Genomic DNA, 115,343 nt, shown 5'->3' on the forward strand with positions numbered 1-115,343 from the left:
TTCTTATCATCAGGCACATGTAATCCAAATGCTTTGGGTTTAGTGAGCTCAGTTGTAAAGATGAAGAATGTAATGAGCAGGAATCCTAAATCAACCATGGGTGCAAAATCAATCTGAATTGTTTTCTTCCCTTTTGTTTCTATAGCATTCATAACAGTGGTTTTGAATGAGATGAATGCTGTAATGAATTCCATACATACAGGTAAGATTGATTATGCTTGTATTTTTCAAAGTAGCAGTACTAAAACTCTCCCCATCCCACGAGGACGTCAAACGGGAAACAAAAATCCCCACCGGAAAACCGATGGGGATGTTGCTTGTATATTCCTTCTTGATAAAGGTTATGGTTGTTCATCCGGCAGACGGAAGGTAATCTTCTGACGGCGCCATGCTTTTACCTGGCGACCGTTTTGAATGGCGGGAATCCATTTAGGTCCTTTTTTGATTGCATTTACTGCAATCTGGGCCAATACGGTTCCTTTCATTGTTAATGCTTCCACATTACTTACGTTACCTTCTTTGTCCACAATAAACTGAACTTCACAAGTACCGGCTTGACCATCTTCAGTAAGCTCATCAATATGACGTTCTACTTCACGCTGAACGTATTGATTCCACTTTCCTTCACCACCGGGGAACTGGGCTTCCACTTCCACTTTGGTAAACACCTGGTTTTCGTCTTCCTTGGGAGCTTCTACAACTTTTGTTTCTTGCTCTACCTTGGGAGGATTTACTACTTCAGGATCTTTAATACCTTCCTGGTCAATCTTACCTACGTTGGTAATTTCTTCCTGCTCTTTTACCTCGTTCTTTTCTTCAAACTTCTCATCCTCTACAATTTTGGGAGGCGTGAACTTTGTGATTTCAATTTTCGGAGGCTCCTGTTTTGGAGGAGGAGGTGGCGGCGGTTCAATTTTCTGCTGCTCTTCCTGCTTTACTTCAGAGAGGGTTACGTCCTGTACTTTTACTTTTTCCTTGGAGTTGGCTCCAACGGTTCTGCTAACGATAACAGCCAGGAAAATAAGTAACGCAACGCCTGCAGTAACCAGGAGGGCTGTTGTAAGCCGCTTCGTGTAATTTTTCCTGAGTTCATAAGCGCCATATTCCTTGTTGCGGCCATCAAAGAGGATGTCCAGGAAATCGGCGGTCAGGATTTTATTTGCGTCCATAATTTAATTTGTTTTGAATTAGATGCTGAAAATGATTCATTCCATAAATCTTATTGTCCGCCGGCACCCGCAGGTGATGAACCGGTGGTACCTTCAGTAGCATTAATTAACGTTTTTTCAGCGTCATTAACATCTACCACAGCATAGCGTTTAATTACAGCTATCTGCATTTCGTCCAGCATATCCACTACATTCTTGTAATTAGCCTCATCGGTTGGTTTTATAATCACCACCAGGTCCTTTTCAGGCGTATTGGCTTTTTTACGGAGAATTTCGCTGCGGATTTCCTTGAACGAAGAAGATTTAAAGTTAGAACCATCTCCCTGCAACTGTCCTTCGTAGTAATACACATGATTTTCTTTACTGAGTAATACCGTAAAGGCGCCGGAAGCTTTTGCTTCTGTTTGTTCCTCATCCTTGGCAGAATCATCCGGAACATTCAGCTTAAACGCTTTGGGCGTACTCATGGTAGTTGTAAACACGAAGAAGGTGATGAGTAAGAATCCAAGATCCACCATCGGTGTCATATCCACCCTGGTATCTTTACGGGCCTGTTTCTTGACGCCCGGGCCTTTCTTACCACCGCCACTATCCGGTGCTGATACATCTGCTCCCATAGTTCAGTATTTTATTTGTTATCAAAAATTATTTTCGTTCGTTCTGCTGTTTGTACAACGGTGTACCGCTGGGCACGCCTTCTAATGAGGTAATCAGTTTGAAGGAGAAAATGCCGTTTTTCTTAAATGCAGCAAGTACATTTTTAAAATAAGGATACTTTGTACCGTTATCACCATTCAGCATTACGTTTGTAGGTTTGCGGCCACCGGTTCCTGTTAGGAGTGCATTCAAATAATCATTCAATTGATTATTGGTGCTATCCTGCACGGGAATACCGGGCTGTTTTAATTGCTTATAATCCGCATCTGATAAATTCAGAAAGGAAGGAAGCTGTGTAACAGGGACACCGATACCACCTACTGAAAAGTTTACAAACTGGGCTATTTGTGCATTAGAAAGATTTAAACCTTTCTGGCGGCTCAATACTTCAGCTGTAAGTTGTGCTTTTTCTTTTCCATCCTTATCGGCACTGAAGCTGACAAATACACGGCCATCTTTATCAAAAGAAACCTTGAATACATCTTTATCAGGCTGATTTTCGGATGAAACTGATTTGGGATTGTCAATTTTCACCACTTCCGGTGGTTTGAACTTGGTTGCCAACATGAAGAAGGACAGGATGAGGAACGCTACGTCCACAAAGGCCGTCATATCCACCCAGGTACTCTTCCGTGGTATTTTATTGAGTTTTGACATTTAATACAGTTTTAATGTTACAGATTCATTTTCCGTCAAAATCCACACACATTATTTATACTGTGTAGCAAAACTTTGGGTTAAAGTGAAACTTGTTTCATCAATACCGTAAGTGATAGAGTCAATTTTGGTAGTGAACACGTTGTACATGATCAGGGCAAATGATGAAGTAGCGATACCGAGCGCTGTATTATACAGGGCCTCAGAGATACCAAGGGCCAGGGCACTTGCATCACCACCGCCACCTTCTTTACCAAGGGCAGCAAATGAACGGATCATACCCAATACCGTACCCAACAGGGCGATCAAGGTACCGAGGGATGTAATAGTTGAAAGGAACACGAGGTTTTTAGAAAGCATAGGTAATTCCAGCGCTGTAGCTTCTTCTACTTCTTTTTGAATAGCACCTACTTTCTGATCATGATCCATACCGGAAGCTTCTGTCATTTCACGGTATTTCTTTAAACCTGCTTTCATTACGTTGGCAACAGAACCTTTTTGTTTGTCGCACTCAGCAAAAGCAGCGTCAATATTTTTGTTAGCGAGATGGTATTGAACTTTACGGATAAAGTCAGTAGCATTTCCATTACCCAATGCCTTACGGATGGTGAGGTAACGCTCAATAGAAAACACCAGTACCATCAGGAACAAACCAATCAGGAAAGGTACAATGATACCACCTTCATAAACGGCATTCAAAGCACCAATGGGTTTTTTGTGATGAGGCCAGAATCCACCAGAAGTATCGGGCTCCTGGAATCCGCTTTCTGCACCTAAGATAAAGCGCCAGACACAATAACCGGCAATAATACAAACGATCGGAGCTATCCAGCTGATAGCGTTGCTGCTTTTCTTTGCTTGAACTGAAGAGGCAGCCTTTGCTGCAGTTGGTTTAGTTTCAGCCATGACAATTGATTTTTGGTTTTTTAAAATTTCTGAATAGTTATTTAAGAATCTGGTGCAATTCTAAGAAAAAATTCTTTCTAAAAATTCAACCCAATCCCTCCCCTACGGGAGGCACAAGTTAGGGAAATATTTATTTTCAACAACTTTCGCATTTTTATTTTTATTTCTTTCTTTTTCAACACAATCGGTTGAACCGTTCATCCAAATTTTCCATTCATCCATAACTTTTACAGGTTTGTAAATGTTTGAGTAACCGTGGATGCTTATCCATTACCTTCACCCACTTTTTAAACTGTTTGTATGAAGAAAATTTATGTAAAATCGTATTTCTTAATGTTAGGTATCTGTGCCGGGCTGTTTGCCGGTGCACAAAACCGACCCACTACACCTCCTGCCTCCAATGGAACGCAGCCTCAGGTGCCCGTTAATTTACCAACTGCTCCCACCCGTTCTGCCCCCCGTCCTTATAAGGAGGTAATAACGGACAAAGCAAGAACTGATGAAGGCTTGTTTAAGGTACACAGAGTGGATGATAAATGGTTTTTTGAAATTCCTGATTCCCTGCTCAACAGAGACATTTTAATTGTAACCCGTCTCTCTAAAGCAGCTGCAGGTATGAACAATGGTTTCAGCGGTTATGCTGGTGATATTATTAATAATAACGTAATCCGTTTTGACAAAGGGCCCAACAACAAGGTGTTTCTCCGCAGAATTTCCTTTGACAACCGTGCCAGCAACCCTGACGGGATGTTTACTGCCGTACGTAACAGCAGTGTACAACCCATTCTTCAATCTTTTAACGTGAGTGCTTATGGTAAAGATTCTGTTACCAATACCAACTCCACTGTTATTGAAATGACGGATTACATAAGTGGTGATAATGATGTATTGTTCTTTAACGCCGGTGCTAAATCCAGTCTGCAGGTAGGTACTTACCAGGCAGATCGTTCTTATATTAATACAGTAAAATCGTACCCTATCAACATCGAGATTAAAACTGTAAAAACTTATAACAGGGGTGCGGCTTCAGCTTTTGGCGCTGCTCCTAATCCGTTTGCACCACCCAGCACCGGAGCCTTTACGGTAGAATTAAACAGCTCCATGCTGTTACTTCCCAAAGTTCCTGCTAAAGCCCGCTTCTTTGATCCACGTGTTGGATTTTTTGCAAGAGGCTATCTTGATTTTGATGCCAATCCTCAAGGTGTAAAAACTTTGTCAATGGCTGTTCGCTGGAAACTGGAACCAAAAGAAGAAGATGTAGAAAAATATCTTCGTGGCGAACTGGTAGAACCTAAGAACCCGATTATCTATTATATTGATCCTGCTACTCCCAAAAAATGGGTACCTTATTTAATACAGGGTGTAAACGACTGGCAGGTAGCTTTTGAAAAAGCAGGATTTAAAAATGCAATCATCGGTAAAATGGCCCCCACTCCGCAAGAAGACAGCACCTGGAGTTTGGAAGATGCCCGTTTCAGCGCCATTGTTTACAAACCGTCTGAAGTTCAAAACGCCAGCGGCCCGAATGTACATGACCCCCGCAGCGGACAAATCCTGGAGAGCCATATCAACTGGTATCATAATGTAATGCAGTTGTTGCGCAACTGGTATTTTGTACAAACTGCCCCTACAGATAAAGGTTCACAGAAAATGGTGTTTGATGATGAACTGATGGGACAGTTGATTCGTTTTGTGAGCAGTCATGAAGTAGGTCATACATTAGGGTTGCGACACAACTTTGGTTCATCTTCTACTGTTCCGGTTGATAGCTTACGTAACAAGGCATGGGTAGAAGCCAATGGTCATACACCTTCTATTATGGACTATGCCCGTTTTAATTATGTAGCACAGCCTGAAGATAACATCAGCCGCAGTGGTTTATTCCCCCGCATTGGTGATTACGATAAATGGGCGATTGAATGGGGTTACAGATGGTTACCGCAATACAAAACTGCTGCAGAAGAAGTTCCTTACCTGCAACAATTAACCACCAATCGTTTAAAAAACAAACGTCTTTGGTTTGGTACTGAAGTTAATCCTGACGATCCCCGCAGCCAGAACGAAGACCTGGGTAATGATGCTATGAAAGCAAGTGGTTATGGTATTAAAAATCTGCAACGTATTGTGCCCAACCTGATGACATGGACCAAACAGCCCAATGAAAGTTATGAAGGTTTAGATGAAATGTATTCACAGGTAGTAGGTCAGTTCGGTCGTTATATGGGACATGTAGCCAAAAACATCGGTGGCATTTATGAAACACCGAAGATGGTAGAACAGGAAGGATCTGTGTATGAATTTACACCCAAAGCGGTGCAGAAAGATGCCATGAACTTTTTAAGCGCCCAATTATTTACAACGCCTACATGGTTAATTAATAATGACATCTTCAGCCGCACCGGCGATAACCCACAGGTGATTATTGCCAACAGACAGGAAAGTATCATCAACCGCCTCATCAGCAGTGGTACCATGACCAAATTGTTTGCCATGGAAGCCAATATGGGAACAAATGCTTACCGTGCTGTTGATTTGATGGATGATATGCGACGCAGCATCTTCAGTGAGCTGGTAACAAAGAAAGCAACTGATGTTTATCGTCGCAACCTTCAGAAGATGTTTGTTGAGCGTATCATCAGCTTACTGCCCGGTGGTGCTGCTCCGCTTGCATCAGGAGGCTTTGGTATTACATTCCAGATTACTCCTTCATTAAACATTAAGAACACGGATGCTTATTCTATTCTGAAAGGAACGCTCCGCACACTCCGTACGGATATTCGTGCTGCTATTCCTTTAACTACAGATGCAATGACCAAACTGCACCTGCAGGATTTGAATGACAGGATTACTGATATTCTGGAAAACAAGTAAACTACTTTTTGTTTTCTATAAAAAAACCTCCGTTTCAACGGAGGTTTTTTTATGCGTATACAAGAACAAAAACTATAACATCTCATCATATCTTACCAACTTACTTCCTCAAGTAAAAAAAGCACTGTATATTGACGCCAAAAACAGAAGTGGAATACCTGAAACTCCTACGACCAAAAGACTGGGCCAAAAACCTTTTTCTGTTTTTACCCGCTTTCTTTTCCGGAGATTTTACCAATACTGATAAATGGCTGCCCCTGCTGGCCGGTTTCTTTTCATTTTCATTTGCAGCAAGCTGCATTTACATCTTCAATGATTATCGGGATATTGAAGATGACTGTAAGCATCCGGTTAAAAAAGCAAGACCGCTTGCCGCCGGAACGGTATCAAAATCCACCGCCCTGGTGCTTTGCGTTTTGCTGCTGGTAAGTGCCTTTGTGATTGCCTGGTTTATACGGGATAAGTTTGTATTTGTGCTGGGTATTTATTTCCTGCTCAATGTAGCTTACTCCGTAGCACTCAAAAAAATACCGATTCTTGATATCATGATCCTTGCAGCCGGTTTTGTATTGCGGATTAAAGCCGGTTCTGTGATTGCTTATATTGCCATGAGCGAATGGATTGTGGTGATGGTTTTTCTGCTGGCTTTATTTATGGCCATTGGTAAACGGAGGGATGATGTGCTGCTCAAATTGCAGTCAGGTGTGGATATGCGTAAAGCAATAAGCGGATATAACCTTGATTTTCTGAATGTATTATTGGCCCTTGTATCTGCAGTTATTATTGTGGCTTATTTTATGTACACCATGTCAGAAGAGGTTATTATAAGAATGGGTACACACCGCCTGTACTACACCTGCCTGTTTGTAGTTGCAGGTATGATGCGTTACCTGCAGATCATTTATGTAAAAGCCGACTCAGGCTCCCCTACAAAAATTTTATATAAAGACCGTTTTATTCAACTCACTATCCTCCTCTGGGTGTTGAGTTTTGTACTCCTGATTTATTTTAAAGACATTACCCTGTTTAACCGATGAAACCCGGCATAGCTTTTTTTGATTTTGATGGTACCATTACAACAAAAGATACGTTGCTGGAATTTATAAAGTTCAGTAAGGGTAGTCTATCTTTTTACAGCGGCTTTGCAGCAAATGCGCCATCATTGCTTGCTTTTAAAGCAGGATTGATCAGTAACCAGGTAGCTAAAGAAAAAATTCTTTCTCATTTCTACCGTAATACTTTAATTGATGATTTTGAAACATGGTGCCGCCATTTTTCTGAAACATCATTAACTTCTCTCATCCGTCCTGCTGCAACAAATGAAATAAAAAAACTACAGGATGCAGGTATTGAAACAGTGATTGTTTCTGCATCACCCCATCAATGGATAGCAGGCTGGGCAAGAGAAATGAATATGCAGGTAATTGCAACTGAACTTGAAATCATCAACAGAAAGCTCACCGGAAAAATAAAAGGATTGAATTGTTACGGTGCTGAAAAGGTGAACCGTATCAGGAATCAGTTTCAACTGGAGCAGTATGAAACTATTTTCGCTTATGGTGATTCATCAGGTGATGAACCGATGCTGCAATTAGCACATCATCCGTTCAGAAAACCATTTCGCTGAAACAACCGTAATTACTAAAAACGAATCTAAACAGTTATAAGATGTTGATTGAAAACAGAGATATTGTAATCATTACCATCCAGCCCTGGTATTATGAACTGGGCAGTAACTGTAAAAACATTGCTCTTGAGTTAGCTAAACACAACCGTGTGTTATATGTGAATATTCCCATAACCCGTAAAACATTTTACAGTTCTGATAAAACTGCAGGCGTACAGCATCATTGTACTATTATAAAAGAAAAACAAAATACCATCGAACAGATTGATACCAATCTCTGGCAGTTTTATCCAACCACACTTATTGAATCTATCAACTGGCTGCCCTCCACAGGTATCTTTCGTTTTATCAACCGCATCAACAACCAACGCTTTGCCACTGATATTAAAAAAGCAATTTCTAAAATGGGATTCAGCAATATCACTCTCTTTAATGACAATGATATTTACAATGGATTTCATCTGAAAGAATTATTGCGTCCTTCCCTTTATGTGTATTATATGCGGGATTTTTTACAGGGCTATGCATTCTGGAAAAAGCACAGCACTGTACTGGAGCCTATGCTCATTCAAAAAGCAGATCTGGTGGTAACCAATTCGTTTTACTACAGGGATTATTGTTTGAACTATAATTCAAACACCCATTATATCGGCCAGGGTTGCAAGCTTGATTTGTTCGATCCGGAAAAAGAAGAACCTGTACCGGAAGCTATAAAAGAACTTAAAAGACCGATCATTGGTTACACAGGTGCACTTGATTCTTCAAGGCTGGATCATCATATCATCCGCACCATAGCACAGGCCCGGCCTCAATGGCAGGTAGTATTAGTGGGGCCGGAAGATGAAGCATTTCGTCAAAGTGATTTGCATCAACTACCGAATGTTCATTTCACAGGACATCAGCCGATAACTGCACTGCCTGCTTTCATCCGCTCATTTGATGTTTGTATTAATCCCCAACAGGTGAACCCCATTACCAGCGGTAATTACCCTTTAAAAATTGATGAATACCTGGCCATGGGTAAACCTGTAGTAGCCACTTATACCAAAGCTATGGAACTGTTTGAGGATTATGTGGGCCTCGCACATGCTGCACAGGATTATCCAATCCTTCTGGAAGCAGCGCTGCTGCAATCAAAAGAATCAACCCAAAAAGCAATTGCATTTGCCCGAAGCCACACCTGGCAAAACTCTGTTGAAGCCTTATTTCAAGCCATTTTAAACACAGAGGTTATATCTGTTTAAAATCAGGATTGAAAATTTCTGTTTGAAATTATTTTTTGTACTTTTATTTAACTGCGTTTCTACTATCCTACAGAATTACTCTATCATTATCTGTTGCAGAACCATCGGCTTTTTGGTTACATCAATTTTTTATTTTAATACTCTGAACATTTAAAACTGCATTATGAAACGCAACTTTACATTATTATCCTTGACGGCCTTGTTTTCTTTACTGTTAGTTAACGCCAGCGCTCAAAGCGCCGGAGATTACCGCTCTGCAGCTACCGGCAACTGGCTTGCTGTTGCCAGCTGGGAAACCTTCGATGGCACAACCTGGATACCTGCTGTAGCTACACCTACTTCTGCTGATGGCCAGATTACCATCCGCTCACCTCATACCATTACATTGAACGGACCGGTTACAGCCGATCAATTGGTGATTGCATCAGGTGGTTCACTTAATATCAACGTATTTGTTTCTACCAGCGGCGGTAATGATCTTACATTGAATGATGGCTCAGGAGTGGATCTTACTGTAAACGGAACCCTTCTTTTGAGAGCATTTAACCGCCTGAATGGACCTGGTAATGCGGTAGTAAACGGAACCTTTAATTTCTTTTCAGGCTTTGTGGCCGCACCTGTAACAACCGCCAGTGGCTCTGTAACAAATTTCGACCTAGATTTTAATAAAGAAATTTCAGCACCCTTTGTAAATAACGGTACCCTTAACTGGATAACCGGCGCTGCCCCTGTGAATGTTACAATTACAGGTACCACATTTACAAATAATGGTACCATTAATGAACAATTTGCCGGAAACTGTGGATTTTTTAACGGAGGTGGTGCCAGTATTGTTAATACCGGGCTTTTTAATAAAACCACCGCTTTTCAATTAGCAAACAGTAATATTCCTTTTAACAACTCAGGAACCATGCGTGGATTGGGTACTTATAACATGAATGCTTTTTCAGTTACCAATACCAGTGTTGTGGCTCCCGGCAATTCTCCAGGAATATTAAATGTGACTCCTGCGGTAGTAACCGGTCAGAATGCATCTGTTAATATTGAAGTGTTAAACGGTACAGGAGCAGGAACCGGTCATGATCGTTTGGATGTTTCAGGTAACGTAAACCTTTCTACGTTAACATTGAATGTATCTGAAAATACATCAGCCCCTTTACAGGCATACACCATCATGACTACAACAGGAACTTTTACCGGAACTTTTGCTGCTGTAAATATGGCTCCTGCTTATTCCATAGCCTACAACCCTACCAGTGTTGTTATTACAAAAACAGCAAGCACTTTGCCTGCACGCTGGGGCGAATTCAAGGCACAGGCAAAAAACAATACTGTAGTTCTTAACTGGTCAACATTACAGGAAGATAATACGGCTGATTTTACCATTGAATATTCAAATAACGGATCAGAATTCACTTCTATCGGAACCGTAGCTGCAAAAGGTAACAGCTCCACCGTAACCGGTTATAGCTTTACACATACTACTCCTGAAAGAACAAAGAATAATATTTACAGAATACGCCTGAATGATGTTGATGGCAGAAAATCCTATACTTCCATCCTGCTCGTAAAACTGAACGGTGATAAATCGCTGAAAGTGCAGGCAACTCCTAATCCGTTTACCAGCAATTTACAAATACAGGTTGCTGAAGAAAACATACAGATCAGGATTATTGATATGAAAGGAAGACAGGTTCGTAACCTTAATCTTACTTCAGGTGTTCATGCTATTAACCTCAATGAACTATCTCCTGGTGTTTATACGTTAGTAGTGATTCAAAACAATAAAGTAATTCAGAACCAAAGCATCATTAAGCAATAATCATTTTGCTACGGTTAAAAAAGACGGTCAATAATTGACCGTCTTTTTTTATGATTTATTTTTTCTGATAAGTTGGAGTACTTGTGTATATGCCTGACCGTACATGAGAAAGATATTCTTAAAAATAGAGGAAAAATGTACCCCTGTTTGTTTGCGGATCAATACATACCAGATAACGGCTGAGATCACAGAAGTAATAACTGCTGCGGTTATAGCTCCATAAAAACCCATGTATTTCAGAAACAGAAATGTAAGCAGCAGCTTAATAAAAAAAGCAACCAGGTTAGCAGTAAAATTCAGACGTGTTTTACCCATTGAATCCAATGACGTAGCGGATTGATGTTGAAAGGTGCCGATGATACTGATAAACATGTACAACTGCAGTAAAGGCGCTGCAGCGTAATACCTGGTGCCTGCCAGAATATAAATAAAGAGCTTGGGAAATATAATAACAACCAATGCTGCAGGTATGATCAGTGCCAGTAACACAGATACCATTTTTTCATAAAGATTGCGTACGCCTTCAATCCCTTTTGCAGAGGCTGCCTGTGACATTTTAGGAAATAAAATTTCGGCACCTGCATAAGTAGGAATATCAATAAAACCATTGATGCGTTTGGCCGTATTATAAAAGGCAACAGATACCGGTGTTAAAAATCTTGCAGTAAGCAATTGATCCAGGTTGGCAAAAATGCTTGAAAGCACACTGGAACCAAAAATATAACCGCCAAAATGAAGCAGTTGCCCTGTCATTTTCTTTGATGGATTAAATCTGCCTAAAAGATATTTTTTTGAATACAGGTAAAGCACTGCCAAGCCGGCGAGGATGCTGAGACTGAAATAAATGGAAAGATAATAGAGCGGAAAATCGATTTTAAAAATGTAATGAATCAGCAGGATGATAAAAAACAAAAACTGTCTTGTAAAGTTTCCCGCAAATACACCTTTAAAATCAAAATGAGATTGCTGTACCGCCTCAAGATGCGCAAAAAAAGCCATTACCATTAAACCTGGTATAAACCAGTTAAGCAGTTGAGCAAAAGTCAGCTCCATGTTCAGCAAACCGGAAATTAGCGGGCCAAAAACAACAATCAACAATACATACAGGAGTGTAATAGCAAGGTTTATGAGCAAAGAAGAAGAAGCTACTACCGATTTCTCCTCACTCTCAAGGTTTGAAGAAACAAATTTGATATGAGCATTTTTAAGAAGTGCTGTTTTGGTGTTTTCAGCAAGGGTGATGATGGTTAAGAAAAGACCCCAGATTCCCATTTCCGGTACTGATAAAATGCGGGCCAGGATCATGAAATTAAAAAGGCCAAAAAGTATGATCGAAAACCGCTGGAGAAAGGAATAATAGGCTGAGCGAAACCAGTAAGAATTCAAATATTGTTTCAACAGGTGGAGGTTTAGGGTTCCATAATTTGGATAAACATACAACAAATCAGGAAATCAAGGGCAGACCGGTATCGTTTGCATTGATTGTTACAGTTGTTAGTACCACAGTACAGCTTTGTAGAACTTATACGACGCAAGGCGTAGTTTATCAGTATAGCATACGTATTATACCCTGTATTTTGCATCATTTACGGTGACCAAAACCACGAATTAGTACAATTTTACGTTAGACATATTCAGAATAATTTTACACAAAACCAATAGGTTTCTTCGGTTGCTCTTTTATTCACCTCGGCTTGAAAAAATGGGGAAAAACAGTTAGTTGATTACTGCGTGCTGAAATTAATTTTGGCACAACTTTTGGCAAACACTCAACTACTTTCCTACCCCGTAAAAACTTGTTCCCAACAGTATTAGAAATCAAACAAGTTTGAGTTGTTTAAATGAGGCAGCAGTATCTGAGAAACCAATTGTTTAAAACCAGTATCCCTATGAGGCGTATTTTACTATTCGCATGTTTTTGGCTATTATTTTTTGAATCCTACAGCCAAACTTTTATCGGTCGTCAGTTAGTTGATCAATTTCCCCGGGCACAAAATGGAAATCTTACTTATGCGTTAACATGGCTGCCCGCCAACTATGCTACCACCGGTCGCTCCTATCCCCTGATCATTTTTTTACATGGCTCCGGTGAAACAGGAACTACTATCACCGATCTGAACAAATTGCTGAATCACAGCTTGCCCAATCGCATTGCCAATGGTTGGGATCCTGTTGCTGTGAACCCAAAAACCGGTTTGCAGGATAGCTTTATTGTAGTTTCACCACAGGCCTCTTCCTGGAGTTACAGCTATACTGACTTAAAATTCATTCTGCCCGCCATTCTTGCCAAATACCGTGTGAATACAAACCGTATTTATCTTACCGGGCTTTCAGCCGGTGGCGGTGGTGTGTTTTCAACCTTCGGAAGCAGGGACCCTGATTTTCTTAAAAACTTTGCAGCGATGGTTACGGCCAGCAGCGCCGGTACTAATGCCAGCAATGGATACACAGCGGTAGAAGTTGAAGAGGGTTTACGTTTCGGTTCTTCTTTCGGCGTTCGTAAATGGACTGTTGCCGGTGAAAATGATTACCTGCTTTACACAGATGTTCGTTATCACGACAGTACCAACATGCTGAATCCCTTTCCCCGGAACAAACTTACCGTAATACAAGGTGTTGGGCATTCTGCATGGACAAGAGCATTTGATCCTGCTTTCAGACCCGTTGCCAATTATTATGGAAACAGTGGCAATTGCCAGAACGGATGTAACAACGGAGGCATACCTGTTGCACCTAATGCAAATGGTTCCTCCACCAGGGGCAGTGGTGTTACACAGGATAGTTTGAACATGTACGAATGGCTGTTGCTTTATGAAAGAAGCAACAATACGCCGGCGAATAATATTGCCCCGGTAGCTAATGCAGGCCCTGATCAAACAACTACTTTACCAACCAACAGTGTGGTGCTTAACGGCAGCAGTTCTGATGCTGACGGTCTTGTAATTGCTCATTTGTGGACGAAAATTTCAGGCCCATCTGAGTTTACGATTAACACACCCATGGCTGCTCAAACCACAATCAGTAATCTCGTTAAAGGTGTATACCAGTTTGAACTGAGAGCAACGGATGATAAAGGAGTACATGGAAGAGATACGGTTACAGTAACCGTAAATACCTTGCCCGGAAGTTGCGGTGGCAGAAGATTTATGCCCAACCCGGGCGGAGACCGTGGTTTTTATAATTCGATTAACCTGCAACCCGGCGATACCCTTTATATTGATGGTACTAAAAGCTGGAGCTACATTTATATTGCTGACAAAAACGGAACGCCTGAATGCCCTATTGTTATTATGAACATTGGTGGCCAGGCACGCTTAACGGGACAGCAGGCGCAAATAAGTTTGTACAATTGTACTAACATCAAAGTATTAGGTAATGGAACAGCCAATGTTCCTTACGGCTTCTATATTCAACCATATCCTGATGATACAATAGCTAACGGAACCTTTGCTGTTAACATTGCAGGTCGTTCTAAAAGCATTGAAATCGGGCATGTATCCATCCGTAATGCAGGTATGGGCATTGTAATAAAGGAAGACGGTGGTTGCGACCCGATGTATAACTATCCGAACTGGGTATTGGATAGCATGACCATTCACGACAACCGCATCGTTAATACCTGGAACCAGGGAATGTACATGGGAAATACTTCACCTGATAACGGTCCTACAAGCTACAGTCCGAGACCTGTTATTTGTAATGGTGTTACCATTTATCCCCGCCCGGCACGACTCGGAAATATCAAAGTTTATAATAACTATGTTGACAGTACCGGCAGAGGCGGTATCCAATTATCAACTGCCAGTACCGGTTACAGTGAAATATATAACAACGTTGTAAAGCACAGCGGTCTTGGTGGAGATGAAGGACAAGGATCGGGAATCCTGGTGGGTGGCTATACAAGAGCTTACATACATGATAACACTATTGTAAATACGCTTACATATGGTATCAGTTCCTTTGGTGCATCAGGAACAAATATTCCATTGAGAATTGAAAACAATATTACAGACAGCAGCGGGTATTTAAATAACTTCAGAATCTGGGCTTTACCATCCGGAACCTGGCAATTGAATCTTCGTACTGCTACTGTTTACCAGAACTTACTTACTTATCCCTACAGCATTTTCTTAGCTACCAAACCAAATATGGAGGGCGACTCCACCATGTTTTGGGTAAAAAACAATACGTTGGGCTTGAGAAAAAATGCTAATGCAGGTATTGGTTTGGCTGACTATCAAAATACATTTCATAAAGTTGGAAATGTTATTTGCAATAATATGAATGCATGGGGCGGTTTAGCAGGTATTCAGAGAGAAGAAGTAACTCCTGTTATTTACAGCACAAACTGTGCTACGCCTCCTAACCAGGTTCCTGTTGCCAATGCAGGACCTGATCAAACAATAACCTTACCCACCAACTCTGTTACATTGAACGGTAGTGGTACTGATGCTGATGGAACAATCGCATCTTATCAATGGACCAAAGTAGCAGGACCGGCTCAAGGTTCTATTACCAACGCTGCAGCTGCTCAAACAACTGTTACAGCACTTGTTCAGGGAACCTATCGTTTTGAATTAAGAGTAACTGATAACAATGGTGCCATCGGTAGAGATACCATGACGGTTACAGTGAACGCAGCAGCTCCACCACCAAATCAAGCGCCTGTTGCCAATGCAGGACCTGATCAAACAATTACTTTACCAACTAACTCAGTTACCCTTACCGGTAGTGGTACGGATACTGATGGAAGCATTGCCTCTTACCAATGGACCAAAGTAGCAGGACCGGCGCAGGGTTCTATCACCAATGCTGCAGCTGCTCAAACAACTGTTACAGCGATGGCTCAGGGAACTTACCGCTTTGAATTAAGAGTTACTGATAACAACGGTGCTATCGGCAGAGATACCATGACGGTTACTGTAAATGCAGCAGCCCCACCACCAAATCAAGCACCTGTTGCCAATGCAGGTCCTGATCAAACTATTACCTTGCCCACCAACTCTGTTACATTGAATGGTAGTGGTACTGATGCTGATGGAACAATCGCATCTTATCAATGGACAAAGGTGGCAGGACCGGCTCAAGGTTCTATTACCAACGCAGCAGCAGCTCAAACTACTGTTACAGCTCTTGTTCAGGGAACCTATCGTTTTGAGTTGAGAGTAACTGATAATAACGGTGCTATCGGCAGAGATACCATGACGGTTACAGTGAATGCAGCAGCTCCACCACCAAATCAAGCGCCTGTTGCCAATGCAGGACCTGATCAAACAATTACCTTGCCCACCAACTCTGTTACATTGAATGGTAGTGGTACAGATGCTGATGGAACAATTGCATCTTATCAATGGACCAAAGTAGCAGGACCGGCGCAGGGTTCTATTACCAACGCTGCAGCTGCTCAAACAACTGTGACAGCGCTTGTTCAGGGAACCTATCGTTTTGAGTTGAGAGTAACTGATAATAACGGTGCTATCGGCAGAGATACCATGACGGTTACAGTGAATGCAGCAGCTCCACCACCAAATCAAGCACCTGTTGCCAATGCAGGGCCTGATCAAACTATTACCTTACCCACCAACTCTGTTACATTAAACGGTAGTGGTACTGATGCTGATGGAACAATCGCATCTTATCAATGGACCAAAGTAGCAGGACCGGCTCAAGGTTCTATTACCAACGCTGCAGCTGCTCAAACTACTGTTACAGCTCTTGTTCAGGGAACCTATCGTTTTGAGTTGAGAGTAACTGATAATAACGGTGCCATCGGAAGAGACACCATGACGGTTACTGTAAATGCAGCAGCTCCACCACCAAATCAAGCACCTATTGCCTATGCAGGGCCTGATCAAACAATTACCTTGCCCACCAACTCTGTTACATTAAACGGTAGTGGTACTGATGCAGATGGAACGATTGCATCTTATCAATGGGTAAAAATAGCAGGGCCTGCACTCGGTATTGTAACCAACGCTGCGGCTGCTCAAACTACGCTTACATCTTTGGTACAGGGAACTTACCGTTTTGAATTAAGAGTGACTGATAACAACGGAGCCATCGGTAGAGATACGATGACGGTTACTGTAAATGGTGCTCCGCTTCCTCCCAATCAAGCGCCTGTGGCCAACGCCGGTGCTGATCAAACAATAAACTTGCCCACCAACTCTGTTACATTGAATGGTAATGGTACAGATGCTGATGGAACGATTGCATCTTATCAATGGATAAAAGTAGCAGGACCTGCACAGTTTACAATTACGAATGCCTCTTCAGCACAAACAATATTTAAAAATCTTGTGGAAGGTCAATATGTACTTGTGCTCAAAGTAACTGATAACAAAGGCGCTGTTGGTACAGATACATTAGTGATAAATGTAGCAGCAGCGCCGGAAGCTACCGGAAACAAAGCATCCATCTATCCTAACCCCGCAAAGTCGGTTATTAATATTGATATTCATGCCTCAACAAAAGCATCTAAAACACTGCTCAAAATATATGATGCATTTGGAAAAGTAGTTTATCAGAAAGAAATCATGAGAGATCAACCAAATATAATCTTCCAGGTGGATGTTAGCGGATTTTTACCCGGTACCTACTTTGTTCAGATTGGGTTAGATATGAATACCAATAAAACAATTTCATTTATAAAAATGTAACCAACCATTTCAATGAAAAAAAGGAAGTCTTTGCAGGCTTCCTTTTTTTTATGCGTATAGTTAAACAGTCTGATTTTTAATTGAAAGCTTTCTTAAAAGACTCAGGCAACAGAAGGAAGCAAGTATTAATAAAAAAGGTTCCGCAGTAAAAGTATAACGGGGTAATGCAAGCAGTAAAGTATGCACACCTGTTACAACAAGAAAAGGAAAAATAAGAATGAGTACATCAAAACGCCTGTAGTTTTTAAAAAAGCCACAGCAACCAAACAGCAATAGAAATAAATTAATACTGCCAATAAGAATTCGGGAGATAAATGAACGTCCCCCATCAGATGAAGAAGGAAAAAAGCCCCACAGCTCCCATAAATTGGCAAGTCTGTTTTTAATATAAGTAACCGGGTCGTTCTTCATGTATTCAATGTAGAGTTCCATGGCCTGGCCGGATGTTTTTACTTCAGGATGTTTATCCTGGAAATACCAATCTACATACCCGCCGGATGATGTGATTGAGTACATGATATTTGCTTTACTATGACCTGAAAGCGAAAAAAAACCTGTTTTTAAAAATGCATAGTACCCTGCAGCCAGCATGGGAACCAGGAGCCCAACTGCCAGCATGAATCGAAATGATTTTTTCATTAATAATTCAGCAAGAAAAACAAGAAGAAAGATTGCCAGCAATTCTGTGCGGATGATCACCGCCAAACCACCTGCTAATCCCGCTGTAAAAAATCTTTTTTGCAGGTAAAAAGAATAAAACCCCAATAAAAAGAAGGTAGACGGTACTTCTGTAAGCAGCCATCTTGTATAATTAACCTGCGTAGGGAAAATGGCCATTAACAAAGCAGCAAGCAGCGCAAGAATAGGATCGGAGAAAACCCTTTGTGTAATTGAATACACAAAATAAACGGAGCAAGTACCTAAAATTATATTGAGACATAACAATAATGCTGCCGCATAATTGCCGCCGAAAAGCTTAGCTAAAGCAATGATGTAAGGATAACCGTTTGGGAAATAATTGATATAACTACCCTGCAGTAATTTATCAGCCTGGAGAAAATATTCATCGGAATCAACAATTGTGTGAGAAAGACTGATTCCAAAACAGATAAATACCCTTACAACAAAAGCAACGAACAATATGAACCCTAAAACCCGGTAATTATTTTTTTCATTCCCGATATAAGTATGAAAACGCTGATATAAACCTGTGTTCATCATTTAAAGTCATTTTATCTTTTCATTGTACTATTCGGTTACAATAAAGCGGGTCTTTTTAACATTCTGACTGTTCTGTAGAACCGGCTTCGGAATAAAATTAAACGAAGAAAAACACAAAGGGCTGAAAAATTTAAAATTTGCTGCATTATCTTGGCAGCATCAAAACATGCAAACTTGGGAAATCATATTCTTTGCCGGTTGTTTTATCCTGGTGTATAACTATTTTGGCTATGCCATAATTGCAAAGTTGCTATTATTGTTTTTCAAACCTTCCCGGCAATTAAACAAGAACTATACTCCTACTGTTTCCTTTATTGTAGCCGCTTACAATGAAGAAGATTTTATTGAACAAAAAATCAGGAATTCGCTCGAACAGGATTATCCTGCCGGATTGATTGAATACATATTTGTTACGGATGGCTCCACTGATAAAACACCATCAATAGTTGCATCTTTTCCCCGGATTAAATTACTGCACTCACCTGAACGAAAAGGAAAATCAACAGCAGTAAACAGGGCTGTTGCATTGGCTTTAAACGAAATTCTCATTTTCAGCGATGCCAATACCCTGCTCAACAAAGAAGCAGTTCAGCAAATTGCCCGTCATTATGGTGATCCTGCTGTAGGTGGCGTGGCCGGTGAAAAAAAGGTGGTTGCAACGCTGCAAAGCTCCGGTGAACTTTCAGAAAATGAAGGGCTTTACTGGAAGTATGAATCAGTCTTGAAAAAGATTGATTCAGATTTTTACAGTGTAGTTGGCGCAGCAGGTGAGTTATTTTCGGTGAGAAGAGCGCTTTATGAACCCATACATTCAGGTGTTATTCTGGATGATTTTGTCATCAGTCTAAAAATTGCTGAACAGGGAAAGCGGATAGTATATGAACCGGGAGCATTTGCCTGTGAAGAACCTTCGTTTTCAATTACCGAGGAACAAAAAAGGAAAGTGAGAATTGCAGCGGGAGGCTTCCAGGCTATTGTTATGCTCGGTTCGCTTTTTAAGTTCTGGAAACATCCAAAATTGTTTTTCCTTTACTTCTCACACAGGGTTCTTCGGTGGACTTTAAGTCCTTTATCGCTGTTTATGGTATTAGTGGCCAATATAGTACTTGTTGCTGAAGGCCATCATAAAATATACACAGGATTTTTAATCTTGCAGGTGCTATTTTACGGTGCTGCATTACTGGCGCATTTCTCTCCATGGGCCCTCCGGCACCTCAAACTCATTAAGATTCCCTATTACTTTGTGTTTATGAACCTTGCCGTTTATGCCGGCTTTGTCCGATACCTGAAAGGCTCCCAATCTGCCGCCTGGGAAAAAGCAAAAAGAAAACAGTAGGGCCTTATGGCACCTAATATGCTGTTTTTGAAGCTTTCCAAGGGCTTTTCGCTTGTAATACTAAGGCAGGTTTTGTACATTTACCTCCTGTAACTTAGTAACACTAAATTTGGAAGACGCTTTAACTATTCCAGGTTCAAAATCAAATTAATTTAGTTGAAACAATCAAACAAGACTTATCCCAAACACAACTAAAACCGAATGGACTTAATCTATTTATTCAGACACCTGCTCAAAAAGAAATGGTACATTATTGCTGCAGGGCTGCTTACCGCAATTGCCGCTTATTTTTTTACTCAAAACACGCCTAAAAAATATCGGTCTGTTTCTCAGATTTCAACGGGTTTTACCGTGAGTGATAAAATTACTGTTGGGAACGACAACTTTGACTTATTTGAAGCTGAAACAAAGTTCAATAACGCTATTACAACTATCACATCACCATCGGTATTCAGTTTACTCTCCTATCAACTCATCCTGCATGATCTTGAGAGTTCTAAACCCTTCCGCAATTTATCTGAAAATGATAAAAACTCTGATATATATAAGCAGGTGAACCTTGAAACGGCTAAAAAAGTATTCCGGGATAAGCTGGACAATATGACCCTCCTTACTTCATTCAAACCGGATGAAAAAAAACTGCTTGAATTTTTATCGCTTTATAAATACGATTATGAAGAGCTTGTGAAGCAATTGATTGTTTACAGAATGCAACGTACAGACTATATTGAGTTGGAAGCAAAAACTGAGAACCCTGAACTCTCTGCATTCCTGGTAAACGAAGTATTCGGTCAGTTTATACGCTATTACAAAAAAACAAGAGGCACCATTTCACAGGAGTCCATTGATACTTTAAAAAGTATCATGGAGAAAAAGAAACTGGAGTTAGATTATAAAAACGCTTTACTGGGAGGAGGCTCCGTAAATAATGAAGTGCAAAGCAGCAGTACTCTTGGTCTTGTTTCCAATTTTGAAACATCGCTTGAACAGGAGAAAGTTAACCTGGCGACATTGAATGCTTCATTAATAAAAACAGAACAGCGTCTTGCCAATATAGGAGTACCTGTTAATACCGCCGGAAACAACGATGAACTTCTCATCTTACGTAAGGCAATGAACGATACTTATACGGCCTATGTTAACGGCGGTTCAAAGGATAAAGATTTGCTGGCAAGATACAACCAGTTGAAAACAGATTACCAGGCGAAAGTAGCAGCACTCAACCCTACTCCTACCACTGAAAAACCAACGGAGAGCAAAACTGAATTGTTACAACGTAAGAAAGATTTAGAAATTGATATCCAAACCAGCAAAGCCAGTATTGCATCGCTGCAGGAAAAAATTAATAACCTACGTTCCTCTGTGTATCGAAACGCTTACAGAGGTGCTTCAGCCGAAGCACTTGCTAAAGAAGCGGAACAGGCAAATAATGAATACCTGATGGCCAAGCAGAAATACAATGATGCCATTGATATGAGTGCATCATCAGTAAACAACTTCCGGCAAGTACTGCTTGGACAGCCGGCTATTGCTCCTGAACCATCAAAGCGACTTATGTTGATAGGATTAGCAGGGTTCTCCGGATTTGCAACTACTTTGATGGTATTTGTTTTTATTGCCTATTTTGATTCAAGCGTAAGAACACCAGCCATATTTGCTAAACAGATCAAACTTAACCTCATCAGCATGATTAATTTCATGAGCCTGAGGAATAAAACCTTTGCTGAAATTTTTACAAGAAGAGAAGACTTTGAACAGTCAAGAAACAAGAGTGATATGAGCGTGTTTAAGGAATCATTCCGGAAATTACGTTATGAAATAGAAGTAAGTAACAAAAAAATCATCCTGTTTGCCAGTACCAAAAAAGGACAGGGTAAAACAACCATTATTCAATGCCTGGCGCACATCTTCAGTTTAAGTAAAAAGAAGATTTTAATTATTGATACTAATTTCTGTAATAATGATTTAACGGTTCAGATGAATGCACCTGCATTAATTGAACAGTTGGAATATCATAAAGCGAGTGGAAAAACGCCTGCAGAACATGTATTTAAACATGCCAAAAAATCATCTGAAGGAGAAATATACATTATAGGATCAGAACCCGGCAATTACACTCCGGAAGAAATTTTACCAACTGAAAACATCCTGCAATACCTGCAGGAGTTAAAAAATGATTTTGACTATATTTTCCTGGAGGGTCCGCCGTTAAATGACTTTTCAGATGCAAAAGAATTATCAGGATACGCAGAAGGCGTTGTAGGGGTATTCTCAGCTACTGATATGATTCGTCAGATTGATAAAGAGTCCATCCGCTTTTTTAAAGACCTGAAAGAAAAGTACATCGGTTCCATCTTAAATATGGTTGATCTTAAAGATGTAAATACAGCTTAATCTGTTTAGTGTTATGAATACAGAAAATGACACAACTAATGAGGAATATAAAATATCAGTACATGAAACAATTGTATTGGTGGTTATTGGTGCTGCATTTGTAACACTATTTATTAAGATTCTGTTTTTTTGAAATCAGTTTTTGCGCCTGAAACCATAGACAATGCCATTATTTCAACCAACTTTTAAGCACAGTTCTGCCTTCCTGAAACTTGTTACAGGCGGGATATTTGCAATCATAACAGCGGTTGTAATTGGTTTTGCTATTTCTAAATCATTGAGTATTGCTTTGGTAATTCCGGGTGCCCTTGCAGTATTATTTATAGCCATGATTTGTATAACCAATACCGAAGCAGGGTTGTATATAATAATGGCTTATTCTTTTTTCATCAGTTTTATTGACCGGCTTTTGTTCAACGATGCTATACCTGAAGGTGTTCCGGCTGATTTGCTCGTATTAATAACGTTTGCAGGAATGGCTTTTCACCAGGAAAAGCTTTCTACACTTTTCAGTGATTTCACTAAGAATACAGTTATCATTATCTTTTTGATTCTGTACATCTATACTGCCATGCAGTTATTTAATCCTGCCGGCAATTTCCTTACCGGTTGGTTTCAGGCTGTAAGAAAAGTAGTGAGTACCTTTCTTATCCTGTTTATTGCTTATAATGTTTTTGCCGGCAGGAAGGCGATATATCGTTTTATAAAATTTCTGTTTGTATTAGCAAGCGTTGTTGCGGTTTATGCCTGCGTACAGGAAGTACATGGCTTTTTCAATTTTGAAATGAACTGGCTCAGCGCTGATGAAAAAAGATACCGGATGACCTTTGTAAACGGTGGGGCCAGGCGTATGTCAACCTTTCCTGATGCATTATCACTTTCCATAGTAATGTCAATGTGCGCTGTTTTTTTTGCAGGTTATTTAACCGGTGTAAAAAAGCTGCAACATAAAATTCTTATTGGATGTGGTGTTCTTTTCATGGTATTGGCTATGAGTTTTTCACTTACACGTACGGCCAATGTAATGCTCATAGGCGGTATATTTATTTTCCTGCTGGTTACCTTTGATAAGGCACTAAGCAGAATTATAGCATTTACAGGGTTATTCGCATTTCTATTTGTTTTGTACGTTCCGTTCGGGCATGTACACATGCACCAATTCAGGCAAACTTTTAAAGGCGCTACTAAAGATGCATCTTATATTGTACGGGAAGTAAACAGAAAACGCATTCAACCTTACATTTACAACCATCCTATCGGGGGTGGATTAAATACAACCGGGCATGAAGGCAGAAAGAACAACCCCGCTCATCCTCTGGCCGGGTTTCCTCCGGATAGTGGCTATCTTAAAAAAGCACTGGAACTGGGCTGGATTGGTTTTGCTATGTTATTAATTCTTTATTTTACTATTTTAAAAACGACGATCAGGGGGTATTTTGTAACAACGAGTCCGCAAAAAAAAGTATTATACGCTGCCTGTGCCGGATCTTTTTTTGCACTGTATATGGGGGATTTTGCACAGGAAGCGATTGGTCAAATTACAGACGTTGTTGTATATTTCCCGTTAATAGCTATGGTATTACGGCTAAGAAAAACTGAATCAGAAACCTTAAACTTTGCTTCATGAAAAAAAGTACTCAACCTGCTGGCAACAAACAAACCGGTTACACATTAAACAGATTTGTAATTGTTTTAGCAGTAATCATTATGACCGGCGTTTATACAATTGCTGTTAAGGCTCAAGCCCCTGCCGCAGTAAAAAACTCCAATGATACATTATCAATTGAAGAAAAGCTGGTTCAGTTAGCTTTATCAGGACCCTTGTTGAAGGCATCAGAAAGTCAAAACAAAATCAATGAGTTTCAGCTTAAAGCTGCCAAAAATCAATGGGTGAACCTGATTACACTTTCTACCAATTTCAATGATCAAAACTTCTTTACGCAAAACAGGACCAATGGGGTAATTTTTCCAAGATACTTTTTCGGATTCAACCTGCCCCTTGGAACACTCTTTGCCAGAACTACTGTAAAATCAACAAGGGAGCAGATTAACATTACCAAAAGTAACCAGGAAATTATGGCCCGTACCATAAGAGCTGAAATATTATCCAAATACGAACGTTATAAGAACTACAGGGATTTGATTGCCATTCAAAACCAGATTCTGGATGATGAGGAAACAGCCTTTTTGCAGGCAAAGGAGAAATTCAGAAATGGCAGCATAACCATTGAGGTTTTTAATACGGCACAACGTGCTTACAATAATGAACTTTCCAAAAAGCTGAATCTTCAAATGGAGCAACAGTTGATACGTATTGACATTGAGCGGATGATCGGCGTTAGCCTCGATAGTGTTTTAGGGAATAAATAATGTCTGTTTCCGAATTTATTAACCCATGAATCCGTACATAGTAAACCCAACTCTTAAAACAAATGCAATGAAGCCAGAAACAACAGTGCATCAATCTCTGGTTTCAAAAGCTTTTAATCTGCCTTATCTGCAGAAAACAAGATACCGCTGGGTTGATTATATAAAAGGTATCGCTATTCTGTTGGTAGTATACCGTCATGTACTAATCGGCATTGAAAGATCTGGAATTGAGGTTTCTGAATATATGAATGATGCAAATATGATCTTTTATAGTTTCAGAATGCCTCTCTTCTTCATTTTATCCGGTATCTTTATTGCATCAAGTCTTGCCAAACGATCATTCAGGCAACTTGCCGCATTAAAGTTTGAATTATTAATCTACCCCTACTTTGTTTGGGTATTTCTTCAAATTACTTTCCAGATACTGCTTTCACATTATACAAATTCCAACAGAAGTTGGATTGATTATACCTACATATTTTATCAGCCCCGAAATTTGGATCAATTCTGGTACCTGCCCGCTCTATTTAATGTAACAATTGTTTATGCACTATTAAAATACAAGCTTCAAGTAAAAATAGAATACCAACTATTACTGGGTCTTATCCTGTATTATGTATCAATGTGGGCCAGGGAAATAAGCATCCTTTCTGACTGGATGGATTTTTATATCTTTTTTGCCATCGGGGATGCCTTCAGTAATATTTTATTTAAACCTCACACCCAAATTAAGCTCAAAGGCAATGCGGTATTAATCATAACAATTCCTCTTTTTTTAATAGCACAGATTTACTTTTTAAAGCAACCGGAGGCAATATTTTATGAAACCATTATCGGCAAAACGAGTTTCATTTTTGTTTCTCTCATCGGCTGCTTTTTTATGTTTATACTTGCATTCCGATTAGAAGATATAAACAGGCTTCATTTCTTACGTGTTATTGGGGCGCATTCCTTGTATATTTATGTAATGCATGTGTTTATTTCAAGTTTTGTACGCATGCTGTTTACAAGAGTTTTTCATATAACCGACGCTGCCACATTGCTCATTTCCGGAATTATCATAAGCATTGCTGCCAGTATCATTATTTATAATCTGCTCATCCGCAGAGGGGTTTTATGGTTCTTACTATCTTACAGAAAAAACGGACCTGCAGTAACTTAATTTAAACAAATGGCACATTCTCTTACAAACAAAGACCTCCTTCAGTTTTTAAAATCGCTTCAATTCAGTTCAGGTTTGTTTGACCGGCTGAAAGTTTATTACAGACCTATCATTTGCCCATTTGTAGATTTGATTGAACTGGCAAAACAAGGAGAAAAAATAGGCGATATAGGTTGCGGATCAGGTCAGTTTTGTTTGTTGCTGGATCATTTTGCAAAGCCAAGTTATATATACGGAATAGAAATAACTGAAAGGCTGGTTGATAATGCTCACCAGTTGTTTTCCAAATACAGCAAAACACCTTATAGCTTTGAACAATACAATGGTGTAGAATTTCCGGCTGCTGTATCTGAAATGGATGTACTTTTTCTGAACGATGTATTACACCACGTGCCGCCTGCTAACCAGGAACAGTTTGTAAAAGACCTTTTTTATAAAATGAAACCGGGGGCAAGGCTTATTGTAAAGGATATTGATGGATCCAGTCCCCTTGTATTTTTTAATAAATTACACGATACTATATTTGCCGGTGAACGTGGCAATGAGCGTTCCGTTTCAGAAGTAACAATGTGGCTGGAGCAAAGTGGAGCACAAATCATTCAATCAACCAAAAAGAGAATGTATGTTTACCCCCATTACACAATTGTGGCGTCAAAACAGTAAGGCTAAGATTCTTTTTTTTGCACTTTGTTTTTCCCTGCTTTCGTTATACCCTATCTACAAAAACTTTTATAATGGCGCTGCTGTAACTACTTATGAGCGTCATATTGCACTCATTGAAGGAAGGGCTGAATATTATAATCCCTGGCAATACAGAATGCTTTGCCCGGTATTAATTGAAGGATTCATGTGGCTTTACAATCATACGATTGATGTTATTTACCCGATTGAAGAAAAAATCAATCTCAGTTTTACACAAACATCTGTACCCACTCCTGAAACCGAACAGTTTTTTACACTTTTAAAAACAAAAGGTGCTTTAAAATACATGATCGTTTTTATTGCATTCAGGTTTCTGCTTAACTTTCTTGTATTTACATTAGCATTTTACGTATGGCATTACTTCGTTAAGAATAAATATCTATTATTAATGGGGTTGGTTTTACTGTCGCTGGGAATGGGAAATGCAGTGATAGCAAGTGATCTTACCTTCAATACCTACCTGGATAATGTATTTTATTTGCTGGCAGCCATCATCATCCTGTATAAAAAAAATCCATTGTGGTTGATTCCGGTTACTGTTTTGGCCGCCTTTAACAGGGAAACAGCTCTTTTAATACCGGTCCTTTACTTTTTATCAAACCTGCAATTGCAAAATGTTTCAGATAAAGAGTTTCTACGTCCATTAAAAATATTACCTGAAAAAAAAGTATGGCTGTTGAGTGTTACCCTGATGGTTTTGTTTGCAGTAATATTTATCAGTCTGAGAATGTATTATGGCTTTGTACCTGCAAAAGTTTGGAAAGTTCCTGCAGGCCCGGAAATGGTGAAACTGAACTTGTTAAGTACAGTAGCTGCAAAATCTTACTTTGAAATGTTAGGTATCTTCAGCATCATTCCTTTGCTTATTCTGTATCGCTTTAAACAGTTTCCCCGATTATTGCAATTCTGGTTTTTGGGAATTGTACCCATATGGTTTGCCGTACACATTTATTCAGTGGTTATTTATCAAACACGCTTATTCCTGGTACCTGTTATTCTGATTTTTCTACCTATGTTTTTATGGCTTATTGAAAATAACTACCGGCGAAAAGAAAGTGAAGATTAAATACAGAGATATTATGACTGCTGATTTTTCTGCCGTTTTCCATTCAGCGTCTCTCCGATAATCGTATAGCGTACAAAATAACGGTATGTAATCATAGCAATTACAACAGTTGTTACAAGAACTATTACCAGTTTTAAAAAACCGGGAATTTGAACGTTTAACAATAATACCTGAACTACAGCTACAATAAAAACATGAATAAGATATACCCAATAGGAAGAATCTGATAAATAACGCCAAAACCTGCTGCTCCTGTTAAAGAATCTGAGAAATACACCCGCCATGCCATATACAAGGCAAAATGTTTCAAGAGATGTCCATACTACTGAAAACAAATAAGGGACCTCTATTACGGAAAGAAAACGCAAAGCAGAAAGAACAATACCTGTAATAAAAATAAAAACCCCGGTTTGGCTAATCATTGAAAATTCACGGTAATAAATAAAAAATAACCAGCCAGAACTAAAAAAGAACCCGTAATAAAGTAAATAGTTTATATCAGGCTTTATTCCTGTATATACAGGCGGTGTTATGTAATGACTGAAGTAAAGTAATACGAAAAATAATAAGTAAAGGATCAGCACTAATAATCTGATTCCGATATTGAATTTTTGAAATACTTTTTCAAAAGCCTGCCTTTGCCGGAGAAGAAACCTGTAGAGCGGACAGAATAGAATATAAAAAAAGAGTAGATAATATAAGAACCACAAATGCGCCATACCATTCCAGGAAAGCATTTGTTTAAAACTGAGCCTCAGGGCCACCGGAAACAAATAATCTTCCTGAAAATAAAACCTGTTAAAATGAAATGGCAATAAGCTGAGCGGCACAATTATAATTAAGCCAATAACAAAAGGAATTACGATTCTCTTAAAGCGTTGTTTCAGAAAAAACCACATTCCATACTTAGCTACCACCAGATGAGCAAAAAAACCGGATACCAGGTAAAATAAAGGCATTCTGAAAAGATGAATAAACTCATAGAGCCAATCCAAAAAATGGTAATTACTTTGATCATGTGGCCAGTTAGCTTCCGGAGTAGCTTTATAAACTATTAAAGCATGCAATACAACACCCAGCCACATAGCAGCAGCTCTTAATGCATCAAACCCGTTAATACGTTCACTGGCAATAGACATAATTAAAGATAATCAATGAAGCTAATTACAAAAAAAGAGGCTGCATGAGTTACATACAACCTCTTTTTTATTGAGTTATAAAAGATTAGTTAGAAACTTTATAAATCTTAAATGTTTCAGACCTGTTGCCCGGTAATCCGGAAACTTTAAGTATATACACTCCCGGCTGAAGTGAAGTACCTTCCAGACCAACTTTCTGCAGGGTTACACCCGGTTGCACATTCCTGATCTCTCTAGTAAGTACGATCCGTCCACTGATGTCAGTAACTGTAAAGTTAATTCGTTCAGCTTTTTCAGGTAATGAAAGTTTCACATTCACATCACCTTTGAACGGATTGGGGAATGTTGACACTTCAACTTTTGAAACCACCGGCTGAGCAGGATTAGCACGCTCTGTAACAGGTTGATTTGTATTTAACGTTCCGGGTGTAAGGCTCAACGTAGTAACATTACCGATAGATACACGATTGTTTTGTGAACCACCGCCGCCGTTACCGCCTGGTACGTTTATGTAAGCATCTATTACAAGTGCGCCAATGTATGCGAATGGAGAAGCACCGCCTGCCCTTATTTCAATCAATACAGAACCGTTTTCATCAGGTGTTACACCTGTGATAGTTACAGTATTACTTCTGTTATCAGCAGCATTCAACGACACGCTCTTGCCACCAATCTTATAAACAGTTGTTCTGTCGCAACCGGTACATGCACGACTGGCAAAGAAGGTGAAATTATACGCATTGGCAATACTCAATCCATCGATCCTTAACATTGCAGTTGTATTTGCATCCAGCCACCATGTTTGACTAATAACAGCATCAGGATAAACACCACTGTTATTACCTGTATTTACACCCAATGTATTAACCCCGTTGAAAGCTGTACCAACTACAGTCATATTAATTCCTGTAGGAGTATTTGAACTACTCAGCATATTGAAATAGATATCATCAGGTATTGGGCCCTCATTTGTATTATTCCAAGGTGCTGGAGCAGGGTTATCCTGGTTAAAGTTCACAAATACTGAATACTGAAGCGTTGAAACGCCTGCTGTATTTGTATATGCTGAGAATAAATCAGGATTGCGCTTAGCACGAACTCTATAATAATAAACAGTTCCCGGTGTGAGTCCCGCATCTGTATACGTACTTGCGTTTGCTGCTGTAGTAGTGAGTAGGTTAAATGGTCCATTAGCCGCATTAGATCTATACACTTCAAAGCCATCTTCATTATTGGACTTATCCATCCAATTTAACCTTATTGACGTTGTTGAAATAGCGCTGGCTGTTAAATTAGACGGAGCTAATGGCAACCCGTTATCAACATAGGACTGAACCACTAAGGCATTAATATAACCAAACCCAGCACCGGCATCTTTTGTAGCAGTAAATTCAATAATACCGCTTGCATTAGGCACTACACCCTGAATTTGTACTGTATTCGCCGTATTGCTGGCCGCATTCAATGAAACTGTTTGACCAGCATAGCTGTAATGTGTAATACGGTTATCAGTAACTCCTCCACGGCTTGCAAAGAAGATAAGATTGTACTTCACATTTGCTGCAGTACTTAAACCGCTGATGCGTATACGCTTGGCAGTTGTTGTATTTGTGAAATAAGAAGTACGCATTACATCATCCGGGTAAACACCGCTGTTATTGCCGGTAGAAGCTCCCAGATCATTTGCATTATCCCACGCATCAACTAAAGTTACTGATACGGTGGATGGGGCACCTGCGTTATCAACAAGATTGTTAATAGTAGTACCGGCAGCAGGCAAGGTATTGAAACTGTTCCATGGACTGCCAACAGGTAACACCTGGTTAAAGTTCACCATATAGGTGCTTATATCCTTATCAGATACTGATATATTGAACTGGCGGGATGAGCTTGAATTAAAATTATCAGTTGCTGTTACAGTAATACCGGTGAAGGAACCTGTAGTAGTACCCGGCGTAATTGTAATTACACCTGTACCGTTGCCTGTATTTGTAAAGGTGGCAAAGGAAGGAAGACCGGTTACAGAAAGTGTTATTACATCACCCGGAGCATCTGTAGCAGTTATATTAACATTCACAGTTTGTTCAGTCTTCATGGCAACATTTGCAATAGCAGCAATTGAAGGAGCTCCGTTCGGAATACTGATTGTAACTGTATCACTGTTAGGTGATGCACCAACACTGTTCAAGGCTCTTACATAATAGTAATAAGTAGCATTACCGGGTGCAGTTGCATCATTGTATAACTGAAGATTTGCATTATTGCCGCCAGGATTGAGTAACGTAAAGGAACCGGGCAGATTTGTTGCAGATCTGTAAACTTCATATGAAGTTTCGTTATAAGCCGCATCAATCCAGTTAAGCCTGATTACATTACCTGTTTGCAGGCTGGCTGTAAGACTCCTTGGTTTTGCCGGAGTTGTTCCATCATCATAAATACTTTCAACCACCATCGCATTGAGATAGCCAAAAGAAGACAATGGTCCTTTTGCCAATGTAAGCGTAAGCGTTCCGTCAGATGCAGATTGCTGGTTGTTAATACTAACCGTATTCTGCGAGTTACTGGCAGCGTTTAACGTAACACTGGTAGTACCAATTGTATAAACAGTTGTACGATCATCTGTAACACCTGCACGACTTCCAAAGAATGTAAAGTTATACCTGTATGCAGGATTCAAACCGTAAATACGGATGGTTTGAACAGCGTCATTGGTAAAGTAACAGGTGCGCATCACATTATCAGGATATACACCACTGTTGTTGCCCGTATTGGCGCCAAATGTGTTTACAGCATTACCAAGATTCTGCCAGGGGCTTGTTATGAGTAATCCTATACCGCTGTTAGCTCCTGTCTCATCCAGCATGTTGGGGAAATTATCATTCAAAGATGGAGTTGGCTTGCTGGTATTATTCCAGGGAGCCGGAGAGGTAAATGAACCATCAGTAAAGTTGATAAATATTCTCCTGTTAGGATTAACATTGTTAACAGTTATGGTAAACGCAGTGTTTGCGATACCAAGATTACCATCATTAACGGTAGCTGTTACATTATATACTCCATGATCAGCCAATCCGGGAGCAAGGTTAATCTGAACCGCTCCTGCATTTATAACCGGTGTAGCAAAAGATGGTAAACCTGTAAAGCTCCATGTTAATACATCTGAAGGGTTTTCATCAGTAGCGTTGATATTTAACTGTCCTGTTTGCTGTTCATTCAATACAATATTACCAGGTCCTGTAATTACAGGAACGTAGTTATCATTAACATTCAGATCAAATGAAACAGCGCTGCTTCCTCCGTTTTGATCATTAACCGTTACAGTGATTCCTGTAAATATTCCGATTGCCGGCGGATTATTGAAGCTGATAGTACCCTGTCCATTACCGGTATTTGTAAAGGACGCAAATGGAGGAAGATTAGAAGGCGTAAGAGTTAATGCCTCAGGATCTGCATCCGTTGCTGAAATATTTACAATAAGAGTTGTTCCAAAACGCATGTACTGTGTAGCAACAGGGGCTAATACAGGAACATTGTTAAATGTTTTGGCTGTATCATCATTACTGAAGAGCGAACTGCCTCCCTCATTAAAGGAACGTATCCTGTAATAATGGATAGAGTTAGCAAAGAGTCCTGTATCAAGGAACGAAGTAGCATTAGCCGGCAGAGTGGCGAATAATACAAAGTTGGCACCGCCATTACTTGATTTGTATAATTCGTAACCGGTTTCATTGGTTGCATCTTCCCATGTTACATTAATCCGGGAAGTAGAAATACCGGATGCCAAAAGACTGGCCGGCATTGTGGGTGCGGGAGGTAATGAACCGGTAGTTGCATAAGAATTTACAACCGGAACATTGTTCATCAGATTGGTAATATTGGATGCAGACAATGCGTAATCATAGATTACAAAATTGTCAATCCAGCCATTGAAGAAACCAGATGCAGTATTAAATGCATTAGATCCGTTTACAGTACCTATCCTTGAACCATTAGTAGTAGTGGTTACTGAAGTAAACGAAAGCGATGTATTTGCAGCTACCTCCGTTCCATTTACAAATAACCGCAATGTATTGCCGCTATATACAAGTGCTATATGATTCCATCCTGAACTGGTATATGGTGTTGAAATGGAGTTACGTACATTGTTACTTGCCACACCTGCAAACAGTGTATTAGCATCAAGTCTGATGGCCAATCCGTCATCATTACCACCCGCATCTACTACTACCCTATTACCTGTATTACTGTTCGACTTCATCCAGAAAGCAATGGTACGCTGTGTAAATGCAGACTGCAGGAATGAACCTGTTGTAGGCATGGTTACACTCTGATTGCTTCCGTTAAAGCGGATGGAATGTGTTCCCTCCTGCTTATCAGCAGCATCATAAGTTGGGTTATTACTTTGAGTAAGTGTACGACCATTACCACTGCCATCATTAAGATTGTTATTAAACAACCAGATAGCAGCAGGAACGTTGAGATTTTCTGCAAAAGCAGATTCACCAAATTGACCGATTGCTCTAATCCTGTAATAATAGGTTGTATTGGCATTCAAGCCTGAGTCAGCATAATTGGTAGCATTTGCCGGTGCGGTACCAACTGTAACAAAACCTGTTGTTGCATTGGTTGATCTCCAGATTTCAAATCCTGTTTCATTATTACTGTTATCCGTCCAGTTTAAATTAATCTGGCGGAATGAAACTGCCGTTGCGCCTAATCCTGATGGAGCTGCAGGAGCAGAACCTCCTAAAGGCAGCGTCTCAATAAACGCACTATTGGGTATTGCTACATAAGAAGTACCCGTTGATGGGGTTCTCCATGAAACAGTCAGAGATTGTCCACTGGATTGCTCAAAGAAAGCAACAGCAATGGGATAAATACCTTGTGTTAATGTTACGGCAACTGATGTTCTGTCCTGAGGACCATGTACACCATCATTATTTACCAACGGCGTTCCACTGAAACTATAAGGTGAAGTGGTACCATTTAAAGAACCTAACCACAATCGGCTTCCATCATCAGAATTTGTTCTGAAATAGTAAGTACCACTCACAGGTATATTAATAAATCCTTCCCATAAGAATGCAAAGCGATCGTCCTGGGTACGTGGTGTCAATGCAAAGTTGGGCATTGAGCCGATGGCAGCCGGAGATAACGTTGCAAAGTTGGGGAGATTGGTCCATGAACCACTGAATGTATAATACTTATAAGGTAGCCCGTTTAATACTGTTTGGGCAGTTACCTGGTTGCTGTGTGGTGAATTGTTATCTGCTGCATCTCTTGCACGCACAGTAAAGTTATACGCCTGGCCATAGTTCAAGTTATAAACAGTATAAGAAGTTTGTGATGTAACATACGCTTTTAAGCCATTTACATAAATATCATACTTCGTTACTGCAACGTTATCTGTTGCTGCGGTCCAGCTTAATGAAACAGAATTTCTTGTGGTACCTGTAACTGTTAAACCTGAAGGAGCAGTAGGAGCAATATTATCTGACAAAGTAGTTGCATTAGCTTCATTGGAAGCATTAGCAGCGCCTGTATTGTTTACAGCACGTACAACATAGAAATATTTTGTTTTAGGAGATAAGCCCTGGTCAACAAAAGAAAGTACATCAGCATTTGTCATACCAACTAATGTATAGGGGCCACCGGCTGTAAGTGAACGGTAAACTTCAAAATTGGTTTCATTATACAGTGGAGATGGATTGTTTGCCCATGAAACCTGTATGGCATTTTGTGAAAGCGGCGATGCTACCACATTAATAGCCGCATCCGGCTTGTTAGGACCATTAGCATCTATCACCGCAAATAAGCTTGACCAATCGGTAGAACAACCGAATTGCTCGGTTACTCTTACTTTATATTGACCGGGAGATGCAGCCACTGCTGTATCGGCAGTGCTGATGGTAGTTGTATTACCTTCCCGTTGCCAGAGATAACTTTGATAAGTATTAGGTACATTTAAAGTAACACTGGTTTTACCATCCAATGCAGGTAATACTTTACTCTGAAGTCCTTTAACAGAAATAGCAGGAGGAACGGTTGCCGCTTTAATACCTACTACTAACGGAGTAGGTGACCAATCAGACCAAACGGTACCTCTTCTTACTCTTGCACTGTAAGACCCCATTGCAGGATTTCCTGCAACTGCAGTTCCAGTAATAGCAAGTGTTTGTCCGGTAGCACCGGAAATAAGTACACCATCCTTTCTCCACTCGTATTGATCAAAACCGGGAGCAAGTCCGATAGTTATATTAATAGCATCACCGGGACAAAACTCACTTCTTCCAAACAATGGCCAGGGATTAGCAGCATGTGCACGTAAAGCATAGGGGTAAAAATCAGTTTCTGTCCAAACTGTATTCCATACACCATGAGCAAGATTGGGATATTTTGTATACCTGAAGTTTCCACCTGCAGCTAGAATTGCATCACGTACAGCCTCCGTGGTAGAAGGTGCGGGTGATGGATCTAAAGCTCCCTGGAAATTCCAGATAGGTGTGAACTTTATTTTATTAATAGTGGTTGTGTTAATATAACAAGCACAACTGGAAGACATAGGCATTGCCGCTGCTACATAAGTGGGATTATTAATCATCATATCCCAAGTTCCGGCACCACCTGCCGATAAACCATTTGTTACAACACGAAAGGCATCCAGTTTATTATTGGATACCATGTAATTGATAATTTCTTTTATGGCATCATACTTACCAATATCCCAATAACCATTTTGAGACTGCATTACCAGGATATATCCATCATATGTTCCGTTATCAACTTTGTCTCTGAACTGCTGTCCACCATGAAGCAATGAATACTCATTATCATAAATAGTACCCCGTTCACCTAAACCGTGAAAGAAAACAATCATGGGGTATTTTTTCCCATCAACTGCAGTTGGACTATAAGTCTTTGGAAACTTCAAACGAAAAGCAAATCCATTGTAGTAATATGCTTTGAAAGAAGTAGTATTCCAACTTAAGCGGTTCGTTTTAACCCACTTTGCCATAGTACCCCATGCAGGAGTAGCGGGGGGAGCGGAAGGGTTGTATACTACGATGGGATCATTCGGGTCAAGAACACTTTGTGCAAAGGTGTTACTTGCAAAAAAACATGCTGCTGCTGTAAGCAGGATACGCATGGAATTAAGGACAGATTTCATATTCTGCAGCTCAGGTTTAATTTTGAAATAGTGTGCTGAGTTCCAGAGGATAATTGGTGTTCAGGTCTCTAGTAGGATAAATAATTTACACGTGCAGCAGGTACACGTTCAGCATAACGGAAATTCAAAAGGATGGAGTGTGGTTTTGGTCAGGAGCTAATGGATCTATAAAGTAAGCATTCTAACAGATGAAGTGCAAGCTACTGTATTTGTTTTAAAATTAATAATTTAGGGCAATTATTTTTCAGTAAATACCACATTTTATGAACAAATACCACAAACCGGTAATACCCTTATTTGATTTGAAAAGCTCCCTCAACCATTTATTTTCAACAAGCTGATTGCCCGTAAACTATCGCATCTGCAACAAACTATTCATTTAATTCTAAAGAAGTGAAATATTCTCCTTTCCGGTTTTTTTTGATATTTATAACCCTGCTTGCCGGATTGGGCTTGATTTGTACTGTGGTAGCTGTTTATTTAAACTCCTCTTTAGGCAGCGTTGCGGCAATAGCCAGGTTTGCATACCCCTTTCTTTTACCCATTACATTTATTTTGCTGCTTACTTGGCTTCTGAAAAAATTAAAATGGTGGTGGTTCTGCCTGCTCAGTATTGGATTGTCTTTTAATCAACTAAGGGTATTAATACCCATTCGCTGGAAAACAGATTTTGAAACAGTTAAATCAGAAAAAACAATACGCATTCTTTCCTGGAACATCAGCCGATGGGATGAAAGAAACAAAGTACAACGGGGAGGCGTGAGCTATCGGCCATTGATGATGGACTTTATTGAATCTACCGGTGCTGATATTCTTTGTTTCCAGGAATTTTTTGAATGTCATGATCCCTCATTATTTGAAGCTAATATTCCTGAACTTAAAAAAAGAGGTTATCCCTATTTTGCCTTTCATCCGTCATCAGAATTATTCAATGGTAAACTGCAATACGGCCTGGCTATTTTCTCCCGTTTTCCAATCACAAAATCAAACTATCTTGAAAACACAAAAGGCGAACATTCTGAGGGTCTGTTAATAGCAGATATTACCGTTAATGACACAACCATCAGGGTGTTTAACACACACCTAGAAACGCCCGGTATCAGCAAATCTGATTATACAGAACAGGGAGAAATGAAATTTTCGAAATCGGTTTTATCTAAACTTAAGAACAGTTATTATTTACGAAATGTACAGGCGGAACGAACCATTGACGAAGTAAAAACAAGCCCATTCCCTGTAATTCTTGCTGCTGATCTTGGTGATGTGCCCAACTCCTATGCTTACTTTACCCTCAGGTCTGATTTGCAAGATGCGTTTCTCAAAAAAGGATATGGATTGGGTACCACTTTGCGACACACATCACCCACCTTACGCATCGATTTTCTGTTTTTTGACCAATCAATAAGGGTTTTACAATTTGATAATATAACCCGGATACGATACTCTGACCACTATCCGCTACTTGCTGATTTTCAACTTAGTTCTGCAAAGAATCAGTCCCTACCCTAAAGTGGGTATTTTCAGAAAAAAAACGAGATGATGTTTTGTTTTGTGATTTTTTTTTCTACTTTAGCATTCGTTAAGTGCTTCTACTTAGCATTTGCTTATCTCAATACCCCTGAATTACCCCCGCATTTTCTAACAGAACCTCAGTGTTCCATTTCCTAAGACGAATCAAAAAAGTACTTGCAACCGGCTAACCGCCAAGTACAATTCCAATTCCGTGATAATTATTCATTGATGCATTGTTTGTAATAAACAGGCTTTAACATGTTTTGGCTATGATTAACGCAGTATTAAGTATCAATGCAAACAAAGCGATGAATTATGTTATTGAGTCAATTATTAATCATCAGTATGAAGTAATTGCAGTTAATGACATTTATTCTGCCGCTGAGCAACTTAAAAAAAGAAAGGATATAAAAACAATCATCCTTGACGTGGATAACACACAGGCAGATGTTTGGGATTTTATCCACCATATAAAAACAAGCCGCTTTTTTAACAGGCCCATTATTGTTTTAACTAGCGACAAGAACCTTGCACAAACAAAAAAAGTGGAAGAAACAAAAATCCGGTACCTCTTGCATAAACCCTTTGCACCTTCTGAAATACTTAAGAAAATTTCTGAAGTTGAATCAATTGTTAATCACCAAAAAGAAACAGCTAACATAACCCTATAAATTATCTCTTTATGCCCACCAATTCACTACCCTTGATTATTGCAAATGACCATCCGAATATGCTGGCCGTTGATGACAGGCTTGTAGAAATTCAACAACCTCAACTTTTCGGTTCGTTTTTATATATAGGCGATAAAAATGCCACGGTAAGGTATTTCGCAAATTATTTTAAAACCGGAATTCATGTTTCAGGTTTTGATGAGGCTATCAACAAGATTTTTAAACTTTCTGCAGATCCCCTTCATTTGCCCGAAGTAATTTTAATTGATACGCCTCTCATAAAATCAAAAATGGGTGCTCTTTCTTTTGTATTAAAGAGCAACAAAGCCTTGAGTAAAATCCCTGTTATTTACAACGAGCGCCATCTTGATGTAGGAATCATCTATGAATTGATCAGCCAGGACCTGATTGACGAAGCCACTAATATTAATACCTGGGACAGAAGCTTCCTGGGCAAACTCAAATATTTGAGTATGCTTAAACAGCATCAGCATAAATCCATTCTGAGAACTTCTGCTTTTCACACGCAAAAAGGATGGAGAAAGATGTTTAATGCTTTCTGTAAAAGAACATTTGATATCATTATTTCTTCCCTGCTTATAATCGCCTTGATTCCTGTTTTTGCAGCAATAGCACTTGCCGTTAAGATTGACTCCCGTGGCCCCATATTTTATAATTCCCTTCGTGCCGGCCGTGGTTTTAAAGTATTTAAGTTTTTTAAATTCAGAACCATGGAAGTAGGTGCTGATAAAAAAACGGAACAACTGGCGCATCTGAACCAATATAAAGATGGCTCCGGTCAATGCAGTTTTCTCAAAATCTGTAATGATCCCCGTGTTACTAAAGTAGGTCAGTTTTTAAGAAATACAAGCCTGGATGAGTTACCTCAACTGTTTAACGTATTAATTGGAGATATGTCATTAGTAGGTAACAGACCCCTACCTATTTATGAGGCATCTACTCTTACTCATGATGAGGCAGTGGAACGGTTTATGGCTCCGGCAGGCATCACAGGTTTGTGGCAGGTAGAAAAGAGAAGCAAAGAGGAAATGTCGGCCAACGAGCGTATTTCTCTGGACATAGAATATGCAAGAAAGCATAATTTTTTAATGGATATGTTTATATTAGCAAAAACGCCCATGGCTATGTTTCAAAAAGCCAATGTATAGCGTTGAACGTTGAGTTCGTAAAGAGCGGACCGGTGAATCCTTACCCCAAAAAACAAAGTCATGGATCAACAGAACCTTCCAAAGGTTTCCATCGTTACCTTAACCTGGAACACAACAGAAATAACAATTGATTTTCTTAAATCGCTTAACGAGCATTGTACCTACCCCAATCTCGAAGTGATTATTGTAGATAACGGGTCAAAAGAAAATCCTACAGCTGCGTTTAAGTCCATCTATCCCTCGGCCATTGTCCTGGTTAATGAAAAAAATCTTGGTTTTACAGGAGGTAATAATGTAGGCATTAAAGCTGCCACAGGTGATTACCTCTTTATTGTAAACAACGATACCGAGTTTACGCCGGGCTTACTGGAGGGATTGCTCAAAATTTTTGAAACCTATCGTGATGCAGGTATCGTAAGCCCTAAGTTTCATTATTTCTATCATAAAGGTACTATTGAATACGCCGGTTATAACGAGGTGAATATTTTTACCGGGAGAAACGGAATGGTTGGTTGCCGTGAACAGGATAATGGTCAATACAACGAAATTAAAACAACCAATTACGCACATGGTGGTGGTATGATGGTACCACGTAAAATCATTGATGAAGTGGGTGGCTTACCCGATGAATTCTTCATTTATTACGAAGAGTTTGACTGGTGTGAGCAAATAAAGAGAAAAGGATACAAGGTTTATTATCAACCTGCATCTCTTATCTATCATAAAGAGTCAATGACAACAGGTAAATCGAGCCCTTTCAAAACGTTTTATCATACGAAAAACAGGATTCTGTTTATGAGGCGGAACATGAAGCCGCTCAACCTCTTCATCTTCCTGAGTTATTTCACCTTTTTAACGATCCCGAAAAATACATTAACTTTTCTACTGAAAGGCCAGAAAGAACATTTGCGCTCTTTCTGGAAAGGTATATTCTGGCATTTTAACCGTAACATCACCTTTAATTAATTTTGTATGTGTGGCATTACCGGTTTTGTAGATTTTGGTAAAAAAACTACCGCATCTGTATTAAAAGAAATGACAGATGCTATGTACCACCGTGGGCCTGATGATGCAGGACATGAAGTGTACAATGCCGCTCAATATGATCTCGGGTTTGGACAGAGAAGACTTTCCATATTAGATCTTTCGCCGCTGGGCCACCAACCCATGCATTTTAAAAATTACACGGTGAATTTTAATGGCGAGATCTATAACTTCAAAGAAATAAGAAAAGAGCTGGAAGCAAAAGGATACAGCTTTAATTCATGGTCTGATACTGAAGTGATTTTAAAAGCGTACGACTGCTGGGGTATGGATATGCTCCGTCACTTCATTGGTATGTATGCCATTGCTTTGTATGATAAAGACAAGGACAATCTCATACTTGTAAGAGACCGTGCAGGTGTAAAACCGTTATACTATTCATGGCAAAATGATTTACTACTGTTTGGCTCAGAACTAAAAGCGCTTTATAAGCACCCTTCATTTAAAAAAGAAATTGATGTCAATAGCCTGGCCTTATTTCTTCAATACAGTTATATACCGGGGCAGCATAGTATTTTTAAAAGCACATTTAAATTATTGCCGGGTTGCTATTTAACTGTAAATCTTAAAACCAAGGAGCAGCAACTAACAAAGTACTGGGATGTATTTGATGCCTACAATAAACCCAAGATCAATTGGAGTGATGCAGAAGCCATTGAACAGACAGACCGTCTGCTGAAAAAAGCATATGAATACAGAATGGTGGCTGATGTACCCGTGGGTATTTTTTTAAGTGGTGGATATGACAGTTCCAGTGTAGCAGCTTTATTACAAACAGGAAGAACAGAAAAACTAAAAACATTTACGATTGGCTTTCATGAACAGGAGTTTAATGAAGCTCCCGAAGCAAAGAAGATTGCCAACTACCTGGGCACAGATCATACAGAATGGTATTTAACAGCAAAGGAAGCCGGAGAAGTATTGCATCACTTACCGGAAATTTATGATGAACCTTTTGCCGACAATTCAACAGTGCCTACTGTGCTGGTAAGTAAACTGGCAAAACAACAGGTGAAAGTAGCATTGAGTGCAGATGGCGGTGATGAAATTTTTGGAGGTTATAATAAATTCAACCAGGCTGAAAAGTTTACAGAAAAGATGCCGCATGCTGTTCAATCATTGTTGAGCGGTGGAATGTCCTTAATCAATCCTGCTTATATCCCATACTTTAACCGCAAATACAATTTTACTACCCGCTATGAAAAGATGAAGCTCATCTGGAAAAGCCAGGATCCTGTGCAGGCAGTAAAATATATCAGTCAATATATTACTGAGAGTGAAGTAGCTTCTTTTCTGGCAACTCCTTTTGAAAAATATCACACCTTTTTTGATGATAGTAAGATGTTGCAGAAAAATGATGGTGTGGTAAACAGGCTGCTCGCCATTGATTATAAAACATTTTTGGTAGATAATAATCTTGTAAAAGTAGATCGGGCCACCATGTCCGTTAGCTTGGAAGGAAGAGAACCTATGCTGGATCAGCATATTGTTGAATACACCGCCACACTTCCATCACATTTTAAAATACGGGACGGTGTAAACAAATGGCTCTTAAAACAGGTAGTTCATAAATATATTCCCAAAGAATTAATGGAAAGACCCAAGCGACCATTTATAGCGCCGCTGATGGTTTGGTTCCGGGAAGAGTTAAAAGAACAGTTGAAATACTACCTGAGTGAAACCAGTCTCAAAAAAACAGGTGTATTTAATCCGCAACCAATTATACAATTGAGAGATGCCTATCTCGCCGGTAGAAAAGTAAATTACCAAAAACTCTGGCAGGTATTGATTTTTCAACTCTGGTATAATAAATGGATAGAACAATTGTAACAAACATTATTAAATCATATAAACACTGAATTATGAAACAAAAAGTATTAGTAACAGGTGGCGCAGGATTCATCGGATCGCATGTTGCCAAACATTGTTTGGATATGGGATTTGAGGTAGTAGTGCTGGATGATTTAAGTGGTGGTTTTGAAGATCATATACCTGAAGGTGCTGAATTTATTAATGGCAGTGTTACTGATCATGAATTAATTACTGACCTGTTTGCGCAACATCGTTTTGAATATGTTTATCATCTTGCTGCTTATGCTGCAGAAGGTCTTTCCCACTTTATCAGACGTTATAACTATAATACTAACCTTGTAGCCAGTATAAACCTGATTAACGAATCAGTAAAACACAAAGTAAAATGTTTTGTGTTTACATCTTCTATTGCTGTTTATGGCAAGGGTCAACTTCCGATGACCGAAGAAATGAAACCTGAGCCGGAGGACCCGTATGGGGTTTCTAAATATGCTGTAGAACTGGATTTAAAAGCAGCACATGAAATGTTCGGATTGAACTATGTTATTTTCAGACCCCATAATGTTTATGGTGAAAATCAAAACATAGGTGACAAATACAGGAATGTAATCGGCATCTTCATGAACCAGATCATGCAGAACAAACCATTAACAGTTTTTGGTGATGGCACTCAAACACGTGCTTTCAGCTATATTGATGATGTAGCCATTCCTATTGCAAAATGTGTGGGTATTCCTGCATCTTATAACCAGGTATTTAATATTGGTGCTGATAAACCTTACACGGTTAATGAACTGGCACAGGTGGTTGCAAAAGAGTTTGGTGTAGAACCAAAGATCAATTATTTATCTGCGAGGAATGAAGTGCTGCATGCTTACTCTGATCATGCAAAAGCACATTCTGTTTTTGGTGCGCCTACCGGCATTGATTTGGCTCAAGGAATCCACCGCATGGCCAGTTGGGCTAAGAAAGTAGGAGCCCGCCAGAGCAAAGAGTTTGGTGAAATTGAAATTGCAGAAAAACTGCCTGATGGATGGGGGTTACAACAAAAACCCGTTGCAACGAATTAACACATGTTAAACGGAAAAAAAATAAAAGTATTGGAATGCATTCGCCAGGGAAAAATTGGTGGCGGTGAATCGCATTTATTAAGCCTGGTTGAAAACCTTGATCGTAACAGGTTTGAACCCATCGTACTTTCATTTACATCTGGACCCATGATTGAGCAATTACAACAGATGGGAGTTGAAACACATGTTATTTATACAGAAAAACCTTTTGACATAAGAAAATGGAATGCAGTTAAGAAACTGCTTCTCTCAAAAAAAATTGACCTGGTACATGCACATGGTACCCGTGCTAATTCAAATATATTGTGGGCTTCTAAAAAATTAAAGATTCCGGTTATTTATACCATTCATGGATGGTCTTTTCATCCGGATCAGAAACCGCTGGTAAAAACATTAAGATTACTGGGCGAAAAATACCTCACTTCCCGTTCTACTTTAAACATTTCGGTATCACAATCCAATAAAGAATCCGGCAAAGAACTGATTCCATCTTTTGAATCAGTGGTTGTAAATAATGGAATCAATCTTCAAAAGTTTAACCCGGCTGATCAGTTTAAAGATATCCGTGCTGAGTTAAAACTGTCAAAAGATAAAATACTCGTTTTATTCATTGCACGCTTTACACTACATAAACAGCCGCTCACGCTTCTTAAAGCATTTGCTGAAGCCTTAAAACAAAATACAAACATGCACCTGCTGATGGTAGGTGATGGCGACCAGAAAGAAGAAGCAAAGCAATTGATTGAATATTTGCAAATAGGGGAACATGTAACATTAGAAAATTTCCGGCAGGATGTTCCTGATGTATTGGCAGCCGCAGATATTTTTGTTTTGCCTTCCTTATGGGAAGGTTTACCGATCGGACTTTTAGAAGCAATGGCAATGGGTAAAGCGATCATTGCAAGTAATGCTGATGGCACAAGAGAGATTGTTGAGCATAATAAAAATGGTTTACTTGTTTCCATCAACGCATTACAAAAAGAAACAACTGAAGCACTCGTGCAATTAAGCCAACAACCGCAGCTCCGAAAAGAACTTGAAACCAATGCAAGAGCTACCATAACCGAACGGTTTAATGCCATTAGCATGACAAGAACTATTGAATCGATTTATACAAAACTGGTATCAGGTACCCCTGTAAACAACTAATATGGAATTTGAAAGAATTGCCGATATTAAACGCTTGAATTTTATCATTAAAACGCTTCAGCAATATTTGCCGCAAGGAGCTGAGGTGCTGGATGTAGGCTGTGGTAATGGTGTTATTTCCAGAAGTCTTGGTGCAAACGGATTTAACGTAAAAGGAATTGACATCAGCGAAAAAACAATAGCAAAAGCCAAATCATTAAACACATTTTCCAATGTAAGTTTTGAAGTATGCAGTGCAGAACAGTTAGTAGCAAGCGGTAAAAAATATCATGCTGTTATCTGCAGCGAAGTATTGGAGCATTTGAATGAGCCCGGGAAACTGTTGCAAACACTTCATGAAACAATTCATGACAGTGGTGTATTGATTGTTACAGTACCAAACGGCAATGGTCCAAGGGAACTTTTTGTAACAAGACCTGTCATATCACTCAGCAAAAAAAACAACTGGCTCTGGAAAGTGATTCAAAAAATTAAATCAGCACTTGGCTATAAAGGAACAACTGCTCAATCTGATGCTGATGACTTAACACATATACAGTTTTTCACGAGAAAAACACTTAACCAGCTGGCTCAAAACAACCGGTTTTCGATAATACGGTATGGAAAAACAAATTTTATTGAAGATGTATTTCCGTTTTCATTTTTAACCAAACGTTTTAAATTTCTCCAGAAATGGGATTGTGCTCTTGCCGAGTTACTTCCTTATAGTTTTACCGGAGGATTTGTAACGGTTTGGACAAAAAACCACTGAAAGTATGAGTGTAGTAGTAAAATTTATTATTTACTTTTTTGATACGCTGCAAATTATATTGGCCTTGTATGTGCTGGTACCGGTAGCCGGCTTATTTATTTACTTGTTCAGACGGAAAAATGATAATTATGTACCTGCCTTAAGTAAGGAGTTTCTTACAAAAGATTTTGAATTTGCGATCATTGTTACGGTTCACCAGGATACTGATTTTATAGCCCCAATAGTTGACTCTATTGAAAAGCAAACGTATAAAAAGTTTCATGTTTATATCGTTGCCGATGATTGTGATGTGAGCAATATTCAGGTTAAGCAGCACAATGTAAGCATACTTCAACCGCCAACTGCCCTGCATTCAAAAATAAAATCAATACAGTATGCCCTTTCACAAATAAAAAATAATACCGATGCTTTAATTATACTGGATGCCGACAATTTAATTCACCCCAACTTTCTTCGTGTAATCAATAGCTATTTTCAAAAAGGCTATAAAGTTGTGCAAGCAGGATTTAAACCTAAAAACACCTCAACTGCTTATGCACGTATGGATGCCATCGGGGATCTCTATAACTTCTTTACTGAACGGGAAATGCGCATGCTGATGGGTTTATCATCCACCATCTGGGGATCCGGTATTGCAATAGATATGGAATTATATAAAGAAGTTAAATACACCGATTATCTTGGTGGCTTTGATAAAAAACTACAGGCCTACCTTGTACAGCGAGTGGAAAGAATAGCTTATGCCCCCGAAGCTATTTTATACGATGAGAAAATATCATCCGGAAAATCGTTGGAAAATCAGAGAACAAGATGGATCAGCTCTTACTTTAAATATTTTAAGGATAGCTGGGGCATACTCAAATCAGGATTGAAAAAACATAATTTTAATCTCATCTATTTCGGATTTCATACTTTAAGACCACCACTTTTTATTATTCTTGGCTTTGCACTGATTACAACACTAATTGATCTTTACTTTGATATCCGTTTTTACCATAGCTGGTTGTTTTTATTAGGTGCTTTTTTTATTTCATTCGCACTCATAGTTATAATCAAGGGAAGAGATATTAAATATGTTAAAACACTTTTATTACTTCCATTTTTTGTTGCCCGACAGGTGATAGCACTTTTTAAATTAAAAAAAGCAAAACATTCGTTTCTTAAAACACAGAACCATAATATCATTTACATATCTGATTTGCTGAGTGCAGAAAAACAATGATTCAATGACAACACCTTTTAAAATATTATTGGCTCTTTTATTACTACTGCAAGCGGTATTAGCCATTTATTTGTTACTGCCTTCGTTGCTACTGCTAATTCACTACGTCAACAGGAACAAAAAACTACTGCTAACTAAAAAATACCCACGTACTATTGATAAAGAGTTTGACTTTGCTGCCATTGTAACAGCTCATAAAGACACCCGGTTTATTGCGCCGCTTGTAGATTCATTTTTAAAGCAGCGCTATAAAAACTTTGCATTATACATTGTGGCAGACGATTGTGATATTGCACATTTTAATTTTAATGATGATCGGGTAGTACTACTGAAGCCTGAAGCTGCATTACATGCCAAAATTAAATCCATTAAATATGCAGTGGATCATTTTATAAGAGGGCATGAAGTAATCGTTGTATTTGATTCAGATAACCTGGTGCATCCTGATTACTTTTTGAACCTGAATCAATATTTCTGCCGTGGTTTTGAAGCAGTGCAAACGCATATGCTTTCCAAAAACACTGATACTATTTATTCCAGGCTTGATTCCATAGGCCATATTTATAATACGTTTGTAGAGCGCCAGTCCAGAATGGAATTAGGTCTTTCATCCAGTATTTTAGGACTCGGCATTGCCGTTAAAACTGATTTATACAAGCAAGTAATGTATAAAGATGCGCTTGGCGGATTTGACAAAAAATTACAGGCAGATATCATCCGCATTATTCCGCAATTAGCATTTGCCAAAGACGCCTATGTTTATGATGAAAAAGTAGATGATGGTGCTACATTTGAACGCCAGCGTACCCGTTGGATTTATACCTATTTTAAATACTTCAGCATTAACTGGAAGCTACTGGTTTACGGTTTAAAATCCGGCAACTTTAATAAATTCTTTTTTGCTTTTACAACATTAAAACCACCGCTTTTTATAAAAATCAGTCTTGCCTTCGTTTTCCTTATTTCAGGTTACTTTATTCATCCACTGCTCAGTACTGTTTGGGCTGTAATCATTTTAATTTTTACTGCTTCGTTTATTTCCATTATTCTTACTCAAAGTACTCAAAAAGGTATGGGACGGGCGCTTTTATATATACCTGCAGTTGTTTTCAGGCAAATGAAAGCTTTTCTTAAGTTAAAACAAGCCGGAAAAGATTTTCTGAAAACTGAGCACTCCAAAATTGTTTATATTGATGATGTATTAAAACATGAGTCTGCTTAAAAAAATATACTACAAGGCTACTGCTGCGTTACCAACACGACTCATTCAAAACATTGCAAAGCCAGATGTTTTACTCCCATATCATCACCTGGTTTCAGACGATGAAGTGCTACACACAAAGCATCTTTATTCCCATAAAAATATTCAGCAGTTTGAAGATGATCTTGACTACCTGCTCCGATTTTTTAAACCAATAAGTACTGAAGACTTAATAAATCATATTAAAAAACATCAGTCACTGCCTGCAAACCGTTTCCTGCTTTCCTTTGATGATGGCTTCAGAGAGGTGTACGATATAATTGCGCCCATACTTTTAAGAAAAGGTGTTCCCGCAGTTTTTTTTATTAACCCGGCTTTTATTGATAACAAAGAATTGTTCTATCGCTGTAAAATCAGTTTGTTAATTCATCACTTTCTCAATACTGATCTGAAAGAAAATAACATCACTGCTATTACTGATTTGCTGCAACTACCTGCCTCAGCCGGAAAAAATGATATCATTCATCGCTTAAAAAAAACAACCCAGCATAATAAAGATTTGCTGGACCGGTTAGCTGACCTATTATCTGTTTCTTTTTCTGATTACCTGAAAACTCATCAGCCCTTTCTTTCCACAGAACAGTTACACTGGCTTAAGCAAAAAGGATTCACCATTGGTGGTCATAGCTGGGATCATCCTTACTATAATTTACTGCCACAGGAAGAACAAATAAAACAAACAACCGAATCCATCAAATACGTTCAAAAAGAAGGAAATGAGTTGTTAAGTGTCTTTTCATTTCCCCATTATGATACGCTGCTCAAACAATCCTTCTTTGATGCATTGTTTCAGCAGCAGCAAATTGATTTGCTGTTTGGTATTCAAAACCAGAAGAGAGAATTGAATAATAAAATGATTCATCGGTTTAATGCAGAACGGCCCGATGTACCATTACAACTTCAGTTGAATGGTCTTTTACTTTTTATGTTGTTGCAAAAAATTACCGGCCGTAAACAGGTAAAGAGACCAGAATAAAGACAATCAGAAATACATTCTTCTTGTAAGCTGTAATCAACTCAGTTTAAGACAGTTTATTTCAAGCAGAAGATAATTGAGATGCATTACTCGTACCGCAATGCATTAATTGGATCCAGCTTTGAAGCTTTATAGGCAGGATAAAGTCCGGCTATCAAACCGGTGGCAAAACAAATAACAACACCTGCTAATACCCAAATCCAGGGCACTACAAATCCTGTTTTGAGGAAAAGTGCAAAGCCATTACCCACTAATACACCAAGGAGCACACCAATACCTGCTCCCAGCAGACTGATCAATATACTTTCCCAAAGAAACTGAACCCTTATAGTGGAGCCTTTGGCACCGATTGATTTTGAAAGACCAATTTCACGGGTACGCTCACTTACTGCTACCAGCATGATGTTTGTTAAACCTATAGCTGCACCTACTAATGTGATAATACCAATGAGCACAGCTGCATAACGCACATAACGCAGCAGGTTTTTAAATGTTTCGACCAATGAATCACTCCGGTCGATATAAAAATTGTCAGGATCTTTGAAATTGAGTTTGCGGATAGGTCTTAAAATACCGGTTGCTTCACCTACTGCAGCGTCCATTTGAGAAAATTCATTTGCCCGTACTGTTATACTATAACTCCCCTCACTGCTGAAAACACGTCTTGTATTATTGTAAGTAATCAACCCGATATTATCCAATGCAAGAAAAGAACTGGCGCCTCTTTCCTTGAGCGTACCGATGATACGGTAACGATTGGTACCAACACGAATAATCTTACCTAATGCATACTCCGGATTGTTACGAAAGAGTTTCTTAACAAGATCACTGCCGATGATGACAACATTTCGGCCACTTTCAATATCCAGCTTGTTGAAATTCCTGCCGCTGATTAATTCATATCCACTGTTGAGTAAATAGTTTTCATCTCCACCCATTACCCGAACATTCGGATTGGTTTTAATATCTTCAAAAAACAAAGTAGCATTAAAACTTGCAGGCTTGGAAATACTTACCGTAGCAGGAAAATCATAACGGTCTTTAAAGGCACGTGCTTCATCAAACGTAATAACCTTACCCAGGTTAGAAGCTCTTTCCTTTACACCCTTTTTTGTCTTTTTGATATCAGTGCGGGGTGGACCACCCATTCGAAAATTACGCTCTCTGAAACGGATGCTGAATGAATTAGCGCCCAGAATAGAAAAGTTTTCATACAAACTCTGGTTCATTGCTTCAATAGCAGTAATGATACCAATGAGCGCCATGATGCCGAATGCAATGATTGATACAGTGATACCCGTACGCAACCTGTTAGAGCGGATGGTACGCCAGGAAAGAGATAAGATATCACTAAACGTCATAGAAACTGTTTCTGCACCGAAATTAACAAACCCCTGTCAATAAACAATAAGATTGGATGAATGGTATTGCAGACAGTATGACTCCCCCGGGCTTGACAGCAGTTTAAAATATCAATAACCAATCAAGCAGTGAACCCGGTAAAACGCCCAGCAGGATAATGAGTGCAGCAACTGTTACCAGCACGACTTTATAAACCGGCGTTGTTTCTACTTCCTGTCCTTCGCCATCTTTGAAGTACATAGCCTGGATAATACGGAAGTAGTAATAAACGCTTATGGCTGCCATAAGAACAGCAAAAATTACCAGCCACAGATACGTACCTGTTTTAACGGCTGCCGCCAGCACAAAATACTTGGCAAAGAAACCAGCTGTGAGCGGAATGCCGGCCAATGAAAGAAGACAAACAGTAAGAATAAATGCAAGTAAAGGTTCCTTTTTGGCAAACCCGTTAAAACCATCAAATGTATAATCCTTCATTTTAACGATTACAGCAAATATGCCGATAGTAGCAAGACAGTAAGCAGCTGCATACAACAACAATCCCTGTTTGGCCATATCATTTACAGCAAACACAGAAAACATCATGAAACCGGCCTGTGCAATACTGGAATAAGCCAGCATACGCTTAACACTCTGTTGAAAGACAGCCGTAATATTTCCGATGAACAAAGTAAGTACGATGATGATAGCAGCACTGAGTTTCCAGTCATCATAGTTATAACCAAATCCATTCAGAAACAGATTAAAGAAACCAACAAACACTGCCGCCTTTACAATGGTGGCCATAAAGGAAGTAAATACAGTAGGAGCACCGTCATATACATCCGGAGTCCAGAAATGGAAAGGTGCCGCCGATACCTTAAATGAAAGTGCAATGAGCATAAACACAATACCGATGGGTAATAACACACGAAGCTGATCATTTGCAGGAAGGTTCATATTTTCAATCTGAAATGAACCGGAAGCTCCATATAAAAAGGCAATACCTAAGAGGAAGATGCCGGTAGAAAAAGAACCCATCAAAAAATACTTGAGTGCAGCTTCATTGCTTTTGAGATTTCTTTTATCAGCACCTGTAAGTATATAAAGCGGAATAGAGATAATTTCAATACCAATAAACAGAATGAGCAGATTGTTGAAAAGCGCTACAAGTCCTACACCACACATTACAAAGAAGATCAACGCAAAATACTCATAAGAATGACTTCCTACAGATTCTATATCCTTCCCATTGAGTAAAAAGTAAAAAATCAAAGACAGCACTGCAACAGTAAGAAATAAAAGATTAAAACGTTCGTATTGCAGCATTCCTTTAAAGTCGCCTTCAAGAATTGTAATACCATTTAGGTCAAGCAAATTGGAAATAAGTAATACAACAGCACCCAGCAAGGCAATATTCTTTGCCATTGATTTATTGCTGATGAATAATCCGCTAAACATCATCACCACACCCCATATTGCCGAAATTAAAATCAGGTTCATCGTTTCTTCTCTTTTGCTTTATAGTTTTGAATACGCTGCTTTCTTATTTATAAATTCCAAGTACGGTTGTAACAGTATCGCTTACCAAAGCAAATACCGGCTTCGGATAAACCCCCATGATAAAAATGGCCGCTACTATTACACTCAATGCTATCCTTGTAAACAGGTTCAGATCCTGGGCGTTAGCCGTTCTCGTATTACCATTTCCGTAAAATACTTTTTGTATCATACGCAAGGTATATACGGCACTTAAAATAATACTCAGTCCGCCAACGGCTGCATACCATACGTTGAATTTGAACAAGCCGTTAAACATGAGAAACTCACCTACAAATGCGTTAGTAAGCGGTAAGGCCACATTAGCAAGCGCTACAATTACAAGTAAAATAGTAAGTGCAGGAGCTTTTTGTGCAATTCCGCCCAGCTCGCTCATTTTACGGGTGCCGAATTGCTGTTCAATCATATCAATCACAATCCACATACCCAGCACGTTTACACCATGGCTGAAAAACTGAATCATAGCACCTTGTAAACCGCTTTCATTATTTACAAACAAAGCGGCACTCATTAAACCAATGTGAGCTATCGATGAATAAGCAGTTAAACGTTTGAGATCATCCTGCTGCATTGCAAGGATACTGGCATATACCATACCTATCACACTTAAACCAATTACAACGTTATCAAACTGTAATGCAGCAGCAGGGAACAGCGGGATTAACCAACGAACTACAGCAAACAAACCCATCTTCACCATTAACGCACTCAGCACCATTGTTACAGCGGTGGGTGATTCTTCGTAGGCATCAGGCTGCCATGTATGAAAAGGAAATACGGGCATTTTAATAGCGAATGCGGCAAAAAACAACCAGAATAGTAATCCCTGTTGTTTTACTGTAAGCTTTACATCATAAAGTGATTGCAATGAAAACGAAAGGTCAGGTGTTTGATAATAGAGATACAACAACCCAACCAACATTAATAATGAACCAACAAATGTGTAGATGAAGAATTTAAATGTAACAGCTATTCTTCTTTCGCCTCCCCATTTAGAACATAAGAAATAAACAGGTATCAATGCCAGTTCCCAGAAGAAGTAAAAGAGTAAGCCATCTGCGGCCAGGAACACACCTGTAATACCAGCCTGTGTCAGCAGCATAAATCCATAAAAGCTATTCGGGTCTTTATACTTGTTACGAAACGTACTGATGAAAATAACAGGATAAGCCAGTGCTGTTAAAAAGCAAAGCATCATGCTCATGCCATCCATCTTTAAAGCAAAAGAAGATCCCAGCTGCGGCAACCACGCAGCCTGGAATTGCATTGCAGCTTCGGTACGGTTCATGAAACCGAAAATCATCACAGCCAGCGCTGCAAGTGATGCCAATAAACTGAATGACTTTGCTGCTTTTTCTTCTTTTAAAAAGAACGAAACCACACCACCCAGCAACGGAATTAATATTAACAGTAATGCTATCATATAACAGTTTATCTCAAATCAGTAAAAATGATCAATACAAAAAATAACAAAATACCCAGCACCATCCACAGTACATAACTACCTACCTGCCCGCTTTGCAACAAACGTAACTGACGGCTTCCCCACTGGATTGTTTTACCCGTTCCGTTTACGATGCCATCAATACCACTTTTCTCGATGAATTTATTTCCGAAAGCACCCAATGCATTTAATGGTCTGGAGATGATGGCATCATACAATTCATCAACGTACCATTTGTTGGCCAGCGTTTTGCCGAAACCTGTTGCATCACCTGTTTCAGGTTTTTTGCTGAAGCGTGTCCATGCATATACGATGCTGATGAGAATGGCACTGATGCTTACACCAAGTAACATATACTCAGTAGAATGATCAACAGTATGTGCGGCTGCTCTCTTTGTTGAAGCTTCAAATACAGGTGCTAAATAATGCTCCAGCTTATGTGCATCATGCACAAACAATTCAGGAATACCTACAAAACCGGCTACTACTGCTAAGAATGCCAGCACCATTAACGGTACAGTCATTTGCCACGGACTTTCATGCAGGTGATGTTCCTGCTCATGTGTACCACGGAAACTTCCACGGAATGTCATAGCATATAAACGGAACATATAAAAAGCAGTCATCAACGCACCTGCTAAACCAATCCAGTAATAAACAGGGTTATGAGCAAAGGCAACAATCAATATTTCATCTTTTGAAAAGAACCCGCTGAACGGAGGAATACCTGCAATGGCAATACAGCCGATCAAAAATGTTAGATGCGTGATGGGAAGTTTCTTTGACAGTCCACCCATATTGCGTATATCCTGTTCATGATGCATGGCATGAATAACACTACCTGCACCAAGGAACAACAATGCTTTGAAGAACGCATGTGTCATTACATGAAACACAGCTCCTGTATAAGCGCCTACACCCAAACCTAAAAACATATACCCAAGTTGACTCACTGTAGAATAAGCCAATACTTTTTTAATATCGTTTTGCTTGATGGCAATTGTAGCAGCAAGGATAGCAGTTGCCAAACCAATAACAGCAACTACAGTTTGTGAAACAGGAGCCAGCGTGTATAAAATATTACTTCGGGCAATCATGTAAATACCTGCGGTAACCATGGTTGCAGCGTGGATTAATGCCGATACAGGTGTAGGACCCGCCATCGCATCAGGCAACCAGGTGTATAAAGGAATCTGGGCACTCTTACCGGTAGCACCTACAAAGAGTAACAAAGTGATGATTGTAAGAATAGCCGCTCCGCTGTTCATCTGCTCAGCCTGCGAAAACACTTCAGTATATGTAAGTGAGCCAAACTGCTGAATGATAAAGAAAAGCCCCAGCAAGAAACCAAGGTCACCAATACGGTTCATTACAAAAGCTTTTCGTGCTGCATTACCATAGTCTGTATTCTTAAACCAATAGCCAATTAGTAAATAAGAACATAAACCAACACCTTCCCAACCAATAAACATAATCAGGTAGTTGGCGCCCAGCACCAGCAACAACATACTGAATACAAACAAATTCAAGTAAGCGAAGTAGCGTGCAAAATGATGAGGTTCTTCCTCATGCATGTAAGAAGTGGAATAGAGATGAATTAAGAATCCAACCCCGGTAATAATGAGCAGAAACAAAGCACTCAGTTGATCTACCTGGAAAGCAAATGGAATATCGAGTCCTGCCACATTAATAAACTCAAACAGGTTTACAGTAGTAGCTGTAAATCCTTCTGCTCTCGTTTGGTTAAAGATGAGTACGCTTACTACAAAAGAAGCAAGAATCACTGCAGAGCCAATCATTCCGCTAAGTGATTTGCTTAAACTCTTTCTGCCCAACCCATTGATCAAAAAACCAACAAGTGGAAATAAAGGAACTAAATAAACCAGGTCAATTATACTCTTCATAATACATGAGGTATGAAGTAAGAGGTAAGAAGTAAGAACAGAATCGGTGAATCTTACCTCTTACTTCTTACATCCTTCTTTAATGTTTCAGTCTGTTCAAAAAGTTAATATCCACGCTGTGAATGTTACGGTACATCATGACTATAATAGCCAACCCTACACTTACTTCTGCTGCAGCCACTACCATAATAAAAAATACAAACACCTGTCCATCGGTACCAACAGAGGCAAACGGATTAAATTCGGCAACATTAGCATAGTGCAGCTTACTGAATGCTACCAGCAAAAGATTCACTGCATTCAGCATCAACTCCACACACATAAAAATAATGATGGCATTGCGACGGGTTAAAACGCCTGCTACTCCAATGGAGAACAAAGCAATCGCAAAAGCTACATAATAATTTATCGGCATAAATTCAATTTGATAATTTTCAAATACTGAGTACTTAATCTCCCTTCTTTCCGATTACCACGGCACCAACCATTGCACTTAAAAACAACACGCTGGCAATTTCAAAGGGCAGCACATAATCAGTAAACAACACCATTCCCAAACGACGGATTAACCCCGTAGGCCCGCTTGTATTTACAGCCTGCATAGCAATCGTTTCAGATTGACGTAACGCAGCAACAAATACCAGCAACAGGCAACCACCGGCAACAGCACCGGCCATCTTGAGCCATTTATTCTTTTGCGGTTCATTGTCAGCATTCAGGTTCATTAACATAATAACAAACAGGAACAACACCATAATGGCACCGGCATAAACAATAATGTTTACAATCGCCAGGAACTGTGCATTTAATAAAATGTAATGACCGGAAATGGCAAAGAAAACAACAATGAGCCATAACACACTGTACACAGGATTCTTACTGGTTACCATCATTAATGCGGCTCCCAATGCCAGCGCACTCAAAAAATAAAACAGAATTTCAGTAATACTCATAAACATTTAACTACGAAGTATAAATTACATTAGTGTGCAACTCGTACTTCTTATTTTTATTGCTCTTGTTTCGCTTTGGCTTTACGTTCGTCAACCAATCCTTTTGCTTTCGCATATCCTTCTGCATCATTTTTAGGATGAGGAATCACCAGGTTATCTTTTCCATATATAAAACTTTGACGACTGTAATTTGCAGGCGCAAAAGTTTCAGTTAAATAAATGGCATCTTTCGGGCAAGCTTCTTCACACAATCCGCAAAAAATACAACGCAGCATATTGATTTCATATTTGGCTGCATATTTTTCTTCACGGTACAAATGTTCTTCGCCGGGCAAACGTTCCGCAGCATCCATCGTGATTGCTTCAGCCGGACAAGCAACTGCACACAGACCACAGGCGGTACAGTTTTCTCTTCCCTCTTCATCACGGTTTAAAATATGCAGTCCACGAAACACAGGACTGAACGGGCGCTTCTCTTCCGGATAATTGATCGTTGCCTTCTTTTTAAAAATATGGCTGAACGTAATGCCCATACCCTTGGCAATGGCAGGAAGGTATAACTTCTCCATAAAGCTCAAAGGCCTTCTGTCTACCGGTTTTGCTTTGCTTGTTAATTGCATTTACGTTTATTAATTAGATTTCAATTTTTTGTTTGTCAGCGACGTTTCTGCTATTTGACTGCTGTTGCGTCGCACACTTGTACGTCCTTACTGCTACTCATCACTTGTTCAACCATAAAATCAATGCAGCAGTGATTAACATATTCACCAATGCAATTGGTATCAATCCCTTCCATCCCAAATTCATCAATTGGTCATAGCGGAAACGTGGAATGGTCCAGCGTACCCACATGAACACAAATATGAAGAACAGGATTTTTGCAAATAAAGCCAATGCACCTAAGCCTGCTGCAAGATTTACATTTAATGTACTCTCATCTACAAACGGAATATCATAACCGCCAAAATACAAGGTAGCAATGATGGCACTGCTGATGAACATATTGATATACTCAGCAAACAAATAGAACCCCAGTTTCATACTGGAGTACTCAGATGTATAACCGCCAATCAATTCATTCTCTGCTTCAGCTAAGTCAAAAGGTGTACGGTTACACTCAGCAAATGCACAAACTAAAAACACAAGAAACCCAACAGGTTGAATCAACACATTCCAATAACCCTGTTGTTGCAACTGCACCATCTCTTTTAAACTGGGTGTACCGGTGTACATGATGAGTGCAATCAATGCCAGACCCATCGCCAGTTCATAAGAAATCATTTGGGAGGCTGCACGTAATCCACCGAGCAAACTAAACTTGTTGTTACTGGCCCATGCACCAATCATAATTCCATACACACCCAAACTCACCACACCAAACACATACAAAATGCCGATGTTTACATCTGTAATCTGCAAACTGATGGTTCTGCCAAACAATTCCATCTTATCACCCCAGGGAATTACAGCACTGGTTAACATCGCTGTTATCATGGCCAATGAAGGACCAAGAATGAATAAAAACTTATTAGAGAACGCAGGTATAATTTCTTCTTTGAAAAACAATTTCAAACCATCGGCCATGGGTTGCAATAAACCAAACGGACCTGCACGGTTAGGACCACGTCTGTCCTGCATTACTGCAGCTACCTTACGCTCCATATAAGTAGTGTACATGGCAATCACCAATGAAATGGAGATAATGAACCCGATAAACAAAAACTTTTCGAGTACAAAAGCCCAGTCAACCTGTAGTAAAATAGTATTCATTAATTTCCTTTCTTCAATTGTTTAAATACTTCTGAAGTAGCCGGTCCATCCAACTCACTTAACTCCACCTGGTTTACTTCACTAACGTCCTTAATATTCATCAGCAACTTCGGATCTCTTCCGCCCATTACTTTTGCTACGGTTTCATTCGGCTTCTTCAAATGCTCATAATGCCCTTGTGAAATCACTGAATGACGATTCACCTTTGATGGTCCTTCAATAGTCCAGTCACTTACTTTCTTACGTTCAAAGCGACAGGTATTGCAAATCCATCCGGGTGTGCCTTTACTGCTTTGCTTTACTTCGCCCCACTCATCTTTTCTTGCAGTTACCCTCAGCACTTCATCACCACGCATCCACAGTTGTACTTCGCCGCTGCACTTATCACAGTTGCAATGAGCATCTACAGGCTTGGTAAACCATACACGGTTTTTAAAACGGAATGTTTTATCGGTCAACGCACCAACAGGACAAACATCAATTACATTGCCAATAAAATCATTATTCAGATTCTGTTCAATATATGTTGCAATTTCTGCATGGTCGCCACGCATTAAAATGCCATGCTTTCTTTCGGTACTCACCTGGTCAGCTACATACACGCAACGATAGCAAAGAATACAGCGTGTCATGTGCAGCGAAATATATTCGCCCAAACTGTGTTTATCAAATGTTCTGCGTTTGAATTCATAACGGCTGGCGCCTTTGCCATGCTCATAACTCAAATCCTGCAAATGACATTCACCTGCCTGGTCACATATAGGGCAATCTAATGGATGATTGATTAATAAAAACTCCACCACACCGTTTCTTGCATCCAATACTCTATCGCTGGTAATATTTTTTACCACCATGCCATCCATTACATTGGTGCGGCAGCTTGCTACCAATTTGGGCATAGGACGTGGATCAGCAGTAGAACCTGCTGCTACTTCTACCAAACAGGTACGGCATTTACCACCACTATCTTTTAGTGTTGTATAATAACACATAGCAGGCGGCGCCACTTCACCACCAATCTTACGTGCAGCATTCAGGATAGTTGTTCCCGGCTCCACTTCAATGGTGATGTTGTCAATGGTTACTTTAAAAAGTTGTTTTTGTTCAGACATGTTTATCTAAATAGCTTCTTTTAAATGTTAAGCAGTTGGCGCTGCTACCTCTAACGGTTTCGCATAGTTGGCTAATCCGTAATTCCGCTTCACAGCATCTTCCGGATTGGTTACATGCCATTCAAACTCATCACGGAAATGACGAATCGCTGCTGCCACAGGCCATGCGGCTGCATCACCCAGCGGACAAATCGTATTTCCTTCAATCTTGCGTTGAATATCCCACAGCAAATCAATATCACTCATCTTTCCTTTTCCGTTCTCAATGTTCAATAAAATCTTTTCCATCCATCCTGTTCCTTCTCTGCAAGGGCTGCATTGCCCGCAACTTTCATGACGATAAAATCTTGCAAGCGTATAAGTATGTTTTACCACGCATTGGTCTTCATCCATCACAATAAAACCACCACTGCCCATCATACTTCCTGTAGCAAAACCACCATCAGCCAAACTTTCATACGTCATCATTCTTGTTTCTCCCTTTGCTGTTTTCAACAAGAGATTCGCAGGCAAAATAGGAACAGATGAGCCACCGGGGATACATGCTTTCAACCGTTTGCCATTAGCAATACCACCACAATATTCATCACTATAAATAAATTCTTCAACAGAAATATTCATTTCAATTTCATACACACCCGGCTTATTAATATTACCGCATGCTGAAATCAATTTGGTTCCTGTTGATTTACCAATACCAATCTTGGCATATTCATCACCACCATCGTTCACAATAGGCACTACTGCTGCAATTGTTTCTACATTGTTCACCACCGTTGGGCAACCCCACAAACCTTTCACTGCAGGAAACGGAGGCTTGATACGTGGGTTGCCACGCTTGCCTTCCAAACTTTCAATCAATGCCGTTTCTTCACCGCAGATGTAAGCACCGGCGCCGGGCTGTACATACACTTCACAATCAAAACCACTGCCCAAAATATTTTTACCGAGCCATCCTGCATTCTTTGCTTCGGCAATGGCCTGTTCTAAAATTTCTTTTACCCACCAATACTCACCACGGATGTAGATGTAAGAACGGTTACTGCCGAGTGCAAACGAAGCAAGTATCATTCCTTCAATCAACAAATGCGGAATGAATTCCATTAAGTAACGGTCTTTAAACGTACCCGGCTCACTCTCATCAGCATTACAAACCACATAGCGTGGCACACCTTCAGGCTTTGCAAGGAAACTCCATTTCATACCTGTAGGAAAACCTGCACCACCACGACCACGTAATCCGCTTTTCTTCACTTCTTCCACAATCGCTTCAGGAGTCATGGTCTTCAACGCTTTTTCCACGCTGCGGTAACCACCTTCACGGCGGTACACATCATAATGCCTGATGCCTTCAATATGTGCTTTGTCTAATAATAATTTTCTTCCCATATTTCCCGTCGTATAATTTTCTCGACTTTATTTTTCTTTGTCCTCCGTAGCTTTAGCGAAGGAGGATTATGTAGTCACCGTTGTTGCAGCTATAAAGCTTCTCTTGCGTCGCATTGCAAATCCCGTCTTTAGCGGGACTCTTGTGCGTTCTTAATTCTATTGAGCAACCCACCCCATTTCATCTTCACTATTGTTTGAGACTCCGCCACCCCTCCCAGGAGGGGATAAACAACTTCAATTTTATGCAGTTGTATCATTATCCCTAAACCAATCAGGTTTAAACCGCAACAAATTCCTGAACACAATCGAACCCAATGCCAATCCAAAACCAATGTACAACAACGGACGCATCGCCACTTTATCCTTCGCCATCAAAAACACAATCATCACAATAATGGCAGAAGTGGAAAATAAAAAACCAATCATCATTGCTGTTTTCTTCTTCATCTTAATTGGCTTTTGCTTTTCCTTCCGCAATCAACGCATCTATTTTTTCTTTCGTCAAATGCTCTCTGTAATCAGGACCCAACTGCATCATCGGTGCATAACCGCAAGCTCCCAAACATTCTACTACTTTCAAGGTAAACAAACCATCTGCTGTTGTTTGTCCGGGTTTGATGCCCAGCTTCTCAAAAATGTACGCTACAATATCATCGCTTCCGTTTAACATACAGGGACCCGTTTGGCAAACTTCAAAAACAGTTTTACCAACAGGCTGCAAATTGTACATGCTGTAAAACGTTGCTACTTCATACACTTCAATGGGAGCAATCTTCAACAGCTCAGCTGCATAATCCATGGCTTCACTGCTCAACCATCCGCCATTTTCTTTTTGAATAAAATGTAACAAGGGAAGCAATGCACTTTTTTGTTTGCCCTCGGGGTAGTGAGAAATCATCTCTTCTACCTTCTTTAATTTATCGTCTGAAAACTTCATTATCAATTTTCCATTAATCAATTATCAATTATGCATCCAACTCACCTGCAATCAAATTCAAACTGCTCATCACCACAATCGCATCACTCAGCATTGCTCCTTTTACCAACTCTTCATAAGCCTGGTAATAAATAAAACATGGTCTGCGGAAATGCAAACGGTACGGTGTACGTCCGCCATCACTAATCAAATAGAAACCCAACTCACCATTACCGCCTTCCACACTGTGATACACTTCACCTTTTGGCATATCAATTTCACCCATGATGATTTTGAAATGCCAGATGAGTGCCTCCATGCTGGTGTATACTTTTTGCTTTTCAGGCAAATAATATTCGGGGACATCCGCATGATACACTTCTGCATCAGCGCCTTTAAAGTCCTGAATCTTTTGATACGCTTGTTCAATGATGCTTAAGCTCTGCCACATTTCCTGGTTACGCACTAAGAAACGGTCGTAACAATCACCCGTGCTTCCTACAGGAATAGTAAAATCAAAATCTTCGTAAGAGGAATAAGGTGTGTGCACACGCACATCATAATCTACACCGGCTGCACGCAGGTTTGGACCGGTGAAACCATAATTCAATGCACGTTCTGCACTGATGGGTCCGCAACCGATAGTGCGTTCCATAAAAATACGGTTGCGTGTAAAGAGGTTTTCAAACTCCTGTAATACTTTGGGATATTCCTTTAAGAATTTTTCAAGCTTACTCCAAGCAGTTGGTGTAAAGTTGCGTTCAAAACCACCAATGCGTCCGATGTTGGTTGTTAAACGGCTGCCGCAGATTTCTTCATAGATTTCATAAATCAATTCACGGTACTGCATCACATATAAGAACCCGGTATAAGCACCTGTATCCACACCCACGATTGAATTACAAATGAGATGGTCACTGATGCGTGCCAATTCCATGATGATGATGCGCATGTAATCCACACGCTTGGGTGTTTTAACACCTAATAATTTTTCACAGGTCATGTGCCAGCCCATATTGTTGATGGGGCTGCTGCAATAGTTCAATCGATCAGTAATGGGAGTAACCTGGTACAGAGGACGACGCTCCGCCAGTTTTTCAAATGCACGGTGAATATATCCTACTGTAGATTCAGAACTTTGAATGCGTTCGCCATCTATTTCCAAAATGTTTTGAAACACACCATGCGTAGCAGGATGCGTGGGACCAAGGTTCAACGTAACGGTCTTCTTTTCAATTGATCCTTCGGGTAGTAATATATTCTGAACGTCGCTCATGTCAAATTTGAAAATTTTGAATTTGAAGATTTGAATATTCTTTTAAATAAGCACGCTGCACAATTTTCAAATCATCAAATCTTCAAATGGTTTTTTAATTCACACTTCCACCTCTTCCAAACATTTCATCATCTTTATCTCTTCTTGTTTGATCTTCCAACGGAAATTCTTTTCTCAATGGGAAATAATCCATCTCATCTACATTCAAGATGCGTTTGAGATTGGGATGCCCCACAAAGTTTACACCAAAGAAATCGTATGTTTCCCGTTCCATCCAGTTGGCGGTTGCATACAACTGCGTAGCGGTAAACACATCAGGCGTATTGATATCAGTAAATACTTTGAAACGGATACGCACATTATCAACCAAGTTGTGCAGGTGATACACAACAGCTAATTCTCTTCCTTTATCATCCGGATAATGCACGGCCTGTAAATCGGTGAGGAAACGAAACTTCAACGCCTCATCATCGTATAAAAATTGAAGCACTTTTAAGTTTAACTCTTTCGGCGCTTCAAATGTGAGCATGCCGTAAGGCTCTGTAAAATCAGAAATCTGCTCGCCAAATTTCTCCTGAAGTCTGTTCTTAATTATTTCGTTGGTCAAAGACATATTAGCTATTCGCTTTTCGCTGCAAGCTACAAGCTTGTGACTTGAAGCTAACAGCTTGCAACTGTATTTTGGTTATTGTATTCCGTAGCTTTCTAACAAAGCCTTGTAATGCTCACTGTTTCTTCTTCTCAAACTCTCCTGTCCTACCAGTTCCTGTACTTTCATAAATCCATCAAGGATGGCTTCAGGTCTGGGCGGGCAACCGGGCACATACACATCCACAGGAATTACCTGGTCAATGCCCTGTAATACACTGTAAGTATCGAAAATGCCACCGCTGCTTGCACAAGCTCCCACAGCAATTACCCAACGTGGCTCGGCCATTTGCAGATACACCTGCTTCAACACAGGACCCATCTTTTTAGCAATGGTTCCCATCACCATCAATAAATCGCATTGGCGGGGCGTAAATGCCACACGCTCACTGCCGAAACGGGACAAATCATAATGACTTCCCATAGTAGCCATAAATTCAATACCACAGCAGGAAGTAGCAAAAGGCAAAGGCCAGATAGAGTTTTTTCTTGCCAAACCTACCACTTCACTCAACTTGGTGGCAAAGAAACCTTCGCCACTTGCACCTTCAGGGGCACCCACAACACTGATATGACCGTTGTAGTCAACAGGTTTGGGGTTAATATTAAATTGTACCGGACGGGACATAATAAGTATTTACGATTTGTTATTTGAAAATTTGAAGATTATCAACTCCTTACAAACAAAATTTCTCGTTCAAAGTTTAAGCTTCTTCTATTTTCAAATAATTAATATTCAAATTTTCTAATTCTCAGTCTTCCCAGTTTAAAGCACCTTTCTTAATGATGTAATAGAATCCGCATAAAAAGAATCCTACAAACATCAATACGGCCAAAAATCCATTCCATCCCAGTTCTTTAAAATTCACCGCATAGGGATAAAAGAAAATCACTTCCACATCAAATAACACAAACAAAATAGCTACCAGGAAATATTTTACAGCCATGGGCTGGCGGGCATTACCATGTATTTCAATACCACTTTCAAAATTCTCCAGCTTTTGAGCCGTGGGACGCTTAGGGCCCAGCCAATGGGTAAGGAACATCATCAAACCAACAAAACCGATAGCGAAGATTAATTGTATGCCGATAGGAAAATAATTGGTGGACTCACTGATTTCGGAAACTGAAGGAACAGCCTGGCTCTGAAGAAAGATAATTCCGTTTGGCATGGTTATGTTTTATCGCCGCAAAAATAAGGCAGCCCCTGCACATAAAATCAGCAACGATAAAAAAAGTCCCGCCATACGGCAGGACTTTATCTTATGATTTCTTCTTTACTACTTTTTTTGTGGCGCGGAGCCTCCGGCCGGTTTACCTGCTGCAGGTTTCGTGCCTGTTGAAGGAGCAGATGTGCTTGTGGATGTGTTGCTGGCTTGTTTACCACCGCTCAACTGACGCTTGAATTCAAGAGCCTGTGCATCAGAAGGGTTAATGGCCAACACCTTATCACAAAACTCAATGGCTGCCTTTGTATCTTTTTTGATTACCGTATTATAACCGATGAAATATTTATAGGCAATCACCACCTGCTGACGGAAATTAAGCGAATCCTTGCTGGTAGTAGCTACTTCAATAAACTTCTCGAAATGAGGATTAGCCATTGACTTTTCCATATTGGAATCAATCGTCCAGTTACAACGGCCTCTCCAGTAGTAACCATAAGCCTGGTCAGGATACTTCTCCACATAGCCGGCAAAGATTTCATCTGCCTTTGCATAGAATGTGAAATCATCAGAACCGGCATCAAAATAAGCACGACCTAAATTGTAGAGATCCACATTGCTGGGGTTCTTCTTGGCTTTGTATTGTTTATCCAGCCAGTATGCAGTTGCTTTTTTATCTTTTTGCTTTTTAGCAAAATCAACTGCTTTCTGCAGGTAAGAAGCTTTGTTTTCAGCAGAAGTATCGGCTTCCATTGCTTTTTCATAATAAGCGTAAGACTGAGCTTCGCTGCCCGGTGTTGCGGCCATAATATCGCCTAACAACTCATAGTCTTTTGGCACAATATCTTCCGGCTTTGCTTTCTTAAAGAATTCATCAATGCTTGCTTTAGCATTTGCCATATCGCCTTGTTTGGAGTAGGCATAGGCTTTCAAACGGTAGATACGGGGTTTGATAACGTTTACTCCTACTTTATTAATAAGCGCATCACTCATGCTGATGGCATCGGCAAAGTTCTGAGAAGCGTATTTTAAATCAATTCTGTAATAATCATTTTGCGGATCTGGGTCAATAGCTGCAATAAAACCATTGAGAAAACCTTCAGCTTTGGCCACATCACGGAAATACCAGTAACGGTACAATGCATATTGTGCGGGACCATAAGCAGGATCCATTCTAACTGCTTCTTCATAAGCAGGCAGAAAGAATTCCCTGTTTTTCTGGCTTTCATAAATTACACCTTCCTTGTATTTAGCTGCTGCCAGGCCGGGATTGAGCAGTAAAGCATTTTTCAACGCCAGCACAGCATCGCCACCGTTTACATTTTTCATGTGTCCGTCAGCAATTGTAATCCAGAGGTTGGCATCTTTAAACCCTTTTAAAGTAGTGGCCTTGGTCATTTGCATAATACCATAATTGGCATCGCCTGCTTTTGTGTACACATTAGCACGACCTACCGCATGCAGCACTTCAATATCTTTTGATTTGGTGTTGTTAACAGCCATTTCAAAATTATTACGTGCACCGGTGGCATCGCCTTCTATTAACTGAATCTGTCCCATACCGGCCAGCAGTAAAGGAGCAGTTGGGTTAGTACCCATTGCTGTTTGGTAGGTTTTCTTTGCATTGGTTACATCTTCCAATCCAAGATAAGCCTGTCCCAGCCAATAAGCGGCCTCTGCATCTGATGGCTTGGCTGCCACCAGCTTTTGAAACACATCTTTGGCACTGGTAAAACGCTCATAATACATGAACTTCTTACCTTCTTCAAGCGTTTGGGCAAATGTGCCGGTTACCAACACAAGCGCCACAAAAAATAAACTGAGTGACCGTTTCATTGACTTTGCTTTAATTTTTAGGGGTGGTAAAAGTATTAATTTCTTGGTTTCTAAATGTTATTTTGTTACCTGATGGGTTTTACCAGTTTTAATTTGGTTTCCCGCATCATAAAAATCTTCCATGCCGGTACTAAATAGCCTCTTCTGAATATCAATTGCCCTCTGTCGCTCATCATAAAATTTACAAACCCTTTGCCAAGACCTGCATGATTTTCTTTCAAGACGTAAACAATGTCCCGAACGTAGGGATACCGATTTGTTAAAATTTCCTCCTGCCAGGGTTTGGTGTACATGCCTGCTTCATCACAATCCTGGCAGGGCAACCATGCAATCCGCACCTTTTCCAGCATCTTTGTTTGAGAAGTGTCCTCGGGGTTGCCTATCCAGCTCACACCTACAAACCCAATTGAATTTTTATTAGCTGCAATATATTCCACTACATTTCTGCTGGAAGTAGCAGCCGTAACTTTCGCCGTATTCAGTTTAGCTCCTCTTAAAATACTGTCAATTGCATACCGCACCGTGCTGGTAGCTTTCAAACCGTCAAACACTAAATTATAGGGCAATGTACTTTGCCCCTGCAATAACTGTGAAACCTGCTCTTTGGTAAAAACGGAATCAGGAGCATTTCGGTTCACTATAAGAGCAACTGCATCTTTGGCCAGCACACCGCTGGTGGGGTACATGCCCACCGAATCATAGTAATAGGATTTTTCTGCCTGGGTAAGATTCCGGGTTACAATGACCATTCTTGTAGAATCCCGAAGTAAATCGCTCCAGCAATCTGCCTCCGGTTTGTATTCTGCAATAATGCGGGCCTTGGGCCAGGAAGCTTCAAATACTTTTATCTGTTCTTCAACAATGGGACGGAAGGTTTCATCTACACTGATGCGAATAGTACCGCTTTCACCGGTATCAGTAGGCCGGGGCTTACCATTCTTACAGGCAAGCGCCAGCAGGAATAAACAAACAGAAATGACTGGTAAAGAAAATCTCATGAATCCTGCTTATATGTTTTATAGCCACGATAAACTCGAAACAAACCGTAAGCAAAGGCAAGCGCTCCGAAAACAGTAACCACTTCCGGCGGCGGGAAACTGATTTCCAGCCCTACATATTTGGATACGGTTAGCACACCACCAACCCCCGCATAAATCAAACCCATCACCACATCAAAAATGGCTTTGATATTAACAGGTTTATTTTTTTTTCTGAATTCTTCCTGAACTGACATGAGATAATCTACTGACTGCGGCAAGATAGGGAATTTTAAACTCCATTCATCCCTGATTGGACGAACGGAGTTGGTTAAAAATGATTGCAAACGATTGAAGTTATTCTTCTTCTTTTACAAATGTGATTGGTTGAGTAAAGTAAACCGCTACGGGCTGACCTCTTTGTTTACCGGGTTTCCATTTGGGCATACGGTTAATCACCCGGAGCACTTCTCTATCAAAAGTTGTTCCTGCACTCTGCACAATGACTGCATCTGTAATCACACCATCTTTATTTACAATGAATTTCACCCTTACCGTTTTTCGATCACCGGCATCCAGTTCATCAGGCACACGAAGCATACGTTGCAAATAGCTGAGCCATGCTTCATCACCACCCGGGAAATAAGGAGCTTCGCTCACTGCTCCCTGATCGTACACAGGCGGTTCTTCCGGCTGAGGTGGCGCCACGTGTTGTGTAATGGTTGTTTGCGGAGCTTCTGTGCCTGCCACTGAACCTTCACCACCATTGCCGGGACTGTTCGTTGGACCGATAGCCATATCAGAAGTATCAACCGTTTCACCCACCGGTTTGGTAACTAAATCATCAGGAACAATTTTAAAAACAGGATTTTCTCTTGTGGGTGGCGCCTGATCAACTGTTCTTGGTTGTTGTTGCTCTATCGTTTTTTCAATGGGTTCTTCTTTGATTTTTTGCAGCACTACAATAGTAGTATCCCATACTGCACCTGTATCAGTTATTCGCTCCGGCGACTTCACCATAGCATAAAGAAATAATACAAGCACAAAGAGCAACATCAACCCTACTGCTTTTTTCAAATGCGAAGGATACTCCCGTCGCAATTTGTAAGCACCATATTCCTTATTCCTGTTTTCAAATAGAATGTCCAGTAAATCAGCTTTGAGAATTTGTTGTGCGGTCATGGCTTTAGGTTTTGAAATGAGATGAAGGGAAAAGAAAAATCCATAAAGCAGGAAAGGAACAAGGCACAAGAATCAAGAAACAAAGAAGAAGACCAAGTAACAAGAACCATTTAAAATGTTTTAAGTAAATGGATTGAAGTAAAACTGCAGCAACGGAATTTTCAATTATCAAATTATCAATTACAGATTAAGCTCTGCTATCTTTGCTGCATGCGCATTTTAATGGTTTGTTTGGGTAATATTTGCAGAAGTCCTTTAGCAGAAGGTATCTTACAGCATCATGCCTGGAAAAACGGTTTGCAGTGGAGCGTAGAAAGTGCAGGAACAGCAGCGTATCATATTGGTGAACCGCCACACCCTTTAAGTATTAAAGTAGCGAAGCTGAATGGCATTGATATCAGTAAACAAAGAGCCCGTCGTTTTGCAAAAGATGATTTTCTGAACTTTGATTTCATTTATGTAATGGACAGCCAGAATTACAATGATGTAAAACGCATCAGCGGTAATTTGTTTGATGCATCAAAAATTGATTTACTGCTGAATGAACTCCACCCCGGGCAAAACAGAAATGTGCCTGACCCATGGTACGGCGAAGAAGATGGCTATCATGAAGTATTTGCAATGATTGATAAAGCCTGTGAACGAATCATTGAGAAACATGAAGTAAGAAGTACGAGGTAAGAACTAAAAAAAACTATTAACTACAAACGATAAACATAAGAATGGCCAAGGTAAATGTATCACTGCCGCAGGGCACCCGGGATTTTGGAGCTGAAGTTGTACGCAAACGCAACTATATTTTCAATACCATCAAATCAGTTTTTGAACTGTATGGTTTTGAACCTTTGGAAACTCCTGCCATGGAAAACTTAGATACATTAATGGGTAAGTATGGTGAAGAAGGCGATAAACTGATTTTTAAAATTCTCAACAATGGTTTAGAGAACCCGGCCAAAGAACAAAACACAAGGGAAGGTTTTGAAAAGATACTGCAGGGAAAAAATACAAATGCTATTACGGAGCGTGCTTTGAAATATGATCTTACCATTCCCTTTGCACGTTATGTGGCTATGAATCATAACAGCCTGGTGATGCCGTTTAAACGTTACCAAATGCAGCCCGTATGGAGAGCCGACCGGCCACAGAAAGGCCGCTACCGTGAGTTCTATCAATGTGATGCCGATGTGGTGGGCAGCAAATCCCTACTCAACGAAGTTGAGCTGGCCAATATCTATGCAACAGTGTTCAGCAAACTGGGTATTGACGTTGAAATAAAAATCAACAGCCGAAAAATACTGGCAGCCCTTGCTGAACTGTGCGGCGGTGCAGATAAGATGACATCTATTACCGTTGCCATTGACAAGCTGGATAAAATCGGTATTGAAAAAGTAAAAGAAGAATTACAGCAGCGTGGTTTGAGTGATGCTCAAATCAACATTATTGAACAATACCTCAACATCAACGGCACCAATGATGAAAAACTTACGGCAATAAAATCACTGCTTGGCGGTAATGAGAATGGTGAAGCAGGTATAATAGAGTTAAGTACTTTGCTTTCTTACTTCGTACCTCTTACATCGCACCTCGTAGTTGACTTCACTCTTGCCCGTGGCCTCAACTATTACACAGGAATCATTTTTGAAGTAAAAGCAAAGAATGTGCAGATGGGCAGTATTGGTGGCGGCGGACGTTATGATGATCTTACCGGTTTATTTGGCGTGCTCAATATTCCCGGTGTAGGTATTTCATTTGGTGTTGACCGGATTTATGATGTAATGGAAGAACTTCAATTATTTCCGGCCAATGTGCATACCGGTACCAAAGTTTTATTCTTTAACCTGGGTGAAGCAGAAAGTAAAAAAGCATTTGAGCTGATGCAACAATTACGCAGCAAAGGTATTGCCGCCGAACTTTTTCACGAACCGGCCAAAATGGATAAACAGTTTAAATACGCTGAAAAAAAGAACATTCCTGCCATCATTATCCTGGGCAGCAGAGAACTGGAATCCGGCACCTTAGTGATTAAGCAATTAGCCAGCGGTGAGCAGCAAACCTTGAATTGGGAAGAGTTAACAAACTTTTTCGCATGATTTTTTGTTGAAGAATCGATTTTACCCGGACGTTAAATATTTCATCCTTACCCGGTTTCAGCATCTTTTTTTCTTCTTTGGAACGGTGAGGTCTGTATGTTTTGCCAAAGAGTGCTTACATTAGATGGATGATTTTTTCATAAGTCTTACCCAAGCCCTTTATGATCTTAAAGACATAAAAACAACGTATTTCCCTGTTGTACAAATCATCGAAACCTGTTAATCAGTGTATATGAAAAGAAATCTATTTTTATCAGCAACTATTTTGCTAATCGGCACCGGTATTTATTTCCTGGTAAAGCAGCCCTCAGCAGTTAAACATCAAAACAAACTCTCCTTACAGGAATCATTCCGCCTGGATGTGGAGGAAAACGAAGCAGAAGCTGGCGATAAAAGATGGGAGTATGAATGGAAGATGCTGCATGATCCTGCTACCGGAAAAATTCCGGATGGTATTTATGAAAAGGAACTGGAACTGCTCAAGTCCATTCAACTCAAACAAAGCAGTGCTGCCTTCCGCACTACAGTAAACAACACTTATATTGATGCAGGCCCCACGCAAAACGGTGGCAGAACCCGTGCTGTTGCATTTGACAGACGTAATAACCAGGTTCTTATTGCAGCAGGTATTTCAGGAGGTATTTTCCGCTCTACCAATGGTGGCAATAGCTGGAGTTTTGTACATCCTGTAAATACTAACCGTAAAGTCTCCTGCCTGGCACAGGACCCACGCCCGGGTTTCCAGGACACCTGGTATGCAGGCACGGGTGAATTATTTGGTGCATCAGCAGCTTATCCCAATGCATTTGTACCGGGAAATGGTGTTCTTAAATCAACGGATAACGGGCAAACATGGACTTTACTTGCCAGTACAGCAGGCGGCTCAGCTACTGCTTTTGATAATTTATTTGATATCGTTTTTAATATCAAAGTTGCGCCGGATGGCGTTGTGTATGCAGCTATTTTGAACCGCATTCTCCGCTCAGCAGATGGAGGCACTTCCTGGACTTCTGTTTTCTTTGAATCCAGTCAGCCATCTGATATTGAAGGCATGGCAACAGATATTGCTATTTCTACCGACGGATCTAAACTGTATGCCGCTCTTTCCGGAAGAAGTAATGATTCAGATACTGCCGGAGTATGGCAATCTACCACCGGTCTTTTAAACTCATGGTCACGTATTGCAGGAGCTTCGTTTGGGGCAGGTTCCGTTCCCGGTTGGAGGACTTATAATAACTCTGTTTCAGGTGGTGCTTATACCGGCGGCTGGGGAAGAACGGTTTTAGCCGTAGCACCCAGCAACGCTAATATTCTGTATGTGATGTATGATAATGCACAGTCTGCTGCCAACTCAGTACCGGAAGCAGATTTGTTCAGGGCCGATTTGAGCGGGCCAACTCCTGTATGGAGTAATCGCTCCGGTAATTTGTTTGCCCCCCGTAACAATGGCAGTGGTAATACTCTAAGTTATATGGAACTTCAAGGCGGTTATAACATGTTACTGGCAGTACATCCCACTAATCCCAATTTCGTTCTGGCAGGTGGTGTAAATCTTTACGCCTCTTCTAATGGGTTTTCATTGGCAACCGCAACATTTATTGGTGGTTTACAATCAAGTGCAACATACCAGGATAATGATGGTGCAAGTCATGTGGATTTTCATGGATTTGCATTTGACCCGTCAAATGCAAACAGGGTTGTAGTTGCAAGTGATGGAGGTTTAGCACTCTGTAATAATATCACGGCAAATCCAATATCATGGAATCTTTTTAACAGTCAATACCAAACCTTTCAGTATTATCATGTAGCTATTGATCCTGCTGCGGGTTCTACCGTTTTTGCGGGGGGTGCACAGGATAATTCAACTTCTTACAGGGATGCAAAAGGATTACTGTCCACTCCACTGCCGGATCAAAATGACCATTATATTCTTATTGGTGGTGATGGTGGCAGTACAGCTTTATCAGCCAGCACTTCTACTTCACAATATGTATATGGTAGTATTCAGGAAGGAATAGTAGCCAGATTTTTTGTGAACGGAGCGAGTACAGCGCCTCCTGTTAGGATTGATCCTAACACCGCTTCATCCAGTGAGTTTATCACTTACTTCCATTTAGACCCGGAGAATACAAACGTTATGTACTATGCTGATGGAAGTTCTTTGTACCGAACAACCGTTGCTACAATTGTAACGCCTAATGCAGGCTGGGATTTAATGACCGGCGTATCTAATAATCTCAATGGAAGCATTTTTGCGTTTACCACTACAAGAGGAAACTATGCAGGCAATAACAGCTACCTGTTTATTGGTACGGATGCCGGTGAAATTTACAGGCTTACCAACCCAAGGGACGCCTTAACATCTGCAACACCGGTGAATATTACACCTTTCGGTTTGAGTGCAGGTGCCCTGGTGCGTGCCATAGCCGTAAATCCCCGCAATGCTGATACTGTGATTGCAGTTGTTTCCAATTATAATGTACCAAGTGTTTACTGGACGGGGAATGCTACAAGCGCTTCCCCCACCTGGCAGGTGATAGAAGGTAATATTTCACTGCCTTCGTTCCGTAGTTGTGCTATAGTTACTACCGCTTCAGGGGTTGAGTATTATGTAGGTACTTCAATCGGTTTGTTCAGTACAACAGTTATCAACGGTAATGCTACTAACTGGACTTTAGAAGGAAGTAATCCCATGAGTGGTGCTATTATTTCAGATCTTAAACTGAGAATTGCAGATAATACATTGCTGGTGGGCACGCATGGTAACGGTATGTTTTATGCTAATATCGGCAATGTTGCTACTTCCACGCCGGATTATATCGTTAATAACAAAGCCTTTATCCGATCCGTAAATCAAACAGTTACCAGTTCCAGTGTGTATTTCCAAACGGGCAATGCGACAGGTATCAAAAAAATATATGTTGCTGTACGAAATATGCAGGGACAGATGGTGTGGAGGAAAGATATGCCGTACAGTCCCGGACAGGTTGAAGTAAGTCACCTGGCCGCCGGTGCTTATATTCTTGAAATCATCAGCGATGACCGGAAGTACAAACATGTACAAAAATTTGTGAAACAATAAACGGTAATCAACCAATTGAAAAGCGGAACCGTCAATTCAAACGAAATGAAAAAGTATAATTTTATTCTACTTCTGGTTTTGTTGGGCGGTTCTGCTTTTATTATGCAGAAAAAGTTTCCTGCCAAATCCTTTTACGCAGCCCGGCAGGAACTCAAACAGGGGAAGAACGATCTCAACAAACCCAAATCTTCACCCGGGTACAATTATTTTGTGTTTGTGGAAGCCTGGCCCGGTGAAGAAATCAGTATAAAAAAAGTGTGGCTCAATGGAACAGAAGTAGTGTTTACAGCAGAAACAGTTACCACACCGTTTTTGATGGAGAAGTCGTTGCAATTGCTTGTTAACAAACCTTCTTACGATACCTTGATTGCTGCAACGGACAATGTTGTTCAGCAGATACAAATCAAAAACACAATTGCTGAAAGCAGCAGTACTATTCCCTCCCGGTTCAGGAATTTTGAACTGCTGGTACAATACATGGCGTCCGGTAAAGAGTATTATCTCGGCTCGAAAAAAATAAAAAACATATCGCCTCTTTCAAGAAAATGAAAATATTAATTAGGCTTTAAAGTATTAATATAAAAATTTATTAACCCTTTAAAATAATATAAATAAGCCTTCTATGTCTAAAAATCAAAATTAATAACTTACTTTATGTTTACTTATCAATTTAATATTTAAAATAAGCCAACTTTAACCAATGAACTACAGCCCAAAGTATTAGCATAATTAATTACTAATTCATATTCATATGATGTATTAGGATCTAAACCTGACAACTGAATTCCTCCATAAAAACCATTATTTATTTCAAACCAATTAGTTGCTCCAATAGGTCGAAATTTAAAATTACAATTTGCTGGTATTATTGTGTTTGGCCAAATACAAAATATATCTATACTAGCCTCAGTGTAAACAATTGCTGTTGTTGAGGTGGATGGGATACGAGAAACACCACCAACAGCAGGCAAAGCACAATAATTGAGAACTGCTGGAATTAAACTTGTATTTAAATCAAGTAATCCATTATATAGAAATTGACCCCTAAATTTAGTTATCGATGAATATTCTAACTCACTGAAAAGGAAATACACGTCAAACGTATACACTTTTTTTGCAAAGCCATTATCACATATCAATTGTTGATTTACAGGAACAATTAGATAAGGAGATTTCAGTTCTAAGATAAAATCAAAATATTCAGGATAAAAGCCTCCGCTACCAAGAGAACAAATTTTTAATGTGTTTTCGATTACAATCCATCGAAATTTTAATAAGAAATTCCTATTGGGGCAATCTCCATCATAATAAGATCTTTCGGTAAGAAAGACAGACTGGCTGTGTTGAGTACTTTGCTTACCGGTAATACCATTAGCATAATTTACTGCTTTAACAAGAGAATCAATTATGTATCGTGATTTTGTTTCAACGGATACTTTGTCCATTTTAAACGAACTATAAGTGTTAGCTACTTCGGGTTTGATTTCAGCTTTATTTAAGCTAGCCCACTCAATTTTTGGATTTAAATGTGTTTGATTCTTATTGCATGAAAACAAAAAAGCTAACAAAATAAGATAAAGGTATTGCTTCATATTGTTAATTTAATATATTTCGATAATATTATTAAATATACAAATATTAAAGATAATGACAAGAAATATTCTAGTGGTAATAAATTATCGACAGAATTTATAAATTCCAATTTGCTAATTAAATAACCTCTAGAATAACTAAACTATTTCATAAATAACAGCAGCACCTTGTCCTACCCCAATACACATGGTGGCAAGACCGTATTTACTTTTTCTCCTTTTCATTTCATAAAGCAGTGTTGTGGAAATACGAACACCGCTGCAACCCAATGGATGACCAATGGCAATAGCACCACCATTTACATTTACTTTTTGCAGATCCAGGCCGAGGTCGTGAATACAGGCTATGCTTTGCGATGCAAACGCTTCATTGAGCTCGATCAGATCCAAATCAGCCACCGTTAATCCGGCACGTTGCAATGCTTTTTTGGTGGCAGGCACGGGACCAACACCCATGATGGATGGATCAACACCCGCTACTGCCATTGATTTGATTTGTGCAACCGGATTCAAATTGTATTTCTTAACGGCTTCCTCACTTGCCAGCAACATGGCGGCTGCACCATCATTAATACCACTGGAGTTACCGGCTGTTACTGTTCCTTCTTTGATGAAGGCAGGTTTTAATTTGGAAAGCTGTTCAATAGAAGTAGTACGTGGCGGTTCATCTTCTGTTACCAGGTTGGTTTGCTTTCCCGCAGCAGCTTCAATGGATATGATTTCTTCCTGCCATTTACCGGCAGCTTTGGCCGCTGCATACTTCTGCTGACTTTCCAAAGCAAACTCATCCTGCGCATGGCGGGAGATATTCCATTGTTTGGCCACATTCTCTGCCGTTTCGCCCATGCTATAAGGATGATAGAGTTCACTCAATCGAGAGTTGATAAAACGCCAGCCGAGAGTAGTATCATAGAATTCTGTCTTTCTCCCAAAAGCTTCTGTTTGCTTCGGCATAACAAAAGGAGCACGGCTCATACTTTCTACTCCACCGGCAATATAAAGTTCTCCATCACCATGACTGATAGCTCTTGATGCATCCATAATTGCCTGCAATCCGCTGGCACATAAACGGTTTACGGTGGTGCCGGCAACAGTTACCGGCAAACCGGCCAGCAAGGCAGCCATACGGGCTACATTACGATTGTCTTCACCACTTTGATTGGCTGCACCTGCAATGACATCTTCTATTGCATTTACATCGATGGATGCATTGCGTTGAATCAATGCTTTGATGACATGCGCCAACAAATCATCTGGTCTTACAGTAGCTAAAGCACCCCCATATTTACCGATGGGTGTGCGGATGGAATCAATGATGTAAACAGGTTTCATATGTGCAAGTAAATTGCTCAAAAGTAAAGAACTAAGGCCAATCAACTGAGGGTTCGTACATTTGTATTTATGAAAGTAGCGAACGAGCGAAACATCCGCCACTTAAGTCTTGAAGAAATCACGGATTACTTCGAAAGCATTGGCGAGCAGAAATTCAGGGCAAAACAGGTGTATGAATGGCTCTGGCAGAAACATGCACACAGTTTTGCGGATATGACCAACCTCAGCAAAGGTCTCCGTCAAAAACTGGGCGAAACATTTACACTTCCTGCCTTAACGGTAGATGCAACACAATACTCCTCTGATGGAACGGTGAAAAGCCGTTTCCGTACTCATGAAGGTCATTTGGTGGAAGGTGTTTTGATTCCAACTGATGAACGCAAAACAGCTTGTGTATCTTCTCAAATCGGTTGCTCCCTCAGTTGTAAATTTTGTGCTACCGGTTATATTGATCGTAAACGGAATCTTACCTACGATGAAATTTATGATGAAGTAGTATTGATCAATCAGCAAAGTGAAAGGGTGTATGAAAAGAAACTCACTAACATTGTGTTCATGGGTATGGGTGAGCCCTTGCTCAACTATAAAAATGTTTTGAAAGCAGTTGAAAAAATCACTTCACCGGATGGTTTGGGCATGAGCCCCAGGCGCATTACTGTTTCCACTGCCGGTGTGGCCAAACAAATTAAACAGTTGGGTGATGATGAGGTACGTTTTAAACTGGCACTTTCACTGCATGCAGCCAATGATGAAAAACGTCATGAGATCATGCCCATCAATGATACTAACAACATCAAAACATTGATTGAAGCACTCAATTATTTTTATAAGAAAACAGGCAATGAAATTACGTTTGAATACATCCTGTTCAAAGATTTTAATGATTCATTGAAAGATGCAGATGATCTGATCAAAATTTACCGGCAGGTTCCTGCAGATCTCATCAACATCATAGAATACAATCCTATTGACTTTGCCAAGTTTCAGAAACCCGATGAAAAAGTAACGGATGATTTTATGCGTTACCTGGAACGTAACAAAGTAAATGCAAGACTGCGCCGCAGCAGAGGTAAAGATATTGATGCAGCCTGCGGACAATTAGCGAATAAAGAAGTTCTCAGTTCTTAGTTTTGAGTTTTTAAGATTTTGAATTAAACTTATACAACTAAGAAGTATTTTATAATCCTGTTGCAAAAACAGCAAACCCCAAACAAATGGCAAAAACTAATTTTCAGAAATTCTACGGCGGTAAATCCAACGCTCAAATCAAGGAAGAAATACGACAGGAAAAAAAGAAAGAGCGTGCAGAACGCAAAGCGTATTTCGAAAAGAAAAAGGAAGAAGCTAAAACCTTTAAACCTCAGGGAACCAAACAAGGTTTTCAAAAACCGGCAACCGGCCATCTTCAACCGGGCACTTCTTCCAAACCCGTAACCTTTAAAAAAGAAGAAACGGGTGGTGCCATGCCCCTCAATAAATTCCTGGCACATTGTGGGGTGTGCAGTCGCAGAGATGCAGTAGCATTGATAAAAGAAGAAAAAGTAAAAGTAAACGGTGCCGTTATTACTGAGCCCGGTCATAAAGTAACCGATAAAGATGAAGTGAAGTTTAACGGCAAGCGCATTTATGTGCAAAAAGAACTTGTTTACATCCTGCTGAACAAACCTAAAGATTACATCACCACATCGGAAGATCCACAGGGGCGCAAAACCATTATGGATCTGATGAAAGGAGTTGCCACGCAACGTATTTATCCGGTTGGCCGCCTGGACAGAAACACCACCGGTGTATTGTTGTTAACCAATGATGGCGAACTCACACAGAAGTTATCACATCCCAGTTACCAGGTAAAGAAAGTGTATGAAGTAACACTTGATAAACCATTAGAGAAAGCAGATTTTGAACAATTGCTTAAAGGCGTGGTACTGGAAGATGGCTTTATTGCACCGGATGCGCTTGGATATGCAGACCCGAAGAATAAAAAAGTTGTAGGTATTGAAATTCACAGCGGCCGCAACCGTATTGTACGTCGTATGTTTGAATTTTTAGGATATGATGTAAAAGGGTTGGACCGAGTACTGTTTGCCAATCTCACCAAGAAAAATGTAGACAGGGGTAAATGGCGCTTTTTAAATGAGAAAGAAGTACGGCTGCTCAAATTCCTGAACAAATCATTTGTAAGAAAGAAAGAAGAAAAACAAGGCAAGAACAGAGATGAAGAATAAGATTGACATCATTGCTGAAACCGAACATTGGATTGCGTTGAACAAACCTTCCGGTTTATTATCCATACCGGACCGGGAGCAGAGCGAACCTTCCTTGAAAGATTTCCTGAATGAGAAATATGGCAAAGTATATATCATTCACCGTTTGGATAAAGCTACCAGCGGATTAATTCTGTTTGCCAAAGATGAAGACACGCATAAATTTCTTTCCAAACAGTTTGAAGAACGCAGTGTTGAAAAATTATACCTCGGCCTGGTGAATGGTACACTCATGAGTAAAGAAGGCAGTGTGGATGCACCGATTATGGAACATCCGGGTAAAACATCTTACTATATCACACATCAAAAAGGAAAACCCTCCTTAACAGATTATCAACTGCTGCAGGAGTTTGGACACTATTCATGGCTGCAGTTTCAAATTCATACAGGACGTACGCACCAGATACGTGTACATATGAAGCACATCGGCCATCCCATTGTATGTGATGAATTGTATGGAAGCCCGGCACCTGTTTTACTTTCTTCCATCAAGAGAAAAAAGTTTAAACTTTCAAAAGCTGATGAAGAAGAGCGTCCGCTGTTAAACCGTTTGGCCCTTCATGCCTGGAAGCTTTCTTTTACGGATGTTGCTGGTTCAAAAAAAGAACTGGAAGCTCCGCTTTCAAAAGACCTGCGTGCTTTATTGCAGCAATTTGAAAAATGGATAAAATAAAAGCCGCTTCTTTTGGAGAAGCGGCTGCAATCATAATCAATAGTCCGATACTTATTTATCGGGCTGTGGTGTATAACGAAGATAGGGTTTTACCACTTTAACACCTTTCGGAAATTTTGCAATAGCATCTTCCGTACTTACTGCCGGCACTACAATAACATCTTCCCCTTCTTTCCAATCTGCAGGTGTGGCTACACTGTAATTTGCAGTTAATTGCAAAGAGTCAATCACCCGTAACACTTCATAAAAATTTCTTCCTGTTGATGCAGGATAGGTAATCATAAGTTTTACTTTTTTATCCGGGCCGATAATAAATAAAGAACGTACGGTGAATGTTTCAGATGCATTCGGATGAATCATTCCGTAAAGATTAGCTACCGTTTTATCAGGATCAGCAATAATGGGAAAATCAACGGTTACATGCTGTGTTTCATTGATATCATTGATCCATCCTTTGTGTTTATCCAGAGGATCTACACTTAATGCCAGTACTTTTACATTCCGTTTATCAAACTCAGTTTTTAATAAAGCAGTTTTACCAAGTTCCGTTGTACATACAGGTGTATAATCTGCAGGATGCGAAAACAAAACGCCCCAGCTGTTGCCCAGGTATTCATAAAAATCAATAGCCCCTTCTGATGTTGTGGCCTGAAAGTTGGGCGCAACATCGCCTAATCGTAAACTCATAGTAAAAGATTTAAAGTGAAAGAATAACTAAGATAATAATTTCCTACCAATTAAGTAGGCTTTTCACTAATTCTTCAAACCGGTACGTTTATGAAGTTTCATCCAAACCTTCCGGCGCTTCTCTCCGCCCGGCAATACGGGCCTTGGTAATCAAATCTTTTCCGAAACGGTCTTTTACATCATCAATCGCTTTGTATAACTCATTTTTCCTCGATACATCCTGAAACAGGTTGGTTTGTGAAGCTTCATCTGTTAATTCGCTGAGACGAACGCCCAGCAAACGAACAGGTTGTCCTTTTCGGTACAACTGGTGAAACAGTGTTTTTGCATTAAACATCAGCTCATCATCATAACAGGTATAGGGAATACTTGCCTGCCGTTGTTGTGTTTCAAAACTTGGATAACGGATTTTTACTGCTACACATCCTGCCATTTTATTCTCCTGCCGAAGCTCATGTGCAATTTTTTCTGTGAGCCGAACGATCTCCGCTTCAAGTTCTTCAACGGAGGAAATATTTTCATGGAACGTATTTTCGCTTGAAATAGATTTTGATTCATGATAAGCATTTACGGTGCTGAAGCTGATACCATGACCACGGTTCCATAAATCCCTGCCATGTTTACCCAGTTGCTGTTCCAGCATTACAGGGTTTGCATTTTGTAAGTCACCAATGGTTTCAATACCTAAATCCAGTAAGGTGTGAAACGCATGTTCCCCTACGCCGGGAATTTTATTCACCCGCAAAGGCGCCAGGAATTCTTTTTCCTTTCCAAACGGAACAACAATGTAGTTGTTGGGTTTAGCAAGATCGGTTGCAATTTTTGCTACCAGTTTGTTAGAGGCGATAGCAAATGAAATGGGTAGTTTGGTCGCATTGATAATTTCCTGTCGAAGATCCACCGTCCATTGTACCGGATCAAAAAAACGATCCATACCCGTAAGATCAATATAAAACTCATCAATGCTGGCTTTTTCAAACAAAGGAGCTTTTGCAGCAATGATTTCAGTAACCCAGCGGGAGTAACGACTGTAATCACCACGGGTGCCCTGCAATACTATAGCATGCGGACAAAGCTTCATCGCCTGTGCCATAGGCATTCCGCTATGCACACCAAACACCCTTGTTTCATAACTGCAGGTACTTACAACGCCACGCTCCTTTGTTCCGCCAACAATCACAGGTTTACTGTTGAGTGAAGGATCATTCAACCGCTCTACCGATACAAAAAATGTATCCAGATCAAAATGGGCTATTATGCGTTGTTGTGACAAGATGGTAAAGTTAGGCTAAGAGCGAAAAGAAGAAAACAGAAGGAAGTTATAAAACTGTTTTTTATTAATATTGTAGAAAAGTTTTTCTTATGAAATTCAAACTTACCTGCCTGCTTTTTAGTGTTATAGCATTTGTTTCCTGCGAACGCAAACTCAGAGCTCCGGATATGAATGGCAATGGTTCAGCAGGTATCATCGGGAGGTGGAATCTTGTTTCATCAGGCGGAGCTACCTCAACTTCTACTGAAACGGATTTGTTTGGCACTGCCATCAGAGTAGAAAGCAAGCTTACCTTTACATCTTCTAACCCAAAAGGATATTACGATATTACATCAGCACAAATGAAAGCAGTTAACGTCGGGTATGATTACACCGGCGCATTGAATGTTAAGTTTTTTGAGGATAATGTACTTCAGAATGAAATTAACAATCCGATACCACCAACACCCATTGGCCCTTCTAATGAAACAGCTGCTATTAAAATTGTAGGTACAGATTCCATTGCTTTTACAAACACATCCCCCGTTGCTATACAGGGAGCTCCCGGAACTTTTGCAGCACCAACAGGATGTAAATACAAACTGGAAGGAAACAAACTCACGCTTCTTATAAAATTCGCTTCCACTTCAACAACCAATACAGGTGGAACTGTTTCAGTTGACAAAATAGCTGCGGATGCCACTATTGTTTTACAAAAGCAATAATCATTTCAGCTGTCTTACCAGTTGAGCAATCTGAGCAGGTTCTTTCAGGCTCCATTTATTTTTTTCACAAAGCTCTTCTATCCGCTGCCGGTATTGCGGCAATGCAGCCAGTATTGATTTTTTATTGCTGACAGGATGGAAGCTTTTTGATTTTGTAAGGTATAGAAACAGTTCTTCCCGGTAATGATATTCTTTTTCGGAAGGGGCGTTATGTACGTAATTCTCACGGATTTTTTTAATGCAGTATTTGAGAAATTGCACTTCTTCATTTTCTGCTTCCACCTTGTAAAAAACAAGGTCAGTATAATTGCCGTTTAGGGGATAATTGCTCCGGAATAAAAACTGCTGATACTCATTATTGACTTTTTTTGAAAATGAGAACTCAATTACCCTGTCTACAAATTTGTACCTGTTATTATCTTTTTGAAAATAAACAGTGTTATCAGTAAGGTTAAACTGCAACGGCACATGATGTGCTATCCTGTTACCGTTGAATTTTACATACCCTGTATCCCAACTGTCAAACAACAAAGGAGTTCCTGCTATATTATCCGGCTTAATATTACTGATAATATCACCGTTAAACCTGAGAACGGTATTCATTCGCCCATCACCTGAAATATTATTCTGTACAGATTGCGAAAAAGAAACAATCGAAATAACCTTGAACAACAGAAATAATTTTGAACGCATAGCTTTAATTTTTATTTATGTGTCAATAGTAATTCTTATTTGATAGCTTTAACCAACTCAACTATCTGCTCTGCACTTTTCAGGCTCCATTTATTTTTTTCAGAGTTTGAAAAAGTTTTAGCCCAAATACACTTCCAGTAATCCATCCGGTAATTCCACTACCACTTCTTTTTTCTTTTGATGAATGCTGCGGATGGTTTCCTGGTGCAGTGGTATCAATACTTCTTTACCTTTTATTTCCAGCCGGCAAAGAATCTGCAGCGGCTGTTCAATTACTTCATCAATCACACCCAACTCTTCATCGCCATTAAACATTGTAAACCCTATTAATGAAACAGGTGCACTCCTGGCAGCAAACTTTTTAAAATCATCAGCCCGAAGCCATACTTTTTTGGCATTGATTTTTTTGGCTGCTTCTTTGGTTGCAAAGCCTTCTATACCGAGGTAAACTTCTGCTTCATTTTTGATTTTGGAAGAAGTAAGGAAGTAAGGAATGAATTTATCTTTTGCTTCTTCAATGAACAATACTTCAAGACCCTTGAGTGAAGTTTTTTTACCAAGGTTATGCTTTAGTACTACTTCGCCGTTAAGCCCGAACGTACCCACAATCTGACCGATGCTGAAATACTGCTCCATCAAACAAAGATAATTCAGACGATCTACTGTAACCTGTGGCGCATAAAAAATCCCTGCTGATAACAGCAGGGATTTTTATTCGTTTCATTTCATCAGTTGCTTATTCAGCTGCTGGCGCTTCACCACCTTCCTGTCTGCGTGGAGCAGGACGACGGCCGGTGAAACGGCGTGCCATTTTAAACTTGCGTGCCTCATCTCTTTTCTTAGCTTCGGCAGCTTCGTGTTCTGAATGCCAGGCCTGGAATTTCTCCATGGCGGTAGCCTGGTCAAACAAACCAAGGGTTACACCACGTAATAAATGCTTCAGGTACAGTACACCCTTGTTAGAAAGGATCTTGCGAACAGTATCAGTAGGCTGGGCACCTTTGTGCAGCCATTCCAATGCCTTCTGACGGTCAATCTGAATTACCGCAGGTTCTGTTACAGGATTGTAAGTACCGATTTTCTGAATGAATTTTCCATCTCTGGGGGCTCTTGCATCAGCCACTACGATGAAATAGAAGGGTCTCTTCTTAGACCCGTGTCTTTGCAGACGGATTTTAACTGGCATCGTAAATTAAAATTTAAATGCGTGAATAAATAAAGGTTAACTAAGGCGGCAAAAATAAGCCCTGTGGCTCATATATCCAATGGCTTTACAAAAATTTTACGCCTTTTACCTTTTTGATTATCTCTTACCCATACCCGGCATCATCCGGCCCATGGGCATTTTGTTCATCATACTCATCATTTGCTTCATTTGCTCAAACTGCTTCATAAAGGCATTAACATCTGCAATATCCTTACCGGCACCTTTGGCAATCCGCTGGCGGCGGCTGGGGTTGATCACATCCGGGTTTTTGCGTTCATAAGGCGTCATACTGTTGATAATCGCCTCCACACCTTTGAAAGAATCGTCCTTAATATCAACATCCTTAATGGCTTTGCCCATACCGGGAATCATGCCCATCAGGTCTTTGAGGTTACCCATCTTTTTAATCTGCTCGAGCTGGGTCTTAAAGTCTTCAAAGTCAAACTGATTCTTGCGGATTTTTTTCTCCAGCTTTTTGGCCTGTTCCTCGTCAAACTGGGCCTGTGCTTTTTCTACTAATGAAGTGATATCACCCATCCCCAGAATACGCTGGGCCATCCTGTCGGGGTAAAACACATCCAGGGTTTCCATTTTTTCACCACTGCTCACAAACTTGATAGGTTTGTTTACGGTGTATTTAATGGAAAGTGCGGCACCACCCCGGGTGTCACCATCCAGCTTGGTAAGTACAACTCCAGTAAAGTTGAGGCGATCATTAAACGCCTTTGCGGTGTTCACCGCATCCTGTCCCGTCATGCTATCCACCACAAACAGAATTTCGTTGGGTGTAACGGCGTTTTTAATATTCGCCACTTCCGTCATCAGCACTTCATCAATGGCTAAACGACCGGCGGTATCGATAATAACAACATTCTTGTTTTTTGCTTTTGCTTCTTTGATGGCATTTTGAGCGATGGCCACCGCATCTTTATTCTCCCGTTCACTGTACACATCCACCCCTATTTGCCCACCCAGAACAGTTAATTGATCAATGGCCGCAGGGCGATAGATATCTGCTGCCACCAGCAAAGGGCTCTTCCCTTTTTTGGTTTTGAGGTAATTAGCCAGTTTTCCGCTGAAGGTGGTTTTACCACTACCCTGCAAACCGGCGATGAGGATTACAGCAGGTGCTCCTTTAATATCAAACTCAGCTTCGCTTCCACCCATGAGTTCGGTCAGTTCATCCTGCACAATCTTCACCATCTGCTGGCCCGGGTTCACCGCCAGCAATACTTTTTGACCGAGTGCTTTTTCTTTTACAGTATCCGTAAACTCTTTGGCAATTTTAAAATTCACATCCGCATCCACAAGGGCACGACGGATATCCTTTACAGTAGCCGCAATATTGAGTTCCGTAATACGGCCTTCACCTTTTATGTTCTTAAACGCACTTTCTAAACGTTCACTTAAATTCTGAAACATAGTCACACAATTTGGGCAGCAAATGTAAGTAAAGATTAGCAGGTTCAGGATACATGGCAAATGGGCAGTTTGGAATAAAGTCTAACACAACGGTTATTGATTCCAATAGAACATGCTACGCCTTATCTTTGAAACATGTTCAATCAACGGAAAATAATTGTGGTGCTCCCGGCTTACAATGCTGCTAAAACGCTGGAAGCTACGTACCATGAAATACCGTTTGATATTGCGGATGAAGTGATTCTTGTGGACGATGCCAGCCATGATGAAACAGTAAGCAAGGCAAAAGCGCTGGGCATACAGCATATTATCCGTCATGAGCAGAACAAAGGCTATGGCGGCAATCAAAAGACATGTTACACAAAGGCACTGGAGCTGGGAGCAGATATCATCATTATGCTGCATCCGGATTATCAATATACACCCAAACTCATACACGCTATGGTGAGTATGATTGGTAATGATGTGTATGATGTGGTGCTGGGCAGCCGAATTTTGAGTAAAGGCGCCCTGCTGGGAGGAATGCCATTGTATAAATATTTCTTCAACCGTGTGCTTACATTCATCCAGAATATTTTTTTAAACCAGAAGCTATCAGAGTACCACACCGGTTACCGTTCTTTTTCAAAAGAAATATTACAGCAAATTAAATTCAATGATTGCAGTGATGATTTTGTGTTTGACAATGAAATGCTGAGCCAGATCATTTACAAAAACTTTAGAGTGGGCGAAGTTTCCTGCCCCACCCTTTACACCAAAGAAAGCAGCAGCATCAATTTCAGCAGAAGTATTATTTATGGTTTGGGCTGTTTGCGTGTGTCGCTTATTTATCGCTTAAGCAAATGGGGATTGTACAAAAGCAAACTGTATTGAATTTTTCAAAAAGCATTTGTAGCTTAGCGCTGTGAAAAAACTGCTCTCCCTATTTTTTCTATGCCTGTTCTTCGTATTTCAATACGGAAAAATATTGGATTACATGGAGTGCAGTATTGCCGCCGCTGTACAATTAAAACCTGATTGCGGGTGTGATGATAAACTCGTAGCAGCAACAGAAGATGCAGCCAGTTCAACACCTGTACATCAACATCATCTCAAAAATTATACAGAAGAATTTTTTCATATAGGGAACTCAACTGCTGCACCCGCTCAACCGGTTATACATTTACTATACGCCCCTGTACCGGAGCAGCAGGTTATTAAAAGAGCTAATTCTGTTTTTCAACCGCCCCGTATCTGATCGCCCCTTTTCTTTTATTACTGTAATTCAACGTTACAAAAAAAGTTGATACCTGTTACGTTTATGCATGCAGACACAGCATGTATTCAAATGTAACTATTGATTCATCATTTAAAATTATTCAAAATGAAATATATTTTTCTTTTGAGCATACCTGTATTTATGAGTGTGCTCGCCTTTTCACAGCAACCGATCAATCAACTTACAAAAGATGAAAACGGCAATGATATGCTTCTTGGCTGCTGCACCCGTGAAGCCTTAAATCGTGAACCATTTGCTGCCTGGTTCAATACTAATTATTTCAATTACAAAGTAGACACATCACTTATTGCATCATTAAAACAAAACATGCAGCGTAAACAGTTCCTCTTGTTTATGGGCACCTGGTGCGGCGACAGTAAGCGGGAAGTACCACGTATCTTAAAAGTACTGGACTATTGCGGTGTGCGTGATGAACAGGTAAAAATTGTAATGGTAAGTAATGCAGAGAGTATGTACAAGCAAAGCCCCGCACATGAAGAAAAGGGGCTGAATATTCTACGTGTACCTACGCTCATAGTGTATGAAAACAATACAGAAATAAACCGCCTTATTGAATACCCGGTAGAGTCACTTGAAAAAGACCTGCTTAAAATACTCAGCAGGCAACTGTATAAACCGAATTATGCAAAGGCTCAGCCACTTACACCAGTTTTAAATGAAGTGAAGTAAAAAAGAAACGCCCCGACAAATCGGGGCGTTTCTTTTATTGAGTAGAGTTTTTTATCCAAGATATCCTTTTAAAAGTTTACAACGAGTATTTGTCTTGAGTTTGCTGATGGCTTTGTCTTTGATTTGCCGTACACGCTCACGGGTGAGGTTAAAACGTTCGCCGATATCTTCCAGGCTCATGGGATGATCTACCCCGATGCCGAAGAAATAACGGATCACTTCCTGCTGACGCTCTGTTAAGGTTTGCAAGGAACGGTCAATCTCTGTTTTGAGCGATTGTTTATGATCCAGCTCTTCATCTGTACTTTCAGCATTGGGATTGTGCAATACATCAATCAATGTATTTTCTTCTCCTTCTGCCAGTGGAGAATCCATACTCACATGCCGTGCAGAAATGCCAAGTGTAGCAGCTACTTCTTCCGTTTCAAGATCCAGGATTTCTGCCAGCTCTTCTGCTGAGGGTTCCCGCTCATATTCCTGTTCTAATTGTGAGAATGCTTTATTAATGCGGTTGGTTAATCCCACTTTATTCAACGGCAAACGAACAATTCTTGATTGCTCTGCCAATGCCTGCAAAATGCTCTGGCGAATCCACCAAACAGCATAGGAAATAAATTTGAAGCCTCTTGTTTCATCAAAACGCTGGGCAGCCTTAATAAGACCGAGATTGCCTTCATTGATCAGATCAGGCAGGGAAAGGCCCTGGTTTTGATACTGCTTGGCTACTGAAACAACAAAGCGGAGATTGGCCTTGGTAAGACGGTCGAGGGCACGCTGATCGCCCTGCTTGATTTTTTCGGCAAGTTTTACCTCTTCTTCAGGGGTAATCAATTCCACCTTACCGATCTCCTGCAGATACTTTTCAAGACTCTGCGACTCACGGTTTGTGATGGACTTGGTGATTTTGAGTTGGCGCATGCTCATAAGCAAATTGGTTTTAGGTTTTGGTGTTTAACATTCCGGCACAAGTCCTTTCAATAAACTTTAAACGGGGATAAACAGGTATTATTTTGTCATCTCCCGCTCAAAATTCCGAACCTAATTTAACCTATCTATTAAGTTTTACCAAAAAAACTTTCAAAACGCCTTGTAGCACAAGCATTTAGAGCGGTTTTTGTTTAAATATCAACAAACCCCCATTCAACAAAAAAGAAAGGGGTAAAAATTTTGTGGACTGCATTATTTTTTTATTATTGCATATCCACAACTATTAATATGTGGAAACGACGCATTAATGAGTAAAAAAGCTTTATACACACTTGAGTTTCCTGTGAAATGTTCACCTTCCATCCTGTACGAGTTCCTTATCAGTCCTTCTGCTATGCAGGAGTGGTTTGCCGATAAAGTGGATGAACGAGACGGTATTTATGTATTCAGCTGGAATGGTTCTGAAGAAAGAGCAGAGTTACTGGAAACAGAAGAAAACCGTTTTGTAAAATACCGCTGGCTCCATGGACCCAAGGATGAGTATTTTGAATTTCGCATTGAAAAAACAGAAATCTCCAATCAAACCATACTGGTGGTAAAAGATTTTGCTGAAAAGAAAGACATCAAAGACCAGAGCCAGTTATGGGAATACCAGGTGAAAGATCTGTTTCATCGTTTGGGTAATTAACTTTTTATAAGTCGGAGATATAACTCAAACTGTTTGTTGAGTGTATCAGCAGCATCATTCCATTGCTGTAAAGGACAAATGCCGCTGATCTTTATGAGATCTTCCTGCACAATTCTGTTTTTATCTGCTGTTGTTACCGGCCGCATGCTTTCGTCTACATCATGATTCCATTCCTCATCGGATGTATTGATATAAAAACCCTGCAGTTCACCGTTACTGATTGCTTTTTCAACAGTTCCTGCATATTGATTGAGATAGCTCCCTTTTAAATGCAGGGTGCAACTAAAATAATGCCCCCACCAGAAAAAAGTACGGATGGCCAATACATCTTCCTTTCCAAAACATCTCGGATAATCCAGCATTACATAAGGTAATCCCTTGTATTGTTCCCCCCTTGAAATTTTAGGAGGCACCTGCAGCAGCTCCTCAGGAACAGCAAGTTTATTTGCCATAGTTACATAAGAAGCACTTAAAATTCCAAAAAGGTGATACACTTTTTCAATGATACCGTTCTTTGTTAAAATCCAACCCGGATCGGTTACCAGTTGCAACTCAACAGCTGAAAGACTTACATTTGCCTGCTCCTGCATCGGAAATTGATTGATGTGATTAAGAAGTTAGACAAACTTATTATAAAAGCTTTTATCGGACCGTTCCTGGCAACGTTCTTTATTGCCGTTTTCATCCTTGTAGTACAATTCTTCTGGTTGTACATTGATGAATTCGTGGGCAAGGGTGTTGATAATATGACGCTTTTAAAGTTTATCATCTATGTAAGTGCTACCATTGTACCGCTGGCTTTGCCCTTAGGTATCCTGCTTTCTTCCATCATGACTTTTGGTAACCTGGGCGAAAGTTTTGAACTGGTAGCCATAAAGAGCGCCGGTATTCCGCTCATTCGTTTTATGCGGCCCTTGTTTGTAGTATCCGGCCTGCTGGCGATGGTGGCTTTTTTGTTTGCCAATTACATGATACCGGTGGCTGAGTTAAAGATGCGTACACTGCTCTATGATATCCGTGTGGCCAAACCGGCCTTTGATATCAAAGAAGGTGTGTTTTATAATAAACTCGATGGTTATACCATCAAGATCGGCAGTAAGGAAAAAGATTCCATCATCCGTAATGTGGTGATTTATGAACACAGCTATATGCTGCAGGATAATATTATTCTTGCCGAAGAAGGCACCATGAAAGTATCGCCGGATCAACGCTTTCTTTATTTTAACCTGCGCAACGGATGGCGCTACCAGGAAAAAGGTATACCCGGCACTATTGAAACGGATTATTACAGGCTCGGTTTTAAAGAATATAAAAAAGTATTTGACCTCAGCTCCTTTAAGCTGAATAAAACAGCCGATTCCACTTTCAAGAATTATTATAAAATGCTGAGTCTGCAGCAGCTTACCCGTGTGGTGGACTCCCTGCAAAAAGTAACGGACTCTGTCAGGTTTCGTGGCTACCGTGAAATCAATCCCGTTGTTCCGTTTTATTATCCTGACAGTGTGTTTAAAAAGAAAGATACGCTTAAGCTGAGCTTTACCAATGTGAATCAACTGGTAGGTGACAGTGTAAGAAATGTAATCTTCTCTTCTGTATTAAGCAAAGCCACTTCGTTTAAAAATCAATTGGATTTTATTGCTTACGATAACGCTGAACAGAAAAAGCAGTTACGCCTGCACGACCTGGAACGACACCGCAAGTTTGCCCTTTCATTAGCTTGTGTGGTTTTATTTTTAATAGGAGCTCCTTTAGGTTCCATCATCCGCAAAGGCGGTATCGGTTTACCATTGGTGATTTCCGTACTGTTTTTTATTGTGTTTCATATTACCAATACCAGTGGTGAAAAGATGGTGAAGGAAGGTGTGGTACTTCCGTTTACGGGTATGTGGCTGAGTACGATGATTCTTGTACCGATCGGAAGTTTTCTTACTTACAAAGCCATGCAGGATTCACAATTGTTTAATGCTGAGTTTTATTACCGCATCCTGCGCAAGCTCAAACTGCACCGCCTGCTGCGTGAAAAACCAAGAACCTGATTGAGGGAATGATTGTAACTTCATTGTTCAATTGAAGGTTATGGCAAACAAATTCTCCCGCAAGCAATTCTTACAGCAATCAGCAAAAACAACATTGGCTGTTTCACTTACTTCTTTTGCCGGTGCTGATGTATTGGCCGGTTGTACTTCTGCAAAAGTATTGAGCAGTGTACCCACCGTTACCGGTTTTGAGCAAACACCACTGCCCTATGCTTATCCTGCACTGGAGCCGGTGATTGATGCACTCACCATGGAAATACATTACAGCAAACATGCAAGTGCTTATGCCAAGAATGCAAAAGATGCAGCAGCGGCAGAAAAAGTGGATATGAGTAAACCCATTGAAGAAGTATTGCAATCCATTTCTAAATATTCCGCCAAGATGCGCAACAATGCCGGTGGTCATTACAATCATGAACTGTTCTGGAAATGTATGCAACCGGGTGGCAGTGTGCCGGGCAGCGGCGCCCTGCAAAAAGCCATTGTAAAAACCTTTGGCAGTATAGAAGCATTTCAAACACAGTTCAGTGATGCCGGTAAGAACCGTTTCGGCAGCGGATGGGCCTGGCTCTATGCAGATAAAGACAAGCAACTCAAAATAGGTTCTACACCTAACCAGGATAACCCGTTAATGGACATCAGTGAGATCAAAGGCACACCGTTGCTGGGCCTGGATGTATGGGAACATGCTTATTATCTCAAGTATCAGAACCGACGTGCTGATTATGTGACTGCCTGGTGGAAGGTGGTAAACTGGGATTTTGTGAGTGCACGTTTTGATGCTTTGTAGGAATACAGTTGCACGCAACTTTTTTCACACAAAGTCGCAAAGAAAAGATTACGGATTGATAACCCTTACTGTTTAACATGAAACCCGTTCGTTTACTGCTCTTCTTATTCATGGGCACACTTGTGATGATTGCGGTGATGCGGTGGCATGGTGCACCGCTGATTACTCCTGTGAGCAAGGCAGGTATTGTGAGCCTGGAAGTAGCAAAAACAACGGAGCAGGTAAATGTCATCCTCAACCAATGGAAGAAAGATGGCATCCTACAGCAAGCCATCACCAATACATGGATTGATTTTGTATTCCTGCTTTTTTATGCGCTGTTTCTGTATGCGTATTGTTTCTTCATCAGCAATAAACAACAACCATGGGCGGCTACTGTTTCCCGCACGCTGGGATTAGCTGCACTGGCAGCCGGTTTGTGTGATGTGATTGAAAACTATTTTATGCTGCAACTGTTACAGGAATCCGTAACCGGCACTTATGCTTTCCTCAGCTGGCTCTTTGCCGTGATCAAGTTTGGATTGTTAGTGGCAGTAATTATGTGGAGCCTGCTTAACCTGCATGTGTTGTTTCGTAAAAAGTAATACGCTTACATTTCTTCTTTGCACCGCTGCGTTTTTGTGTGAGGCTGTATTTCCCGTGTCCGCTGTGCCCTCTTTCTTCTCCGTGTTAAAAAGAGTAACCCCTTAAATAGTCGCAGCCCCTGACGGTAACATCTTCACATCGGCAAGCAGGAAGTAGAACCGGCAGAGGCTGCTATAATTGAGTCACAAAAGTAAACGATCAACCCATACATCTGTTGCACAAGATGTCAACATTTTTGGTTCTTCACATAGTTTTAACCTATCGCCGGGAAGACGGGAAGTTGCAGAACAATCACAAGCAGTGTTTTATGCTCCTTTCATTGCTCCACATCATTCCTTCGTTACGCTGAATGCAGTACATTCGCAGCACCCATTCTTTTCAAATTATCAAATCTTCAAATTATCAAATTGTATTTATGCAAGCGTGGAAAGATTATCAGCAGCAGCACAAAGACCGTTTCTTAGAAGAGCTGCTTCAATTGTTACGCATTCCATCTGTGAGTGCCCGCAGTGAACATAAAGAGGACATGGTAAAATGTGCGGAAGCTGTAAAAGCAAGATTGCTGGAAGCAGGCGCCGATAAAGCGGTGATCTATGAAACTCCCGGTCATCCTATTGTGTACGGAGAAAAGATCATTGATCCTTCTAAACCAACGGTACTCGTGTACGGACACTATGATGTGCAGCCGCCCGATCCATTGGACTTATGGCACAGCGGACCTTTTGATCCCGTAATCAAAGACGGAAAAATATTTGCCCGTGGCAGCTGTGATGATAAGGGACAGTTCTATATGCATGTAAAAGCATTGGAGACGATGGTGCAGACAGGCACACTCACTACCAATCTCAAATTCTGTATTGAAGGTGAAGAAGAAGTGGGCAGTCCCAACCTGGCTACGTTTGTAAAAGCCAACAAAGAATTACTCAAAGCCGATGTGATCCTCATCAGCGATACGGCCATGCTGAGCATGGAGAACCCTTCTATTGACATTGGTGTACGTGGCCTCAGTTATATTGAAGTGGAAGTAACAGGCCCCAACCGTGACCTGCACAGCGGTGTGTACGGTGGCGCTGTTGCCAACCCTATCACCATGCTGGCAAAGATGATCGCCAGTTGTCATGATGAAAACAACCATATCACCATTCCCGGTTTTTATGATGATGTGGTGGAAGCTACGGAAGCAGAACGCAAACTCATGGCTGCTGCTCCCTTTGATGCCAAAGAATATGCGGATGATTTAGGTGTAAAGGAACTCTGGGGCGAAAAAGGATACAGCACCAATGAACGCACGGGCATACGACCCACGCTGGAGCTCAACGGTATCTGGGGTGGTTATACCGGCGAAGGTGCCAAAACGGTGTTGCCTTCTAAAGCTTATGCCAAGATCAGTGCACGACTGGTGCCCAATCAATCCTCTCACAAGATCACAGAGAAGCTGCTGAACTATTTCCAGGGCATTGCCCCGGCGGGTGTAACGGTAAAGGCCAGTGAACATCATGGCGGTGAACCGTACATGACACCGATTGACAGCAAGGGTTATAAAGCCGCAGCGGCAGCCATTAAAGATACCTTTGGAAAAGACCCCATTCCCGTGCGTGGCGGCGGCAGTATTCCTATCTGTTCTTTGTTTGAACAGGAGCTGGGTGTAAAGATCGTGTTCATGGGTTTTGGACTGGACAGTGATAACCTGCACAGCCCCAATGAAAAGTTTGACCTCTTTAATTTTTATAAGGGTATTGAAACCATCCCTTATTTCCATAAGCACTTTGCGGGGATGTAATTGTAAACACAGAGGCAGAGAGACACGGAGGCACAGATGCATGAAGCACAAAAGCACAGATGATGAGTCTGTGCTTTTTTTATGGAGTTGATCCTCTCCCCATGCACTCTCTATGCACGCCCTATGCTCTTTTCACATACGTTGGTTGTACCAGCAACCATTTAAGTATCCAATTCATTTTATTTGGCGAGGACTTCAACTGATAAACAAAAAAGCTTTTATCTTTACAGTACACTTAAAAATATTCTCCATTCAACAAAAATCCTCTGGTATTTCAGTACAAAAGTTTTGGCACCAGTGCCACACTTACCATTCAATACCAATCCCATCAAACGGCTTTTGCATTTACGTGTATTGGCAATAGCTACTCAGATTTTATAAAAGCAGTATTGCAACTCGCTTCACCAACTAAAACTGTACTTGAATTTGATTTTTATCATGAGCCGGGTACTGTTAAAATTGTACTCAGTAAACAGAACCATAACAAAATATTTGTTCATGTTTATCAATGCAGCAATGCCCTGCTTGGAACAAGATTGGTTATTTTAAATGATAACCATAAAAACGCAGCAGTTCAGGCTATTGAGCTTTCAGATTACGATCATCTTCTAAGTTGTGAGTGCGCCATACGGCAACTGGCAGAAGCCTTGTATGAATCCATCAATCATTCCTCACATGAAAAAACATACATGCAGCATGCTGGTTACTGGGATGCCCCTCTTTCAAAATTGAAAACGAAAGAACTGAAAGCTCTGGCTTGTTTATAACAACCCATACCTCTTCCATGGTTTGAAAAATGGATGTCATGTGGTATTATTGTAGTGTATTTGAAAACATTATAGCTACACGTTTTACAATTATTACTGTACATGCAACTTACTGAGTTAAAACCCAGAAAGGCACTGAACAAAGCCTTTTTAAAAGTAAAACCCAACAGAACTGAGATTGAACGTTTCAAAACCAATCTCATCTCTTTACTTGACCGTACCAATGACACTGAAAGTGAAGAGTTTCATAAAAACCTCATCATCGATTTTTTAAAAAAGACTTATTACGATCCTCAACATTTTATCAATACCAAGGGCAGAAACGACCTCGTGATTCATAACGGACCTACAGCCGCATCCACAGTAGGTGTTATCATTGAAACCAAGAAGCCTACGAACAAGGCAGAGATGATGACCCCCAAAAAACTGAATGTAAAAGCATTTCAGGAACTGGTTTTGTATTACCTGCGGGAGCGCATCACACATGCTAATGTGGAAGTAAAACACCTCGTAGCCACCAACATCAACGAGTGGTTTATTTTTGATGCTACACTGTTTGACAGATTGTTTGCCCAAAATAAAAATCTCGTCAATCAATTCAATGATTTTGAAGCAGGACGACTGGCTGATACTAAAACCGATTTTTTCTACAAACAAATTGCTGAACCGTTTATTAACAGCATTACCACTGAAATAGAATTTACCTATTTCAATTTTAAAGACTATAACAAAGCAGTACGCAATACAGATAAAGCAGATGATACAGCACTCATTGCACTCTTCAAATTGCTTTCACCTGAGCATCTCTTAAAACTATCGTTTGCAAACGACAGCAACAGTTTGGACAAACGGTTTTACAGTGAACTCTTACACATCATTGGGTTGGTTGAAACCAAAGAAGGCAGCAAAAAACTCATTGAACGCCACAAAGCGGAAGAACGGCACACAGGCACCCTGCTTGAAAATGCCATTATACAGCTTGACAGTCTGGATAAAATCAGTCGCCTACCCAAACCATCACAGTTTGGCACTACACAGGAGGAACGCTTGTTCAATGTGGCGCTGGAGCTTACCATTACATGGGTGAACCGCATTTTATTTTTGAAGTTGCTGGAGGCACAATTAATCACCTATCATAACGGAGATACTTCATATTCTTTTCTTCATCCGGATAAAATAAAAAATTATGACGACCTCAACAGTTTATTTTTTCAGGTACTGGCACGTAAGTATGATGAGCGAAATGAAGATGTGAAAGACCTGTTTCAAAAAGTACCTTATCTCAATTCTTCGTTGTTTGAGCCTACAGATATAGAACAGGTTACGCTGTTCATCAGTAATCTGCGAGATGATAAAACCATTCCCATTTTTGGGCTAACGGTGCTCAAAGATCAGCATGGAAAAAAACGAACAGGTAGTTTATCTACGCTTCAATACCTGTTTGAGTTTTTAGATGCCTATGATTTTGGAGCAGAAGGCGGGGAAGAAATACAGGAGGATAATAAAACGCTCATTAATGCTTCTGTGCTGGGCTTAATCTTTGAAAAAATAAATGGTTATAAAGATGGTTCCTTTTTTACACCCGGTTTTATAACCATGTATATGTGCAGGGAAACCATACGCAAAGCCGTGGTGCAAAAATTTAATGAAGCAAAAAACTGGAACTGCACCACTATTGATGAACTGTATAACAAAATAGAAAACCGTAAGGAAGCCAATGAAATTGTGAACAGCATTAAGATTTGCGACCCTGCTGTGGGCTCTGGTCACTTTCTTGTATCTGCATTGAATGAAATGATTGCTGTAAAAAATGATTTGCGGATATTGGTTGACAGAGACGGCAAGCGACTGAAAGAATACCACGTAGAAGTAGTAAATGATGAATTGATTATAACAGATGATGAAGGAGAGCTGTTTGAATACAACCCCAATAACAAGGAAAGCCAGCGCCTGCAGGAAACACTTTTTCATGAAAAGCAAACCATTATTGAAAACTGTTTATTTGGTGTGGATATTAACCCCAACTCTGTAAAAATATGCCGCCTGCGTTTGTGGATTGAACTGTTAAAGAACGCTTACTATAAAAACAGTACGGAACTGGAAACCTTACCCAACATTGATATTAATATTAAGTGCGGGAACTCTCTTGTAAGCCGTTTTGCCATAACTGCCGATTTAAAAGAGGCATTGAGTAAAAGCAAATGGACCATTGACAGTTATAAAACAGCAGTAGCCACCTACCGCAATGCAGAAAATAAAGAACAGAAGCGGGAAATGGAGCAGTTGATTGCAACAATTAAAAATGACTTTAGAAGTGAAATAGAAAAACCATTTAAAAAGAAACTGAGTGAGGCAAGAGGCAAGGTGGAGAGCCTTTCTCAAAAAATACTCAACCTCAAATCTTTTGGTGAAAAAGCAGATAAGAAACTGATAGAAGCCCATGCAGCGGCTGTAAAGCTCTTAGATAGTTTGGAAAAAGAGCGGGACGAAACTGAAAGCAACAAGATTTTTGAAAATGCTTTTGAATGGCGCTTTGAATTTCCTGAGGTGCTTAATGATGAGGGTGATTTTGTGGGCTTTGATGTAGTGATTGGAAATCCGCCTTATTTCGCACTATCAAAAATAAAAGAGCAATCAGATTATTTTTCTAAAGCAAATTATGTAACGTATTCAAAAGGAGCAGATATCTATTGTCTATTCTATGAACTTGGTGGTAATATCTTAAAGCCATTTGGTCTTTTAACTTACATTACTTCTAATTCTTGGCTGAGAGCAATTTATGGAGAGCCTCTCAAAATGTATTTCGTAGAAAAATTACAGCCCATCATATTAATAAACATTGAAGATATTCAAGTATTTGAAGAAGCTACTGTCGAATCAAATATTATTACTCTTCAAAAATCAAATAAATCAAAACCGATCAAAGTAGTTAATTTGTCGAAAGACTATTCTATAGGCAACTCTTTACATGAGTATTTTAATAAATACAGTTTTGAATTTATTCCGCTATCAAACTCTGAATGGTTTATCGGAGATCAAGTAGCAGGAAAACTAAAAAGAAAAATCGAAGACGGTAAGAAACTTTTAAAAGATTTTAATGTTCGAATAAATTTTGGAATCAAAACAGGTTTTAATGAGGCATTTATAATAAATGAAAGCAAAAAAAATGAATTAATAAAAGCAGATAAAAAAAATGCTGAAATAATTAAACCAATAATTCGAGGGAGAGATTTAAAAAAATATTTTTACGAATATCAAAATTTATGGGTGATCTCTACATTTCCAAGTTTAAAAATTGATATTGAATCATTTCCTGCAGTTAAGAATCACTTCCTTGAAATTGGAAAGAAGAGATTAGAGCAAAGTGGTGAACAAGGAAGTAGAAAAAAAACAGCTAACAAATGGTTTGAAACGCAAGATTCAATTTCTTATTGGAAAGATTTTGAGAACCCAAAAATTGTTTGGGGCGAAATTTCTGACAAACCAAAATTCGCTTTTGATGATGAAAAGTATTTTGCTGAGGCTACTACTTTCCTTATGACTGGTGAAAAATTGAAATTTCTCTTGGCAATATTAAATTCAAAGGTGTCAGAGTGGTATTTTAACTTAATTGGAACAACAACAGGTATGGGTACAAATAGATGGAAGAAATACAAAATTGAATTGTTGCCAATAAAAATTGCCACGCAAAAGCAAGAAAATGAAATTGAGGTCTTAGTGAATCAAATTTTAGCAATCAAAAAGCAAAATCCATCGACCAATACAACAGACATAGAAAATCAAATTGACAACTTAGTTTATCAACTTTATGATTTAACTGAGGATGAAATAAAAATAGTGGAGGGTAAGTATAACGCATCTTAAAATTGAATTTATGAAACGTAAAAACATCGTAGGTAAATTGATTAACTTTAGAGGACTTGTATATGCACCTGCAGAGGAAAACGGCGTTATCTTTCTGTTTTCCAAATTAACCAATGATTTAAACCTGTACATTGAAACCATCCGCAAAGGCTTTCCTGATTGTATTGCCAAGCGCTATATTGGTCACGACAGATGGGAGGAAGTATTGATAGAGTTTGAGTACAAATCATCTGATTTTAAACGGCATGGTCATCTTGAAAGCATGGCCAAGGGTCAGGGTTGTGATATGATTGTGTGCTGGGAGCATGACTGGGCAGATTGCCCGAAAGACATTGAAGTGCTGGAATTAAAATCAGAGTATCAGCGTTATCCCAACTTTGAAATTAAATCACCTGATAAAGCCGATAAAGTAAATGAAGCTATTAACCATGATTTATTTGATAAATATCCGGCAACCAAAAAGCTGTTTGATACGTTTCATGAAAAGGTATTGAAAACAGATACTGAAGTATGGGCAAAGTCGCACAAGGCAGGCATCTATTATTACTCACCCGTTCGTGTGTTTTTTAGTGTGAGCATACAGCGCCAAGGCATAAGGGTAACTTTGTTTACCAATGGAGAAACTGTAAAGGGTGTACAGGCAGTAACAGATGACGGGTCCTATGCTCAAAAATGGGGAAGACTGCATATTAAAACAACTGCCGACATACCAACAGGAGTTGCCGCCATTAAAGAAAGTTTAAAAAGGATACGCAGGGCCATTGACAATCATGAAAGCACAGGCTGGTATGCTGAAACTAATGCAGCTAATGATGAATCGGTTGATGAATAAACCTGTATTCTTTTTTTAAAATCTACTTTACAACTTAATTTCCAAGCGTAAACTGTTTTTTTATGTTTCGTTCTGTATTTGATGATATGAGCAATGCTGAAAGAGAAATGGCATTGTACTTAAATTCAATTGGTTTGTGGTGGGAATATGAAAGTGCAGTTTATATATTGGATGACAAAGGCAGGCCAAGGGTGTGGACGCCAGACTTTTATTTGCCCTCATTGGGTATGTATGTAGAGGTAGTAGGTGATGGTGAAAATCCAAATTACAGTTGGCGAATGGAAATCTATGCTCAGAATAAAATTCCTATAATTTTTATTGCACCTTATCAAAATTATGATTGGCGGAATGAACTGATAAATGATATTAAAGATATACATCAACAGAGATGGGAAATTATTAAATTAATCAGGTAATGTTTTTTTCTTTAGCTGGCGAGTGTGGTGCAACTGATTCGCCGCAATAATTAAAAAACAACTGAGATCCCATGGAAGGAGACTTGCGTGAGAATAAAAATGTCTGTAAATGCGAAACGCTCCTTTCGGAGCGTCGGGCCAGAGATGCTATCTTTGGCGCTGTTCGGGTGCAAATATAGCAACTGATTGAATTATATCAAAATAGTTAACCTGTTAAAATGGAAAAGGTAAATGTATATGTAGACGGCTTTAACCTGTACTTTGGGTTGATGGAGGCTGGTTTTGAAGAGTTTAGATGGTTAAATGTGAAGGCGCTGGCTCAAAATCTGTTGAAACCAGGGCAGGTGCTTCATGAGGTTAAATACTTTACTGCCAGGGTAGCCAATAACCCGGACAAACAAAAAAGGCAAACCACCTACCTGGAAGCACTTTATGAATCCGGAGTGAAAATTTATTACGGTCAATATCAAATGAACAGTATAGAATGCAGGCGATGTGGTAATATTTGGCCAGATGCGAATGAAAAAATGACTGATGTTAACATCGCCACTAATTTACTAGTAGATGCCTATAAAGATTCTTATGATATGGCCATGCTGATAAGTGGGGACTCAGATCTTGTGCCTCCTATTAAAGCCGTACATGAAATTTTTCCTAATAAACGTGTATTTGTTGCCTTTCCACCCAAAAGACATAACAGCACGGTAGCACTTGTTGCGAAGGGATCGCTTACTGTTGGCAGAAAAAAATTAGCGGAAAGTCAACTTCCTGATGTTATTCAAAAGGCTGCTGATGGTTTTCTTTTGAAGCGGCCATCGGAATGGAAGTAATAAAACAATTTGTAACCATTTTTCACTTGTTAGTTTTGCTCACAGATAAAACACTTTATTCGTTCACTTATGCACTTTGAAAGCCTTTTTTGCCCGTATTGGTATTGCACAATGATAAATTACTTCATCATTTAATGCCTGCACATTGCATGCTTTGTTGCGTGTTTTCACCAACAACGCATGCACACAGCCAGGGCATAGCATCTTTTTACTTCTGATTCTCCGTTGGTGATACTTTCGACTCGGCTAGGCTGTTGTTGGTTGCCGGACCCATCAACAAACAGATAAAACCTTACGTTGCCTTCATCTTTGCTCAGCTAAAGTTTAAGAACGGGTACTGCCTAGGTTGGTGAGGGCGCCATCCATTAAGGAAAAACTAAAGAGTGATTCCAGCATTTTTTATGCCTTTGTTGTAAAGAACCGTTGAAAGTGGATTGCAGAATATTTAACAGTAGTTATCATAGCAGCAGGGTAAGGGTTTAACTGATTGGCTTCTTTGATACATAAAGTTGAAACTAAATTAGCTTCAATTTAACTTTAGTTTGATGGCATAAATGCACACAATTATTGTAAGCAGGTAGTACAAGGCAAGTTTATTCGTTCCTAGATCAGGCTTTGAAACAAATGTAAATTTCTCCAAAAAGCCAGGCTTAAAGTAGAGATATATAATTCTTAAGAAATGGGCTATTACTGATACAGATAATAAAATTATTATTACATAGTTTACAATCAACTTTATCATAATTCTTATTCATTTGACATTTCAGTATTTCGTAAAGTAACCTGCCCGTACTTAAGCTGATAGGAATATGCGGAGTAATGGGAACGTAGTATGTACCCCGATACTTTACTTTATAAGCCGATAAACGGATGAGGGTCTCCAATAATATGGTATGTGTGGAAATAATCTTCACAATAAATTACCGGCGTTGAAAATCTCTTTTTAATGTAAACATATACAACCCCCATAATGGCATTAAAATGAGTGCTAAAATCCACGATACTTTTTCAATATCAGACAAGCGGGAGTTTTTTAATATAGCCGTTTTAATAGTATAAATATTAAAAGCGTAAAGAGCTGCAATAAAAAACAGTACAAGACAAATCATCATAGGTTTAAAAAATTTTACATGCAAGATACGATAATTGCATTTTTTAAAAACGATGCGGACGGCATTACAAATTGCCAGTTATAAAAAGAATGCGGCCAAACAAGAGTATCGTTATGTTTTACAATCAACCCGCAAAAACTATAAAAAGCTAAACAAAGGTTTACTGTTCAAAATCAAACAACTCTGACAAGGTAATGCCCAGCCCTTTGCCCTTGTTGGTATTGCACACCGACAAAACACCCACACCGTTGTTGGTGGCCGGACCAATCAACAAGTACACGAAAATTCATTTCCCGGCGGTTCCCTCATACTTCGGGATGACAGCCTCTACGCTGTTGTTGGTCGCCCGACCAATCAACAAGTAAACAAATGTTTTTCCGTCATCCTCATTGCACGATTAAAATTTAAGAATGAGTTAATGCCTGTACCCTTCAAAGTCATCAACCATTAAAAAACAAATCCTTCATAAACTGCAACAAAAAAAGAATGAACTATATTTATCACCACAACATTCATTGACACATTTCTAACCTGTAACATATGCAAGAGAAAAAAGGCATTTCCATCGTATGGCTGATCATCGGGGTGATTGTTGGTACTGCTTTGTACAAACAGTTTGATGCTTACCTCGGAACATTTAAAAACAAAGGCCTGGCTGCTGTTTACTTTGTAACATTTGCTGGAGCTGTTTTTCTCCTCATCAAAGGAATGATAAACCGATCCGAAAAATAAAAGCACCGCTCCACCATTTTATCATTCACCTCAACAAGCAACTATGAAACAGATCCTCTCTATGCTTACAGCACTGCTGCTGTGTACTTCTTTAACCTCACAGGACTGCAACTGTGCTGATAACCTGCGCCAACTGATTGTAAAAACAGAAGAAAACTATGCAGGCTTTCCTGCAAAAGTAAATGCCTCTTCTAAAGCAGGTTATGAACAACTCAAACAACAGTTAACCGGCAAAGCCAGCAGCATCACCAATGCCAAAGCCTGTTTTTACCTGCTCAAAGAATACATCCGCTTTTTTAAAGACAAACATTTTATCCTGGCCTACGATAATGAAAAGGATTATGACCGTGAAATAATTGCTTACTCTCAATCAAGCTTACAACAAAGGATATTCAAAAAACAGGCAACTGCTGCAGAAGGTATCTGGATAAACCCGGAGGGCACTTTAAAACTGGCCATACAACCGGCAAAGGGTGGTGTGTATAAAGGCATCGTAATAGAATCAAAAGACAGTACACTGCCAAAGGGTTTGGTGTATGTAACCTTAACACCTGCTAAAAACGGTTTCATTGCCAAAGAATACAATACCTTCATCAGCACTGATAAGCCGGCCAAGCAAAAAGGCAACCTGTTGCAGATCTGGAACGATGCACTGTTTGGAAAAATTTATCCAACCAGGCTCACTGCAGCAGAACAATCTGAAATGAACACGTGGAAGGGTCAAAACAACGGACTCGATTTCCGTCAACTATCAACCCGTACTGCTTATTTAAAAATTCCCACTTTTCGTAATAATGACAGCCGCATACAGGAGCTGATCAACCAACATGATTCCGTGATTAAAGCCTGCGAGAACCTGATCATTGATTTAACAGGTAACGGTGGCGGCAATACGGGATGGGTTGCTTTGTTACCCTATATCATTACCAATCCCATCGTTCAATATAATACCTACCTGCGTGTAACACCGGAGAATGTAAAGCATAAACTGGCTGACCTGGAACCATTTGCTGTGAACCCCATTCCGGAGGAATACAAAAAATATTTTCCGGAGGATGTGCTGGCTGCTTATAAAAAAGCCTACCGTGAACTGCCCACTACCAAAGAAGCGTTTTATCCCATACCGGGTGTGAACTTCCCGGTAGATTCTGTTCTTGCCAGGCCCCGGAAAGTTGCCGTGCTGTTTGATGATTCAGGCGGCAGTTCCACTGAATACTTTTTTTCATTACTGCAGCAAAGTAAGAAAACAACAACGTATGGCATTCCTACCATCGGGATGATGGATTATGAAGGTATGTCGACCCCCATAGCCATGCCGTATGAAAAATTTATTGTGACCATTCCCATTGTTAAATCCAGCTGGACAGATATAAAGCCGATTGATGCTACCGGTTTTCAACCGCAGGTACTGCTGCAGCATATTCCATTTTCAAAATGGGTGGAGTTTGTACAAAAAGACCTGGAGCGAACTAAAAAGTAACAAGCAGCAACACACTTCTTAACAAGGTACTGAACTGCAAAAGAGACCAGCGCTGCGTTTCTGAAAAAGAAGCGGGCGCAATCCTGCATTTTTGCCGATGAAAAATTGCTGCTTGTCGATTACCTGAAAACTTATCAAAGTCTACTTCTATTTTAACACTCTGAAAGCAATGTGCACTAACAGCGTACATTGTTTTTTTTTCCTGAACCCCTTACAAAACGAACCATCTTTAAAAGAAAATATGTATGAAACTCTTTAGTTCATTAACTACTAAACTGCAACGGGAATATGAAGCCCGTTTGTTTATTGATCTTTTACAACCACATATTGTAAAGCTCAGTTTTAATTTTGCCTCTAACGAGGAAACCCGCAAAATCATCTGGTCATTTTATAACCTCAAGTGCAGCTATAAAAAGAATGCTTTCTGGAAACGGCAAGGTATTTTATTATCATCTAACGAAAAATGCATCTGTACACTGATGAATTATTATTTTGAGTTTTGTTCACCTGTTGATGATCCATTTTTATCACCCAGAAAAAACAGAATACTTTTGCGCTTTGTTCGTAAATATTCGACCATAGGATCCGACTTTACAGTTACTATGCCCAATATTAAAGAACGCTTTATTTATCTTAACAGTGCCATACTATAAGTCGTAACCGAACTAAATCAACAGCTGTCCATCTCACTTGTACAAAACTGAACCGGAGCAGATACTGTTCTGAAACCTTCGCTGTAATACTTCCTTCTGCAACCTATGAGGCTGCAGAACTGTTTACTCTTAAAATATCTTTCTTTCCGTTAACTGCATCAGCCCTCCGAACCCACAACCAAGTCTGATGAATCAAACCCTCATCTGATGTACATCATTGTTTCCACTTCATTCAAAAAGTAGATTTAGGTTCTCAAAATCTGTAGTATGAAACGGATCATCTGTTGGGTGGCCCTGCTCTTTTTAATAACAGATACTACCGCCCAAAAACGCAAAAAACCTGTAGACCATATCCCCTTCCCCACAGCTGAGTATGATACGCTGCCGGCTATTAACACCGGTCAATCAAGTATTAAAGGAGAAGCGTTTTTTGTAAGCAGCTGGGCACAGGTACGCAAAGCTGTGGGTACCAATGTGTATCTCTTCAGAGTTACTTCTTATACTAAGCATTGGTTTGATGTATCTGTGTTGGGTAACAAGAATATGACGGCTGGTGATGACCGGCAAAAGAAATGTAATATTTATACCACCAGTAACTCTGAAGGTAAGTTTGAATTTAACCAGGTTCCTCACGGTAACTATTACCTGTTTCTCTGGTTTTATTGGGATGAGCCGCAGTATAATGTATATGGACGTATTACCGGTACCAAACGTTTTGGCGGCTTACTCTATAAAGTGATTACGGTTGATGGTAGTTCTGCTTACAATTATGTATTAACAAATCAACAGTGATTAAGCAAGAATCCTGTTTGATGAGGACTGAATTATGTAAAAAGGCTGCTTGATGCAGCCTTTTTACATATGCCTCCATTACCAATCAGTTTTCTGCAGTTGCAGGACTGATGGTATTGTTGATTTCAATAATATTGGTGATGGGGAAGCCACCTTTCTTAGCATGCTCCCGCAGCAGAGTTTCATTTTCGGCACGGTACACACAGAAAATTTTATTTCCTGTTACATAACTCTGCACCCACTGGATGCCATTCATTTGTTTTAACACGGTACAGGATTTCTGGGAGATGCCTTTTAAATCAGCAGGAGTTAAATTACCGGCGCCGGGAATATCTCTTTCAATGAGAAAGGTTTTCATTACCGGTTCTTTTTTAGCAACTGTATTGCTTTGAGCAGCAGCTGATACAGCAAAGGCCATCATTAAAATAAAGATGCAGCTGAAGATTTTTGTGTTTGCATTCATAACAAAAGGTTTTGGTTAAATGATGGTGTAAAACTAAAACGCCGCTGCACCTGCTGTTAGCAAAATTTATTCAATGAATAGCAAAATTTCGTCAGGGTTGAAATTGTTTTACCAGTTTGGATACAGGTATGTTCTTATCAAAGACTGTAAATAAAAAACGCATCACTTAAAGCAATGCGTTTTTAATCAGTTCATTTATCTACCACCCGGCGGGCATTTTTCTTTTAAATAAGCTGTGTATAATTTACTCAAATGCTGAAAGGTGCCCTGCCCTTCACTGATGCTATGTGTACGGTTGGGGTAAGGCATAAACTGGAAGAGCTTACCATACTTAATAAGTTCATTCACCAAAACTTCTGCATTGCTGTAATGCACATTATCATCACCGGTGCCATGGATGTACAATAAATTTCCTTTTAAATTTTTTGCATAAGTGATGGGAGAACCTTTAATGAAATCTTCTTTATTCTCCTGCGGCAAACCCATATATCGTTCCTGGTAAATGTTATCATAAAAGAGTTGATTGCCTACCGCTGCTATGGAAATTCCGGTTTTAAAAATCTCGGGGTATTGAAATAATAAGTGCAAGGTAGAAGAACCACCACCGCTCCAGCCCCAGCAGGCCACACGGGTGGGATCTAAGAATTTATTTTGTTCCAATAATTTTTTCATACCCATGGCCTGGTCACGGATGTTGATGCGGCCGATCTGTTTGTAAATACTCTTACGCCAGGCAGCACCTTTTAAAGAAGGCGTACCACGGTTGTTAAAGCTTACATAGAAATACCCATCCTTACTCATATCACCGGCATAAAGAAAATTATTGCCGGCATAAAAATTATCTTCTACGGTAGTTGCTGCAGGCTCACCATATACATATAACACCACTGGGTATTTTTTAGTGCTGTCGAAATTGAGTGGTTTGGTGATCCAGCCGTCCATGGTAATTCCATCTTCAGTTGTTATAGTGAAGAACTCCAGGTTGTCTCTCCGTGCCGGTTTTATTTTTATAAGTAAATCATCACCTGCAACAGGTTTGTGTGCCGGCAAACTCAATAGTTGAGAAGAAGGCATCACGGTTCTGCTGGTAAAACTGTGCATACCATATTTAGCACCGGGTGAAAGTTCATAAGTGTTGGAGCCCACATAACCTTCCGGTGTAACTCGTACCGCTTTGCTTTTACCATCCATCTTTACTTTATAGAGATAGCGCTGCACCGGGTTATCAGGTGAAGCAGTGAAGTACAATTCATTGGCAGTCTCATCCCATGCATTGATCGTTTCAATATCATAGTTACCTATGGTGAGCAGCGTTTCTTTTCCATTTCGGTCTATTTTGTACACATGACGCCATCCGTCTTTTTCACTAACCCATAAAAACTCAGTGCCATTTTTTACAAATTCCCATCCACGTGGATCATCATCATTCCAGCGGCTTTTGATATCAATCCATGCGTTATCGGCTTCGTTATAAAATTCTTTAGCAACACCTGATGTGGCGTTACAGAAATACAGTGTGCTTTGGTTTTGTTTGCGGTTGAGCTGTTGTATAATCAATTCATCTGCTCCACTCCACTCCATGCGTGGGAGATAGTTATTCGCCGGATCACCGGGAATATTCATCCATGTTGTTTTGGCGTCAGCAATTGTAACCACACCTATTTTAACCGGTGAAGGCTGCTCACCTACTTTAGGATATTCAACCGGAATTACTTTACTGTAATTACTATCAGTGGTATTGAGCATATAATAATCACGGATCTTATTCGCATCTACCTGCCAGTAAGCAATCCGTTTACCATCGGCACTCCAGCGGAAACCATCACGGCAGCCAAACTCTTCTTCATACACCCAGTCGAATGTACCATTGATGAGTTTGGTTGTATTATTGGTTGTAGTAAGGGTTTTGGAAACGCCTGTCGCAAGATCTTCCACATAAATATTGTTTTGAGAAACATAAGCCACCATTCTTCCATCAGGAGAAAGTTTGGCATAGAGTAAACTCTGTGCCGGTCTTTCTTTGCCGATTTGTTTGAGTGATTTGGTTGTTACATCATACAACCAGTAATCGCCCTTGGTATTATAACGCCATACTCTTGCCGTATTGGTAAAGATGAGAATCTGCTGCTCGTTACTGCTTACTTCAAAATCACTGAAGGTGATGGATTTTTGCTTGGGCAGATCTGCAGCAAGCAAAGTTACCTGCTGACCGGTTTTAAGCATTGTTTTCACCACCGCACCGTTTTCATTTTCATAGAGGGCGGTGCCGTCTTTGGTCCATTTTATTTTATCTGCTTTAAACTGAGCATTGGTTAAAAATCCAAGTATGAGAAAACAAATTGCAAAAAAGAAACATTTCATATCTGATTTTTAAGACTTCGAATATACTTAAAAGCATTTCTTTAATTTGCAATTGTTATGGAAGGGAAAGAAAAACTTCGTTTGGATAAATATCTCTGGGCCATCCGCTTATTTAAAACCAGGAGCCAGGCCGGGGCCGCCTGCGATGCAGGTAAAGTAAAATACAATGGTGATTCCTGCAAAGCATCAAAGATTGTGAGTGCGGGCGATGAATATGAAGTAAAAACAGAAGCCAAACGCTGGCGTATTAAAGTAACCGGATTGCTGCACAACCGTGTGCAATACAGCGAAGCCATCAAATATTATCTGGATATCACACCGGCTGAAGAACTGGAACGGATTCAATTCATAGCTTCCTCCTTCCATACGGGCAAACGGTTAAGCAAGGTGGGAAGACCCACGAAAAAAGAACGCAGAGACCTGGATGAGTTTATGAGTGAGTGAAACTTATCTTTGCCGCATGCACATTCACATTATTTCTGTAGTTCCTGAGTTGCTGGAAAGCCCGCTCAACCATTCAATTATGAAACGGGCACAGGAGAAAGGCTTGCTCACCGTAACAGTTCATCATTTACGTAAATGGGCGGTGAATGAATACGGACAGGTAGATGATTATCAATACGGCGGCGGTGCCGGTATGGTGATGATGTGCGAACCACTGGCCAAAGCCATTGATGAACTGCAGCAGGAAAGAAAATTTGATGAAATTATTTACCTCACTCCTGATGGTGAACGCTTGAATCAACGGATTGCCAATCAGCTTTCACTCAAAGAAAATATTTTACTCATCTGCGGGCATTATAAAGGCATTGATGAACGCATGCGTCAATTGTACGTAACCCGTGAAATTTCTATTGGCGATTATGTATTGAGCGGCGGTGAACTGGGTGCTGCTGTGTTAGTTGATTGTATCGGTCGTTTAATTCCGGGTGTATTGAATGATGAAACTTCTGCACTTACTGATTCTTTTCAGGATGACTTATTAGCCCCACCTGTTTATACCCGTCCTGCTGAATTTCGTGAACTGAAAGTGCCTGATATTTTACTGAGCGGCGATTTAAAAAAGATTGAAGAATGGCGGCATGAGCAGGCAGTACAACGCACACAACAACGAAGACCTGATTTGCTGGAGGAATAAGTTTCAAAAAGGCGACACCTTTCCAAAGAAGGTGTTGTCTTTTTGAAACCTTGTACAAAGCTCAACTATTTTCTTCTTAATCTATATCAGAAAAGGCAACTCCTTGAAATACAAAAGGTGTCGCCTTTTCAGGTGCTACTCATCTAACATATCCTTATCATCATAATAATAATTCGTTTGCGTTTCATGAAACTGAATGAAACGTTCTTTTCCACCTAGCAGATCAAAGACGTATGTTGTATTCAAATTACCCGGCGCATTGCTTAAATATTCATGATAAGATGTAAAAGGGTGAGCAGTTAATGTATTTACAAGTTTATGCTTTACAGCATTGGCATGTACATATACCAGTGTTTGCAAAAACTGTTCATCCGTTTTAATACGAATACGTTTAAAAGCCCGCTGAAACAAATTGCCTCTGCGTTCAAACATTTTATTGAACGCCATAGAATAAGAAGTAAAAAAACGATGAAACTGTGCCTCAATCAATTCATTGAATAAAGTATCTGTATGATTCAAAAATGCTTTTTCAGTTTTCAATCGGCTTGCTTCATCCAAAGCAATCAAGTGGTTTTTAATTACCTCCGCTGAACGTATGCAGCAAATAACATGAAAGTGATTGGGCAGCAAATTATAAGCATACGTTTCTGCAAAGGGACTGATGTATTTAAAGTATTGCCGTAAAAAGAAATGCCGGTTTTCGTTTGTAATAAACAACCGCTCCCTGTTGTTGGTGCAGTTGTAAAGATGGTAAATGCCGCCTTCTTCAAACGGTCCGTGGTATTTTTCTGGTGAATGACTCATCTAAGAAAAATACAAATAAAAAAGGAGAACTGAAATTGTTCTCCTTCTGAATCTTTTCAAAAAGACAACACCTTCCAACACAAAAGGTGTCGCCTTTTTGAAAAGCTATTTCACTCCTATCACATTCAAATTCTTTTCTCTGATCAGCTGATTCAACTTCGGCACCTCTTCACTCATGATCTTTTTGAGCTTGTTCAACTGTGCATCAGCTTGTGCACTCAGCTCAGCATAAAACTCTTTTGACTGTTTGCTGGGTGCAGCAATACCACTGTTCACCACATCAAACAAACCACTCATCTTATCATTGATGCGGATGGGGAAGTTCAATGGATCCTGTCCGCTCTTTGATTTGGTTTGATACAATGTTTCTTCAATAGCAGTCAATTCTTTATTAATAGCTGTTGCCATGTCTTTTACTTCTTTCGGACAATCTTTGCCCTGCCTTGCTACAAACTCATTGATTTGTGAACGCACCGCACGCAGGTCTTTAATACTTTTTTGTATCTCGTTAAACTTGCTTTGAATTGTCATCAGGAAATTAAACTGTTCTTCATACTCCGCCTGTGTTGTTTTGTAGTTGGGATCAGCCACAACAGTAAACGGCACTTCAGCAGAATCTGTTCCTACTTTAATTTTTGCAAAATAAGTTCCTGGTGCAGCAGTAATAGCGCCGGGCGTACCTGTCCACAAAATCATTCCTTCGGTTGATTCAGCAGGTGGATAATTTAAGTCCCAGTTAAATTGATTCAATCCTTTGCTTATCTCCAATTTGTTTTCTTTAGCATCGGTAGCAAAAGTTTTTATGGTCTTTTTGTTTTTATCCATGATGGTTACTGATGCTTTGGTACTGTCTGTTACATTCAAAGCATGATAATTAATCACTACACCGCTTGGTGGATTCGCTCCTGCGTTACGTGGCGCACCAAAAAATCTTGAGAAAGGACTTGCCTGCATACGCCATGCAGGGTTTACGTCAAATACATGCAAATTTTTTGCAGCTGCACCAGCATTCACTTGTTGCAACACACTCAAATCATCCAGCACATAAAAGCTGCGGCCCTGTGTAGCAACAATCAAATCATTTTCTTTAATAGTCATATCTGTTATGGGAACAACAGGCATGTTTAATTGAAACGGTTTCCAGTTAGCACCATCATCAAAAGAAATATACATTCCAAACTCCGTACCTGCATACAGCAAGCCTGCACGCTTATGATCGGCACGCATCGCTCTTGTGAAATGTAATTTATTAATACCGTTGGTTATGAGCTTCCATGTTTTACCATAATCTTCTGTTTTGTAGATGTAAGGAGTGTAATCATCCACTTTATATCTTGTTCCCACAAAATAAGCAGCACCTTTTTTAAACGGATCCACATCTACACAATTCCACATCATCCATTGCGGTGCATCTTTGGGTGTAACATTCTCCCAGTTTTTACCACCATCTTTACTCACATGTATCAAACCATCATCACTTCCTGTCCATAATAAATCTTTCTCAACAAAACTTTCTGTTGCAGTAAAAATGGTGCAATAATATTCAACAGAAGTATTATCCTGTGTAATAGGTCCGCCACTTGATTTTTGTTTGCTCTTGTCATTGGTTGTTAAATCACCGCTCAATGCCGTCCAGCTTTGTCCTTCATTTTCGGTTGCAAACAAAACATTACCTGCAGTATATAATTTTTTGGGGTTGTGTGGCGAAAAGAAAATAGGAAAGTTCCATTGAAAGCGATAGCGCTGTACATCAGCACCGGCGCCCATCGGGTTATCAGGCCATACATTAATGGCTCTGTTCTCGCCTGTACGATGATCTAATCTTGAAAGATAACCGCCATAGTTACCACCATAAACAATATCAGGATTGTTAGGATCTGCTACCACATAACCACTTTCACTTCCTGCCGTGCTTTCCCAATCCTGTTCCGTTATGCCGGGGCCGGTTGTTCTGCTTTTAATACGAACCGTTGAATTGTCCTGTTGTGCACCCAGAATGCGATAAGGAAAACTATTATCAGTACTCACACGATAAAACTGTGCAGTAGGCTGATTCATATAAGTGCTCCAGTTATTACCTCCATCAAAGCTCACCTGTGCACCACCATCATCTGCCACAATCATACGATCACCATTTTCAGGATCAATCCATAAATCATGATGATCACCATGCGGTGTTCTTAAACTTTGGAATGTTCTTCCGCCATCACGGCTGCGCATGAAATTTACATTGGGGCAATACACTACATCCGCATTCTTTGGATCTACAAACACCTTAGTATAATACCATGCACGCTGACGGATGTTGTTATCACCACTCATCAGTTGCCATGTTTCACCGGCATCATCACTTCTGAACAATCCACCGTTTGCATTTTCAATGATGGCATAAATACGTTCTGTATTACTTGGTGCAAAAGCTACACCCACAATACCCCATACACCTTTGGGCAAACCCTTTTTTGCAGAAACATTAACCCATGTTTCGCCGCCGTCTGTTGATTTATACAAACCACTTCCTTCGCCACCACTCTCCAAACTGTAAGGCGTGCGAATCAATCGCCACATACCTGCATACATAGTGTTAGGATTACCGGGCTCAGCTACTAAATCGCTGCAACCGGTTTGATTATTTACAAACAACACACGTTTCCAGTTTTTTCCACCATCAACTGTTTTATAAACACCACGTTCTTCATTGGGGCCAAACAAATGACCCATCACTGCTACCGTAACCACATCCGGATTTTTTGGATGAATCAATATGCGAATGATATGTCTTCCATCTTTTAATCCAATATTTTTCCAGGAGCGTCCGCCGTCATCACTGCGCCACATACCACCAAGACCTTCGCTCACATTACCACGCATAGTGTTTTCACCTTCACCTACATAAATGATACTCTCATCACTCGGCGCAACAGCAACCGCACCAATAGATGAACCGAAATATTTATCAGAAATATTTTTCCAGTTACTGCCGCCATCACTCGTTTTCCAAACACCACCACCGGTAGTACCCATGTAAAAGGTGGTTTTGTTTTTATAACTGCCGGCAACAGCAGCACTGCGTCCGCCACGATAGGGGCCAATGGAACGATACTTTAATTTGCCATACACCTGCTCTTCATTAAAAGCTGCAGGAACAGGCGCTGCCTGATTTTTCTTCTGTGCGAAGGAACCAACTGCCGCCACACAGGCAACAGCAAGCAATACAAATTTTCTCATGTCTGTAGTTGATTTTTGGACGCTGAATGTACGAATGAAAGGGTGTGAACAATGAGCAATAAGCAAAAATTTGATGAAAGGCAGTTGGGGCTGTTTGCAATGTGCTTATGGCAGCAGTTATCCCCGCCCGTCTTCAATGCCCCGCAAAATACAGGCGGGTCATTTACGCCTAAGCGGGGCAGCCCTTCATCAACTTTTAATAATTCAGCAGCAGAGGAACTTTTGATTGCAGAAAATAAAATCTATTTGCTGGCGGGTCAGGATACACCACCCGATAAAAAAAGGGGCGTTAACACGCCCCTTTCAACAGCTATTGGATTTTACCAGGTTTCAAAGTTGGATATTATTGTTTCATGAGATTTACACGGCCCAGTGCTTCCCCGTCTTTTATTAACTGTACGGTGTAAGTACCGCTTTGCAAACCTTCCAGTCCCAGACGGAAATTATTACCTGCGGCATTTACTACTTTCTGCTGTACCATACGTCCGGTACTCATTTCATAAATCAACACTGTAACAGCACCATCAATAGCAACATCTGTGCTGATGGTAGTATATGTTGTGGCAGGGCTGGGATAAGCAAACAGCTTTTTACTGCCGGCACCAAACTGAATACGGGCTACAGAAGAATATTCAAACTTGGTATCCAGATCATTCATTTTTAAACGGTAGTACACCACGCCGCTGTTAACGCTGTTATCTTCAAACTGGTAGTTAAGAACGCTTCCTGAACTGCCGGCAGCTTTTACTGTACCGATTGTTTTCCAGTTCTGTGCATTAGTGCTTTGCTGAATTTCAAAATTATCACTGTTCACTTCCTGTACGGTGGTCCAGCGGAGTACTGTACCTTGTGATTGGCGGGTAGCGGTAAAATCACCTAAACGCATAGGGAGGGGAGCCACCGTACCACCGGGTGCAGCACCGGCAGCATAGAAGAAGGGAAACTGAGCATAGATAGCGCCACCGGGACGAGCCACCATACGGTTTGTTATATTGGCACTGGGTGGGGCAGTGTTTGTACGTATTACCTGTCTACTGCGATTATCAGCATCGTTGCTGATAGCAATTGCGATATTAGTGGCATCAGTAGTTGTTGATACTGCAAATGCATTTGCATTCAGATAGCTGTCGCCGTTTGGAGAAGTTCTTCTGTCAGCAATGGCAGTAGTACCTATTAAAATGGCGCTTTGATCTTCCAGGCGAAGATAGCCTGGGAAATAATATACAGTAGTGCCAATTGTTTCCTGACCCCATCCTAAAGTAATAGAAGAACTTGAGCCTAATGTGAGCGTTACATCGTTTACATGCAAACGACCTCTGTGAGCACGTACCCCGCCACCGGTTCCACCAGCATTGAAATCTCTATATTCGCTTCTGATTTGAATTTGGAAGTTATAGGCTGATAAATCTACATTGTTTGTTTGTACACGAAGATTTATTCCAAAAATTTGCAAACGTGCCCCAGATGCAGGTGAAACGGGCGTAGTACCTAACGTACCATTTGAATTTACCACACGCCAAATAGCAGGATTACGAAATCCTCCGGCAGTAGTTCCATTGCTTGTAATATCAACGTCATTACCTAACGTACCAATCAGACGATATGTGGTTCCCGTTTGAGCAGTAGCCATTACCGTCGCAAATAATAAAGACAGAAGGGTAAAAATCACTTTCATTGTAGAAAATTTTAATTTTTAAAAATGAAAGGACAAGGGATTCTTTTGCGATCTTATCGAAGGATAGTGGTACGGTTCTGAGGACTAGATTACAAACGGAGCTGAGATTACGGCTTTCAAAAGTATCGGGATGCAAATATGC

At 40.1% G+C, this 115,343-nt stretch carries 95 protein-coding genes and 1 pseudogene (1 of these 96 running past the window's edge); 52 read left to right on the forward strand and 44 right to left on the reverse strand.

What is annotated here, in order from left to right:
* From PDL71_RS15925 to PDL71_RS15945, 5 genes are all read right to left on the reverse strand, one after another.
* A protein-coding gene (locus PDL71_RS15925) for an ExbD/TolR family protein (protein WP_407522842.1) crosses the window boundary here: on the reverse strand, positions 1 to 152 show its start. It extends 328 nt beyond the left edge of the window; only the first 152 of its 480 coding nucleotides appear in the window; it begins with the start codon at positions 150 to 152; its stop codon lies beyond the left edge, outside the window.
* 189 nt (positions 153 to 341) lie between these two features.
* Positions 342 to 1,169 (reverse strand): energy transducer TonB, encoded by an 828-nt coding sequence (locus tag PDL71_RS15930; protein ID WP_407522844.1) that lies wholly within the window; start codon positions 1,167 to 1,169, stop codon positions 342 to 344.
* A 50-nt stretch (positions 1,170 to 1,219) separates the two neighbouring features.
* Positions 1,220 to 1,786 (reverse strand): ExbD/TolR family protein, encoded by a 567-nt coding sequence (locus PDL71_RS15935; RefSeq protein ID WP_407522846.1) that lies wholly within the window; start codon positions 1,784 to 1,786, stop codon positions 1,220 to 1,222.
* Between the two features lie 28 nt (positions 1,787 to 1,814).
* Positions 1,815 to 2,483, reverse strand: coding sequence for an ExbD/TolR family protein (locus PDL71_RS15940; RefSeq protein WP_407522848.1), 669 nt, complete (start codon positions 2,481 to 2,483; stop codon positions 1,815 to 1,817).
* Positions 2,484 to 2,534: 51 nt separating this feature from the next.
* On the reverse strand, positions 2,535 to 3,389 hold the full coding sequence (locus PDL71_RS15945) for a MotA/TolQ/ExbB proton channel family protein (RefSeq protein ID WP_407522850.1): 855 nt from the start codon (positions 3,387 to 3,389) through the stop codon (positions 2,535 to 2,537).
* 300 nt (positions 3,390 to 3,689) lie between these two features.
* Between PDL71_RS15945 and PDL71_RS15950 the strand changes: the two genes are divergently transcribed.
* The 5 genes from PDL71_RS15950 (at position 3,690) to PDL71_RS15970 (ending at position 10,953) form a co-directional block, all read left to right on the forward strand.
* Positions 3,690 to 6,260 carry a zinc-dependent metalloprotease gene (locus tag PDL71_RS15950; protein WP_407522852.1) on the forward strand — a complete coding sequence of 857 codons (2,571 nt, stop codon included), beginning with the start codon at positions 3,690 to 3,692 and terminating at the stop codon, positions 6,258 to 6,260.
* A gap of 131 nt (positions 6,261 to 6,391) precedes the next feature.
* On the forward strand, positions 6,392 to 7,297 hold the full coding sequence (locus PDL71_RS15955) for a decaprenyl-phosphate phosphoribosyltransferase (protein ID WP_407522854.1): 906 nt from the start codon (positions 6,392 to 6,394) through the stop codon (positions 7,295 to 7,297).
* On the forward strand, positions 7,294 to 7,887 hold the full coding sequence (locus PDL71_RS15960) for an HAD family hydrolase (protein ID WP_407522856.1): 594 nt from the start codon (positions 7,294 to 7,296) through the stop codon (positions 7,885 to 7,887). Before PDL71_RS15955 ends, PDL71_RS15960 begins: the two co-directional genes overlap by 4 nt.
* Before the next feature lie 41 nt (positions 7,888 to 7,928).
* On the forward strand, positions 7,929 to 9,131 hold the full coding sequence (locus tag PDL71_RS15965; protein WP_407522858.1) for a glycosyltransferase: 1,203 nt from the start codon (positions 7,929 to 7,931) through the stop codon (positions 9,129 to 9,131).
* Positions 9,132 to 9,294: 163 nt separating this feature from the next.
* Positions 9,295 to 10,953 carry a T9SS type A sorting domain-containing protein gene (locus tag PDL71_RS15970; protein WP_407522860.1) on the forward strand — a complete coding sequence of 553 codons (1,659 nt, stop codon included), beginning with the start codon at positions 9,295 to 9,297 and terminating at the stop codon, positions 10,951 to 10,953.
* Between the two features lie 48 nt (positions 10,954 to 11,001).
* Here PDL71_RS15970 and PDL71_RS15975 read toward each other — a convergent pair whose 3' ends face one another.
* Positions 11,002 to 12,351, reverse strand: a complete 1,350-nt coding sequence (locus PDL71_RS15975) for an oligosaccharide flippase family protein (protein WP_407522862.1) — start codon at positions 12,349 to 12,351, stop codon at positions 11,002 to 11,004.
* Positions 12,352 to 12,842: 491 nt separating this feature from the next.
* Here PDL71_RS15975 and PDL71_RS15980 point away from each other — a divergent pair, with 491 nt between their 5' ends.
* Positions 12,843 to 17,612: a PKD domain-containing protein gene (locus PDL71_RS15980; RefSeq protein ID WP_407522864.1), complete on the forward strand. Its 4,770-nt coding sequence runs from the start codon at positions 12,843 to 12,845 to the stop codon at positions 17,610 to 17,612.
* 60 nt (positions 17,613 to 17,672) lie between these two features.
* Here PDL71_RS15980 and PDL71_RS15985 read toward each other — a convergent pair whose 3' ends face one another.
* Entirely contained in the window at positions 17,673 to 18,833 is a 1,161-nt protein-coding gene (locus PDL71_RS15985; protein ID WP_407522866.1) for a hypothetical protein, read from the reverse strand.
* 166 nt (positions 18,834 to 18,999) lie between these two features.
* Between PDL71_RS15985 and PDL71_RS15990 the strand changes: the two genes are divergently transcribed.
* The 7 genes from PDL71_RS15990 to PDL71_RS16020 all read left to right on the forward strand — a co-directional run bounded on the left by PDL71_RS15990 (position 19,000) and on the right by PDL71_RS16020 (position 27,863).
* Positions 19,000 to 20,169 (forward strand): glycosyltransferase family 2 protein, encoded by a 1,170-nt coding sequence (locus PDL71_RS15990; RefSeq protein ID WP_407522868.1) that lies wholly within the window; start codon positions 19,000 to 19,002, stop codon positions 20,167 to 20,169.
* 201 nt (positions 20,170 to 20,370) lie between these two features.
* Entirely contained in the window at positions 20,371 to 22,563 is a 2,193-nt protein-coding gene (locus PDL71_RS15995; RefSeq protein ID WP_407522870.1) for an exopolysaccharide transport family protein, read from the forward strand.
* A 163-nt stretch (positions 22,564 to 22,726) separates the two neighbouring features.
* Entirely contained in the window at positions 22,727 to 24,190 is a 1,464-nt protein-coding gene (locus tag PDL71_RS16000; RefSeq protein WP_407522872.1) for an O-antigen ligase family protein, read from the forward strand.
* On the forward strand, positions 24,187 to 24,933 hold the full coding sequence (locus tag PDL71_RS16005; protein WP_407522874.1) for a TolC family protein: 747 nt from the start codon (positions 24,187 to 24,189) through the stop codon (positions 24,931 to 24,933). The genes PDL71_RS16000 and PDL71_RS16005 overlap by 4 nt, the downstream gene beginning before the upstream one ends.
* A gap of 67 nt (positions 24,934 to 25,000) precedes the next feature.
* Positions 25,001 to 26,095 (forward strand): acyltransferase family protein, encoded by a 1,095-nt coding sequence (locus PDL71_RS16010; protein WP_407522876.1) that lies wholly within the window; start codon positions 25,001 to 25,003, stop codon positions 26,093 to 26,095.
* A 9-nt stretch (positions 26,096 to 26,104) separates the two neighbouring features.
* A complete protein-coding gene (locus PDL71_RS16015; protein ID WP_407522878.1) occupies positions 26,105 to 26,758 on the forward strand; it encodes a class I SAM-dependent methyltransferase in 654 nt (217 codons plus the stop codon).
* The gene (locus tag PDL71_RS16020) at positions 26,718 to 27,863 is read left to right on the forward strand and encodes a hypothetical protein (RefSeq protein ID WP_407522880.1); all 1,146 of its coding nucleotides are present in this window, start codon (positions 26,718 to 26,720) and stop codon (positions 27,861 to 27,863) included. The genes PDL71_RS16015 and PDL71_RS16020 overlap by 41 nt, the downstream gene beginning before the upstream one ends.
* An 11-nt stretch (positions 27,864 to 27,874) precedes the next feature.
* Here PDL71_RS16020 and PDL71_RS16025 read toward each other — a convergent pair whose 3' ends face one another.
* Positions 27,875 to 29,002 (reverse strand): acyltransferase family protein, encoded by a 1,128-nt coding sequence (locus tag PDL71_RS16025; protein WP_407522882.1) that lies wholly within the window; start codon positions 29,000 to 29,002, stop codon positions 27,875 to 27,877.
* 85 nt (positions 29,003 to 29,087) lie between these two features.
* The gene (locus tag PDL71_RS16030) at positions 29,088 to 36,170 is read right to left on the reverse strand and encodes a fibronectin type III domain-containing protein (protein ID WP_407522884.1); all 7,083 of its coding nucleotides are present in this window, start codon (positions 36,168 to 36,170) and stop codon (positions 29,088 to 29,090) included.
* 393 nt (positions 36,171 to 36,563) lie between these two features.
* On the opposite strand from PDL71_RS16030, the gene PDL71_RS16035 reads away from it, so the two are divergent.
* From PDL71_RS16035 to PDL71_RS16085, 11 genes are all read left to right on the forward strand, one after another.
* A complete protein-coding gene (locus PDL71_RS16035) occupies positions 36,564 to 37,679 on the forward strand; it encodes an endonuclease/exonuclease/phosphatase family protein (protein ID WP_407522886.1) in 1,116 nt (371 codons plus the stop codon).
* 272 nt (positions 37,680 to 37,951) lie between these two features.
* Positions 37,952 to 38,353, forward strand: coding sequence for a response regulator (locus PDL71_RS16040; protein ID WP_407522888.1), 402 nt, complete (start codon positions 37,952 to 37,954; stop codon positions 38,351 to 38,353).
* Between the two features lie 11 nt (positions 38,354 to 38,364).
* Positions 38,365 to 39,522: a sugar transferase gene (locus PDL71_RS16045; protein ID WP_407522890.1), complete on the forward strand. Its 1,158-nt coding sequence runs from the start codon at positions 38,365 to 38,367 to the stop codon at positions 39,520 to 39,522.
* Positions 39,523 to 39,582: 60 nt separating this feature from the next.
* Positions 39,583 to 40,488, forward strand: coding sequence for a glycosyltransferase family 2 protein (locus tag PDL71_RS16050; protein WP_407522892.1), 906 nt, complete (start codon positions 39,583 to 39,585; stop codon positions 40,486 to 40,488).
* A 6-nt stretch (positions 40,489 to 40,494) separates the two neighbouring features.
* Positions 40,495 to 42,396 (forward strand): asparagine synthase (glutamine-hydrolyzing), encoded by a 1,902-nt coding sequence (asnB, locus tag PDL71_RS16055; protein WP_407522894.1) that lies wholly within the window; start codon positions 40,495 to 40,497, stop codon positions 42,394 to 42,396.
* 32 nt (positions 42,397 to 42,428) lie between these two features.
* Positions 42,429 to 43,448, forward strand: coding sequence for an NAD-dependent epimerase/dehydratase family protein (locus PDL71_RS16060; RefSeq protein WP_407522896.1), 1,020 nt, complete (start codon positions 42,429 to 42,431; stop codon positions 43,446 to 43,448).
* A gap of 3 nt (positions 43,449 to 43,451) precedes the next feature.
* Complete coding sequence (locus PDL71_RS16065; protein ID WP_407522898.1) at positions 43,452 to 44,597, forward strand: glycosyltransferase family 4 protein; 1,146 nt, start codon at positions 43,452 to 43,454, stop codon at positions 44,595 to 44,597.
* A gap of 1 nt (position 44,598) precedes the next feature.
* Positions 44,599 to 45,348 (forward strand): class I SAM-dependent methyltransferase, encoded by a 750-nt coding sequence (locus PDL71_RS16070; protein WP_407522900.1) that lies wholly within the window; start codon positions 44,599 to 44,601, stop codon positions 45,346 to 45,348.
* Positions 45,349 to 45,352: 4 nt separating this feature from the next.
* Complete coding sequence (locus PDL71_RS16075; RefSeq protein ID WP_407522902.1) at positions 45,353 to 46,570, forward strand: glycosyltransferase; 1,218 nt, start codon at positions 45,353 to 45,355, stop codon at positions 46,568 to 46,570.
* A gap of 4 nt (positions 46,571 to 46,574) precedes the next feature.
* A complete protein-coding gene (locus PDL71_RS16080) occupies positions 46,575 to 47,792 on the forward strand; it encodes a glycosyltransferase family 2 protein (RefSeq protein WP_407522904.1) in 1,218 nt (405 codons plus the stop codon).
* Complete coding sequence (locus PDL71_RS16085; RefSeq protein WP_407522906.1) at positions 47,779 to 48,807, forward strand: polysaccharide deacetylase family protein; 1,029 nt, start codon at positions 47,779 to 47,781, stop codon at positions 48,805 to 48,807. The genes PDL71_RS16080 and PDL71_RS16085 overlap by 14 nt, the downstream gene beginning before the upstream one ends.
* An 86-nt stretch (positions 48,808 to 48,893) precedes the next feature.
* On the opposite strand, the gene PDL71_RS16090 is transcribed toward PDL71_RS16085, so the two are convergent.
* From PDL71_RS16090 to PDL71_RS16185, 20 genes are all read right to left on the reverse strand, one after another.
* The gene (locus tag PDL71_RS16090) at positions 48,894 to 50,168 is read right to left on the reverse strand and encodes an ABC transporter permease (RefSeq protein WP_407522908.1); all 1,275 of its coding nucleotides are present in this window, start codon (positions 50,166 to 50,168) and stop codon (positions 48,894 to 48,896) included.
* A 103-nt stretch (positions 50,169 to 50,271) separates the two neighbouring features.
* Complete coding sequence (locus PDL71_RS16095; RefSeq protein WP_407522910.1) at positions 50,272 to 51,651, reverse strand: NADH-quinone oxidoreductase subunit N; 1,380 nt, start codon at positions 51,649 to 51,651, stop codon at positions 50,272 to 50,274.
* Between the two features lie 43 nt (positions 51,652 to 51,694).
* Positions 51,695 to 53,131 carry a NuoM family protein gene (locus tag PDL71_RS16100; protein WP_407522912.1) on the reverse strand — a complete coding sequence of 479 codons (1,437 nt, stop codon included), beginning with the start codon at positions 53,129 to 53,131 and terminating at the stop codon, positions 51,695 to 51,697.
* 8 nt (positions 53,132 to 53,139) lie between these two features.
* Positions 53,140 to 55,056: an NADH-quinone oxidoreductase subunit L gene (nuoL, locus tag PDL71_RS16105; RefSeq protein WP_407522914.1), complete on the reverse strand. Its 1,917-nt coding sequence runs from the start codon at positions 55,054 to 55,056 to the stop codon at positions 53,140 to 53,142.
* Between the two features lie 79 nt (positions 55,057 to 55,135).
* Positions 55,136 to 55,471, reverse strand: a complete 336-nt coding sequence (gene nuoK / locus PDL71_RS16110) for an NADH-quinone oxidoreductase subunit NuoK (RefSeq protein ID WP_407522916.1) — start codon at positions 55,469 to 55,471, stop codon at positions 55,136 to 55,138.
* Between the two features lie 34 nt (positions 55,472 to 55,505).
* Positions 55,506 to 56,009, reverse strand: coding sequence for an NADH-quinone oxidoreductase subunit J (locus PDL71_RS16115; RefSeq protein ID WP_407522918.1), 504 nt, complete (start codon positions 56,007 to 56,009; stop codon positions 55,506 to 55,508).
* A gap of 56 nt (positions 56,010 to 56,065) precedes the next feature.
* Positions 56,066 to 56,629, reverse strand: a complete 564-nt coding sequence (nuoI, locus tag PDL71_RS16120; protein WP_407522920.1) for an NADH-quinone oxidoreductase subunit NuoI — start codon at positions 56,627 to 56,629, stop codon at positions 56,066 to 56,068.
* Between the two features lie 100 nt (positions 56,630 to 56,729).
* Positions 56,730 to 57,779 (reverse strand): NADH-quinone oxidoreductase subunit NuoH, encoded by a 1,050-nt coding sequence (nuoH, locus tag PDL71_RS16125; RefSeq protein ID WP_407522922.1) that lies wholly within the window; start codon positions 57,777 to 57,779, stop codon positions 56,730 to 56,732.
* Entirely contained in the window at positions 57,779 to 58,891 is a 1,113-nt protein-coding gene (locus PDL71_RS16130) for a 2Fe-2S iron-sulfur cluster-binding protein (RefSeq protein WP_407522924.1), read from the reverse strand. The genes nuoH and PDL71_RS16130 overlap by 1 nt, the downstream gene beginning before the upstream one ends.
* Before the next feature lie 27 nt (positions 58,892 to 58,918).
* Complete coding sequence (gene nuoF / locus PDL71_RS16135) at positions 58,919 to 60,280, reverse strand: NADH-quinone oxidoreductase subunit NuoF (RefSeq protein ID WP_407522926.1); 1,362 nt, start codon at positions 60,278 to 60,280, stop codon at positions 58,919 to 58,921.
* 240 nt (positions 60,281 to 60,520) lie between these two features.
* On the reverse strand, positions 60,521 to 60,727 hold the full coding sequence (locus PDL71_RS16140) for a hypothetical protein (protein WP_407522928.1): 207 nt from the start codon (positions 60,725 to 60,727) through the stop codon (positions 60,521 to 60,523).
* 1 nt (position 60,728) lies between these two features.
* Positions 60,729 to 61,217 carry an NADH-quinone oxidoreductase subunit NuoE gene (nuoE, locus tag PDL71_RS16145; protein WP_407522930.1) on the reverse strand — a complete coding sequence of 163 codons (489 nt, stop codon included), beginning with the start codon at positions 61,215 to 61,217 and terminating at the stop codon, positions 60,729 to 60,731.
* 28 nt (positions 61,218 to 61,245) lie between these two features.
* Positions 61,246 to 62,472 (reverse strand): NADH-quinone oxidoreductase subunit D, encoded by a 1,227-nt coding sequence (locus PDL71_RS16150; protein ID WP_407522932.1) that lies wholly within the window; start codon positions 62,470 to 62,472, stop codon positions 61,246 to 61,248.
* A gap of 94 nt (positions 62,473 to 62,566) precedes the next feature.
* Complete coding sequence (locus tag PDL71_RS16155) at positions 62,567 to 63,085, reverse strand: NADH-quinone oxidoreductase subunit C (RefSeq protein ID WP_407522934.1); 519 nt, start codon at positions 63,083 to 63,085, stop codon at positions 62,567 to 62,569.
* Between the two features lie 72 nt (positions 63,086 to 63,157).
* Entirely contained in the window at positions 63,158 to 63,748 is a 591-nt protein-coding gene (locus PDL71_RS16160) for an NADH-quinone oxidoreductase subunit B (RefSeq protein WP_407522936.1), read from the reverse strand.
* 124 nt (positions 63,749 to 63,872) lie between these two features.
* Positions 63,873 to 64,292: an NADH-quinone oxidoreductase subunit A gene (locus PDL71_RS16165; RefSeq protein ID WP_407522938.1), complete on the reverse strand. Its 420-nt coding sequence runs from the start codon at positions 64,290 to 64,292 to the stop codon at positions 63,873 to 63,875.
* Positions 64,293 to 64,400: 108 nt separating this feature from the next.
* Entirely contained in the window at positions 64,401 to 66,122 is a 1,722-nt protein-coding gene (locus tag PDL71_RS16170) for a tetratricopeptide repeat protein (RefSeq protein ID WP_407522939.1), read from the reverse strand.
* 65 nt (positions 66,123 to 66,187) lie between these two features.
* Positions 66,188 to 67,120, reverse strand: a complete 933-nt coding sequence (locus PDL71_RS16175) for a PstS family phosphate ABC transporter substrate-binding protein (RefSeq protein WP_407522941.1) — start codon at positions 67,118 to 67,120, stop codon at positions 66,188 to 66,190.
* The gene (locus tag PDL71_RS16180; protein WP_407522943.1) at positions 67,117 to 67,446 is read right to left on the reverse strand and encodes a hypothetical protein; all 330 of its coding nucleotides are present in this window, start codon (positions 67,444 to 67,446) and stop codon (positions 67,117 to 67,119) included. The genes PDL71_RS16175 and PDL71_RS16180 overlap by 4 nt, the downstream gene beginning before the upstream one ends.
* A gap of 10 nt (positions 67,447 to 67,456) precedes the next feature.
* Positions 67,457 to 68,281 (reverse strand): energy transducer TonB, encoded by an 825-nt coding sequence (locus PDL71_RS16185; RefSeq protein WP_407522946.1) that lies wholly within the window; start codon positions 68,279 to 68,281, stop codon positions 67,457 to 67,459.
* Between the two features lie 210 nt (positions 68,282 to 68,491).
* On the opposite strand from PDL71_RS16185, the gene PDL71_RS16190 reads away from it, so the two are divergent.
* From PDL71_RS16190 to PDL71_RS16205, 4 genes are all read left to right on the forward strand, one after another.
* On the forward strand, positions 68,492 to 68,962 hold the full coding sequence (locus PDL71_RS16190) for a low molecular weight protein-tyrosine-phosphatase (RefSeq protein ID WP_407522948.1): 471 nt from the start codon (positions 68,492 to 68,494) through the stop codon (positions 68,960 to 68,962).
* A 41-nt stretch (positions 68,963 to 69,003) separates the two neighbouring features.
* The gene (gene hisS / locus PDL71_RS16195) at positions 69,004 to 70,371 is read left to right on the forward strand and encodes a histidine--tRNA ligase (protein ID WP_407522950.1); all 1,368 of its coding nucleotides are present in this window, start codon (positions 69,004 to 69,006) and stop codon (positions 70,369 to 70,371) included.
* Between the two features lie 232 nt (positions 70,372 to 70,603).
* On the forward strand, positions 70,604 to 73,453 hold the full coding sequence (locus PDL71_RS16200; RefSeq protein ID WP_407522952.1) for a T9SS type A sorting domain-containing protein: 2,850 nt from the start codon (positions 70,604 to 70,606) through the stop codon (positions 73,451 to 73,453).
* Between the two features lie 45 nt (positions 73,454 to 73,498).
* Complete coding sequence (locus PDL71_RS16205) at positions 73,499 to 74,002, forward strand: hypothetical protein (protein WP_407522954.1); 504 nt, start codon at positions 73,499 to 73,501, stop codon at positions 74,000 to 74,002.
* Between the two features lie 128 nt (positions 74,003 to 74,130).
* Here PDL71_RS16205 and PDL71_RS16210 read toward each other — a convergent pair whose 3' ends face one another.
* Both PDL71_RS16210 and PDL71_RS16215 read right to left on the reverse strand, forming a co-directional pair.
* Positions 74,131 to 75,045, reverse strand: a complete 915-nt coding sequence (locus PDL71_RS16210) for a hypothetical protein (RefSeq protein ID WP_407522956.1) — start codon at positions 75,043 to 75,045, stop codon at positions 74,131 to 74,133.
* A 138-nt stretch (positions 75,046 to 75,183) separates the two neighbouring features.
* A complete protein-coding gene (locus PDL71_RS16215) occupies positions 75,184 to 76,377 on the reverse strand; it encodes a thiolase family protein (RefSeq protein WP_407522958.1) in 1,194 nt (397 codons plus the stop codon).
* A gap of 69 nt (positions 76,378 to 76,446) precedes the next feature.
* Between PDL71_RS16215 and rlmN the strand changes: the two genes are divergently transcribed.
* From rlmN to PDL71_RS16230, 3 genes are all read left to right on the forward strand, one after another.
* Positions 76,447 to 77,505 carry a 23S rRNA (adenine(2503)-C(2))-methyltransferase RlmN gene (gene rlmN, locus PDL71_RS16220; protein WP_407522960.1) on the forward strand — a complete coding sequence of 353 codons (1,059 nt, stop codon included), beginning with the start codon at positions 76,447 to 76,449 and terminating at the stop codon, positions 77,503 to 77,505.
* Between the two features lie 86 nt (positions 77,506 to 77,591).
* Positions 77,592 to 78,602, forward strand: coding sequence for a pseudouridine synthase (locus PDL71_RS16225; RefSeq protein ID WP_407522961.1), 1,011 nt, complete (start codon positions 77,592 to 77,594; stop codon positions 78,600 to 78,602).
* Complete coding sequence (locus tag PDL71_RS16230) at positions 78,592 to 79,314, forward strand: RluA family pseudouridine synthase (RefSeq protein WP_407522963.1); 723 nt, start codon at positions 78,592 to 78,594, stop codon at positions 79,312 to 79,314. The genes PDL71_RS16225 and PDL71_RS16230 overlap by 11 nt, the downstream gene beginning before the upstream one ends.
* A 51-nt stretch (positions 79,315 to 79,365) precedes the next feature.
* Here PDL71_RS16230 and PDL71_RS16235 read toward each other — a convergent pair whose 3' ends face one another.
* Together PDL71_RS16235 and dinB are read right to left on the reverse strand one after the other, a co-directional pair.
* Complete coding sequence (locus PDL71_RS16235) at positions 79,366 to 80,001, reverse strand: peroxiredoxin (protein ID WP_407522964.1); 636 nt, start codon at positions 79,999 to 80,001, stop codon at positions 79,366 to 79,368.
* An 88-nt stretch (positions 80,002 to 80,089) separates the two neighbouring features.
* Complete coding sequence (gene dinB, locus PDL71_RS16240; protein ID WP_407522966.1) at positions 80,090 to 81,274, reverse strand: DNA polymerase IV; 1,185 nt, start codon at positions 81,272 to 81,274, stop codon at positions 80,090 to 80,092.
* Positions 81,275 to 81,363: 89 nt separating this feature from the next.
* Here dinB and PDL71_RS16245 point away from each other — a divergent pair, with 89 nt between their 5' ends.
* The gene (locus tag PDL71_RS16245; protein WP_407522968.1) at positions 81,364 to 81,978 is read left to right on the forward strand and encodes a hypothetical protein; all 615 of its coding nucleotides are present in this window, start codon (positions 81,364 to 81,366) and stop codon (positions 81,976 to 81,978) included.
* On the opposite strand, the gene PDL71_RS16250 is transcribed toward PDL71_RS16245, so the two are convergent.
* From PDL71_RS16250 to ffh, 4 genes and pseudogenes are all read right to left on the reverse strand, one after another.
* Complete coding sequence (locus PDL71_RS16250) at positions 81,979 to 82,671, reverse strand: hypothetical protein (protein WP_407522970.1); 693 nt, start codon at positions 82,669 to 82,671, stop codon at positions 81,979 to 81,981.
* 117 nt (positions 82,672 to 82,788) lie between these two features.
* On the reverse strand, positions 82,789 to 83,307 hold the full coding sequence (rimM, locus tag PDL71_RS16255; RefSeq protein WP_407522972.1) for a ribosome maturation factor RimM: 519 nt from the start codon (positions 83,305 to 83,307) through the stop codon (positions 82,789 to 82,791).
* A 298-nt stretch (positions 83,308 to 83,605) separates the two neighbouring features.
* Positions 83,606 to 83,857, reverse strand: a pseudogene (gene rpsP / locus PDL71_RS16260) (30S ribosomal protein S16); the annotation flags it as partial.
* A gap of 117 nt (positions 83,858 to 83,974) precedes the next feature.
* Positions 83,975 to 85,300 carry a signal recognition particle protein gene (gene ffh, locus PDL71_RS16265; RefSeq protein ID WP_407522974.1) on the reverse strand — a complete coding sequence of 442 codons (1,326 nt, stop codon included), beginning with the start codon at positions 85,298 to 85,300 and terminating at the stop codon, positions 83,975 to 83,977.
* Between the two features lie 135 nt (positions 85,301 to 85,435).
* Between ffh and PDL71_RS16270 the strand changes: the two genes are divergently transcribed.
* The 3 genes from PDL71_RS16270 (at position 85,436) to PDL71_RS16280 (ending at position 87,248) form a co-directional block, all read left to right on the forward strand.
* Positions 85,436 to 86,173 (forward strand): glycosyltransferase family 2 protein, encoded by a 738-nt coding sequence (locus tag PDL71_RS16270; RefSeq protein WP_407522976.1) that lies wholly within the window; start codon positions 85,436 to 85,438, stop codon positions 86,171 to 86,173.
* Positions 86,174 to 86,276: 103 nt separating this feature from the next.
* Entirely contained in the window at positions 86,277 to 86,537 is a 261-nt protein-coding gene (locus PDL71_RS16275; protein ID WP_407522978.1) for a hypothetical protein, read from the forward strand.
* A 126-nt stretch (positions 86,538 to 86,663) separates the two neighbouring features.
* Positions 86,664 to 87,248 carry a thioredoxin family protein gene (locus tag PDL71_RS16280; RefSeq protein WP_407522980.1) on the forward strand — a complete coding sequence of 195 codons (585 nt, stop codon included), beginning with the start codon at positions 86,664 to 86,666 and terminating at the stop codon, positions 87,246 to 87,248.
* A gap of 51 nt (positions 87,249 to 87,299) precedes the next feature.
* Here PDL71_RS16280 and PDL71_RS16285 read toward each other — a convergent pair whose 3' ends face one another.
* A complete protein-coding gene (locus tag PDL71_RS16285; RefSeq protein WP_407522982.1) occupies positions 87,300 to 88,166 on the reverse strand; it encodes an RNA polymerase sigma factor RpoD/SigA in 867 nt (288 codons plus the stop codon).
* 316 nt (positions 88,167 to 88,482) lie between these two features.
* Between PDL71_RS16285 and PDL71_RS16290 the strand changes: the two genes are divergently transcribed.
* Complete coding sequence (locus PDL71_RS16290) at positions 88,483 to 88,863, forward strand: START-like domain-containing protein (protein ID WP_407522984.1); 381 nt, start codon at positions 88,483 to 88,485, stop codon at positions 88,861 to 88,863.
* Here the strand turns inward: PDL71_RS16290 and PDL71_RS16295 are convergent.
* A complete protein-coding gene (locus PDL71_RS16295; RefSeq protein ID WP_407522986.1) occupies positions 88,860 to 89,453 on the reverse strand; it encodes a hypothetical protein in 594 nt (197 codons plus the stop codon). The two genes, PDL71_RS16290 and PDL71_RS16295, sit on opposite strands and share 4 nt — an antisense overlap.
* A 15-nt stretch (positions 89,454 to 89,468) precedes the next feature.
* Here PDL71_RS16295 and PDL71_RS16300 point away from each other — a divergent pair, with 15 nt between their 5' ends.
* From PDL71_RS16300 to PDL71_RS16360, 13 genes are all read left to right on the forward strand, one after another.
* Positions 89,469 to 90,899: an LptF/LptG family permease gene (locus tag PDL71_RS16300; RefSeq protein WP_407522988.1), complete on the forward strand. Its 1,431-nt coding sequence runs from the start codon at positions 89,469 to 89,471 to the stop codon at positions 90,897 to 90,899.
* A gap of 40 nt (positions 90,900 to 90,939) precedes the next feature.
* Positions 90,940 to 91,689, forward strand: a complete 750-nt coding sequence (locus PDL71_RS16305; protein ID WP_407522990.1) for a superoxide dismutase — start codon at positions 90,940 to 90,942, stop codon at positions 91,687 to 91,689.
* A 77-nt stretch (positions 91,690 to 91,766) separates the two neighbouring features.
* Complete coding sequence (locus PDL71_RS16310; RefSeq protein WP_407522992.1) at positions 91,767 to 92,273, forward strand: hypothetical protein; 507 nt, start codon at positions 91,767 to 91,769, stop codon at positions 92,271 to 92,273.
* Positions 92,274 to 92,689: 416 nt separating this feature from the next.
* Positions 92,690 to 94,054 (forward strand): dipeptidase, encoded by a 1,365-nt coding sequence (locus tag PDL71_RS16315; RefSeq protein ID WP_407522994.1) that lies wholly within the window; start codon positions 92,690 to 92,692, stop codon positions 94,052 to 94,054.
* Between the two features lie 389 nt (positions 94,055 to 94,443).
* The gene (locus PDL71_RS16320) at positions 94,444 to 94,821 is read left to right on the forward strand and encodes a hypothetical protein (protein ID WP_407522996.1); all 378 of its coding nucleotides are present in this window, start codon (positions 94,444 to 94,446) and stop codon (positions 94,819 to 94,821) included.
* A gap of 102 nt (positions 94,822 to 94,923) precedes the next feature.
* Positions 94,924 to 98,685 (forward strand): class I SAM-dependent DNA methyltransferase, encoded by a 3,762-nt coding sequence (locus PDL71_RS16325; RefSeq protein ID WP_407522998.1) that lies wholly within the window; start codon positions 94,924 to 94,926, stop codon positions 98,683 to 98,685.
* A 10-nt stretch (positions 98,686 to 98,695) separates the two neighbouring features.
* A complete protein-coding gene (locus tag PDL71_RS16330) occupies positions 98,696 to 99,517 on the forward strand; it encodes a DUF5655 domain-containing protein (protein WP_407523000.1) in 822 nt (273 codons plus the stop codon).
* A 62-nt stretch (positions 99,518 to 99,579) separates the two neighbouring features.
* Positions 99,580 to 99,933 carry a hypothetical protein gene (locus tag PDL71_RS16335; RefSeq protein ID WP_407523001.1) on the forward strand — a complete coding sequence of 118 codons (354 nt, stop codon included), beginning with the start codon at positions 99,580 to 99,582 and terminating at the stop codon, positions 99,931 to 99,933.
* Positions 99,934 to 100,151: 218 nt separating this feature from the next.
* A complete protein-coding gene (locus tag PDL71_RS16340; protein ID WP_407523003.1) occupies positions 100,152 to 100,763 on the forward strand; it encodes an NYN domain-containing protein in 612 nt (203 codons plus the stop codon).
* 1,652 nt (positions 100,764 to 102,415) lie between these two features.
* On the forward strand, positions 102,416 to 102,607 hold the full coding sequence (locus PDL71_RS16345; RefSeq protein ID WP_407523006.1) for a hypothetical protein: 192 nt from the start codon (positions 102,416 to 102,418) through the stop codon (positions 102,605 to 102,607).
* A gap of 43 nt (positions 102,608 to 102,650) precedes the next feature.
* Positions 102,651 to 104,087 carry a S41 family peptidase gene (locus PDL71_RS16350; RefSeq protein ID WP_407523008.1) on the forward strand — a complete coding sequence of 479 codons (1,437 nt, stop codon included), beginning with the start codon at positions 102,651 to 102,653 and terminating at the stop codon, positions 104,085 to 104,087.
* Between the two features lie 245 nt (positions 104,088 to 104,332).
* On the forward strand, positions 104,333 to 104,740 hold the full coding sequence (locus tag PDL71_RS16355; protein ID WP_407523010.1) for a hypothetical protein: 408 nt from the start codon (positions 104,333 to 104,335) through the stop codon (positions 104,738 to 104,740).
* Positions 104,741 to 105,007: 267 nt separating this feature from the next.
* Entirely contained in the window at positions 105,008 to 105,532 is a 525-nt protein-coding gene (locus PDL71_RS16360; RefSeq protein WP_407523012.1) for a hypothetical protein, read from the forward strand.
* A gap of 85 nt (positions 105,533 to 105,617) precedes the next feature.
* On the opposite strand, the gene PDL71_RS16365 is transcribed toward PDL71_RS16360, so the two are convergent.
* Together PDL71_RS16365 and PDL71_RS16370 are read right to left on the reverse strand one after the other, a co-directional pair.
* A complete protein-coding gene (locus tag PDL71_RS16365; RefSeq protein ID WP_407523015.1) occupies positions 105,618 to 105,995 on the reverse strand; it encodes a DUF4242 domain-containing protein in 378 nt (125 codons plus the stop codon).
* Between the two features lie 195 nt (positions 105,996 to 106,190).
* Positions 106,191 to 108,356: a DPP IV N-terminal domain-containing protein gene (locus tag PDL71_RS16370; RefSeq protein WP_407523017.1), complete on the reverse strand. Its 2,166-nt coding sequence runs from the start codon at positions 108,354 to 108,356 to the stop codon at positions 106,191 to 106,193.
* 57 nt (positions 108,357 to 108,413) lie between these two features.
* Between PDL71_RS16370 and PDL71_RS16375 the strand changes: the two genes are divergently transcribed.
* Positions 108,414 to 108,800: an RNA-binding S4 domain-containing protein gene (locus tag PDL71_RS16375; RefSeq protein ID WP_407523019.1), complete on the forward strand. Its 387-nt coding sequence runs from the start codon at positions 108,414 to 108,416 to the stop codon at positions 108,798 to 108,800.
* A 16-nt stretch (positions 108,801 to 108,816) separates the two neighbouring features.
* On the forward strand, positions 108,817 to 109,494 hold the full coding sequence (gene trmD / locus PDL71_RS16380; RefSeq protein WP_407523022.1) for a tRNA (guanosine(37)-N1)-methyltransferase TrmD: 678 nt from the start codon (positions 108,817 to 108,819) through the stop codon (positions 109,492 to 109,494).
* Between the two features lie 135 nt (positions 109,495 to 109,629).
* On the opposite strand, the gene PDL71_RS16385 is transcribed toward trmD, so the two are convergent.
* Positions 109,630 to 110,298 carry a transposase gene (locus PDL71_RS16385; protein ID WP_407523025.1) on the reverse strand — a complete coding sequence of 223 codons (669 nt, stop codon included), beginning with the start codon at positions 110,296 to 110,298 and terminating at the stop codon, positions 109,630 to 109,632.
* A 105-nt stretch (positions 110,299 to 110,403) separates the two neighbouring features.
* Complete coding sequence (locus PDL71_RS16390; RefSeq protein WP_407523027.1) at positions 110,404 to 113,526, reverse strand: WD40/YVTN/BNR-like repeat-containing protein; 3,123 nt, start codon at positions 113,524 to 113,526, stop codon at positions 110,404 to 110,406.
* A 51-nt stretch (positions 113,527 to 113,577) separates the two neighbouring features.
* Here PDL71_RS16390 and PDL71_RS16395 point away from each other — a divergent pair, with 51 nt between their 5' ends.
* Positions 113,578 to 113,883: a hypothetical protein gene (locus PDL71_RS16395; RefSeq protein ID WP_407523030.1), complete on the forward strand. Its 306-nt coding sequence runs from the start codon at positions 113,578 to 113,580 to the stop codon at positions 113,881 to 113,883.
* Here PDL71_RS16395 and PDL71_RS16400 read toward each other — a convergent pair.
* Complete coding sequence (locus PDL71_RS16400) at positions 113,870 to 115,201, reverse strand: T9SS type A sorting domain-containing protein (protein WP_407523033.1); 1,332 nt, start codon at positions 115,199 to 115,201, stop codon at positions 113,870 to 113,872. The genes PDL71_RS16395 and PDL71_RS16400 overlap by 14 nt on opposite strands.
* Positions 115,202 to 115,343: the final 142 nt, after the last annotated feature.

It is taken from the genome of Lacibacter sp. MH-610, assembly GCF_045780045.1.
Lineage (GTDB): Bacteria > Bacteroidota > Bacteroidia > Chitinophagales > Chitinophagaceae > Lacibacter.

Coding starts and splice junctions, on each gene's coding strand:
- PDL71_RS16235 (WP_407522964.1), bottom strand. CDS start 80,001: ATGAGTTTACGATTAGGCGATGTTGCGCCCAACTTTCAGGCCACAACA.
- PDL71_RS16165 (WP_407522938.1), bottom strand. CDS start 64,292: ATGCCAAACGGAATTATCTTTCTTCAGAGCCAGGCTGTTCCTTCAGTT.
- PDL71_RS16175 (WP_407522941.1), bottom strand. CDS start 67,120: ATGAGATTTTCTTTACCAGTCATTTCTGTTTGTTTATTCCTGCTGGCG.
- nuoF (WP_407522926.1), bottom strand. CDS start 60,280: ATGGGAAGAAAATTATTATTAGACAAAGCACATATTGAAGGCATCAGG.
- PDL71_RS16130 (WP_407522924.1), bottom strand. CDS start 58,891: ATGTCTGAACAAAAACAACTTTTTAAAGTAACCATTGACAACATCACC.
- PDL71_RS16365 (WP_407523015.1), bottom strand. CDS start 105,995: ATGAATGCAAACACAAAAATCTTCAGCTGCATCTTTATTTTAATGATG.
- PDL71_RS16060 (WP_407522896.1), top strand. CDS start 42,429: ATGAAACAAAAAGTATTAGTAACAGGTGGCGCAGGATTCATCGGATCG.
- PDL71_RS15960 (WP_407522856.1), top strand. CDS start 7,294: ATGAAACCCGGCATAGCTTTTTTTGATTTTGATGGTACCATTACAACA.
- rlmN (WP_407522960.1), top strand. CDS start 76,447: ATGAAAGTAGCGAACGAGCGAAACATCCGCCACTTAAGTCTTGAAGAA.
- PDL71_RS16350 (WP_407523008.1), top strand. CDS start 102,651: ATGAAACAGATCCTCTCTATGCTTACAGCACTGCTGCTGTGTACTTCT.
- PDL71_RS16205 (WP_407522954.1), top strand. CDS start 73,499: ATGAAAAAGTATAATTTTATTCTACTTCTGGTTTTGTTGGGCGGTTCT.
- nuoH (WP_407522922.1), bottom strand. CDS start 57,779: ATGAATACTATTTTACTACAGGTTGACTGGGCTTTTGTACTCGAAAAG.
- PDL71_RS16090 (WP_407522908.1), bottom strand. CDS start 50,168: ATGACGTTTAGTGATATCTTATCTCTTTCCTGGCGTACCATCCGCTCT.
- PDL71_RS15970 (WP_407522860.1), top strand. CDS start 9,295: ATGAAACGCAACTTTACATTATTATCCTTGACGGCCTTGTTTTCTTTA.
- PDL71_RS16100 (WP_407522912.1), bottom strand. CDS start 53,131: ATGATAGCATTACTGTTAATATTAATTCCGTTGCTGGGTGGTGTGGTT.
- PDL71_RS16275 (WP_407522978.1), top strand. CDS start 86,277: ATGGAGTGCAGTATTGCCGCCGCTGTACAATTAAAACCTGATTGCGGG.
- PDL71_RS15985 (WP_407522866.1), bottom strand. CDS start 18,833: ATGATGAACACAGGTTTATATCAGCGTTTTCATACTTATATCGGGAAT.
- PDL71_RS16285 (WP_407522982.1), bottom strand. CDS start 88,166: ATGCGCCAACTCAAAATCACCAAGTCCATCACAAACCGTGAGTCGCAG.
- PDL71_RS16020 (WP_407522880.1), top strand. CDS start 26,718: ATGTTTACCCCCATTACACAATTGTGGCGTCAAAACAGTAAGGCTAAG.
- PDL71_RS16045 (WP_407522890.1), top strand. CDS start 38,365: ATGCCCACCAATTCACTACCCTTGATTATTGCAAATGACCATCCGAAT.
- PDL71_RS16080 (WP_407522904.1), top strand. CDS start 46,575: ATGACAACACCTTTTAAAATATTATTGGCTCTTTTATTACTACTGCAA.
- asnB (WP_407522894.1), top strand. CDS start 40,495: ATGTGTGGCATTACCGGTTTTGTAGATTTTGGTAAAAAAACTACCGCA.
- PDL71_RS16335 (WP_407523001.1), top strand. CDS start 99,580: ATGTTTCGTTCTGTATTTGATGATATGAGCAATGCTGAAAGAGAAATG.
- nuoL (WP_407522914.1), bottom strand. CDS start 55,056: ATGAAGAGTATAATTGACCTGGTTTATTTAGTTCCTTTATTTCCACTT.
- PDL71_RS16070 (WP_407522900.1), top strand. CDS start 44,599: ATGGAATTTGAAAGAATTGCCGATATTAAACGCTTGAATTTTATCATT.
- PDL71_RS16325 (WP_407522998.1), top strand. CDS start 94,924: ATGCAACTTACTGAGTTAAAACCCAGAAAGGCACTGAACAAAGCCTTT.
- PDL71_RS16360 (WP_407523012.1), top strand. CDS start 105,008: ATGAAACGGATCATCTGTTGGGTGGCCCTGCTCTTTTTAATAACAGAT.
- rimM (WP_407522972.1), bottom strand. CDS start 83,307: ATGGAGCAGTATTTCAGCATCGGTCAGATTGTGGGTACGTTCGGGCTT.
- PDL71_RS16395 (WP_407523030.1), top strand. CDS start 113,578: ATGAGCAATAAGCAAAAATTTGATGAAAGGCAGTTGGGGCTGTTTGCA.
- PDL71_RS16085 (WP_407522906.1), top strand. CDS start 47,779: ATGAGTCTGCTTAAAAAAATATACTACAAGGCTACTGCTGCGTTACCA.
- ffh (WP_407522974.1), bottom strand. CDS start 85,300: ATGTTTCAGAATTTAAGTGAACGTTTAGAAAGTGCGTTTAAGAACATA.
- PDL71_RS16140 (WP_407522928.1), bottom strand. CDS start 60,727: ATGAAGAAGAAAACAGCAATGATGATTGGTTTTTTATTTTCCACTTCT.
- PDL71_RS16345 (WP_407523006.1), top strand. CDS start 102,416: ATGCAAGAGAAAAAAGGCATTTCCATCGTATGGCTGATCATCGGGGTG.
- PDL71_RS15995 (WP_407522870.1), top strand. CDS start 20,371: ATGGACTTAATCTATTTATTCAGACACCTGCTCAAAAAGAAATGGTAC.
- PDL71_RS16375 (WP_407523019.1), top strand. CDS start 108,414: ATGGAAGGGAAAGAAAAACTTCGTTTGGATAAATATCTCTGGGCCATC.
- PDL71_RS16155 (WP_407522934.1), bottom strand. CDS start 63,085: ATGTCTTTGACCAACGAAATAATTAAGAACAGACTTCAGGAGAAATTT.
- PDL71_RS16390 (WP_407523027.1), bottom strand. CDS start 113,526: ATGAGAAAATTTGTATTGCTTGCTGTTGCCTGTGTGGCGGCAGTTGGT.
- PDL71_RS16005 (WP_407522874.1), top strand. CDS start 24,187: ATGAAAAAAAGTACTCAACCTGCTGGCAACAAACAAACCGGTTACACA.
- PDL71_RS16025 (WP_407522882.1), bottom strand. CDS start 29,002: ATGTCTATTGCCAGTGAACGTATTAACGGGTTTGATGCATTAAGAGCT.
- nuoI (WP_407522920.1), bottom strand. CDS start 56,629: ATGCAATTAACAAGCAAAGCAAAACCGGTAGACAGAAGGCCTTTGAGC.
- PDL71_RS16290 (WP_407522984.1), top strand. CDS start 88,483: ATGAGTAAAAAAGCTTTATACACACTTGAGTTTCCTGTGAAATGTTCA.
- PDL71_RS16150 (WP_407522932.1), bottom strand. CDS start 62,472: ATGAGCGACGTTCAGAATATATTACTACCCGAAGGATCAATTGAAAAG.
- PDL71_RS15935 (WP_407522846.1), bottom strand. CDS start 1,786: ATGGGAGCAGATGTATCAGCACCGGATAGTGGCGGTGGTAAGAAAGGC.
- PDL71_RS16370 (WP_407523017.1), bottom strand. CDS start 108,356: ATGAAATGTTTCTTTTTTGCAATTTGTTTTCTCATACTTGGATTTTTA.
- PDL71_RS16000 (WP_407522872.1), top strand. CDS start 22,727: ATGCCATTATTTCAACCAACTTTTAAGCACAGTTCTGCCTTCCTGAAA.
- PDL71_RS15930 (WP_407522844.1), bottom strand. CDS start 1,169: ATGGACGCAAATAAAATCCTGACCGCCGATTTCCTGGACATCCTCTTT.
- PDL71_RS16305 (WP_407522990.1), top strand. CDS start 90,940: ATGGCAAACAAATTCTCCCGCAAGCAATTCTTACAGCAATCAGCAAAA.
- PDL71_RS15965 (WP_407522858.1), top strand. CDS start 7,929: ATGTTGATTGAAAACAGAGATATTGTAATCATTACCATCCAGCCCTGG.
- PDL71_RS16310 (WP_407522992.1), top strand. CDS start 91,767: ATGAAACCCGTTCGTTTACTGCTCTTCTTATTCATGGGCACACTTGTG.
- nuoE (WP_407522930.1), bottom strand. CDS start 61,217: ATGAAGTTTTCAGACGATAAATTAAAGAAGGTAGAAGAGATGATTTCT.
- PDL71_RS16065 (WP_407522898.1), top strand. CDS start 43,452: ATGTTAAACGGAAAAAAAATAAAAGTATTGGAATGCATTCGCCAGGGA.
- PDL71_RS15940 (WP_407522848.1), bottom strand. CDS start 2,483: ATGTCAAAACTCAATAAAATACCACGGAAGAGTACCTGGGTGGATATG.
- PDL71_RS16010 (WP_407522876.1), top strand. CDS start 25,001: ATGAAGCCAGAAACAACAGTGCATCAATCTCTGGTTTCAAAAGCTTTT.
- hisS (WP_407522950.1), top strand. CDS start 69,004: ATGGCCAAGGTAAATGTATCACTGCCGCAGGGCACCCGGGATTTTGGA.
- PDL71_RS16295 (WP_407522986.1), bottom strand. CDS start 89,453: ATGCAGGAGCAGGCAAATGTAAGTCTTTCAGCTGTTGAGTTGCAACTG.
- PDL71_RS16050 (WP_407522892.1), top strand. CDS start 39,583: ATGGATCAACAGAACCTTCCAAAGGTTTCCATCGTTACCTTAACCTGG.
- PDL71_RS15945 (WP_407522850.1), bottom strand. CDS start 3,389: ATGGCTGAAACTAAACCAACTGCAGCAAAGGCTGCCTCTTCAGTTCAA.
- PDL71_RS16185 (WP_407522946.1), bottom strand. CDS start 68,281: ATGACCGCACAACAAATTCTCAAAGCTGATTTACTGGACATTCTATTT.
- PDL71_RS16095 (WP_407522910.1), bottom strand. CDS start 51,651: ATGAACCTGATTTTAATTTCGGCAATATGGGGTGTGGTGATGATGTTT.
- PDL71_RS16225 (WP_407522961.1), top strand. CDS start 77,592: ATGGCAAAAACTAATTTTCAGAAATTCTACGGCGGTAAATCCAACGCT.
- PDL71_RS16230 (WP_407522963.1), top strand. CDS start 78,592: ATGAAGAATAAGATTGACATCATTGCTGAAACCGAACATTGGATTGCG.
- PDL71_RS16170 (WP_407522939.1), bottom strand. CDS start 66,122: ATGAAACGGTCACTCAGTTTATTTTTTGTGGCGCTTGTGTTGGTAACC.
- PDL71_RS16355 (WP_407523010.1), top strand. CDS start 104,333: ATGAAACTCTTTAGTTCATTAACTACTAAACTGCAACGGGAATATGAA.
- PDL71_RS16340 (WP_407523003.1), top strand. CDS start 100,152: ATGGAAAAGGTAAATGTATATGTAGACGGCTTTAACCTGTACTTTGGG.
- PDL71_RS15950 (WP_407522852.1), top strand. CDS start 3,690: ATGAAGAAAATTTATGTAAAATCGTATTTCTTAATGTTAGGTATCTGT.
- PDL71_RS16160 (WP_407522936.1), bottom strand. CDS start 63,748: ATGTCCCGTCCGGTACAATTTAATATTAACCCCAAACCTGTTGACTAC.
- PDL71_RS16400 (WP_407523033.1), bottom strand. CDS start 115,201: ATGAAAGTGATTTTTACCCTTCTGTCTTTATTATTTGCGACGGTAATG.
- PDL71_RS16075 (WP_407522902.1), top strand. CDS start 45,353: ATGAGTGTAGTAGTAAAATTTATTATTTACTTTTTTGATACGCTGCAA.
- nuoK (WP_407522916.1), bottom strand. CDS start 55,471: ATGCCGATAAATTATTATGTAGCTTTTGCGATTGCTTTGTTCTCCATT.
- PDL71_RS15980 (WP_407522864.1), top strand. CDS start 12,843: ATGAGGCGTATTTTACTATTCGCATGTTTTTGGCTATTATTTTTTGAA.
- PDL71_RS16280 (WP_407522980.1), top strand. CDS start 86,664: ATGAAATATATTTTTCTTTTGAGCATACCTGTATTTATGAGTGTGCTC.
- PDL71_RS16245 (WP_407522968.1), top strand. CDS start 81,364: ATGAAATTCAAACTTACCTGCCTGCTTTTTAGTGTTATAGCATTTGTT.
- PDL71_RS16330 (WP_407523000.1), top strand. CDS start 98,696: ATGAAACGTAAAAACATCGTAGGTAAATTGATTAACTTTAGAGGACTT.
- PDL71_RS16200 (WP_407522952.1), top strand. CDS start 70,604: ATGAAAAGAAATCTATTTTTATCAGCAACTATTTTGCTAATCGGCACC.
- PDL71_RS15990 (WP_407522868.1), top strand. CDS start 19,000: ATGCAAACTTGGGAAATCATATTCTTTGCCGGTTGTTTTATCCTGGTG.
- PDL71_RS16210 (WP_407522956.1), bottom strand. CDS start 75,045: ATGAAGCAATACCTTTATCTTATTTTGTTAGCTTTTTTGTTTTCATGC.
- PDL71_RS16030 (WP_407522884.1), bottom strand. CDS start 36,170: ATGAAATCTGTCCTTAATTCCATGCGTATCCTGCTTACAGCAGCAGCA.
- PDL71_RS16115 (WP_407522918.1), bottom strand. CDS start 56,009: ATGAGTATTACTGAAATTCTGTTTTATTTTTTGAGTGCGCTGGCATTG.
- PDL71_RS16385 (WP_407523025.1), bottom strand. CDS start 110,298: ATGAGTCATTCACCAGAAAAATACCACGGACCGTTTGAAGAAGGCGGC.
- PDL71_RS16270 (WP_407522976.1), top strand. CDS start 85,436: ATGTTCAATCAACGGAAAATAATTGTGGTGCTCCCGGCTTACAATGCT.
- PDL71_RS16315 (WP_407522994.1), top strand. CDS start 92,690: ATGCAAGCGTGGAAAGATTATCAGCAGCAGCACAAAGACCGTTTCTTA.
- PDL71_RS16250 (WP_407522970.1), bottom strand. CDS start 82,671: ATGCGTTCAAAATTATTTCTGTTGTTCAAGGTTATTTCGATTGTTTCT.
- PDL71_RS16040 (WP_407522888.1), top strand. CDS start 37,952: ATGATTAACGCAGTATTAAGTATCAATGCAAACAAAGCGATGAATTAT.
- PDL71_RS16015 (WP_407522878.1), top strand. CDS start 26,105: ATGGCACATTCTCTTACAAACAAAGACCTCCTTCAGTTTTTAAAATCG.
- trmD (WP_407523022.1), top strand. CDS start 108,817: ATGCACATTCACATTATTTCTGTAGTTCCTGAGTTGCTGGAAAGCCCG.
- PDL71_RS16190 (WP_407522948.1), top strand. CDS start 68,492: ATGCGCATTTTAATGGTTTGTTTGGGTAATATTTGCAGAAGTCCTTTA.
- PDL71_RS16215 (WP_407522958.1), bottom strand. CDS start 76,377: ATGAAACCTGTTTACATCATTGATTCCATCCGCACACCCATCGGTAAA.